This window comes from Amycolatopsis arida, from assembly GCF_900115565.1.
GTDB lineage: Bacteria > Actinomycetota > Actinomycetes > Mycobacteriales > Pseudonocardiaceae > Yuhushiella > Yuhushiella arida.
The window spans coordinates 459,384-546,462 of sequence record NZ_FOWW01000004.1; the positions used below are offsets into that span (position 1 = coordinate 459,384).

The following is an 87,079-nucleotide window of genomic DNA, read 5'->3' on the forward strand; positions in this document are numbered from 1 at the left end:
CGGAGGTTCGCCTCGGTGACCCGGAACGAACCGGGAAGGCCGAGCGGGGCGTCGTCCGGGAAGCAGAACAGGTGCAGCCGCGCGCCGGGTCGCGTCGCCCGGTGCAGGGCGACGACGTAGTCGTGCCGGGCCTGCTCGTCGAGGCAGTGGTAGAGCGCGCTGTCGAGAACCGTGTCGAACCGGTCAGTGAAGCCGTCCAGCCGGGTGGCGTCGGCGACCTCGAATGTCACCTCGACACCTCGGTCCCCGGCCCGCCGCCGAGCCTGCTCGACGGCCGTCGGCGCGCCGTCGACACCGGTGACGCGCAGGCCCCGGGAGGCGAGGAAGATCGCGTTGTCACCGGGACCGCAGCCCACGTCGAGCACCTCGCCGCGGAACTCGCCGGCGTCGGCGAGCGCCACCACCGCGGGCTGCGGCTCGCCGGTGTCCCACGGGGGTCGGGGACCCAGCGGGGAGGTTCCCCGGTAGACGGCGTCGAAGTCCAGGTCGTCGAGGTTGAAGCCGGGTTCGGTCATGCAACGCTCCCCAGGTCGCGTCGGCACCGTGCGCGCCGGTGACGGTGCCCGTTTTTCAACATCTGATGAGATCAGTGTTCCGGCACGGGGTGGCGGTGTCAACGCCCCTTCCGGTGGAATGGCAGGGGACACCGCCGAGTTCGGGAGTGGCATGAAGCTGGGAATCTCGACGTTCGTGACCGACCGGAGCGCCGCACCGCACGTGCTGGCGCGGGCGCTGGAGGAGCGGGGGTTCGACGCCCTGTTCCTCGCCGAGCACTCGCACATCCCGGCCAGCCGGGAGTCGCCGTACCCGATGGGCGGCGAGTTGCCGGACATGTACTACCGGGCGGTGGATCCGTTCGTCGCGCTGGGCGCCGCGGCCGCGGTGACCACCGAGTTGACGCTGGGCACCGGTGTCGCGCTGCTGATCCAGCGGGACACCATCCAGACGGCGAAGGAGGTCGCCAGCCTCGATCACCTCTCCGGCGGGCGGGTGCTCTTCGGCGTCGGAGTGGGGTGGAACCGCGAGGAGATGCGCAACCATGGCACCGACCCGCGCACCCGCGGGGCGCTGCTGGACGAGCAGCTCGCGGCGCTGAAGGAGATCTGGACCAGGGAGCAGGCCGAGTTCCACGGTCGGTTCGTCGACTTCGACCCGATCTTCGCCTGGCCCAAGCCGGTGCGACGGCCGCACCCGCCGATCTACGTCGGGGGCATCAGCCCGGCGGCGGTGAGGCGGGCGGTGAAGCACGGGAACGGCTGGCTTCCGTTCGCGGCCCCGGATCCCGCCGGCGTCCGGGCCCAGCTCGACCTGCTCGCCGCGCACGGAGGCGCCGACCTCCCGGTGACCGCGACCAGTGCCAGCGGCCGCGACCGCGCCGTCCTCGACGCCTACGCCGAGGGCGGGGTGGAGCGGGTGACGCTGGGTCTGGCGCCCCAGGGCGAGGTCGACACGCTGCGCCGGCTGGACGAGCTGGCCGGCTTGGTGCCGGCGTACCGGGGGTAGCGGTGCGGCGCGATCGTGCGCGGTAGGTTGGGCGGCAGGCGTTCCAAGGCGGGTTGTCGGAAAGGGCGGAGCACACGGTGGCGGACGTGCAGATCGGGATCGCGGCGGCGCTGGAGCAGTTCTCCCCCCGGGAGTCGATCCGGCTGGCGGCACTGGCCGAGCGGCACGGCTTCTCCGGCCAGATGGCGGCCGACCACTTCCAGCCGTGGGTGCCGGCGCAGGGTGAGGCGTCGTTCGTGTGGAGCGTGCTGGCGTCGCTGGCCGAGAACACCACCGGCGACCTCGGGCCCGGCGTGACCTGCCCGTCGTTCCGGCAGCATCCGGCACTGGTCGCCCAGGCGGCGGCGACGCTGGAGGCGACCTACCCGGGGCGGACCTGGCTGGGCATCGGCTCCGGCGAGGCGCTCAACGAGCACGTCGTCGGCGGGTACTGGCCGGAGGCACCGGAGCGGGTGCGCCGGATGTTCGAGGCGCTCGAGGTCATCCGGAAGCTGTTCACCGGTCAGGACGTCAAGTACAGCGGGGAGTTCTTCAAGCTGCACACCACCCGGCTGTGGACGATGCCGGACGCCCCGCCGCCGATCTACATCGCGTCCGCGGCGCCGTACACCTCGCGCAAGACGGGGGAGCTGGCCGACGGGCTGATCACCCCGGGGGCGTCGTTGGAGAAGCTGGCCGGGATCCTGGACAACTTCGCGCAGGGCGCGCGCAAGGCCGGCAAGGACCCGGACGCGATGCCGAAGCTGCTGCAGGTGCACCTGTCGTGGGCGGCCACCGACGAGGAGGCGTGGCGCAACGCCATGGAGCAGTGGCCCAACGGCGGGATGAAGTTCCCGAAGGCGGACATCCGCTCGCCGTTCGACTTCGCGCAGATGGCGAAGCTGGTGCGCCGGGAGGACTTCGCCGGCCGGATGGTGGTCTCGTCCGACCCCGACGAGCACCGGGCCGCGCTGCAGAGGTTCGTCGACGCCGGCTTCACCCGGATCTACGTGCACAACGTGGGCCGCAACCAGGACGAGTGGCTCGAGGTGTTCGGCCGCGAGGTCCTCCCCAAGCTCACCGCCTGACCGCCGTGTCCGCGCTCTGTGCACGCTTGTTCGCGCCGCACGACGCGAACACCTGATCACAGCACGCGGACACGGCGGGGTGTCGGCGTCACTTGTCGAGCAGGAGGTGGACCGACAGCTCCAGGCGGTTGGCGACGTCGGCGGCCGAGGCGCGCCGGGTGACCCAGGCGACCAGGTTGGCCATCCACACGTCGGCGATCACGTGGAAGATGGCGCGGTCCCGCTCGGTCGGCTCGGCGATGCCCATCGCCTTGGCGAACATGTCCTCCAGCTGCCGGCCGACCATCTCGACCTCCGCGGCGGCCGTCGTGTCGGCGAACATGAACGCGCGCACCATCGCCTCGGTCAGGTGCGGGTCGCGCTGCATCATCCGGGTGTTGCGGCCCAGCACGAACAGCAACCGCTCGGTGGGCGTGTCCCCGGGGATGGTGATTCGGTCCAGCTTGTCCCGCGCGCGCTCGAACTCGCGCGCGAGCCCGGACACCAGCAGATGCACCTTCGAGGGGAAGTAGCGGTACAGCGTCCCCAGTGCCACGTCGGCGCGCTCGGCGACGGTGCGCATCTGCACGGCGTCGTACCCGCCCTTGGCGGCCAGTGCGAGGGTCGCGTCGAGGATCCGCCGGCGCCGGTCGCGCTGGGCGGCCGAGCCGAGCTCCTCGCCGCCCAGTGCGCCGAGCCCGTTGCGTGCCTTCGCCGGCGCGGCGGCCTTCGCGTTGCCTGCCATCGACTGTTCCCCCTGGTCCGGAACTTGTTCCACTCGGTTGTCCCGGAGCCTACCAAGGTCAGGTCCGCCGGGCCGGACGGGCGGTGGCGCACCATCCCTTCCCGAAACCCTCCCAAAAATTGAAACACGTTCTACAATCGGGCGGTCGTCTTCGCCTGGAGGAACACGTGCCGATCGCGATCACGCCGGAACAGCGGGACCTCGCCGACTCGATCCGGGCCTGGGCCGCCCGCCGGGAGCCCCGGAAGGCCGTCCGCGCCCGGCCCAGCGAGCCCGGCGGCGATCTGCTGCCCGAGCTCGCCGGCCTGGGCCTGTTCGCGATCGCCCTGCCCGAGGAGCTGGGTGGCGCCGGAGCCGGCGTCGCCGATCTCGCCGCCGGCCTCGAGGAGGTGACCGCCGCGCTGGTGCCCGGCCCGGTGCTCGGCGGTTCGCTCGCCGGCCTGCTGCTGGCCAGGGCGCCCGACTCGGCCGCCGCCAAGGAGCTCGCCCCGGCGCTGGCCGACGGCACCGCCCGCGCCGCGGTCGCCCTCGACGCGGGCTCGGCCACCGCGACCGCGGCCCCGGACGGCGGCCTGGTGGTCGCGGGGCGGGTCGGCCCCGTGCTCGACGCCGAGCCCGACACACACCTCCTGCTCGCCGCCCGGTCGGCCGGTCGGGCGGTGTGGTTCCTGCTCCCGCCCGGCACGCCGGGGGTGGAGGTCAGGCCCCGGCGCGGGCTGGACTTCTCCCGGGCGGTGGCGGAGCTGGAGCTGACCGCGGTGACCGTCGCCCCCGACGCAGTGCTGCCGGACGTGGACGAGGACACCGTCGCCGCGCTGGCCGCCACCCTGGCCGCGGTGGAGGGCGCCGGCGTCGCCGGCTGGTGCGTCCGCACGGCCGGCGAGTACGCCCGCGTGCGCGAGCAGTTCGGCCGGCCGATCGGCGCCTTCCAGGCGGTCAAGCACCTGTGCGCGGAGATGCTGGTGCGGGCCGAGCTGGCCGCCGCGCTGGCCTGGGACGCCGCGCGCGCCGCTGACGACGGCCGGGACCAGCACGCGCCGGCGGCGGCCGTGGCCGCGGCGTACGCGCTGGACGCCGCGGTGGACAACGCCAAGGACTGCGTGCAGGTGCTCGGCGGCATCGGGTTCACCTGGGAGCACGACGCCCACCTGTACCTGCGCCGCGCGGTGGCCACCCGGCAGCTGCTCGGCGGGGGCGGCCGGTGGCGTCGCCGGGCGGCCCGGCTGGCGCTGGCCGGTGCCCGCCGGCGGCTGGCCGTCGACCCCACCCGCCTCGCCGAGGCGGATCGGGGCGGGCTCGTCGGCGAGGTGCGCGCGGCGGTCGCGGAGGTCGCGGCATCGCCGCCGGAGCGGTGGCGGGACCGGCTGGTCGAGACCGGCCTGCTGGTGCCGCACTGGCCACCGCCGTTTGGTCGCGCGGCCACCCCCGCCCAGCAGCTGGTGATCGACGCCGAGCTGGCCGCGGCGGGCGTTCACCGGCCCGACCTGGTGATCGGGGCCTGGGCCGCGCCGACCATCCTGCGACACGGCACGGACGAGCAGCGGGAGCGCTTCCTCGGCCCGACGCTGCGCGGCGAGATCACCTGGTGCCAGCTGTTCAGCGAGCCGGGCGCCGGCTCCGACCTCGCCGGGCTGCGCACCCGCGCCGAGCGGGTGGCCGGCGGCTGGCGGCTCACCGGGCAGAAGGTGTGGACTTCGCGGGCTCGGGACGCCGACTGGGCGATCTGCCTGGCCAGGACCAACCCCGACGCGCCCAAGCACCGGGGCATCACCTACTTCCTGGTCGACATGCGCCGGCCCGGGATCGAGACCCGCCCGCTGCGCGACATCACCGGTCGGGCCGGATTCTTCGAGGTGTTCCTCGACGGCGTCGTCGTGCCCGACTCCGACGTGGTCGGCGAGGTCGACGACGGGTGGCGGCTGGCCCGCACCACGCTGGCGAACGAGCGGGTGGCGCTCGGCGGCGGCTCGGCGGTGGGGGAGGGGGTCGAGGCGCTGCTGGCCGCGGTCGGGGCGGACCCGGATCCGGTGGTGTCGGACCGGCTGGGCGCGCTGGTCGCCCAGGGCACCGCGGTGTCGGTGCTCGAACTGCGGTCCACGCTGCGCCGGCTGGACGGGCAGGAGGCGGACGCGGAGTCGAGCGTGCGCAAGCTGGTGGGCGTGCGGCACCGCCAGGAGGTGGCCGAGCTCGCCCTCGAGCTGTGCGGGGCGGAGGGCGCCGTCGCCGTGGATTCCACGGTGGACGCGCAGCACGAGTTCCTGCTCAGCCGGTGCCTGAGCATCGCCGGCGGCACCACCCAGGTGCTGCGGTCACTCGTCGCGGAGCGGCTGCTCGGCCTGCCCCGCGAGTGAGGTCGAACTCGCCGTTCGGAGCGTGGATCTCGCCGTGTCGAGCGTGGCTGTGGTGGTCAGGGCTTTGTGATGTTGGTGGGCCCAGTCGAGGAAGCGGGCCACGGCGCGGACCACGTGGGTGCCGCGGATGGACGGGAGCAGGTCGAACGCGTGCTGGGCGCCGGCGAGCTCGGCGTAGGCCACCGGGTGTGGCGAGATCGCCCGCAGCCGCCGAATGAACTCGCGGGCCTCGGCGACCGGCACCATCGTGTCGCGGTCGCCGTGCAGGACGAAGAACGGCGGGGCCTGGTCGGTGATCCGGTCCAGCGGTGAGGCGGCGACGTAGTCGTCGAGGAACTCGACCGGGTCCCTGCCCACCACGTACCGGGCCAGCAGCGCCCGCAGCCGGCGCGCGCTGGCCGGCGCCCCGCTGGTCCCGGCGAAGTCGTACACGCCGTAGTGCGGCACGCACGCCTGCACGCTGGTGTCCGCCTGTCGGCGACGGTCAGCGCCAGCAGGTGCGGGGCGAGCTCCGCGGTGAGCCAGCCGGCGAAGAAGGCTGGGATCCCCGCCCGCGGGTCCCGGGGCGGGCGCAGCGCGGTGGCGGTGAGGGCGAGCTGCCCGGCCTGCCGGAGCACGAAGTTCGGCCACACGGCCGATCACTCTAACCGCTCGCCGAGGACGGAACGTGTTGCGGCGGTGCGTCCGCGCCGCGGCGCCGGCACGGTCGCCGTCGGAGCCCTTGCGATGATCGCCCGGCGTGCGCAAGACTAGAACAGGTTTCAATTCCTGTGGCAGGCGAGGAGCCGGTGTGGACTTCACCCTCGACGACGACCAGCGGGCGGTCGCCGACCTGGCCGCCGAGGTGCTCGACAGGGAGGTCACGGCCGACCGGCCCGGCGGTGCCGAGCACCGGGACGAGCCAGCGTGGGACGAGCCGGTGTGGCGCGCGCTGGCCAAGGCCGGCCTGCTGGCACTGACCCTGCCACCCGAGTTGGACGGCGACGGCCTCGGCATGCTCGAGACCGCCCTCGTGCTCACCGAGGTCGGCCGGGCCGCGGCCCCGGTGCCGGCACTGTCGGCGCTGGCGCTGGGCGTGCTGCCGGTCGGCCGGCTCGGCACCCCGGAGCAGCGGGCCACGCTGCTGCCGCCGGTCGCGGCGGGGGAGGCGTTGCTCACCGCCGCGCTGCACGAGCCGTCCGCACCGCTGCCCACCCGGCCGGTCACCACGGCCACGCCCGGCACGGCCGGCTGGACGCTGACCGGAACCGTCACCACCGTCCCGTTCGCCGCCGCGGCCGAGCGGATCCTCGTCCCGGCCACCGGGCCCGACGGCGCGGCGGTGTTCCTCGTCGACCCGCGCGCCGCCGGCGTCACCGTCGTCCCGGCACCCGGCGCGGCCGGCGCCGCCGTCCGGCTCGACCGGGCCGACGCGGAGCCGCTCGGCCGGCCCGACCGGGCCGACGCGGTCGCCGTGCTGCACCGCCACGCGCTGGCCGGCGCGGCAGCGCTCGGCGCCGGCGCGCTGGCCGGTGCGCTCGACCTGACCACCCGGCACGTGGCCGAGCGCCACCAGTTCGGCCGGCCGCTGGCCGCGTTCCAGGCGGTGGCCCAGCAGGTCGCCGACGTCTACGTCGCCGCCCGTACCCTGCGGCTGGCCGCGCTGTCCGCCGCGTGGCGGCTCTCCACCGGCGCCGACCCGGACAGCGACCTCGAGGTAGCCGCCTACTGGCTGGCCGAGGAGGCGCCCCGGGCGCTGGCCACGTGCCACCACCTGCACGGCGGCCTCGGCGTCGACGTGACCTACCCGCTGCACCGCCACTACACGACGGTGAAGGACCTCACCCGGTGCGTGGGCGGCGCCGCGCACCGGCTGGACCGGCTCGGCGAGAGGGTGGCCGGCTGATGCACCTCGACCTCACCCCGGCGCAGCGGGACCTACGCGACGAGTTGCGCCACTACTTCGCCGGGCTGCTCTCCCCGGCCGAGCGGCGAGCCCTGCTGCGCGAGCGGCACGGGCGGACCTACCGCGAGGTGGTGCGCCGGCTGGGCCGGGACGGCTGGCTCGGCGTCGGCTGGCCGGTCGAGTACGGCGGGCACGGATTCGGCGACATCGAGCAGCACCTCTTCGTCGACGAGGCGGCCAGGGCGGAGATCCCGCTGCCGTCGGTGACCCTGCAGACGGTCGGCCCGACCCTTCAGGCGCACGGCACGCCGGAGCAGAAGGCGTTCTTCCTGCCGAAGATCCTCGACGGCGAGGTGCACTTCGCGATCGGTTACAGCGAGCCCGACGCCGGCACCGACCTCGCGGCGCTGCGCACCTCCGCCGTGCGGCGGGACGGCGACTACGTGGTGAACGGGCAGAAGATCTTCACCACCGGCGGGCACGACGCCGACTACGTGTGGCTGGCCGTGCGCACCGACCCGGACGCGCCACCGCACCGCGGCATCTCCATCCTCATCGTCGACACCCGCGACCCCGGCTACTCCTGGACGCCGATCATCACCTGCGACGGCGCGCACCACGTCAACGCCACCTTCTACACCGACGTGCGGGTGCCGGAGTCGATGCTGGTCGGCCGGGAGAACGAGGGGTGGTCGCTGATCACCACCCAGCTCAATCACGAGCGGGTGATGCTCGGCCCGGCCGGGCGGATCGGCGGCGTGTACGACCGGGTGCGGACCTGGGCCGCCGCCCGCACCACCCCCGGCGGCACACCGCTGCTCGAGCTCGCCGACGTCCGCGCCGCGCTGGCCGAGGCGTTCGCGGTGAGCAGGATCAACGAGCTGCTCAACTGGCAGGTGGCCGCCGCGTCCTCGGCCGACAAGCGCACGCGGGTCGCCGACGCCTCGGCCACCAAGATCTTCGGCTCGGAGCGGTACCAGCGGGTCGGCCGGCTGCTGGAGGAGATCGTCGCCCGGCACGGCGACCCGACCGACCCGGAGACCGCGGAGCTGGCGGAGTCGCTCGACGTGCTCGCCCGTCGCTACCTCGTGCTCACCTTCGGCGGCGGGGTGAACGAGATCCAGCGCGAGCTGATCGCCTCCGTCGGGCTCGGCCTGCCGAGGGTGCCGCGATGAGCGGGGCGGACACCACCAAGTCGGCGGTCCGGGTCGCCGCCGAGCGGATCGCCGCGGCCGGGGAGTCGCGGCCGCGGCCGGCCCGTGACCCGGTGAACCTCGCCATGGTGCACAACTGGGTCGAGGCGATCGGCGACACCAACCCGGTCTACACCGACGCCGAGGTCGCCACGCGGTCGGTGCACGGGGGGCTGGTCGCCCCGCCGGCGATGGCGCAGGTGTGGACGATGTACGGACTGCGTGGCGGGCGCGCCGACGACGACCCGCTGGGTGCCATGATGGCCGCGCTGGACGCCGAGGGCTTCACCTCGGTGGTCGCCACGAACTCCGAGCAGACCTACCACCGGTACCTGCGGCACGGCGAGCACGTGTCGGCCACCACCCGGTTGGAGAGCGTGGTCGGTCCGAAGCGGACCGCGCTCGGTGCGGGCTGGTTCGTCACCACCAGGACGAACTGGTACGTCGGCGACGAGTTGGTGGCCGACATGTTGTTCCGGGTGCTGAAGTTCCGCCCACCCGGCGCCGGGCCGCCCGGGCCCGACCAGCCCGACCAGCCCGACCAGTCCGAACCAGGCCGGCCCGAGTCCGCCGAGCGGGCCGGCGCCTCGGCGGGCCCGGAGATCCGCGCCGCCGGCGCGCTCGCCGCCGGCGTGCTCCGCCCGGTGGTGAGCCGGGACACGGAGTTCTTCTGGGCCGGCACCCGGGTCGGCGAGTTGCGCATCCAGCGCTGGGGCGACACGTTGCGCCACCCGCCGGGTCCGATGCCGCCCGGCGGTGACCTCACCGCGCGGCCGGACCACGTCGTGGCCGAGGGGACCGGGACGGTCTACAGCTACGTGGTGCACCACCATCCCCCGGTGCCCGGCAAGCGGCTGCCGTTCGTCGTGGCGCTGGTGGAGCTGACGGAAGGAGTGCGCGTGCTCGGCGAGCTGGTCGACACCGATCCGGAGAACGTCCACATCGGAATGCCAGTGGAGGTGGTCTTCCTCAGGGTGGACGACGAGCTGACCCTCCCGGCGTGGCGGCCCCGATGAGCGCGCCGGCGCACCGCACGCTGACCGCCGACCAGGCGCCGGTGGGCACCGAGCTGCCGCCGCTGCGCCTGGACGTGACCCCCACCTTCGTGATCAGCACGGCGCTGGCCACCCGCGACTTCCAGGACGTCCACCACGACCGCGATGCCGCGGTGGCCCGCGGTTCGAAGGACATCTTCCTCAACATCCTCACCGACACCGGGCTGGCGCAGCGGTTCGTCACCGACTGGGCCGGTCCCGAGGCGCTGGTGCGCGCGGTGCGGATCCGACTGGGCGTGCCCTGCTACGCCGGTGACACGCTCACCCTCACCGGGCGGGTGGCCCGCCGGGACGGCCGGGAGCTGGTCGTCGAGGTGGTCGGCCGGTGCGGGCTCGGCGACCACCTCACCGGGACCGTCCACGTCGAGCTGCCCGGCGCCGACCCGGCGGGAGGTGCGGGGTGACACTGTCCGGGACGGCGGCGGTCGTCGGGATCGGCGCCACCGAGTTCAGCAAGGACTCCGGCCGCAGCGAGCTGCGGCTGGCCGCGGAGGCGGTGCTCGCCGCGGTCGCCGACGCCGGCCTGCGACCTTCCGATGTGGACGGACTGGTGTCGTTCACCATGGACGCCAACAGCGAGATCGCGGTGGCCAGGGAGACCGGGATCGGGGAGCTGACCTTCTTCAGCAGGGTGCACTACGGCGGTGGTGCGGCGGCGGCCACCGTGCAGCAGGCGGCCATGGCGGTGGCCACCGGGGTGGCCGACGTCGTGGTGGCCTACCGGGCGTTCAACGAGCGGTCCGGGCACCGGTTCGGCCGGGTGTCCGCCGCGGCCGCGCAGCAGGTGAACTCGTCCGGTGTGGACAACAGCTTCCACTACCCGATGGGACTGGCCACCCCGGCGGCCACCGTCGCCATGGTCGCCCGGCGCTACCTGCACGCCTCCGGCGCGACCAGCGAGGACTTCGGCCGGGTCGCCGTGGTGGACCGCAAGCACGCGGCGACCAACCCGAATGCCTGGTTCCACGACCGGCCCATCACCCTCGCCGATCACCAGGCGTCCCGGTGGATCGCCGAGCCGCTGCGGCTGCTGGACTGCTGCCAGGAGACCGACGGTGGGGTGGCGCTGGTGGTGACCAGCGTCGAGCGGGCCCGCGACCTGCCGCACCCGCCGGCGGTGATCGCCGCGGCCGCGCAGGGCAGCGGCCCGGACCAGTACCTGATGACCAGCTACTACCGCGACCCGATGGACACGCTGCCGGAGATGGCCGTGGTGGGCCGGCAGCTGTGGCGGCAGGCCGGACTGACCCCCGCCGACGTCGACGTGGCGGTGCTCTACGACCACTTCACCCCGTACGTGCTGATCCAGCTGGAGGAGCTGGGCTTCTGCGGCCGGGGCGAGGCGAAGGACCTCGTCCGCGGCGGCGCGCTGGAGCTGGACGGCGCGTTGCCGCTCAACCCGCACGGCGGCCAGCTCGGCGAGGCCTACCTGCACGGGATGAACGGGATCGCCGAGGCGGTCCGCCAGGTGCGCGGCACGGCGGTGAACCAGGTGGCCGGGGCCGGGACCGTGCTGGTCACCGCGGGCACGGGGGTGCCCACCAGCGGCCTGGTCCTCACCGCCGACGGTCGTTGACCCGCCCCGACCGTCGGGCCGGCTCGTCCGCTGGCCGCGGTCAGCCGTCGGCGGGCTCCTCTGGCAGGCGGGTGTCCCAGTCGAGGAGGCGGGCCAGCTCCTCGTCGTCGGGGGGCCGGCGGGCGGGCGCCGCGCTCTCGGTGGGGAAGGGGGTCGGGTTGGCGGGGTCGTCCGCGGTGAGGTGGGCGCTGACGGCCATGTTGTGCTCGACGCGCGGCCTGCGGTGCCAGTCGTAGCGTCGCAGTGCTGCTGGGAGGGAGGCCGCCTGGAGGGAGCCCGCGTCGCGCAGCGCCTTCGCCAGGACGACGGCGTCCTCGAGCGCCATCGAGGCGCCCTGGCCGGTCGCGGGTGAGGCCGCGTGGGCGGCGTCGCCGACGACGACGCAGCGGTGGCCGTGCCAGCGGATGGCGGGGGTCAGGTGCAGGGCGTTGGTCACCATGAGCTGGTCGCCGGTCGCCGCGACGATGTCCGCCGCCGGGGTGGCGTCGGGCGTCAGCAGGGGGAGGAGCCGGTCCCGCCACCCGGCCGGGGCCGTGCCGGCGACCTCCTCGGCCGTCACCGCGGGACCGGGCACCCTGGCGAACCAGAAGGTCTCTCCCGCCGGTGAGGTCAGGTAGCCGAAGGCGGCGCCGCTGCCGCGGATCATGGTGATCCGCTCCGGCTCGGGGTGGAGCCGTGCCGCCGTGGTGTACCCGTAGAACACGCTCTGCCCCGCATACCCCGGTCGGACGGCCGGATCCAGGTGTGACCGCACGGCGGAGTGCAGCCCGTCGGCCCCGACGAGCAGGTCGGCGCTCGCCGAGGTTCCGTCGGCGAACGTGGCGGTGACGCCCGCCGTGTCCTCGGTGACGGTGGTGAGCCGGGCCCCGTGCCGGATCGGGATGCCCCGCTGCCGGGTCTCCCGGACGAGTGCCGCGGCGAGCTCGGCGCGGCGGAGGCAGCGGTAGCGGGTCAGCGCGTGGTCGTGGTCGCCCAGCGGCGCGGTCATCAGCTCGGTGCCCGTGGCGTCGAGGACGCGCAGCGTGGTGATGGCAAAGCCGGCGGCGGCGACCGGCTCCGCCGCGTCGAGCTGGGCGAGCGCGCGCATCCCGTTGCTGGCCAGGGTGAGGAACGCCCCGATGTCCGCCCCGGTGTCCGGGTGCGCCTCGTACACGGTGACCTCGAACCCGGCCCGGCGCAGGGCCAACGCCGTGGCCGCACCGGCGATCCCGGCGCCGATCACCATGATCCTCACGTCCCGTCTCCTCCCGCTGGCCCGGTGGCCACCGGACGTTCCGGTCCCACCGGCCAGGCCCCGCACGGCCATCAGGCTAGGCCAGGTGGCTGTCGCGGCCACCGACACCGTGCGGCCGGCGGTGAGCCGCCCGTCACCCCGCGGCGTCGGGACGCCCGGGTGGCTCCCGCGACGTCCGGGTCGCCCGTTTGCCGGCTGGTGCCCGCGCCGCGCGCGCTGCCACCGTCGACACGGACGGGTCGGCGGTGGTGAACGGAGCGTGGCATTGGCCGGGTGTGGGGGTGGCGCGTCATGACCGTGCCGGTGGTCGTGTCGTGGCTGCTCACCGGAGTGTTGTTGCTGCTGGCCCTGCCGTGCCTGCGGCGGCTGACCCGGCCGGGCCACGGCCCGCTGCGCCACGAGGACCTGGCCGAGCTGCTGCTCGTGCTGGCGATGGCCGCCATGTTCTCGCCCGTCGGCGGGCCGATCCCGGCCGCCGGCTGGCAGGCCGCGTTCCTGCTGCTGGCCGGCCGGTTCGGCTGGGTGTGGGCGCACCGGCGGCTCACCACGGATCCCCGCCCGGCCGGCGAGTGCGGGCATCTCGCGCTGTCCGCGGTCGCGATGCTCTACATGGTCACCGCGATGCCGCACGGAACCGACAGCACGCACGGACCGTGGCTGACCATGGCCGAGCCGGTCGGGCCGGTGGCCTGGCCCGCGGTCGCCGTGGCGGTCGTCGGCTACTTCACCCTCGACGCGGTGTGGTCGGGCACGCGGGCCGTGCGCCACCACCGCTCCCGCCCGCCGGACGGTGGCCGGGACGGCACGGCGCGGGACGCGCTCGCGCGGGATGCCACCGCGCGCGCCGTCAGTCGTGGCGTGATGGGACTGGCGATGGGCTATATGCTGGTCACCGCGTTGTGATCGGACGGTGACCGAGTCGGAGGGGTGGGTATGGCGAAGCGGAGCTGGGGTGAGCTGTCCCGGGCCCGGCGGACCGCGTTCGTGGTGGCCGGCGCCGTCCAGCTGGGGCTGGCCGCGGCCGCCTGGTGGGACCTGGCCCGCCGGCCGGCCGAGCGCGTCCGCGGCGCCAAGCGGGTCTGGGCCGCGGTGATCGGGATCAACTACGTCGGGCCGCTGGCCTACTTCCGCTGGGGCCGCCAGCCCCGCTGAGCCCGCTCAGTCCACCGTGGTCAGCACACCGTCGGCGAGCACCGGCGCGTCGTCGCGCTCGGGCACGCTGGTGGTGACCACCAGCCGTGCGCCGTCTCGCCAGAGGCGCACCCGCAGGGTCTCCCCGGGCAGCACGATCCCGGCGAACGTGGCCGACCACGACCGCACCCTGGCGACGTCGGCGTCCAGCACCGTGTCCACCACCGCCTTGGCCACCATCCCGTAGGTGCACAGGCCGTGCAGGATCGGCACGTCGAAGCCGGCGGCGCGGGCGAACTCGGGGTCGACGTGCAGCGGGTTGCGGTCACCGCAGAGCCGGTACAGCAACGCCTGCTGCGGCAGGGTGGGAACGTCCACGGTGGCGTCCGGCGCCCGGTCCGGCGGCGGGACCCGCTCCGACGTGCCGCGGTGCCCGCCGAACCCGCCCTCGCCGCGGGCGAAGATGCTCGACCGCGTCGTCCACAACGGTCCACCGTCCTGATCGGCCACCGCGGTCTCCTGGACGATCACCGCGGCAGAGCCCTTGTCCAGCACGTCGACGATCCGCGGCCGGGCCACCGCCTTGCCCTCAACCGGGATCGGCCGGTGCACGGTCACCGCCTGCCGGCCGTGCACCACCTTCGCGAGGTCCACCTCCACCCCGGGGAACGACACCGACGGTGGCTCGAACGTGCGCAGGTTCGGCGCGACGGTGGCGAACGTCGGCAGCACCCGAAGGTCGGCCTCGTAGGCGTAGCGCAGCTCGCGCGGGTCGGTGGGGCGGGCACCGGCGCCGAGCGCCAGGTGGTACAGCAGCACGTCCGACGCCGTCCACGCGAACGGCAGCTCGTCCAACTCGGCGCCGATGGCGACCGTGGGGTCGATGGGCATGCGGGCTCCTACTCGCCTACTCGTAGCTCACCGAGATCTCGTCGGTGACCGGCACCGACTGGCAGGCCAGCACGATGCCCTCGTCGATGTCCTCCGGCTCCAGCACCTCGTTGTGCAGCATCTTCACCTCGCCCGACACCAGCCGGCAGGCGCACGCGCTGCACTGCCCCTCCCGGCAGGAGAACGGGACGTCGAGGCCCCGCTCCAGCAGCAGGTCGAGCAGCCTGCGGTCCCGCGGCCAGGCGAACTCGTGCCGGGCCCCGTCCAGCTCGACCTCCACGGTCGCCGGCTGCTCGGTCGGCTCCGTCGGCGCCGCCGCGGGCTCGGCGGGGGTGGTCGTCTCGAACGGGTTGCCGCCCAGCGACACGAACTTCTCGGTGTGGATCCGGGCCCTCGGCAGCCCCAGCGCCTTGAGCGCCGTGGTGGTCGCGGTCATGAACGGGCGCGGCCCACAGACGAACGCCTCGCGCTCGGCGAACGGCGCGGCCAGCGCGCGCAGTCGCTCGGTGTCCGGCAGCCCCTGCACGCTCTCCAGCCAGTGCACCACGGTGAGCCGGTCGGGGTGGGCGGCGGCCAGCTCCCGCAGCCGGCTGGCGAAGATCACCGATCGCTCGTCGCGGTTGGCGTAGACCAGCACGAGCCGCCCCGAGCCGCCGACCAGCACCGACGTGACGATCGACAGCACCGGGGTGATGCCGCTGCCGGCGGCGAACAGCAGCAGGTCGGTGTCCAGTGAGGCGGGGGTGAACACCCCGCTGGGCGGCAGCACCTCCAGCTCACCGCCGGCGGTGACGTTGTCGCAGATCCAGTGCGACGCGTAGCCGCCCTCGGTGCGCTTGACGGTCACCCGCGGTGGCTCGCCGGTGAGCGGGGAGCTGGACAGCGAGTAGCACCGGGCCACCGAGCCGCACCGGTCGCTCGGCACCCGTACCGTCAGGAACTGGCCGGGCCGGTAGGTGAGCTGGTCGGCCTGCTCCGGGGTGGGCGCGAAGACGATCGACCGGGCCTCGGCGGTCTCCTCGACCACCTCAACCACCCGCAGCACGTGCGAGCGCTCACCCATCCGTCGACACCGCCAGCCGCCCGTCGCGCACCGCGCCGGCGATGCTCTCGGCCAGCCGCTCGCAGGTGTCCAGCAGCGCCGGATGCGTCCCGGCCGCCACCCGCTCGGCGAACACCGGGCAGCTGCTCGCCGCGTCGGTGGTCCACTGGATGCTGGTGTGCTTCGGGCTGTTCTTCCTCACCAGCACGCACGTCCCGCAGGAGGCGCACGGATGCGGCCGCAGCCCGGTGGCGAGGAACTCCCGCCGGTCGGCCAGGGTGTCCGGCCGCGCGGTCGGCGCGCCGAACGTGGTCCGCCCCCCGGGAACGTCCGGCCGCGTGCTCACCCCGCCCGTCATGCTCTTAGCCCCTCCTCCCTGGCGCTCGTCGGCGGTGGCGGCGAGATGCTGTGGTGAATGGTTCGCTCGCAAGCTCGCTCACACTCCAGCCTCGGCGCCCTGCTCGCGCTGCTGCCGGGTGAGGTTCTCCTCCACCTCGCGGGCCCACACCTCGTTCGCCCGCGTGGTGTCCACCTCGAACTCGAACCGCCTGGTCATGTCCTCGGTGACCTCGGCGACGTCCACGTAGAACTGCTCGTACCAGCGGCGGAGCTGGTAGACAGGGCCGTCCTCCTCGCACAGCAGCGGGTTGTCGATCCGGGTCTTGTTCCGCCAGATCTCCACGTCCTGCATGAACCCGACGCCGATGCTCTCGGCGAACTTCGCGGCGATCTTGTCCGCCTGCTCGTCGGAGACGCCGGGCAGCTTCTTCACGATCACGCCCCACTGCAGCACGAACGAGTTCGCGGTCACCGGGTAGTGGCAGTTGATCAGGACGTTCTCCACCTCGAAGCCCTTGTACGTGTTCAACAGCTTGTTGATCATGTATGAGGGGCCGAAGTAGGACGCCTCGGAGCGCAGCAGGTTCTCCTCGCCGCCGTAGTTGGACGCCATCCCGACGTCCGGCCGCCCCTTGGTGTTGAGGTACTGCGTGGCAATGTGGCCTTCAAAGACGTTCTTGAAGTACGTCGGGAACGCGAAGTGGATGTAGAAGAAGTGCGCCATGTCGACGATGTTGTCGACGATCTCCCGGCAGTTGGCGCCCTCGATGAGCACCGAGTCCCAGGTCCAGTTGCTCCACTCGCCGTTGAACACGCCCTCGATCCGCGGGATCACCACGTCCTCGGGAGGCGGGTTGCCCTCGGGGTCGTGCCAGACGAACAGCTGCTTGTTCTCCTCCAGGGTGAGCCACGAGCGGGTGCGGGCGCGCAGCGGGACGCGCTTGGCGTACGGGATGGACACGCACCTGCCGTTGCCGGCCCACCGCCAGTCGTGGAACGGGCAGGCGATCTCGTTGCCCTTGACGGTGCCCTGGGTGAGGTCGCCGCCCATGTGCCGGCAGTAGCCGTCCAGCACGTTGAGCTTGCCGTCGCCGCTCTGGAACACCACGAGCTTGGTGCCGAACGCGTTGATCGCGTGCGGTCTGCCGTCCTTGAAGGTGTCCGCGAGCCCGAGGCAGTGCCAGCCGCGGGCGAACCTGGTCGGCGGGGCGCCCGCGTCGATCATGCGGACGGCGTTGCCTGACGTCATCGGTGACCTCCACCTGCCTGCTCGGCGGCCGTTGGGCCGGTCCGATTCTTGATCGCCAGGTGCTCGGCGGCAAGGTAGCCGAACACCATGGCCGGTCCGATCGTCGCGCCCGGTCCGGCGTAGGTCCGCCCCATCACCGCGGCGCTGGTGTTGCCCGCCGCGTACAGCCCCTCGATCACCGAGCCGTCCTCGCGCAGCACCCTGGCGTGCGGGTCGATCCGCAGACCGCCCTTGGTGCCGAGGTCGCCGGGCACGATGCGGACCGCGTGGAACGGCGCGACCTCGAGCGGGCCGAGGCTGGGGTTGGGCCGGTTGCGCGGGTCGCCGTAGTAGTGGTCGTAGACGCTGCGACCGCGGCCGAAGTCCTCGTCGACCCCGGCCCTGGCGAAGCCGTTGAACCGCTCGACGGTCGCGACCAGCGCCTCGGCCGGCACCCCGATCCGCTTGGCCAGCTCGGCCAGCGTGCCGGCCCGTGCCGCGATCCCGGCGTCGAACCACCGGCTCGGCAGCGGTTGCCGGGGGCCGAGCCCGGTGAACATGTACCGGTTGCGGTAGCGCTGGTCGAACACCAGCCACGCGGGGAGGTTCTCGGCCGGTCCTTCGCCCGGCCCGTACATCGCGTGCACCGCCTCCACGTACGGCGCGGACTCGTTGACGAACCGCCGCCCGCGGGCGTTGACGATGAGGCAGCCGGGTCGGGATCGCTCGGCCAGCGCGAACCACGGCCCGCGGGGCAGCGGGATCGACGGCCCCCACCAGGCGTCGTCCATCAGGTCCACCGCGGCGCCCAGGTCCATGCCGGCGAGGATCGCGTCGCCGGTGTTGGCCTTCGCGCCGACCGTCCACTCGGTGCCGATCGGCGGGCGCTGGTAGGTCCCGCGCATCCGCGCGTTCCACTCGAACCCGCCGGCGGCGAGCACCACGCCGCGCCGGGCGCGCAGCAGCGTGCGGCGGCCGTCCCGCTCGACGACCACCCCGGTGACCCTGCCGTTCTCGTGCTCGCCGTCCCGGTGCAGCTCCACGAGGGGGGTGTTCAGCTCGACCGGCACCCCGGCGCGCAGCAGCCCGGCGCGCAGCCCCGCGGCCAGCGCCTGGCCGAGCGACAGCAGCCGCCGACCGGTGACCCGGCCGGCCGCCGCGCGCAGGCCGAGACCGGCCATCCGGGTCAGGCCGCGCGGGTGCCGGGCGAGCAGGCTCAGCCAGCGGAAGTCGGCCTGGGTCATCGGCACGCCCGGGGGGAGCGCGCCGTACGGCGGCTCGAGGTTGGCCAGCTCGGCGCCGAGCACCCGGCCGTCCAGCGGACGCGGCTCCACCGACCGGCCACCGGGCCGGCCGCCCGGTGCCTCCGGGTGGTAGTCGGCGTAGCCGGGTACCCAGCGCAGCCGCAGCGGGGTGTGCCGGTGCACCAGGCGCACCACCTCCGGCCCGCGGTCGATGTAGGTGTCCCGCAGCTCGGCGGGCACGACGTCGCCGACGATGCTGGCCAGGTAGGTCTTGGCCGCCTCGGGGGTGTCCTCCACCCCGGCCGCCCGCAGCACCTCGTTGCCGGGGATCCAGACACCGCCGCCGGATCGGGCCGTGGAGCCGCCGAAGCGGGCCGCCTTCTCGATCACCACGACGTCCAGCCCACGCAGGGCGGCGGTGAGCGCGGCGGTCATCCCCGCGGCACCGCTGCCGACCACCACCACGTCGACCTCGTCCCGCTGGTCGGCCATCGCACCTCCGCTGCTCCCGCGGTCCGTTCCCGCACGGCCGCGCCACCATGATCTGAAACCTGTTACAGGTCTTTCCGTGGCCCGGTCGCCACCTCGTCGTCACCATAGACGAGAACGTGTTTCAGTTCTAGGGTAACGGTCGTGGCTGATCGGGCTGAGGACATGGCGGACGTGATCGTCGTCGGGTTCGGCGCGGCGGGCGCCTGTGCGGCGCTGGAGGCCGCCGAGGCGGGGGCCGACGTGCTGGTGCTGGACCGGTTCGACGGCGGAGGGGCCAGCGCGGTCAGCGGTGGTGTCGTCTACGCCGGGGGCGGCACCGACCAGCAGCGCGCGGCCGGTGTCGCCGACACGGTCGAGGACATGTACGCCTACCTGGAGCTGGAGGTCGGCGACGTGGTGTCCGCGGAGACCCTGCGCGCGTTCTGCGCCGGCAGCGCGGACATGATCCGCTGGCTGGAGCGCCACGGTGTGCCGTTCGAGGGCAGCCTGTGCCCGGTCAAGACGTCCTACCCCAACGACGACCACTACCTGTACTACTCCGGCAGCGAGTGCTCCGGGCTGTTCCGGGGGGTCGCCCGCCCGGCGCCGCGTGGCCACCGGGCGAAGGGGCGGGGTACGTCCGGCACAGTGCTGTTCGGTCGGCTGGCCGCCGCCGCCCGGCGGCGCGGGGTGCGGGTGCTGCCGCGGACGAGGGCGCTGCGGCTGGTCACCGCCGACGGTGACGCGGTCACCGGGGTGGTGGTCGCGACGCTGCGGGACGCGCCCCGCCGGGTCCGGACCGCGCACCGGCTGCTCGCCCGCTACGCCACCAAGCCCGGCCTCTACGTGCCGGTGCTGCGCAAGGCGCTGCACCGGCGGGTGGTGGCGCTGGAGCGGCGGTACGCGCGCGAGGTGACGCTGTCCGCGCGGCGCGGCGTGGTGCTCGCCGCGGGCGGGTTCGTCGCCGACCGGGAGATGCTGCGCCGGCACGCCCCCGCCTACCGAGGCGGGCTGCCGCTGGGCACGCCGGCCGACGACGGCTCCGGCATCCGGCTGGGCACCGAGGTCGGCGCGGCCACCGCCGAGCTGGACCGGGTCTCCGCGTGGCGCTTCCTCACCCCGCCGAGCGCGTTTCTCGGCGGGGTCCTGGTGGACGCCGCGGGGCGGCGGGTGATCGACGAGTCGCGGTACGGCGCGGCGGTCGGGGAGGCGCTGATCACCCGGCACGGCGGCAGGGGCTGGCTGCTCGTCGACGCCCCGATCGTCCGCGCGGCGCGGCGCACGGCCCGCGGGGAGAGCCAGTGGTTCCAGTGGTTGCAGGCGCTGTACCTGCTGCGCCGGGGCCGGGTCAGCGACCGCACCCTCGCCGGCGTGGCCCGGCGGGCGGGCGTCGACCCGGACGGACTGGTGGCGACGGTGACCGCCCACAACGAGGCCGCGGCCACCGGCGCGGTGGACCCCGCGGGCAAGCCCGCCGAGTTCGTCCGCCCGCTGACCACCCCGCCGTTCTCGCTGATCGACGTGTCGATCCGGCCGAACGTCGGCTACCCGTGCCCGATGCTCACCCTCGGCGGGCTGGTGGTGGACGAGGGGACCGGGCAGGTCCGGGACACCGAGGACTCCACGATCCCCGGACTCTACGCGGCCGGCCGCTCGGCGGTGGGGATCTGTTCTCGCGCCTATGTGAGCGGTCTCTCGCTGGCCGACTGCGTGTTCTCCGGGCGAAGGGCCGGGGCGCACAGTGCCCGGTACAGCCGGCCGGAACTGGTCGAGAAAAGTCCACAGTAGACGGATCGACGCGGCGCGTTCCGCCTGCGCCGACTCGACAGAAACGAGAACATGTTCTAGTGTTTCGGTGGCGGCGATCGCGCCGCCGTGGCGGGGGTGCTCCCTCCGGGCACCGCCGAGTTGACGACGACGAGCAGGAGATGGGGCAGGTCATGACCGAGCAGGGCACCGCCGCGGTGATCGCGGGCATCCAGGAGCTGCTGCCCACGCTGCGCGACCGGGCGCAGGAGGCCGAGGACGCCCGGCGGGTTCCCGACGAGTCGATCAAGGCCCTGCAGGAGACCGGCTTCTTCAAGCTGCTGCAGCCGAAGACCTACGGCGGTTACGAGGCCGACCCGGTCACCTTCTACACGGCGGTGAAGCTGATCGCCAGCGCGTGCGGTTCCACCGGCTGGGTCGCCTCGATCCTCGGCGTGCACCCGTGGCACCTGGCGCTGTTCGAGCCGCAGGCGCAGGAGGACGTCTGGGCCGAGGACGTCGACACCCGCATCTCGTCGTCCTACGCGCCGATGGGCAAGGCGCGGCTGGTCGACGGGGGCTACCGGCTGTCCGGCCGGTGGAGCTTCTCCTCCGGCTGCGATCACGCCACCTGGGTGCTGCTCGGCGCGCCGGCGTTCGACGGCGACAAGCCGGTGGACTTCTGCACCTACCTGCTGCCGATCGCCGACTACGCCATCGAGGACGTCTGGGACACCGTCGGCCTGCGCGGCACCGGCAGCAACGACGTCATCGTGGACGACGTGTTCGTGCCCGCTCACCGGGCGCTGAGCTTCATGGCGACGTCGAAGTGCGTCACGCCGGGGCAGAAGGTCAACCCGGGCCCGCTGTACCAGCTGCCGTACGGCTCGGTGCACCCGAGCACGATCACCGCCCCGATCATCGGGATGGCGCAGGGCGCCTACGACGCGCACGTGGCCTACCAGCGCACCCGGGTGCGCGCGGCCTACGCCGGCGAGCAGTCCAAGGACGACCCGTTCGCCAAGGTGCGGATCGCCGAGGCGGCCAGCGAGATCGACGCGGCGTGGCTGCAGCTGACCCACAACATCGACGAGCTGTACCAGGCGGCGTGCCGGGGCGAGAAGCTGCCCTTCGAGACCCGGCTGCGGGTTCGCCGCGACCAGGTGCGCGGCACCGAGCGGGCGATCGCCGCGATCGACCGGCTCTTCGAGAACTCCGGCGGGCGGGCACTGCGGGTGGGTACCCCGATCCAGCGGTTCTGGCGGGACGCGCACGCCGGCCGGGTGCACGCGGCCAACGACCCCGAGCGGGCGTACACGATGTTCGGCACCGGCGCCTTCGGGCTGCCCGTCGAGAACGCGATGGTGTGACGATGGTGGAGGGCACGTTCGTCGAAACGTGGTCGGGGCTGCGGCTGCACTACCACGAGGTGGGCACGGAGCACCCCGAGACCGTGATCATGCTGCACGGCGGGGGGCCCGGTGCCTCGGCGTGGAGCAACTTCGGCCGCAACCTGCCGGTGTTCGGCAAGGAGTTCCGTACCCTCGCCGTCGACCAGCCCGGCTTCGGGCGGTCGGACAAGCCGACCGACCACCCGCAGTACTTCACGCACAGCGCGAGCGCCGTGGTGGGGCTGATGGACGCGCTCGGCATCGAGAAGGCCCACCTGGTCGGCAACTCGCTCGGCGGGGGCGCCGCGGTGCGGTTGGCGCTCGACCATCCCGACCGCGCCGGCCGGCTCGTGCTGATGGGGCCGGGCGGCCTGAGCGTCAACGTGTTCTCCCCGGACCCGACGGAGGGGGTGAAGAACCTCGCGCGGTTCGCCGCGCCGCCGGGGCCGAGCAGGGAGAAGCTCGAAGAGTTCCTCCGGGTGATGGTGTACGACCAGTCGCTGATCACCGAGGAGCTGGTCGAGGAGCGGTTCGCCGCGGCGAGCACGCCGGAGTCGTTGGCCGCGATGGCCGCGATGGGCGCGTCGTTCACCCGGCCGGAGACCTACGAGCAGGGCCTGCTCTGGCGCGAGGCGCACCGGCTGCGGCAGCGGGTGCTGCTGGTCTGGGGCCGGGAGGACCGGGTCAACCCGCTGGACGGGGCACTGCTGGCGCTGAAGACGATTCCCCGCGCGCGGCTGCACGTGTTCGGCCGGTGCGGGCACTGGGCGCAGCTGGAACGGTTCGCCGAGTTCAACCGGCTGGCCATCGACTTCCTGAAGGATGAGTGAGCATGGGTATTCGTTCCCTTGGTTACCTGCGCATCGAGGCCACCGACATGGCGGCGTGGCGCGAGTACGGGCTCAAGGTGCTCGGCATGGTCGAGGGCAAGGGCGCGGACTCGGACGCGTTGTACCTGCGGATGGACGACTTCCCGTACCGGCTGGTGATCGTGCCGGGGGAGACCGACCGGCTCGCCCAGGCCGGCTGGGAGGCGGCCACCGGCGAGGAGTTGGCCGAGGTCCGCCGGAGGCTGGAGGAGCACGGCGTGCCGGTGAAGGACGGCACCGCCGAGCTGCGCGCCGAGCGCCGGGTCGACGAGCTGATCACCTTCGAGGACCCCTCCGGCAACACGCTGGAGGTGTTCTCCGGCATCGCGTTGGAGCATCGCAGGGTGGTGAGCCCGTACGGACACGCGTTCGTCACCGGCGAGCAGGGGTTGGGCCACGTGGTGCTGTCCACCCACGACGACGAGGCGTCACTGCGGTTCTACCGCGACGTGCTCGGGTTCCGGCTGCGCGACTCGATGCGGCTGCCGCCGCAGCTGGTCGGGCGGCCCGCCGACGGGCCGCCCGCGTGGCTGCGCTTCCTCGGCTGCAACCCGCGCCACCACAGCCTGGCGTTCCTGCCGATGCCCACGCCGAGCGGCATCGTCCACCTGATGATCGAGGTGGGCAACACCGACGACGTCGGGCTGTGCCTGGACCGGGCGAAGCGGCGCGGCGTGCCCATGTCGGCCACGCTGGGCCGGCACGTCAACGACCTGATGCTGTCGTTCTACATGAAGACGCCCGGCGGGTTCGACGTCGAGTTCGGCTGCGAGGGGCGGCAGGTTGACGACGAGAAGTGGATCGCGCGGGAGAGCACCGCGGTGAGCCTGTGGGGCCACGACTTCAGCGTGGGCGCGCAGCAGTCGTGAGGTGGCGCTCGTGAGGTGGCGGGTATGACGGTGGCCGGCACGATCGACGCGGCGCGGTTCCGCGCCGTGCTCGGGCACTTCTGCACCGGGGTCACCGTAATCACCGCGCACGACGGCACCCGGCCGGTGGGGTTCGCCTGCCAGTCGTTCGCCGCGCTGTCGCTGGACCCACCGCTGGTGCTGTTCTGCCCGGCGCGGACCTCCCGGACCTGGCCGATCATCGAGGGGGTCGGGCGGTTCGCGGTGAACGTGCTGGCCGCCGACCAGCGGGCGGTGAGCGGTGTGTTCGGCGCGCGCGGCGAGGACAAGTTCGCCGCCGTGGCCTGGCGGGCCGCGGCCTCCGGCGCTCCGCTGCTGGACGGCGCGCTGACCTGGCTGGACTGCGCGGTGGAGGCGGTGCACGAGGCCGGTGACCACTTCGTGGTGGTCGGCAGGGTGCTGGAGCTGGGCGAGATCCGGGACGGGCGGCCGCTGCTGTTCTACCGCGGGCGCTACACCGCGACCGAGTCCGTACCGGCCGACGGCGACGGGCAGGTGCGCGAGGACCTCGCCGAGCTGCTCACCTGGCCCCGCCCGGACGACTGGTTCTGACGGGTGCCGACCGCGGCGGCGGCTACGATCATCCCGTGATGCCGGAGCGGGTGGCGGTGGTGACGGGAGCCGGGTCGGGGATCGGCCGGGCGGTGGCGACGACGTTGCTCACCCGGCGGTACCGGGTCGTGCTGGCCGGGCGGCGGGAGGGCGCGCTGCGGGAGACGGCCGCCGGCGCGTCCGAGGAGCACTCACTGATCCTGCCGACCGACGTCACCGACGCCGCCGCCGTGGCGGCGCTGTTCGAACGGGTCCGGCAGCGGTGGGGCCGGGTCGACCTGCTGGTGAACAACGCCGGGACATTCGGTCCGCGGGGGGCGGTCGACGAGATCGACCCCGACCAGTGGCGGGCCGTCGTGGAGGTGAACCTCACCGGGATGTTCCTGTGCGCCCACCACGCCGTCCGGCTGATGAAGACCCAGGACCCGTCCGGCGGTCGCATCATCAACAACGGCTCGATCTCGGCGCACGCCCCGCGCCCGCGCAGCGTCGCGTACACGGCGACCAAGCACGCGATCACCGGGCTGACCAAGTCCATCGCGCTGGACGGGCGGGCGTTCGGCATCGCCTGCGGGCAGATCGACATCGGCAACGCCGCGACCGAGCTGACCGCCGGCATCGCCGGTGGCGCCGTCCAGGCCGACGGCAGCGTCCGGCCGGAGCCGACCTTCGACGTCGAGCACGCCGCCCGCGCGGTGCTCTACATGGCGGACCTGCCGCCCGAGGCCAACGTCCCGTTCCTCACCCTCACCGCCACCGGCATGCCCTACCTCGGCCGCGGCTGAGCGCACTGGCGGAGCCGAGCGAGGTGCTCGTGCGGCTGGCCGAGCAGCTGCGCGCTGCCGTGGGCCCGCTTGAGGTACCGGTGCGCGGGGTGCTCCCAGGTGATCCCGATGCCGCCGTGCAGCTGGATCATCTCCGCGGCGACCGTCGACAGCGCCTCCGAGCAGTGCGCCTTCGCCACCGCCGCCAGCCGGGCCGGGACCGGCTCGGCGTCTCCGGTGCCGCCGCGGGTCAGCGCGTCGGCGGCGGCGAGGGCGGCCGAGCGGGCGGTCTCGGTGAGCACGTACAGGTCCGCCATCCGGTGCTTGAGCGCCTGGAAGCCGCCGATCGGCCGGCCGAACTGCTCCCGCTCCTTCGTGTACGCCACGGTGATCTCCAGGGCACCGGCGGCCGCGCCGGCCTGCTCGGCGGCCAGCACCGCGCAGGCCAAATCGCGCACCCGGGCCAGCGCCGGGCGGACGTCCCCACCCCCCAGCCGCCGGGCCGGCGCGCCGGTGAACGTCACCGTGGCCAGTGGGCGGGTCTCGTCCATGGTGGCCGTCCGCTCCCGCCGCACCGCCGGCCCCGCCGGGTCGACCTCGTACAGCCCCACCCCGGCGGCATCCCGGGCGACGACCAGCAGGACGTCCGCCCGGTCGCCGTCCGGCACGTAGTGCGCCGTGCCGGTCACCCCGCCTTCGGACGCCGAGCAGGCCACGGTGGACGGATCCCAGCGGCCCCCTTCCGGCACCCAGGCCAGCGCCGCGACGGCACGGCCCTCGGCGAGCCCGGGCAGCAGCCGGGCGGCCGCCGCGGTGTCGCCGGCGGCCAGCACCGCGGCCGTGGCCAGCACCGCCGAGCCGAGGAACGGCCCGCCGACCAGCTCCCGCCCCAACTCCTCGGCCACCACGGCCAGCTCCCGCGGCCCGGCACCGGCGCCGCCGTACTCCTCCGGGACGGCCAGCCCGGCCACCCCGACCTGCGCGCACAGCGTCTCCCACACGCGCGAACCCTCGGTGCGCCGCAGCACCGCGCGCACCGCCTCGGCCAGCGCGCGCTGCTCGTCCGTGACCAGGAGCTCCATCAGCCGGCCCGCCCCGCGCCGGCGGCGTCGAGCACCCGGCGGCGGTGCACGGCGGCCGTGCCCCAGGCCCCGACCAGCGCCCGCACCTTGGTCAGCCACAGCCCGAGCGGGTGCTCCAGGGTGTACCCGATCGCGCCGTGCACCTGCAGCCCGGTGCGCGCGGCCAGGTACGCCGCGTCGCCGGCGGCGACCTTCGCGGCGGCCACGTCCCTGGCCGCGTCCGGGGTCGGGCCCGCCAGTGCCACCGCCGCGCCGTACACCAGCGGCCGGGCCAGCTCCAGCCGGGTCACCACGTCGGCGAGCAGGTGCTTGACCGCCTGGAACTGGCCGATCTCCCGGCCGTACTGCCGGCGCTGCCGCGCGTAGGCCACGCTGGTGTCGAGCAGCCACTGGCCGGCGCCGAGCAGCTGGGCCGCCGTCGCCAGCGCGCCGAGCGCGAAGGCCCGCTCGGCGTCGGCCACCTCGCCCAGTACGGCACCGGGCTCGGCCACCCGCAGCCGTCGCGCGGGGTCCACGGAGGACAGTGCGGCGCCGGGGGAGAACGCGCGCAGCCGGGTCCCGTCCACCAGGACCCGCACCTTGGCCACGTCGGCGTCCAGCGCGTGGGGCACGTGCGGCGGCAGCACGACCGAGGCCCGCGTGTCGCCGATGGCCACGCCGGGCAGCCACCGCTCGGCGAGCTCACCGGCCACCAGCGCGGGCAGCACCGCCGTGCTGTCCACCCACGGCCCGGGCACGGCGTGATGGCCCAGCCGCTCGAACGCCACCACCAGGTCGACCGGCGAGGCGCCGAGCCCGCCCCACCGTTCCGGCACCGCCAGCGCCGGCACCCCGACCTCGGCCAGCGCCCGCCACACCCGCAAACCGGGCGCGGTGTCGCCGGTCGCCCAGGCCCGCACCGCGGCCGGAGTGTCCAGAGTAGAAAGGAGGTCGGTGAGGCTCGCGGCGAACTGCCGCTGCTCGGTCGACAGCGTGAACCTCATCGCGGCCCCCTGGGCAGCCCGAGCAACCGCTCGGCCACGGTGGTGCGCTGGATCTGGTCGGTACCGCCGTAGATCGGGCCGGCCAGCGCGAACAGCCACCCGTCCACCCAGCCGTCCGCGCCGCGCAGCTCCCCGGTCGGGCCGAGCAGGTCGAGCGCGGTCTCGTGCAGGTCGACGTCCAACCTGGACCAGAAGAGCTTGGCCACGCTCGACTCGGGGCCCAGCGTGCCGCCCTCGGCCAGCCTGGTCACCGTGCCGACCGTGTGCAGCTGGTAGGCCCGCGCGGCGATCCACGCGTCGGCCACCCGCTCGGCCAGCGCCGTGTCCGCGGGGTCGCCCACCCGGCGCCACTCCCGCACCAGCCGGTCGGCGGCGGCGAGGAACCGGCCCGGGCTGCGCAGCGACACCCCGCGCTCGTTGTTCGCGGTGGTCATCGCGATCCGCCAGCCCTCGCCCGGCGTGCCGATGACGTCGGCGTCGGGCACGAACACCTCGTCCAGGAAGATCTCGGCGAAGCCCGGCTCACCGTCGAGTTGCGCGATCGGCCGCACCCGCACGCCGTCCGCGCGCAGGTCAACCATCACGTAGATCAGTCCTCGATGCCGTTCGCTGCCGGGATCGCAGCGGAACAGGCCGAAGGCCCGGTCGGCGAACGCGGCCCGCGAGCTCCACGTCTTCTGCCCGGACAGCAGCCAGCCGCCGTCGACCCTGGTCGCCGTGCTGCGCAGCGCGGCGAGGTCGCTGCCGGCCTCGGGCTCCGACCACGCCTGCGCCCAGATCTGCTCGCCGCGCGCCATCGGCGGCAGCACCCTGCTCCGCTGCTCGGGTGTGCCGTGCGCGAACAGCGTCGGCGCCAGCATGGCGATGCCGTTCTGGCTCACCCGTCCCGGCGCGCCCGCCGCGTAGTACTCCTCCTCGAACAGCACCCACTCCAGCAGGCCGGCGTCCCGGCCGCCGTACTCGCGCGGCCAGGACACCGCCGACAGCCGTGCCTCGCCCAGCGTCCGCTCCCACTCCCGGTGCTGGGCGAAGCCCTCGGCGGTGTCGAACGACGCCAGCGGCCGACGTGGCACGTGCTCGGCCAGCCAGGCCCGCACCTCGTCGCGGAACGCCCGCGCCGACTCGTCGAGCTCGAGGTCCATGCTGGTCAACCCTTCCCGTCGCGCTCCTCGGCCGAGGAGTCCCGCATCGAGCCACCGTCCCGCATCGAGCGAGCGTCCTGCCCGGCCAGCGCGTCGCCGCCCACCTCGGCGTTGTGCGCGTGCGCGAGGTGGTGCAGGCCGAACGCCGCGTCCATCCCGCTGCGCAGGCCCATCAGGTCCTCGGCCTGGTTCACCGCCTTCTTCGCCAGCGCGAGGCCGAACCGGGGCATCGCCGCGATCCTCTCGGCCAGCGCGAGCGTCTCCGCGCGCAGCTCGGCGCGGGGCACCACCCTGGTGACCATGCCCCACTCCCGGGCCTGCCGGGCGGAGAACCGCTCGCCGGTGAACAGCACCTCCTTCGCCGCGCGGGGCCCGAGCACCCACGGGTGGGCGAAGTACTCGACCCCGGGGATGCCCATCCGCAGCACCGGGTCGGCGAAGAAGGCGTCCTCGCTGGCCACGATCAGGTCGCACACCCACGCCAGCATCAGCGCCCCGGCGATGCACGCGCCCTGCACGCTGGCGATGGTCGGCTTCGGGATCTCCCGCCAGCGCCGGCACATGCCCAGGTACACCTCGGACTCGCGGGCGAACCGCGCGTCGCCGCCGGCGGCGTCCACGTGGTCCCACCACAGCACGGCCTTGCGCTCGAACGAGACGTCGACGTCCCGCCCGGGGCTGCCGATGTCGTGCCCGGCCGAGAAGTGCTCCCCGGCGCCGGCCAGCACGATCACCTTCACCTCGGCGTCGTCCACCGCGCGCGCGAACGCCGCGTCCAGCGCGTAGGTCATCGCCGAGTTCTGCGCGTTGCGGTACTCCGGCCGGTTCAGGGTCACCAACGCGACCGGCCCGCTCCGCTCGTACCGCACCACCTCGTTGCCCGCGTTGCTCGCCATCACCGCTCCCGTTCCCGCAGTACGCGTTTGAGCACCTTGCCGGCGGCGTTGCGGGGCAGCTCCGTGCGGAACTCCACGTGCCGCGGCACCTTGAAGTTGGCCAGCTCTCGCCGGCAGTGCGCCAGGACGTCCTCGTCTGCCAGCCTGCTGCCCGGGCGGCGCACCACGAACGCCTTGCCGACCTCGCCGAGGCGGGCGTCGGCGACCCCGACCACCGCCGACTCGGCCACCCCGTCGAGCCGGGCCAGCGCCTGCTCCACCTCGGCCGGGTAGACGTTGAACCCGCCGCAGATGTACATGTCCTTGATCCGGTCGGTGATCGTGAGGTAGCCGCGCTCGTCGAGCACGCCGACGTCGCCGGTGTGCAGCCAGCCGTCGGCGTCGATCGCCGTCGCGGTGGCCTCGGGGTCGTCGAGGTAGCCGAGCATCGTGTTCGGTCCGCGCAGCAGGACCTCCCCGGTTCCCTCGGCGATCCGCACGGTGAAGCCGGCCGCCGCCCTGCCCGCGGTCCGCGCCACGGTCTCCGGGTCGTCGTCGGGATGGCACATCGTCGCCACCACCGCCTCGGTCAGGCCGTACGCGGTGAGCACCGTGTCGAAGCCGAGGTCGGTGCGCATCCGCTCGACGAGCACCACCGGCACGGTCGCCGCCCCGGTGACCGCGAGCCGCAGGCTGGACAGGTCGTGCCGGCCGCGCTCCGGCGCGTCGAGCAGCGTCGAGTAGATCGTCGGCGCGCCGGGCAGCACGGTCACCCGCTCGGTCTCGATGGCGCGCAGCGTGGCGGCGACGTCGAAGGTGCGGTGCGGCAGCAGGGTCGCCCCGCGCAGCAGCGCGGCCAGGATCCCGGCCTTGTAGCCGAAGCTGTGGAAGAACGGGTTGATCACCAGGTACCGGTCGTCGGCGCGCAGGCCCCCGCGCTCGGCCCACGCCGCGGCCACTCCGAGCGAGCGCCGGTGGCTGGTCATCGCGCCCTTGCTGCGCCCGGTGGTGCCCGAGGTGAACAGGATGTCGCTCACGTCGTCGGGGCCGACGGCGGCGGCCCGCCCGTCGGCGCCGGTCGGGTCGGCCCGGTCCACCTCCGCCCAGTCGAGCACCCCGTCCTCGGGGCCGACCGGCCCCTCCACGGGGACGCGGAGCACGGCGCGCTGTGGCGACAGGCCCGCGGCGCGCAGCTCGGCGAGCCGGTCCACGCCGAGGAAGGGGCCGGCGACCACCAGCGCGCGGGCCTCGCTTCGCGCGACGACGTCGCGCATCTCCGGGCCGGTGAACCGGGTGTTGACCGGCACCAGGGTGGCGCCGGCGTAGAGCGCGCCGAGCGCCGCGACGACCCAGTGGTGGGTGTTGGGTGAGCACAGCGCGACCCGGTCGCCGGGGGCGATCCCGTGCCCGGCGAGCAGTGCCGCGCACCGGCGGACCCGGTCGTGCAGCTCGGCGTAGCTCATCCGCACCGGGCCGTCGACGGGTGTCTCGTCCACCACCGCCTCGTGGTCGGGGAACCGCCGCGCGGCGCGGACCAGCGCGGCCGGGATGGTCTCCGCGGTGCTGTCGATCTCCGCGGTGCTGTCGACGCGCATGGCGGTCCCTTCACGACCCGGCTCGAGCGGACTCCTACCTAGCAAATGCTTGGTAGGGTAGCCTACGGCAGGAACGGTCCCGTTGACCAGACGCGGGCGGCGGGCCCGGTGCCGGATTCCAGTGGTGGGAGGGAGGTCGGGATGGCCGACGACGCGTTCCGCGCCGAGGTGCGGGCCTGGCTCGCCGAGAACCTCACCGGCGAGTTCGCGGCGCTGCGCGGGCTCGGCGGGCCCGGCCGCGAGCACGAGGCGTTCGAGGAGCGGCTGGCCTGGGAACGGCACCTGGCCGTCGCCGGCTGGACCTGCATCGGCTGGCCGGTGGAGCACGGCGGTCGCGGTGCGACGCTGGAGCAGCAGGTGATCTTCCACGAGGAGTACGCGCTGGCCGACGCGCCGGCCAAGGTGAGTCACCTGGGCCAGGAGCTGCTCGGCCCGACGCTGATCGCGTTCGGCACGCGAGCGCAGCAACGGCGGTTCCTGCCGAGGATCGTCGCCGTGGAGGAGCTGTGGTGCCAGGGCTACTCCGAGCCCGGCGCCGGCTCCGACCTAGCCGCGGTGTCCACCACGGCCACCCTCGACGGTGACCAGTGGGTGCTGCGCGGGCAGAAGGTGTGGACGTCGCTGGCGCACGTGGCCGACTGGTGCTTCGTGCTGGCCCGCACCGAGCCGGGCTCGACCCGCCACCGGGGGCTGTCCTACCTGCTGGTGCCGATGCGCCAGGACGGGGTGGAGGTGCGGCCCATCCGGCAGCTCACCGGCACCGCCGAGTTCAACGAGGTCTTCTTCGACGGAGCCCGGACCGCGCGGGACAACGTGGTCGGCGCGCCGGGCGAGGGCTGGAAGGTCGCGATGGGCACGCTCGGCGTCGAGCGGGGCGTGGCGACGCTGGGCCAGCAGGTGGGGTTCCGGCGCGAACTGCGCGCGCTCACCCAGCTGGCCGAGCGCACCGGCGCCGCCGACGACCCGGTGGTCGCCGAACGGCTGGCCCGCGCGGAGCTGGGGCTGGAGGTGCTGCGCGCGCACGCGCTGCGCACCCTCGGCAGCGCCGCTCCCGGCGTGGCCGAGGTGAGCAAGCTGCTCTGGGCGAACTGGCACCGTGACCTCGGCGAGCTGGCCATGCTGGTGCGCGGCGCGGCCGGGATGGTCGCCGACCCGGACCTGGACCGGTGGCAGCGGCTGTACCTGTTCAGCCGCGCCGACACCATCTACGGCGGCTCCAACGAGATCCAGCGCAACATCATCGCCGAGCGGGTGCTCGGCCTTCCCCGGGAGGTGCGCCCGTGATCCCCCTGCCGACCTACCCGCCCGGCCGGGACCTGTTGCGCGACAAGGTGGTGGTGGTGACCGCCGCCGCCGGCACCGGGATCGGCTCGGCGGTGGCCCGGCGCGCGCTCGAGGAGGGCGCGCGGGTGGTGCTCAGCGACTGGCACGAGCGCCGGCTGGGGGAGAAGGCCGCGGAGCTGGCCGCCGTGGGCGAGGTGCACGCGATCCCGTGCGACGTGACCGACGAGGCGCAGGTGCGGGGGCTCGTCGACGGCGCGGCGACCCGGTTCGGCCGGATCGACGTGCTGATCAACAACGCCGGCCTCGGGGGCAGCCGGTCCATCGTGGACATGACCGACGAGGAGTGGTCGCGCGTGCTGGACGTGACGCTGAACGGCACGTTCCGGGTCACCCGCGCGGTGCTGCGCCGGTTCCTCGCCCAGGGCGGCGGGGGAGCGGTGGTCAACAACGCCTCGGTGATCGGCTGGCGGGCGCAGGCCGAGCAGGCGCACTACGCCGCCGCGAAGGCCGGGGTGATGGCGCTGACCCGGTGCGCCGCGGTGGACGTCGCACCGCACGGCATCCGGGTGAACGCGGTGGCACCCAGCCTGGCGATGCACCCGTTCCTGGCGAAGGTCACCAGCGAGGAGCTGCTGACCGAGCTGACCGCGCGGGAGGCCTCCGGCAGGGCCGCCGAGCCCTGGGAGGTGGCGAATGTGATGGTATTCCTCGCCAGCGAGTACGCCTCGTACCTCACCGGCGAGGTCGTCTCGGTCAGTAGCCAGCACGCGTAGGGGGTCGGTGGCCGATGGGCACGAGGACGGCGAGGAAGCGGCAGGCCGGCGGCACCGCCTCTGGGCGGAGGGCGGAGCTGCTGGCGCTGGCGGCGCGGCTGTTCGCCGAGCGCGGATACGTGTCCACGACCGTGCGGGACATCGCCGACGCCGCCGGGATCCTGTCCGGCAGCCTGTACCACCACTTCGACTCCAAGGAGTCGATGGCCGACGAGATCCTCCGCGGCTTCCTCGACGAGCTGTTCGGCACCTACGCCGAGATCGTCGCCGCCGGCCTCGGCCCGCGGCGCACGCTGGAGGCCGTGGTGACCGCGTCGTTCCGGTCCATCCACGACCATCCCGCCGAGGTGGCGATCTACCAGAACGAGGCCAAGCACCTGGCCCAGTTCGACCGGTTCGACTACCTCGAGCGGCGCAACGCCGAGTTCCGCCGGCTGTGGAACACCATCCTCACCGACGGGGTGCGGGACGGCGTGTTCCGCGCCGACCTCGACGTCGAGCTGGTCTACCGGTTCATCCGGGACACCGTGTGGGTCGCGGTGCGCTGGTACAACCCCGGCGGCACGCTGTCCGCCGACGACGTGGCGAAGCAGTACCTGGCGATCCTGCTCGACGGCATCGCCACCGGTTCCCGGTCGACCTAGGAGGTATCCCGATGGCCGAGGCCTACCTGCTCGACGCCGTGCGCACGCCGGTCGGCCGGCGCGGCGGCGCGCTCGGCGAGGTGCACCCCGCCGACCTGGCCGGGCACGTCATCACCGCCGTGCTCGAGCGGACCGGGGTGGACCCGGACCTGGTGGACGACGTGATCCTCGGCTGCGTCGACACGCTCGGGCCGCAGGCGGGCAACATCGCCCGCACCGCGTGGCTGGCCGCGGGGTTGCCCGACCACGTGCCCGGGGTGACCGTGGACCGGCAGTGCGGGTCGAGCCAGCAGGCGGTGCACTTCGCCGCGCAGGCGGTGCTGTCCGGCACGGCGGACGCGGTGCTGGCCGGCGGGGTGCAGAACATGACCGCCATCCCGATCAGCGCGGCGATGCTGGCCGGCCGGGAGTACGGCTTTCCCGACCCGTTCACCGGATCGGTCGGGTGGCGCGAGCGTTACGGCACCGAGGAGATCTCCCAGTTCCGCGGCGCGGAGATGATCGCCGAGCACTGGGACCTCTCCCGGGAGGCGATGGAGGCCTACGCCTACCGCAGCCACCGGCGGGCACTGGCGGCGATCGACGAGGGCCGGTTCGCCGCCGAGATCGTGCCGGTCGGCGAGCTGGCTCGGGACGAGGGGCCGCGGCGGGACACCAGTCCGGAGAAGATGGCGGCGCTGCCGCCGCTGAGCCCCGGGTCGCGGCTGACGGCTGCGGTGGCCAGCCAGATCTCCGACGGGGCCAGCGCGGCACTGCTGGCGTCGGAGCGGTTCGTGGCCGAGCACGGGCTGACCCCACGGGCGCGCATCCACCACCTGTCGGTGCGGGCGGCCGACCCGGTGTGGATGCTCACCGGGCCGATCCCGGCGACCGCGCACGCGCTGCGCCGCACCGGGCTGGGTGTGGCCGACATCGACCTGTTCGAGGTGAACGAGGCGTTCGCCAGCGTGGTGCTCGCGTGGTTGGAGGAGACCGACGCCGACCCGGAGCGGGTCAACGTCAACGGCGGCGGCATCGCGCTGGGCCACCCGATCGGCGCCACCGGCACCAAGCTGCTGGCGACGTTGCTGCACGAGCTGGAGCGTCGTGGTGGTCGGTACGGGCTGCAGACGATGTGCGAGGGCGGCGGCACGGCCAACGTGACCATCATCGAGCGCCTCGGGTAGGTAGCCCACCCGGCCGCTTTCGGCCCGCGTGCCGGATCCGCTACCGTTCGTGTCCGGTTGGGGGCGGCGACGGCGGGAAGGGTGACGTGCGCGGCGGTGGCCGGGAGCGCGGTGAGCACCGGGTGCTGTCCACCACGACGATCACGGTGTGGGCGGTCGGCCTGCTGGTGGTGGCGGTGCTCGCGGTGGTGCTGCTGTGGTCCGCCGTGGGCGCGCCCGGGGACTCGGTGCGGCTGGATGTGATTCGCACGGCGGCCAGCATCGTGGTGGGCACCGGCGGAGCGGCCGCGTTGCTGCTGGCCGCGCGCCGGCAGCGGGCCACCGAGCTCGACCTGCGGCAGCGTGACCACGACGCCGCCGAGCGCAGGATCACCGAGCTGTACGGCAAGGCGGCCGACCAGCTGGGCAGCGACAAGGCCCCGGTACGGCTGGCCGGGTTGTACGCGCTGGAGCGGCTGGCGCAGGACGCGCCGCCACACCGGCAGACGATCGTCAACCTCGTGTGCGCCTATCTGCGGATGCCGGTGGGTGCCGACACGGAGGAGGCCGAGGTCCGGCAGGCCGCGCACGACCTGCTGGCCCGGCACCTGCGGCCGGGGAGCGGGCGGGAGTTCTGGGGCGGCGTCGCGGTGAACCTGGCCGGCGCGACGCTGGCGAAGGTGGTGCTCACCCACTGCTCGGTGACGGAGTTGTCGCTCGCCGGCGCGACCGTCACCGGGCCGGCGGTGTTCCGCGGAACCACCGTGTCCGGGGTGGCGGACTTCCGCAACGCCCGCTTCCTCGGGATCGCCGACTTCCGGCGGGTGGGGTTCGGCCGGGACGAGAAGTTCTTCCGAGGCGCGCGGTTCGAGGGTGAGGTCGAGTTCGGCACGCGGACCGAGGTGACGCTCACCGGGGCGGGCGTGCGGGTCGCCGACGGGGTGCGCCGCCGGTGGCCGCGGGGCTGGGTCGAGCGGGAGTCGCCGGACGAGCCGGGGTGGGCCGTACTGATTGCGGCTCCCGCGGAACCTCGGAGTGCTATGCTGCGTCACAGTGACGGGTGACACACCCGGCCGAGCGGTCGAGAGGAGGTGACCAGGATGAACGAGCGGTACATGGACCAGCTGGCGCCCGAGTCGTTGGTGCTCGAGTCGTTGGTGCCCACGTCGGGCCACCGCGAGTGCCGGAGCGCCGTCGACGAGCTCGTGGCGGGTGCCCTGGTCACCGGCGGACGACCGCGCGGCTTGGAGGTCGTGGTGGCGCCGCCGGCCGAGGCGCACTGACCTACCCTGGGTCGGAATGCGTCGGACCATTGTGGACACGCCGACCGAGGTAGTCGAGGGTGCGACGGCAGTGCGGTGAAGGGTTTCGCGGTGAGGGGTGTCACAGCCGCGCGGCGAGCTCGGTGCCCTGGCGGATGGCGCGCTTGGCGTCGAGCTCCGCGGCACGCTCGGCGCCGCCGATGACGTGCACCGGCAGACCGGCCCCGGCGAGCTCGTCGGCCACGTCGCGCACCGGCTCCTGGCCGGCGCACACCACCACGGTGTCCACCGCCAGCGTCCGCCGCTCGGCCTGCCGTGGCCCCAGCGCGACGTGCAGCCCCTCGTCGTCGATGCGCTCGTAGCGCACGCCGGTCAGCTGGTGCACGTTCTTCGCCTTCAGGGTCGCCCGGTGCACCCACCCGGTCGTCCTCCCCAGGCCGGCCCCGATCCGGGATGCCTTGCGCTGCAACAGGTACACCGTGCGTGCCGCCGGCTCCGGCTTCGGTTCCCCGAGACCGCCCCGCGCCCGATCCGGATCGGTGACGCCCCACTCCGCCCGCCACGCCGCCACGTCCAGCGACGGCGACGACCCATGGGTGAGGAACTCGCTGACGTCCACCCCGATGCCGCCCGCGCCGATCACCGCCACCCGGTCCCCCACCGGCCGGCCGTGCCGCAGTACGTCTACATAGGACATCACCGAGGGGTGGTCGATCCCGGGGATGGCCGGCACCCGTGGCGCCACCCCGGTGGCCACGACCACCTCGTCGTACCCGCGCAGCTCCACCCTCCCGACTCGGGCACCCAGGTGCAGTCGCACCCCGGTCAGCTCGAGCTGCCGCCGGTAGTAGCGGATGGTCTCGGCGAACTCCTCCTTGCCCGGAACCCGCCGCGCCATGTCGAACTGGCCGCCCACCTCCGCCTCCGCCTCGAACAGGTCCACGGCGTGCCCGCGGCCGGCGAGCCCGGTCGCCGCCGCCAGCCCGGCCGGCCCGGCGCCCACCACCGCGATCCGCCTCACCCGCCGCGCGGGCCGCAGCGTCAGCACGGTCTCGTGCGCGGCCCGTGGGTTCACCAGGCACGACGCCTTCCGCAGCGAGAACGTGTGGTCCAGGCACGCCTGGTTGCACGCGATACAGGTGTTGATCTCGTCCGGGCGCCCGGCGGCGGCCTTGCGCACCCAGTCGGGGTCCGCGAGGAACGGCCGGGCCATCGACACCATGTCCGCCTCGCCCCGGGCGAGCACCTCCTCGGCCACCCTCGGCATGTTGATCCGGTTGGACGCGACCACCGGGACGCGCAGGTGCCGGCGCAGCCGCGCGGTGAGGTCGGTGAACGCCGCCCTCGGCACGGACGTGGCGATCGTCGGCACCCTCGACTCGTGCCAGCCCACTCCGGTGTTGACGATGGTGGCGCCGGCCGCCTCGACCTCGGTGGCGAGCGCGACCACCTCGTCCCACGCCTGCCCGTCCGGAACAAGGTCGAGAATGGACAGTCGGTACAGGATGATGAAGTCGTCGCCCACCGCCGCGCGGCACCGCCGGACGACCTCCACGGCGAACCGGCGCCGGCCGACCGGCGTGCCGCCCCACCGGTCGGCCCGCCGGTTGGTGCGCGGCGCCAGGAACTGGTTGATCAGGTAGCCCTCCGACCCCATGATCTCCACACCGTCGTACCCGGCCTCGCTGGCCAGCGCGGCCGCCGCGGCGAAGTCGGCGATCTGCGCGCGCACCCCCCGGTCGGACAGCGCCCGTGGCGCGAACGGCGTGATCGGCGACTTCACCGCCGACGCCGACACCGACAGCGGGTGGTAGGCGTACCGGCCGGCGTGCAGCAGCTGGACCGCGATCGCCCCGCCCTCGGCGTGCACGGCGTCGGTGATCGTGCGGTGCCGCCGGGCCTCGGCCCTCGTGGACAGCTTGCCGGCGAACGGGTACAGCCAGCCCGTCCGGTTCGGCGCGTACCCGCCGGTGACCATCAGCCCGACGCCCCCGCGTGCCCGCTCGGCGAAGTACGCGGCCAGCTTGCGGGTGTCACCGGCGCGGTCCTCCAGGCCGGTGTGCATCGAGCCCATCAGCACCCGGTTGGGCAGCGTGGTGAACCCGAGGTCGAGCGGGCGCAGCAGGTGCGGGTACTGCTCGGTCATGGACGTGCTCCTCACGCCGGCGAACGGGCAATTCCTACTCTCGAGTAGGAATACTCTACGGTAGGGTTCCGTGTCCAGGAACGCCGCGCAGGGAGGCGATGTGACGCCCGCCGCCACGTCGGGGAGGAAGCGCAGGGCCTACGCCCCGCGCGTGCCGGCCGCGCAGCGCCGCACCCAGTTGCTGGACGCCGCGCTGCACCTGGTGGTCACCCGCGGGCACAACGCCGTGACCATGGACGCGGTGGCCGAGCAGGCCGGGGTGACCAAGCCGGTGGTCTACAGCGTGTTCGTCAACCGGGCCGACCTGCTCGCCGCACTGCTGCACCGGGAGCAGCGGCAGGGGATGGCGCAGTTGCTCTCCGTCCTGCCCGCCGACCTCGATCGGCTGCCGGTCGATCCCGCCGAGCTGGTGGAGCAGGCGCTCACCCGGTTCCTCCGGGTCGTGCGCGCGGCGCCGGACCGGTGGCACTGCATCGTGCTGCCGATGGCCGACATGCCGGCGCCGTTCCACCTGGCCCGGGAGGAGGCGCGTGCCGACGTGCTCGGCCGCACCACCGAGGTCGCGCGGTCACTGCTCCGCTCGCTGGACGCCCCGCCGGAGCTCGACCCGGAGATCGTCGCCCACGCGGTGGTGGCGCTGTTCGAGATGGCCGCCCGATTGGTGCTCACCGACCCCGAGCGCTTTCCCGTCGACCGCTTCCGCGCGGCCGTCCGCGCCGCGGTCGACCTCGCCCACCCGCGCTGACCGCGCCGGGCCGATACGGTGGCCGGGTGGGTGAGCACAGGGAGCGCATGCTGCGCGGTGAGCCGTACCGGGACAGCGATCCGGAGCTCGTCGCCGAGCGTCGCCGGGCCCAGGCCCTGCTCGACGAGTTCAACGCGACCACCGCGGACCAGATCGACCAGCGGGACGGGGTGCTGCGCGCGCTCCTCGGCCGGCTCGGCGAGGGGTCCTGGATCGTGCCGCGGTTCCAGTGCGACTACGGCTACCTCATCGAGATCGGCGCCAACAGCTTCCTCAACTACGACGCGATCCTGATGGACTGCGCGCCCATCGTCATCGGCGACGACGTGTCGATCGGCCCGCGCGCGCAACTGCTGACCGCGTTGCACCCGATGGCCGACCACGAGGCCCGGCGGCAGCGCTGGGAGACCGGCGCGCCGATCACCATCGGCGACAACGTGTGGTTCGGCGGCGGGGTCATCGTGTGCCCGGGGGTGACGGTCGGGGCGAACACGGTCGTCGGGGCGGGCAGCGTGGTGACCCGCGACCTGCCGGAGCGGGTGTTCGCCGCCGGCAACCCGTGCCGAGTCGTCCGCGGCCTCTGACCAGTGCCCGTCCTGCTCGCTGTGTCCGCGCACTGTGATCGGGTGTCGGCGTCGCACGGCGCGGACACGTGTGCACAGGGCGCGGACACACGGGCATGGGGATCAGGGGGTGGGGAGGGCGGCGAGGCGGGTGAGGATGGCGGCGGCCTGGTCGACGGTGCTCTCGACCACCTCGGCGACCGAGGGCAGATCGTCGAGCAGGCCCACCACCTGGCCCGAGGCGAGCACGCCGGCTCGGGTGTCGCCGTCGACGAGGCCGGCGCGCAGCAGCATCGGGGTGTTCGCCGCCATCACCACCTGCGCCCACGACCGCTCCCCGCGCATGGCCAGACCCTCCCGCACCATCGACCGCCACGACAGCCCGGTCAGCCGGCGGAACCGCGCCGCGTTGCGCACCGCCCGCAGCAGCCCACCGACCCGGCCCGACCGCTCCAACCCGTCGACCAGTTCGGTCCGCAGCACCCGATGCGGTAGCCCGTCCACCTTGCGGGTCACCACCGTGTCGCCGAGGCCGCGCTCCAGGTACGCCCGCTTCACCGCGTCCGGCACCGTGCTCTCCCTGGTCAACAGGAACCGGGTGCCCATCGCGACACCCGCGGCGCCGTAGGCCAACGCCGCCGCGAGCCCGCGCCCGTCGAAGAACCCGCCGGCCGCCACCACCGGGATGTCGACGGCGTCCACAACGGACGGCAGCAGCACCGTCGTCGCCACCCCGCCGGTGTGCCCGCCGCCCTCGCCGCCCTGCACGATCACCGCGTCGGCGCCCCACGCGGCCACCTTCTCCGCGTGGCGGGCCGCGCCCACCGACGGCACGACCACCACCCCGGCCGCCTTCAGCTCCGCGATCAGCTCCCGCCGCGGCGCCAGCGCGAACGAGGCCACCCGCACCCCCTCCCGGATCAGCAGCTCCACCCGCCGCGCGGCGTCCTCCGCGTCCGCCCGCAGGTTCACCCCGAACGGCCGATCGGTGCGGCGCTTGGTCTCCGCGATCGCCGCGGCCAGCTCGTCGTGGCTCATCGTCGCCGACGCGAGGATGCCCAGCCCGCCCGCCTCCGCCGTGGCCGACACCAGCCGCGGCCCGGCCACCCAGCCCATCCCGGTCTGCACCACCGGGTGGCGCACCCCGATCAGCTCGGTCAGCGGGGTCGGCAGCGTGGTCACGACGACACCTCCCGGTCCCGCCGCGCCTCCGGGTCCAGCACCGCGCGCAGCAACCGCAGCTCCTCGGCGGTGGGCCGTCGAGTCTCGCCGGCGTCGGTGGTGTCCAGCGGGAACCCGGTCGCGCGCACCACCTCCGCGACCGTCACCCCGGGGTGCACCGAGCGCAGCCGCATCGTCCGGTCCGGCCCCCCGAAGTCGAGCACCGCCAGGTTGGTCACCACCCGGTACACGTCGTGGAACCGGGTGACCCCGGCCGCGCGTGCCCGGTCGTGGCCCACCCCGGACACCACGTCCACCCGCTCGGTGAACACCCGCGGCGAGTGCCGCGGCACCCAGTAGCTGGTCCGGTGGTTGACCGTGTTGCCCGGCGCACCGCGCACCCCGAGCAGCTGCCGCGCCGGGCGCGCGTGGTCGCCGATCGCGGAGATGTTCTGGTTGCCGTACCGGTCGAGCTGGTTGGCCCCCATCACCACGTGCCGCCGGCCGTGCGGCACCACCGTGTCCAGCACCTTCCGGAACGGCTGCCAGCCCTCCACCACCGGCTCACCCACGCCCGGCGTGCTCGCCAGCAGGTACGCCTCGCCGTCGCTGAGCAGCAGGTCGGGCTCGAAGGTCAGCCGGGCCAGCCGGGCGCCCAGCGCCGGCAGCAGGCCCATCGGGCTGGCCAGGATCTCGCCGTCGCCGCGGAACAGCTCGGCGCACGCCACGGCGGCCACCTCGGCCCTGGTCACGTCGCTCACGATCCCTCCTCGGCGGCGAAAGCCGCCACCTGGGCCTGGTAGTGGTCCTCGTCGCCGGACAGGAACCGGTCGACGAACGCCGGCCACGCCTCGGGGTCCTTGGCCGACTCGACGTAGTGCCGCTGGAACCGCTCGTCCCGCCCGTAGTCCGGCGCCGCGCTGGTGAAGTGCGCGCCCCCCGGCGCCGCCACCACACCGTCCACGACGGACCGATTCAGCAGCAGGCTCTGCACCGGCCCGCCCGCGGTCAGCTCCGCGGTGTCCACCACCCGCTCCACGGAGACGTAGCACCGCCGCGCGGCCAGCGCGAACAGCTCGTCGAAGTACGGGTCGGGACCGAGGTACTGCGTGTTGCCGCGCGCGTCGGCCCGGTTGAGGTGCACCAGTGCCGCGTCCAGCCGCAGCGCCGGCACGGCCAGCAGCTCCTCGCCGTCGGCGTAGGGCGAGCGCACCGTCCGCAGCTCCGGGTTGAGCCGCGGCACGTCCGAGCCGAGCCCGGCCCGGACCGGCAGGAACGGCAGCCGCTGCGCCGCCGCCGACAGCCCCGCGCCGAGCATGCCCTCGTCGTACTCGGTAACGGCGATCTCGCCGGCCTGCCGCACCCGGCCGAACCACGGGTCGAACGGGATCGAGTCCAGGGTGACGAACCCGAACACCAGCCGCCGGATCCGCCGTGCCGACGCCAGCAACCCCACGTCCGGCCCGCCGTAGGACACCACCGTGAGGTCGGTCAGCGAGGAGCGCAGGATCGCCCGCACCAGGGCCATCGGCTTGCGCCGCGACCCCCACCCGCCGATGCCGATGGTCATCCCGTCGGACAGCTCGGCGACCACCTCGTCGGCCGTCATCCGCTTGTCGGCCATCACGCGCCCCCGTCCAGGAACCGTTGCCGCGCGCCGTCGGCGACACCGGCGAGGTTGAGCTCGAAGGTGAAGCCCTGTTCGAAGCGGTAGCTGCGGTGGACCGGCTGGGTGTCGATGCCGTTGATCGCCTGCTTGGCGGCGCGGATCACCCTGGTGTCCTTGGCCGCGATCCGCCTGGCGACGTCCAGCGCGGCGTCGTCGAGCTCGGCCCTCGGCACCACCGCGTACACCGACCCGTGCTGGTGCAGCTGCCGGGCGTCCACCGTGTCCGCGGTGTAGTACAGCGCGCGCATCAGGTGTTGCGGCACGAGCCGGGCCAGGTGGGTGGCCGCGCCCAGCGCGCCGCGGTCGACCTCGGGCAGCCCGAACGTCGCGTCCTCGGCGGCCACGACGACATCGGCGTTACCGACCAGCCCGACGCCACCGCCGAGGCAGAACCCGTGCACCGCGGCGATCACCGGCACGGCGCAGTCGTACACCGCGGCGAACGCGGCCGCGCAGCCCCGGTTGGCCCCGATCAGCACGTCGAAGCCGTTGTCGCGCTGGATCTCCTTGATGTCCACCCCCGCGTTGAAGCCGCGGCCCTCGGCGCGCAGCACCACCACGTGGCAGCTCGGGTCGCGCCCGGCGGCGGTGATCGCGTCGGCGAGGGCGAACCAGCCGCGCACCGGCAGCGCGTTCACCGGTGGCTCGTTCACCGTGACCACGGCGACCGCCGGGTCGGGGCGGTAAGTGGTGATGGCGTCGGTCATCCTGTTCCTAACCTAGCGTTTGCTTGGTACGTTAGCAGGGCTGGCAGATCCCCGGAAGTCGGTACAGGCCCGAGAAGGAGGTGGGTGGTGACGCTGGAACTGCGGCTCGACGACGCCGTCGTGCTGGTCACCGGCGGGGTCCGCGGGGTCGGCGCGGGGATCAGTCGCGCGTTCGCCGCCGCCGGCGCGCGGGTGGTGACCTGCGCGCGCACCACTCCCGAGCGGCCGGTCGCTGAGTTCGTGCCGTGCGACGTACGGGAGCCGGCGCAGGTGGACCGGCTGATCGGCACCGTCGTCGACCGGCACGGCCGGCTCGACGTCGTGGTGAACAACGCCGGTGGCGCGCCGTTCGCGGCCGCCGCCACCGCGTCGCCGAACTTCTCCGCGAAGGTCGTGGCGCTGAACCTGCTGGCCCCGCTCACCGTCGCGCAGCGGGCGAACGCCGTGATGCAGCGCCAGGAGACCGGCGGGGTCATCGTGAACGTGGGCAGCGTCAGCGGCGCCCGCGCCTCGCCGGGCACCGCCGCCTACGGCGCAGCCAAGGCCGGTGTGGACAGTCTCACCGCAACACTCGCGGTGGAGTGGGCGCCGAGGGTGCGGGTGGTCGGCCTGCGGGTGGGCATGGTGCGGACCGAGCGCGCCGAACTGCACTACGGCGACGCCGAGGGCGTGGCCGCGGTCGGCCGCACGGTCCCGTTGGGACGGTTGGCGGAGCCGGAGGAGATCGGCCGGTGCGCGGTGTTCCTGGCCTCCCCGCTGGCCTCCTACGTCAGCGGCGCCACACTGGCCGTGCACGGTGGGGGAGAGGTGCCCGCGTTCCTCGCGGCCAGCAACGCCGATGCCGTCAACGAGCAGGACAGGGAGGGGACGTGAGCGGAGCTTGCGTAGCGAACCATCCAACGCAGCAGCCTCGGCGAACGCCGCCGACGAGCGTCAGCGAGGAGGGGGCGTGAGCGGAGTCGTCGACGGCCGGGTCGTGATCGTGACCGGCGCTGGGAGGGGCATCGGGAGGGCGCACGCGCTGGCGTTCGCCAGGGAGGGCGCCGCCGTGGTGGTCAACGACATCGGCGCCGGGGTGGACGGCACCGGCGGCTCGGGCGGCCCCGCCCAGCAGGTGGTGACCGAGATCGTCGCGGCCGGCGGCCGGGCGGTGGCCAGCACCGACGACGTGGCCGACTGGGCCGGGGCCCGTCGGCTGGTGGACACCGCGCTCGAGGCGTTCGGTCGGCTCGACGTGCTGGTGAACAACGCCGGCTTCCTGCGCGACCGGATGCTGGTGAACCTGGCCGAGGACGAGTGGGACGCGGTGATCCGGGTGCACCTCAAGGGGCACTTCGCGCCGCTGCGGCACGCCGCGGCGCACTGGCGGGCCGAGGCCAAGGCCGGCCGCCAGCCGGACGCGCGGATCGTCAACACCAGTTCCGGGGCCGGCCTGCTGGGCAGTGTCGGGCAGGGCAACTACTCGGCGGCCAAGGCCGGCATCGCGGCGCTCACCCTGGTGGCCGCGGCGGAGCTCGGCCGGTACGGGGTCACGGTGAACGCCATCGCCCCGGCCGCGCGCACCCGGATGACCGAGCGGACCTTCGCCGACACCATGGCCGCGCCGACCGGCGGCTTCGACGCGATGGCCCCGGAGAACGTCTCGCCCCTGGTGGTGTGGCTGGGCAGCCGGGAGTCCGCGGACGTCACCGGCCGGGTGTTCGAAGTGGACGGTGGAAGGGTGTCGCTGGCGACGGGCTGGCGGCACGGCCCCGAGGAGGACAAGGGCGACCGGTGGGAGCCGGCCGAGCTGGGCCCGGTGGTGCGCCGCCTCATCGACCGCGCCCCCGACCCCGAACCCGTCTACGGCACCTGACGACCGGGGGCGGAACCGGGCCGGCATACCGCTAGCGGCGGCTGTCGCCGGATGCCGCCTCACGACGCACCCGACCTCCGCCCGAAACTGTCGGTCGGCGGTGCGACAGTACGCGCATGGCGACCTGGAAGCAGTTCGAGACGGAGGCCCCCGACCTGGCGGCGGCGGTGCGGGCGCGGTTCACCGCGCGGCCGAGTCGCACGTGCTCGCCACCCTGCGCCGCGACGGCGCGCCGCGGGTGAGCGGCAGCGAGGTGGACTTCCGCGGCCCCGACCTCTGCATCGGATCGATGCTCGACGCGCGGAAGGCCCGCGACCTCCGGCGGGACGGCCGGTGCGCGCTGCACGCCAACCCGGGCGGCGGGATGGGGGAGGAGGGGGACGCCAAGCTCGCCGCGGTGGCGGTCGAGGTCACCGACCCCGACGAGGTCCGCCGAGCCCTCGGCGACCAGCCGGCCCATCTCTTTCGGCTCGATCTGACCGAGGCGGTGGTGACCTCCGTCGAGGGCAACACCCTGGTGGTCCGCGCCTGGCACCCCGGCGGGCCGGAGGTTCGCTACGAGCGCCCGGACAACGGTCCGGTGGTGCGGGTGGACGCCTGAGCCACCCCGGGCGGGGCGCGGTCAGAGCCGTTCGAGGATGGTGCCGGTGGCCATGGCGCCGCCGGCACACATGGTGACCAGGGCGGTCGCGGCGTCGCGGCGTTCGAGTTCGTGCAGCGCCGTGGTGACCAGCCGCGCGCCGGTGCCGCCCACCGGGTGGCCGAGGGCGATCGCGCCGCCGTTGACGTTCACCCGCTCCGGGTCGGGCCGGTGCACCCGCTGCCACGACAGCACCACCGACGCGAACGCCTCGTTGACCTCGAACAGGTCCACGTCGCCGACCGCCAGCCCGGCCCGGCGCAGCACCCGCTCGGTGGCCCGCACCGGCCCGTCGAGGTGGTAGTACGGCTCGGCGCCCACCAGCGCCTGGCTCACGATCCGGGCCCTCGGCCGCAGCCCGAGCGCGCGGGCGCGGTCGGCGTCCATCAGCAGCACCGCGGCCGCCCCGTCGGAGATCTGTGACGACGTCCCCGCCGTGTGCACCCCGCCGTCGACCACCGGCTTCAGCGCGGCCAGCCCCTCCGGTGTGGTCTCCCGCAACCCCTGGTCGCGGGTCACCAGCCGGGTCTGCCCGGTGGGTCGCCCTTCGGCGTCGAGCTCCGGCGCCTTCACCGGCACCACCTCGCGGTCGAACCGGCCCTCGGCCCACGCCGCGGCGGCCTTCGCCTGCGAGGCGACCCCGAAGGCGTCGATCTCCTTTCGGGTCAGCCCGCGGCGCGCCGCGATCCGTTCGGCGGCGCCGTACTGGTCGGGCATGTCGATCGACCACGTGTCGGGCTTCGGCCGGCCGACGTCGACGCCCCGGTTGGCGCCCAGCGGCACCCGGCTCATCGACTCGACCCCGCACGCCACGCCGGCGTCGATCGCGCCGGCGGCGATCAGCCCGGCGATCAGGTGCACGGCCTGCTGCGCCGATCCGCACTGGGCGTCGATGGTCGTCGCACCGCACCCTTCGGGCAACCCGGCGTGCAACCACGCCGTTCGGGTGACGTTGCCCGCCTGCTCACCCGCCTGGGTGACGCTGCCGCCGATGACCTGTTCCACTTCCGCGGGGTCGAGACCGGCCCGCTCGAGCACCGCCCGCTGGGCCACGCCGAGCAACTCGGCGGCGTGCACGCCGGAGAACCAGCCCCTGCGCCTGCCGATCGGGGTCCGCACGGCCTCGACGATCACGGGATTGCCCACACTGCGCTCCTTCTTCCGGTGCCTGCCCTGCAAAACTAGAACAAGTTCTCATTGTGAGCAACGGACGCCGCTGTCAACCGCCGTCCGGTGACTCTCCGCTGGCAGATCCACTACCAGGATTTTCGAGATCGTCGCGCTGGGAGTTAACGGGTTTCACTGAAACTCTTCCGTTAGTTAACACCGTATGCTTCAATCGCCCTTTAGAACGTGTTCCACGACTTCCGGAGGTGGCCGTGTCCACGCCGTTGCTCCCCACGGGCTTCGACTTCACCGATCCCGACCTGTACGCGACGCGCCTGCCGCTGGAGGAGTTCGCCCTGCTGCGCCGGACGGCTCCGGTCTGGTGGAACCCGCAGCCGCACAACAAGGCCGGGTTCCGCGACGACGGCTTCTGGGTGGTCACCCGGCTGGAGGACGTGAAGACGATCTCCAAGGACTGCGAGCTGTTCTCCTCGCGGGAGAAGACGGCGATCATCCGGTTCGACGAGTCGATGACCGAGGACGTGCTGGACGTCAACCGACTGATGATGGTCAACATGGACCCGCCGCAGCACACCAAGCTCCGCCGAATCGTCTCGAAGGGGTTCACCCCGCGGGCGATCGGCCGGCTGGAGAACGCGCTGCGCGAGCGGGCCGAGCGCATCGCGCACGAGGCGCGACGGAAGGGCTCCGGCGACTTCGTCAACGACGTCGCGTGCGAGCTGCCGTTGCAGGCGATCGCCGAGCTGCTCGGCATCCCGCAGCAGGACCGGCGCAAGATCTTCGACTGGTCCAACCAGATGATCGGCTACGACGACCCGGAGTACGACGTCGAGCCGGTGGCCGCGTCGACGGAGTTGATCGGCTACGCGTGGAACATGGCCGAGGATCGCCGCAAGTGTCCGATGGACGACATCGTCACCAAGCTCGTTCACGCCGATGTGGACGGTGAGTCGCTGTCGTCCGACGAGTTCGGCTTCTTCGTCATCCTGCTCGCCGTCGCCGGCAACGAGACCACCCGCAACGCGATCACCCACGGGATGAAGGCGTTGCTCGACCATCCCGAGCAGTGGGAGCTGTACAAGGAGCAACGGCCGAAGACCGCGCCGGACGAGATCGTCCGCTGGGCGACGCCGGTGGTCGCCTTCCAGCGCACCGCCACCGCCGACACCGAGCTCGGTGGGCAGCACATCCGCAAGGGCGACAGGGTGGGCATGTTCTACAGCTCGGCGAACTTCGACCCGGAGGTGTTCGACGAGCCGAAGCGGTTCGACGTCCTGCGCGACCCGAACCCGCACGTCGGATTCGGCGGCACCGGCGCGCACTACTGCCTCGGCGCCAACCTCGCCCGGCTGGAGATCGACCTGATGTTCAACGCGATCGCCGACGCCATGCCGAACATCCGGGAGGTCGCGCCGCCGGTCCGGCTGCGCTCCGGCTGGCTCAACGGCATCAAGCACTACGAGGTCAGCTACAGCGGGTAGCCCGGTCGGCGGAGGCGGAGCGGCCGTTCGGCGGCCCCGCCTCCGCGGGCCACCCCCGGTCGGGGATGATGGCCGCCATGACCGCGCGCACCCGCCTCGTCGCCGACCTGTCCCTGCGCGTCACCACCCCGGGCAAGCTGGCCGCCTCGATCGCGGTCGCGAGCACCGCCGGCGTCGACGCGGAACGCTTCACCCTCACCGCCGAGGCGGAGCCGGCGTCGGTGGTGGAGGTCGTCGACTTCCCGCACGGCACCCGGGTGCACCTGCTCGACCTGCCGCGCGGCGACGTGCGGATCTCCTACGAGGCCGAGCACGCCTGCCGGGTGACCGAGGCCGAGCCGGTCACCGCCGCCGATCACATCCGCTACACCCGACCCAGCCGGTACTGCCCCTCCGACCGCCTGCTCGGCTTCGCCGGGCACGCGTTCGGCCGGTGTACGACCACAGTGGACACCGTGCGCGCGATCGTCGACCACGTGGCCGACCGGATCGGCTACGTGCCCGGCTCCAGCCGGTCCACCGACGGGGCGCTGGACACCCTGCTCGGCGGCGAGGGGGTGTGCCGGGACTTCGCGCACCTGTGCGTGGCGTTCTGCCGGGCCAGGGACATCCCGGCCCGGTTCGCCGCGGTCTACGCGCCCGGACTGTCCCCGATGGACTTCCACGCGGTGTTCGAGGCCGCGGTGGACGGGCGGTGGTACGTCTTCGACGCCACCCGGATGGCGCCCCGGCAGTCCCTCACCCGGATCGCCACCGGGCGGGACGCCGCGGACACGGCGTTCCTGACCACGCTCGGCAGCGACATCGAGCTCCGCACCACCAGCGTCACCGCGACGGTGGATCCGGAGCTGCCCACCGACGACGGCGAAGCCCTCGTCGCGCTCGCCTGAGAGAGTGTTTCGTAGCCGAAGCGCAACTCGGGGTGCGGGTCTCGACGTGGCGGACGTGGCCAGCGTGCGGGCTGGAGAGAGCTCTGCTCAGTGACCCTCAGTGATCCGACCCGCTCTCGGTCGGGATCTTCGCCCTTGTGGCGGGTCGGTACCGTACGTTGACGACCGACACCGGGTCGCCTTCGCCGACCCGCTGGAGGCGAATCGGCTCACCGCCGGGGTTGTCGTACAGCCGGATGCCCTCGCCGAGCAGGACCGGCGCGATGTGCAGGTCGATCTCGTCGATCAGTCCCAGTTCGAGAAGCTGACGGCCGATGGTCGGCGAGAGCACCTCGAGGTTCCTGCCGCCGGCCGCCGCCAGCCCGACCCGCACCGCCTCGGCCGGGTCGCAGTCGAGGAACGTGACTCCGTCCGCGGGTGTCGCGTCCTCGGGGTGATGGGTGAGCACGAAGATCGGTCCGTCCCAGGCGCCGCCGTACGGGCGGCTGTCCCCCGCGACGTCCCAGCCGTCTCGGCCCCCGAGCACGGCGCCCGTGGTCTCGACGTACTCGTCGACCAGGCCCGGACGGGCGGACATCCCGGTCATCCAGTCCATCTCGTGGTTCGGCCCCGCCACGAACCCGTCCAGTGACATGGTGAAGTGCCAGAGCACTTTCCCGGCCGCGGTCTGCGGCTCAGTGTCGTTCATTCGTCGCCTCCGGCAATCTGCTTGCGGTTTGCAACCGCTAAGCTAGACCCCACCGGTGGTAGATTGCAACCAGACCAGAGGTGGGGTGCGGTTTGGTGGAGACGGCGCGTTCGGGTTGTCCGATCAATGCCGCGGTCGAGGCGTTCGGCGACAGCTGGAGTCTGCTCGTGCTGCGAGACGTGATGTTCGGGAATCGGCGCTACTTCAGGGAGTTGCTGGCCGGCTCGGAGGAGGGGATCGCCTCCAACATCCTGGCCGACCGGCTGAAGCGTCTGGTCAACGCCGGCCTGTTGACCCGGGAGGACGCGGGGCCGGGACGGCGGGCCGCCTACAGCCTGACCGAGGCGTCGATTCAGCTGGTGCCCGTCTTCGCCCAACTCGGCGAGTGGGGTCTGCACCACCGCCCGACCACGAAGCGGCTACGGGTGCGGGCAGAACTGCTCGCGGCCGGTGGGCCTGAGCTGTGGTGTGAGTTCATGGCCGAGCTGCGGACCATCCATCTCGGCGAACCGGCGCCGGAACGGGACGGTCCGAGTGTCGTGGAACGCCTGGGCAAGGCCTACGCCGCCGAGCTCTGATGTCCTGCCCACTGCGCGACATCCGCCCGGCAACGGCCTGCCGCCCACCGCTGTCGCCCCGTTGCTCGACATTCTCCACCCAGCTCTGGGTGGGTCGACCGGGTACCCGGGCCCGCGGTCAGGTGGTGGGCTTGTCGGCGCCGACGACCCACATGGCGAAGAACTGTGAGCCGCCGCCGTAGGCGTGGCCGAGTGCCCGGCGTGCCCCGTCGACCTGGTAGTCCCCGGCCCGGCCCATCACCTGCTTGGCCGCCTCGGCGAAGCGCAGCATCCCGGACGCGCCGATCGGGTTGGTGGCCATCACCCCGCCGGAGGGGTTCACCGGCAGCCGGCCGTCCAGCGCGGTCTCCCCGGCCTCGGTGAGCCGCCAGCCCTGACCCTCCCCGGCGAACCCGAGGTTCTCCAACCACATCGGCTCGAACCAGGAGAACGGCACGTAGATCTCCGCCGCGTCGATGTCGGACAGCGGGTCGGTGATGCCGGCCTCCCGCCACAGCGCCGCCGCGGCGTCCCGGCCGGCCTGGGGATTGACCTGGTCGCGCCCGGCGAACGTGGTCGGCTCGGTGCGCATCGCGGTGGCGTGGATCCACGCCGCGCCACCGGGAACGGCGTCACCGGCGGCCTCGTCGCCGAGCACCATCGCGCACGCCCCGTCCGACGACGGGCACGTCTCGTCGTAGCGGATCGGGTCCCACAGCATCGTCGACGACCGCACCGACTCCAGGGTGATGTCCGCCTGGCGAAGGTGCGCGTACGGGTTGCGGGCGCCGTTGCGCCGGTCCTTCACCGCGACCATCGCGCCCACGTGCTCCGGCGCACCGGAGCGGCGGATGTAGGAACGCACGTGCGGCGCGAAGTACCCGCCCGCGCCGGCGCCCACCGGCATCTGGAACGGCGGCAGGATCGACAGCGCCCACATGGCGTTGGACTCCGACTGTTTCTCGAACGCCACGGTGAGCACCCTGTGGTGCACGCCGGCCTGCACCAGGCTCGCCGCGACCAGCGCGGTCGACCCGCCGACCGACCCGGCCGTGTGCACCCGCAGCAGCGGCTTGCCGGAGGCGCCGATGGCGTCGGCGAGGAACAGCTCGGGCATCATCACGCCCTCGAACAGGTCGGGCGCCTTGCCGATCACCACCGCGTCGATGTCGGGCCAGTCCACCCGCGCGTCGAGCAGAGCCCGGTCGATCGCCTCGCGCAGCAGCCCGGGCATGGACACGTCGGTCCGCTTGGCCCGGTGGTGCGTCTGCCCGGTGCCGAGCACCGCGGTGAGTCGCTTGCCCATCTAGCCGGCTCCTTCCAGCACCGCCACCAGGTTCTGTTGCAACGCCGGCCCGCTGGTCGCGTGCGCGAGCACCCGGCCGGCCCGCCCCTCGAGGACCTGCCGGGCGGCCTCGCCGATCCGGGTCAGCCCGGCGGCGAACATGGGGTTGCCGGCGAGCGCGCCGCCGGACGGGTTGACCCGGACCCGCTCGTCGAGGCCGAGCGCGCGGCGCAGGATCAGCTCCTGGTGGCTGAACGGGGCGTGCAGTTCCGCGATCTCCACGCCGGCGGTGCCGACCGCCGCGGCGGCGGCCTCGGCGGAGGGGGAGCGGGTCAGGTCGCGGGCGCCGAGCACGGGGGAGTCGACGTGGTGCGCGATCCCGCGGATCACCGCGGGCCGCTCGGCGATCTCCCGCGCCCGGGGCAGGGCGGCGAGCACCACGGCCGCCGCGCCGTCGGTGACCGGGGCGATGTCGTGGGCCCGCAGCGGGTCGGCCACCATCGGCGCGTCGAGCAACTCGGCCACCTCCACCGCACCCGACCGCTGGGCGGCCGGGTTGGTGGCCGCGCCGGTGAGGCTGCGCGCGGCGACCTCGGCCATGTCCTTCTCGCTCCACAGCCCGGCGTCCAAACCCAGCCGGGCCTGCAGCCCGGCGACGCCGACCGAGTCCGGCCACAGTGGGGCCACCACGTACGGGTCGAGCTGCAGCGCCAGCACCCGGCGCAGGGCGCCGGCACTGGACTTGCCGAACCCGTACACCAGCGCGGTCTCCACCTCGCCGGTGCGGATCTTCAGCCACGCCTCGTAGAGCGCCCATGCCGCGTCCATCTCCACGTGCGACTCGTGGATGGGTGGGAACGCGCCGATCGCGTCCACCGCGGCGACGAACGAGAACGCCCTTCCGGCGAGGTAGTCCGACGAGCCCGAGCACCAGAAGTCGATGTCCGACTTGGATAGTCCGGTTCGGGCGTAGAGGTCGGCGAACACCGGCACCAACATCTCCACCCCGTTGGTGGTGCCGTGCGTTCGCCGCACGTTGGGTGCCTGGCTGAAGCCGACTACCGCCACGTCGTGCACCGCGATTCCCCCTTCACAGGTGGTGGGCGAAGGACTCGAACGGCGCGTCCGGCTCGCCCGTCGGTTCGAAGTGGTCGATGTTCTCCAGCGTGGTCGACCACTGCTCGCGCGGCTTCCACGCGGCGCGCACCCGCAGGCCCATCCGGACCTCCTCGGCGGGGCAGCCGAGCACGAGGTGCAGGAACGCGATGTCGGCGCCGTCGAGCAGGATGTAGGCCGCGACGTAGGGGGGCTTGATCCGCTGACCGAGGAACGGCACGTTGACGACGCAGAACGTGGTGACGATGCCGGTGTCCGGCAGCTCCACCTCGCCGGCCGTGGGAACCCCGTCGGTGGGGCAGGCGCCGCGCGGCGGGATGTAGACCTTGTGGCACGCCGGGCAGCGCTGGCCGATCAGCCGGCCCTCGGCGAGGCCGCGCAGGTAGCGGCTCTCCTCCGGCGACGCGGAGTGCTCGTAGTGCAGCCGCACCGGGGTGACGATCGTGCCGATCGGGTCACCCTCGGCGCGCTCGGCCACCGGCGGTGGTGGGGGCATCGGCGCCGGCTCGGCGTCCGGCGGCGCGTCGGCCGGGACGAAGTAGGCGAGGTCGCGGATGTGGCCGACCGGCTCGTCGGCCCAGCGGGCCCGCACTCGCATGCCGGTACGCATCGCCTCGGGGCCGGGGACGTCGACGGCGTGCAGCAGCGCGGTGTCGGCGCCGTCGAGCCGGATCAGCGCCCAGGCGAACGGGCGTTGCAGCGGCTGACCCTCCAGCGGGGAGGCCGCCCACGACCACGACGTCACCACGCCGGTGTCGGCGACCTCGACGAACTCGGTGAGGGGCTCGGCCGTGACCGGGTCGTACTCCACCGGCGGCACGTGCACCCGGCCGTCGCCGCCCCGCACGCCCTCGATCCGGCGCTCGCGCAGCGCGGTGAAGAACCGGCCGAGCACCGGGCCGACCGAGCGGGTGTAGTCGAAGGCGATGGTCAGCGGGGCGGACAGCGGGTCCTGCGTCGTCGACGGTGCGCTCACGGCAGAAGTGAAACACGTTCTCGAAATCTCGGCAAGTGCCTGCCGGGGGAGCGGGTGACATCTTGCCCAATGGTGGAACAGGTTCTAGATTTGCGGGTATGCCCACGACATCCCTCCCGTCCGCCGGCGCGGTCGGCCTGTGGAACATCGCCGCCGAGCAGCCCGACGTCACCGCGGTCGTTGACCCCGACGGCAGCGAGGTCGGCTACGGCGCGCTCGCCGCCAAGGCCAACACCTACGCCCGCGGTCTGCAGGCGCTGGGGCTGGAGCCCGGCGACGCGGTCGTCGTGCTCCAGCCCAACGGGGTGGAGCTGCTCGCCGCGTACTTCGCGGCCATCCAGTCCGGGCTCTACGTGGTGATGGTGAACTGGCACCTGGTCGGTCCCGAGGTGGCCTACATCCTCGCCGACAGCGGCGCCAAGGCGTTCCTGGCGCACGAGCGGTTCGCCGACACCGCGGTGGCCGCGGCCGAGGAGGCCGGGGTGCCGGCCAAGGCCCGGTTCGCGGTCGGCCCCGTGCCCGGGTTCCGGCGGATCGACGAGTTGGGCGCCGGCGAGGGCGACGGGCGGCCGGCGCGGCGCACCGCCGGCTCGCCGATGCTCTACACGTCGGGCACCACCGGCCGGCCCAAGGGCGTGCGCCGGCCGCTGACCGGGGCCGATCCCGACCAGGTGCCGCCGGCGTCGGCGTGGTTCTTCGGCGTCTTCGGGCTGCGGCCGTTCGACGGGCACGTGCACCTGTGCGGCTCGCCGCTCTACCACACGGCGGTGCTCAACTTCGTGGCGATCTCGCTGCAGCTCGGCCATCCCGCCGTGCTGATGGATCGCTGGGACCCGGAGAAGATGCTGCGGCTGATCGAGCGGCACCGGGTGACGCACAGCCACATGGTGCCCACGCAGTTCCGCCGGCTGCTGGCGCTGCCCGACGACGTCCGCTCGCGCTACGACCTGTCGTCGCTGCGGGTGATGATCCACGGCGCCGCGCCGTGCCCGCTCGAGGTGAAGCGGCGGATGCTGGAGTGGTGGGGGCCGGTGGTCACCGAGTACTACGCGGCCACCGAGGGCGGCGGCACGGTGATCAGCGGGGAGGAGTGGTTGCGCAAGCCGGGGTCGGTCGGCCGCCCGTGGCCGGGCTCGACGATCAAGGTGCTCGACGACGATGGCCGGGAGCTGCCACCCGGTGAGACCGGCACCGTGTACATGAAGATGGGCGACTCGACGTTCGAGTACCACAAGGACCGGGAGAAGACCGAGAAGGCGCGGGTCGGCGACCTGTTCACCCTGGGCGACGTCGGGCACCTCGACGAGGACGGCTACCTCTACCTGCACGACCGGAAGAACGACATGATCATCTCGGGTGGGGTGAACATCTACCCGGCCGAGATCGAGGGTGAGCTGGTGATGCACCCGAAGGTGGCCGACGTCGCCGTGTTCGGCGTGCCGCACGACGACTGGGGCGAGGAGATCAAGGCCGTCGTGCAGCCGGCACCCGGGGTGGAGCCGTCGGCGGAGCTGACGGAGGAGCTGCTGGAGTTCGCCCGCGGGCGGCTGGCCAAGTTCAAGCTGCCGCGCAGCGTCGACTACCGCGCCGAGCTGCCCCGCGACCCCAACGGCAAGCTGTACAAGCGCAAGCTCCGCGACCCCTACTGGCAAGGCCGCGAGCGCGCCATCTGACTCCCGCCCGAGGGGCTCCGCTCGAGGTGGGCAAGCTCACGGGCGCGTGTGCGGCGGGGTGTCTGCGAGGTCTGCAGGCGCCGAGGGTCTGCCTTCTATCGGATCTTCTGGACGTGGGTGGTGTCGGCGTCGAGGACAGTGCCGTCGGCGCTGGTCGGCGCGATGTCCGGCACCGGGGTGCCGTGCTGGTCGACAAGGGTGGAGTGGGTCTCGCCGGGGGCGAAGGCGTGGCGTTCTCCCCACTGTCGCAGGGTGAGGATGACTGGGAAGAGGTCGCGGCCCGCGTCGGTGAGCACGTATTCCTGGCGGCGGCCCGATGGTGCGGCGCGCTGGGCGAGGAGCCCGTGAGCGATGAGCTTGCGGAGGCGGTCGGTGAGGATGTTGCGGGCGATGCCGGTGCGTCGCTGGAACTCGGTGAACGATCGTGCCCCGTCCATCGCGTCGCGGATGACGAGAAGGCTCCACCTGTCGCCGACGAGGTCGAGCGTGCGGGCGACGGGGCAGTCGGGGTCGGTCCAGTCGGGGTTCGGGGCACCCATGGCGGTGCGCGACATGGCACCTCCCGATGAGTTGCGGATTGAAACCATTATGCCGTACGGTCGAATTGGTTGCAATCTGCTACTGATTGGGCTTGGTGTGCGATGGACGTGTGGCGGCGGTTCCTGCTCGCGGTGGTGTGTGGTGTCGCTGTGGCGAGCATCTATGCCGCGCAGCCCGTCCTGGAGCCGATGGGACGCGATCTTGGTGTGTCGGCGGAACTCACCGGGTGGATCGTCGCGACCGGCCAGGTCGGCTATCTGGCGGGGCTGGTGCTGCTGGTGCCGCTTGGCGATGTGGTCGACAGGCGTCGTCTCATCGCCGTGCACCTGGCGCTCACCGCGGTGGGCATGGTCCTGACGGCCTCGGCGTCAGGACCATGGATGGCGTTCGTGGGGCTCGCGACGGCGGGGGTGTTCGCGGTCGTGGTGCAGACCACGGTGGCCTACGCCGCGTCGGTCTCGCTGCCTGCCGAACGCGGACGGAACATCGGTGTCGTGACCTCGGGCGTTGTGGTCGGCATCCTGGGCGCGCGGGTCGTCGCCGGCACGCTCGCCGAGGTGTGGGGCTGGCGGAGCGTCTATGCCGTGCTCGCGATGCTGTCACTCGGGCTCGCGGCCCTCGTCCTCGTCGTACTGCCGGCAGAGGAGCGCCCCAACCGACCTGCGGGGTACCGGCGGGCCGTCGTCTCACTCGGCGGACTGTTCGGGCAGCGCATCTTCCTCACGCGCGGGCTCATCGCGTTCTTCTTGTTCGCGTCGTTCGGAACCCTGTGGAGCGGACTGTCCCTGCCGCTGGCGGACACGCCGTGGCAGCTGAGCGAGAGCCAGGTCGGACTGTTCGGCATCGCCGGACTCGCCGGCGCACTCGGCGCGGCACGCGCGGGACGGTGGGCGGATGCGGGACGGGATGGCTCGGTCACCGGTCTCGCGCTCATCCTGCTCATCCTCTCGTGGGCAGCGATCGCGCAGCTGCCGTGGTCGCTGTGGCTCCTCGTCGTCGGAATCGTGGTTCTCGACTTCGCGGTGCAGGCCGTGCATGTGAGCAACCAGCATCTGCTCACCGCCGCGCATCCGGATCGCACCAGCAGCGTCATCGGCGGCTACATGGTCTTCTACTCGCTCGGTTCCGCCCTCGGCGCAGCCGCAACCACCGCCATCTTCACCGCCCACGGCTGGGCGGGCTCCAGTCTCCTCGGGGCCGGATTCGCGGCCTGCGCGCTGGTCGTCTGGGCGGGGTCCGGAGTGACCCGCCGGCGGCGGTTGGAGGAGCGGCTCCGCGTCCGGGGCGTGGCAGCGCCTGCACACGCTGCTGTTGGCCGAGCGGCTGGTTCGACCACCGGTGGTGATGCCGCCGTCACGCCCCTTCCTTGATTGCCTTCGATGCCATCGAGGGGCCTCGATGACATCGAAGGCAGGCTCGGGCGCCGTGTGGGTCAGCGGCCCTGGAAGTTCGGGGGGCGCTTCTCGGCGAAGGCGCGGGGGCCCTCGCGGGCGTCCTCGCTGGCGAAGACGCGTATGCCGTACTGGGCGTCCAGTTTGAACGCCTCCTCCTCGGGCATGCCCTCGGTGTCCCGCATCGTGCGCAGGATGGCCCGCACGGCGAGCGGCCCGTTGGCCGCGATCAGGTCGGCGATCTCGAGCGCCTTGTCCAGTGCGGTGCCGTCCGGCACCACGTGCCCGATCAGGCCGATCGCCTTGGCCTCGGCCGCGTCGAGGTGCCGGCCGGTCAGCAGGATCTCCGCGGCGAGCGTGTACGGGATCTGCCGCGGCAACCGCACCGCCGACCCGCCCAGCGGGAACAGCCCCCACCGCGCCTCGGACACCCCGAACCGGGCGCTCTCCCCGGCGATGCGGATGTCGGTGGCCTGCAGGATCTCCGTGCCCCCGGCGATCGCGGGCCCCTCGACCGCGGCGATGAGTGGCTTGGTGAGCCGGCGGCCCTTGAGCAGCCCCTCGATCCGGCTCGGGTCGAAGCCGCCGCGGTCGTAGGAGTCGGCGGGGGAGTTCCGGCTCATCGACTTCAGGTCCGCACCGGCGCAGAACGCCCCGCCGGCCCCGGTCAGCACGCAGCTGCGGATCTCGGGATCGCCGTCCACCCGATCCCACGCCTCGACCATTATCTCGAGCATCTCGCCGGTGAGGGCGTTGCGGGCCCGCGGCCGGTTCATCGTCACCACGAGCGTCGAGCCGCGTTGTTCGATCAGGGCGTGTGGTTCCTCGGGCATCCTGCCGCCTCTCGCTCACCGACGGGCCGCGCGAACGGGCCTCTCGAACGGACCATTGCCCAGAACGATAACATGTTCTAGTTTACTCGGGTGGCCTACAACATCGCGGATCTCTTCGAGCACGCCGTCGACGCCGTGCCGGACCGCACGGCGATCATCTGTGGTACGCGCCGGATCACCTTCGCCGAGCTGGACCGGCGCGCCAACCGGCTGGCGCACCACCTGGCGGCGCACGGCGTGGGCGAGGGCTCCCACGTCGGCGTCTACTCCCGGAACTCCATCGAGGCGGTGGAGACGATGATCGCCGCGTACAAGCTGCGCGCGATCGCCATCAACATCAACTACCGGTACGTCGAGGGCGAGCTGGACTACCTGTTCGGCAACGCCGACCTCGTCGCGCTGGTGCACGAGCGGCGCTACACCGACAAGGTCGCGGCCGTGCTGCCGAACCATCCAAAACTGGAACACGTTGTCGTAGTCGACAGTGACACGGACAGCGACAGTGACACGGACAGTGACACCGACGACGAGACGGAGGCCGACTACTCCGGCTACGGCGGCGTCGACTACGAGACCGCGCTGGCGGGGTCCTCGCCCGAGCGCGACTTCGGCCCGCGCAGCTCCGACGATCGCTACATCCTCTACACCGGCGGCACCACCGGCTACCCCAAGGGCGTGTTGTGGCGGCACGAGGACGTCTGGCGAGTTCTCGGCGGCGGCATCAACTTCGTCACCGGCGAGTACGTCGCCGACGAGTGGCAACTGGCCAACGAGGGCAAGGCCAGCGGCGGCCTGGTCCGCCTGCCCACCGCGCCGCTCATCCACGGCGCCGCCCAGTGGGCGACCTTCGGCGCGCTGTTCGGCGCCAGCACGGTGGTCTTCGTGCCGAAGTTCGACCCGCACGACGTGTGGAGGGCCGTGCAGGAGCACCGGGTGCAGGTGCTCACCATCGTCGGCGACGCGATGGGCCGCCCGCTGATCGAGGCCTACCGCACCGGCGGCTACGACGCGTCCTCGCTGGTCGCGGTGTCCAGCCACGCCGCGCTGTTCTCGCACAGCGTCAAGCAGGAGTTCCTGGAGTGCCTGCCCAACATCGTGCTCACCGACGCCATCGGCTCGTCGGAGAGCGGGTTCACCGGCATCGGCATGGTCAGCAAGGACTCCGACCACACCGCGGGGCCGCGGGTGAACATCGGTGTCCAGGCTGTGCTGCTGGACGAGCACAACCGCGTCATCGAGCGCGAGCCCGGCGCGGTCGGCCGGATCGCCCGCGGCGGGCACGTGCCGATCGGCTACTACAACGACCCGGACAAGACCAAGCAGATCTTCGTCGAGGTCGACGGGACCCGCTACGTGGTGCCCGGCGACTACGCCCGCTACGAGGAGGACGGCACGGTCACGCTTCTCGGCCGCGGCTCGCAGTGCGTCAACACCGGCGGGGAGAAGGTCTTCCCCGAGGAGGTGGAGGGGGCGCTGAAGTCCCACCCGGACGTCTTCGACGCGCTGGTCGTCGGCGTGCCCGACGAGCGGCTCGGCGAACGGGTGGCGGCGGTGGTGCAGCTGCGGTCCGGCGCCACGCCCGACTTCGCCGCGATCGAGGCGCACGTGCGGACGGCGATCGCCGGCTACAAGGTGCCGCGGTCGATCTGGCTGACCGACGAGATCGGCCGCACCCCCAGCGGCAAGCCCGACTACCGCTGGGCGCAGCGCTACGCCCGCGAGCACGACCCCGCGGTCGAGGCGTCCGCGACCCCGCGTTCCTGACCGGCCACCCGAGGAGGAGGCGCATGCGCACGGCACTGTGCGACACGCTCGGCATCCAGTACCCGATCGTCGGGTTCACCCCGTCCGAGCACGTGGCCGCGGCGATCAGCCGCGCCGGTGGGCTCGGCGTGCTCGGCTGCGTCCGGTTCAACGACGCCGTGGAGCTGGACTCCGTGCTGGACTGGATGGACGCCAACACCGGCGGCCGGCCCTACGGGGTCGACGTGGTGATGCCGGCGACGGTGCCGAAGGAAGGCACCTCGATGGACCTCACCAAGCTGATCCCCGACGAGCACCGCGCGTTCGTCGACCGCACGCTGCGCGAGCTGGGCGTGCCCGAGCTGCCCGACGACGCCGGCGAGCAGGCCGGCGTGCTCGGCTGGCTGCACTCGGTGGCCCGGTCGCACGTCGAGGTGGCGCTGCGACACCGGATCGCGCTGATCGCCAACGCGCTCGGCTCGCCGCCGGTCGACGTCATCGAGCAGGCCCACCAGCACGGGGTGCCGGTCGCGGCGCTGGCCGGTAAGGCCGAGCACGCGGTGCGGCACGTCGACAACGGCGTGGACCTCGTGGTGGCGCAGGGTTACGAGGCCGGCGGGCACACCGGCGAGATCGCCTCGATGGTGTTGCTGCCGGAGATCGTGGACGCGGTGGGTGCCCGGGTGCCGGTGCTGGCCGCCGGTGGCATCGGCTCCGGCCGGCAGGTGGCCGCCGCGTTCGCGCTGGGCGCGGTGGGCGCGTGGATGGGCTCGTACTGGCTGACCACCACCGAGTACCTAGAGACGATGAGCGAGTCGGCCGCCGTGCAGCAGGCGCTGCTGGCGGCCAGCTCGTCGGACACCGTGCGCACCCGGATCTACACCGGCAAGCCGGCCCGGCTGCTCAAGACGAAGTGGACGCAAGCCTGGTCCACGCCGGACGCTCCGGAGCCGCTGCCGATGCCGTTGCAGAACCTGTTGGTCGCGCCGGCGCACCAGCGGATCCACGCGGCGAAGGACCCCGCGGTGGTGTCGATGCCGGTCGGGCAGATCGTCGGGCGGATGAACGAGGTGCGCCCGGTGGCGGACGTGATGGTTGACCTGCTGCGCGACTACGAGGAGACGCTGACCAGACTGGACAAGACCCGCTGATCGGCATCGTTCAGCGCCGTCGACGCCGTCGCGTGGGGACCCACCGGCGGACGCCGAGTACGGCGAGCCCGGCGGCGAGCACCACCGCGCCGCTGAGCACCGACGGCAGGGGCAGGCTCAGCGCCAGCGTCGCGCAGCCGAGGAGTCCGACGATCGCCACGATCCGCGGCGCGCGGTGCTCGTCGGCGCGCAGGGTGAGCGCGCTGGCGTTGGTGACCGCGTAGTAGGTCAGCACGGCGAAGGAGGAGAAGCCGATCGCGCCGCGCAGGCCGGCCACGCTCACCAGCGCGGCGACGGCGATCCCCACGGCGAGCTCCGCCCGGTGCGGCACGCCGAAGCGGGGGTGCACCGCGGCCAGGGCGCGCGGCAGGTGGCCGTCGCGGGCCATCGCCAGTGTCGTGCGGGACACCCCGAGCACCAGCGCCAGCAGCGCGCCGGTGGCGGCGAGCGCCGCACCGGCCCGCACCACCGGTGCCAGGCCCGGCCACGCGGTCTGGCCGACCGCGGCGGCCACCGGGTCGGTCGCCGCGGCCAGCGTGCCCGGGCCGAGCTGCAGCAGCACGGCCAGCGCCACCGCCGCGTACACCACGAGCGTGAGGCCCAGGGCCAGCGGCACCGCGCGCGGGATGGTCCGCGCCGGGTCGCGGACCTCCTCGCCGAGCGTGGCGATCCGCGCGTAGCCGGCGAAGGCGAAGAACAGCAACCCGGCGGCCCGCAGCACGCCGTCGGCGCCGGCGCCGGGGAACGGCGCGAGGTGCGCGGGGTCCGGCCGGCCGGCGACGGCGACCGCGAGCACCGCGACGGCCAGCACCAGCAGGGTGACCGTCACGATGACCTTGGTGGCCTGCGCCGAGCGGTGCACGCCGCGGTAGTTCAGCGCGGTCAGCGTGGCGACCACGGCCACCGCGGCCAGCGACCGCCACGGCCGGTCCAGGCCCGGGGCGGCGTAGGCGACCACGGCCAGTGCCATGACGGCGCAGCTCGCGGTCTTGCCGACCACGAACGCCCAGCCGGCCAGGTAGCCCCAGACCTCGCCGAGCCGCTCCCGCCCGTAGACGTAGGTGCCGCCGGAGTCGGGGTGGCGGGCGGCCAGCCGGGCCGAGGAGGTGGCGTTGCAGTAGGCGACCACCGCGGCCAGCGCCAGCCCGAGCAGCAGGCCCGGCCCGGCGGCGGAGGCGGCCGGCGCGAACGCGACGAACACGCCGGCGCCGATCATCGACCCGAGGCCGATCAGGACCGCGTCGGACGTGCCGAGCCGACGGGTGAGCCGGTCGTTCACCAGGTCCCTCCCGATGGTCGTCGAGCCCGCGCCGTATGGCGGGGTCATCCTGGCATCCGGGTGACGGGTGGTCGGCATGCAACCTGGGTCCGTGTCGGCTCCGTCTGGGTGGGTATGAGGTCGAACATGAGGTTCAAGAAGATGATGACCGCCGTGGGCACGATCGGTGCGATCGCGCTGGTCGGGACCGCGTGCGGCGACCAGCGGACCGCGGGGCCGGACGAGCAGCAGCCGCCCGCCGCCGAGCAACCGGCGCCGAACGACCAGGCGTCGGCGCCACCGGAGAACCCGTCGCCACCACAGCCGAACGCGCCGGGGCAACCGGTCGCGCCGCCGGTCGAGGGCGCGGAGGGCGTGCCCTCGCCGCAGGTGAACGGGATGGCGCTGCCCGGCGGGTACCCGCAGCAGGTGTGGGTGAACGACGCCGGCCGGACGCTGGTGATCACCGCGCAGGAGGGCGGCTGCGGTCAGGCCAGCGCGGAGCTGACCGACCAGACCGACCAGCAGGTGGCGGTGCGGCTGGTGGAGACGATCCCGGCGGACGCGCAGGCGTGCACCATGGACATCCGGTACCCGACGATGACGGTCGAGCTGGCCGAGCCGCTGGGTGAGCGGATCGTGGTGCTCACCTACGAGGAACGCGACAGGAGCAAGGACTGACCGGTCGTGGAGTAGTCCTCCGGGGCCTCCACCTTCGGGGTCTCCAGGAGCCCTCCGCGAGTCCGGAGCGGAAGATCACAGCGGCGGCCCGGCTCGGCCCGGCTAGGGTGACTCCCATGGGAGCACGCCAGGTGTCGGGGAGCCGGGTCGTCGCGGCGCCGCCGGAACGGATCTTCGCGCTGCTCACCGACCCGTCGAAGCACCCGCTGCTCGACGGGTCGGGCACGGTGCTGGCCGCCCGCTCCGCCGCGCCGCACCGGTTGGAGTTGGGCTCCACGTTTGGGATGGACATGCGCATGGGCGCGCCGTACAAGATCCAGAACACCGTGGTGGAGTACGAGCCGAACCGGCTGATCGCCTGGCGGCACTTCAACGGGCACCGCTGGCGCTGGCGGCTGCGCCCGGTGGGCGAGGACCGCACCGAGGTGACGGAGACGTTCGACTGGTCGACCGCACGCGTTCCACTGCTGATCTCGCTGAGCCCCTTCCCGAGGAAGAACAAGGCCGCCATCGAGAAGAGCCTGCGACGCCTGTCGGACATGTTCCCCGCCTGACCACCTGGCGTGTTCGCCGTTCCCGTCGCCGTGTGGGTTGTTCGCGTCGGTGCGTTGGCCGGTGGCGTCGGGGTACAGCGGCTCCCGGACTTGTCCCGGGGTCAAGAACTCGGGCCGCCGCATCCTTTGCGGTGATTGGGCCGCGTCGTGCCGTCACGGCACGGCCTCGCCGCTCTAGCGTCGGATCCATGCGCAGAGACGAATCCACCGCGCGGTCGCGCGAGCTGGGCATGGAGTTGGTGAAGGTCCGGGTGGCGGCGAACTTCACCGCGGAGCACCTGGCGCGGTTGTTGGGCTGGTCGCCGAGCAAGATCTGCCGGATGGAGAGCGGCAAGCGGGGCACCACGGAGATCGACGTGGCCATGTACGCCGCCCGCTGCAAGGCACCTCGCAAGGTGATCGACCGCCTGCGGAGGCTGGCCCGCCAGTCGGAGGCCGAGTACCGTCTCCAGGACCACGGCGAGTTGCTCCCGGACGAGCTGATCTCGCTGGTCACCCTCGAGACCACCGCGACCTCCATGGTGAGCTACGAGTGTCTGTGGGTCCCCGGCCTGATGCAGACGGAAGGGTATATCCGCGAACTGTTCAAGCTGGGCCGTCGTGACCCGGGCAAGCGCACGTTCGAGGATCGGGTGCACGCCCGGCTCACGAGGCAGCAACTGCTCACCCGGCGAAACGCACCACGAACCACCTTCTTCGTCCACGAGCACGCCCTCCGGGCGGAGGTCGGCAATCCGAAGGTGATGAGCGAGCAACTCACCCACCTCGCGGTGGTCGCGGGCCTGCCGAAGCGGGAGATCAGGGTGGTGCCGGCGGCCAACGCTCCGTTCGGCATGTTCGGTGGGGGCTTCCATCTGAAACAGGCCGCGAAGACTCCTCCAGTCGCGTATGTCGAGCTGGACGTGGCGAGCTTGTTTCTCGACGACGCGCGCTACATCCAGCGGTACCAGCAGTTGCAGGGTGACCTCGACGCGCACGCGCTGGACCGGCACGAGTCGCAGGAATGGCTCGCGGGCCTGGCGGACGAGTACGACCGGCGCGCCGCGGAGGAGTGACGGCGAGAGTGGGCCGGCGGAGCGAGCACTCTCCGCCGGCCCACTCGCCGATCAGCCCTGAGGGCGGAGTGAGCGGACCAGGGGGGCGAAGTACAGGTCCGCCAGGCGGCGGCGCTCCTCGGGGGAGTCGAGCGGCAGCACGGTCTCCGGGGTGAGCACCAGCGACAGCACGTTGCGCGCGATGAGCTCGGCGGCGCCGTCGATGTCCTCGTCCGGAAGGGTGATTCGGCCGGCCTTCACCTCGGCGCGGATGTGCCCGGCCACCCAGCTCCGCGCGGCGGCGAGCAGCCCACCGGCCTTCACCGTCAGGTGCGGCAGGATCAGCTCCGGCTCGGTGCGCAGCAGCCGGTTGAGCAGCCGGTGCCCGCGCAGGTAGTCGACGCAGAAGTTCAGGCCCTCGATCAGCTTCGCCTCGGGGTTGGGCTGCGCGGCCAGCACCGCGTCGGCCTTGGTGAGGAACCGGCGCAGCTCCCGCATGATCAGCGCGTTGAGCAGCTGGTCCTTCTTCGGGAAGTACCGGTAGATGGTGACCCGGGACAGCCCCACCCTGCGGGCGACGTCGTCGACGGTGAACCGGCGCAGCCCGAAGTCCTCGGCCTGCTCCAGGGCGGCGCCGAGGATGCGGTCGGTGTTCGCGTCGTCGGGTGGGTCGCCGCTCAGCGCTCGCTGCAGCAGGTCGACCCGCGGGTCACGGGTGCGCACCCGGCAAGCTTAACGCCTTTACAGCTTGACTTCACTTGTTACATGCGTTTTCCTGTCAGCAGGCCGGGCGGTGACGCCGCGGAACCCGAGGTGGAGGACCGATGGTGAAGGTCGGAGATCGCGAGGCCACGGCGCGGCGGCTGCTGCAGTCGAGCGTGAAGCACTCCTACGATCCCGAGGTCGACGTCGACTGGGACGCGCCGCTGGTGGACGGCAAGCTGTTCATCCCGGAGCGCACCGTCTCGATCTACGGCACCCCACTGTGGGACCGGCTCTCGCCGGAGCAGCGGATGGAGCTGTCCCGGCAGGAGATGGTCAACACGGTCAGCGTGGGCATCTGGTTCGAGGTCATCCTCATGCAGATGCTGCTGCGCATGGCGTACTGGCGGAACCCGACCAGCCAGCACGTGCGCTACGCGCTGACCGAGATCGCCGACGAGTGCCGGCACTCCACGATGTTCGCGATGCTGATCGAGCGGGTGGGGGAGCGGCCGTACCGCATCCCGCTGCCGTTGCAGGGGCCGGCGCACGCGCTGCCGCTGATCCTGCGTGGCGCGCCGATGTGGGTGGCGACGTTGATCGGGGAGGAGATCTTCGACGCCATCCAGCGCGAGCACCTGCAGGACGACGACGTGCAACCGCTGGTGCGGGCGGTGATGCGGATCCACGTCACCGAGGAGGCGCGGCACGTCCGCTACGCGCGGGAGGACCTGGTCCGGCAGCTCGCCGGCGCGCGCTGGCCGACCCGGGAGTTCACCCGGCACGTGGTGGCGCACGGGGCGTTGCTGCTGTCGCGGCTGCTGTCCCGGCCGGCGCAGTACGCCCGCGCCGGACTGCCCGACCCACGCGGCGTGACGGAGCTCGCCCGGAGCAGCCCGCACCGGCGCGAGGTGCTGACCGAGGCCGGCGGGAAGCTGGTGCGCTTCCTGCGCGAGGCCGACCTCATCGGCGGGCCCAGCGTCGCGCTGTGGCACCGCGCCGGGTTCCAGGTCTAGGGAAAGGTTCCCTCGCACGGGAGGTTGACGACGATGCCTCGACGGTTGTCCCACCAGCGGGTCGCGCGAGTGGTGGAGGCGGTGGTGCCGCAGGCCAGGGACCGGCTGGCCCGGCACACCGGCCGGCTCGCCGGCCGCATCGACTCCACGGCCGAGCAGGTCACCGACCTGGCCCACAAGGCGGCCTGGCACACCGCGCGGCTGTCGGACCTCGCCGCGCAGCGGATCGCCGATCGGGCCACCGTGCTGGCCGGCAACCTCGGCGACCACCTCGTCCGCGTCGGCGACCGCCTCGACCCGCCGCCGTCCCGCCCGGAGCCCCGCACCCTGCGGGTGGTCGCCAAGCCGCGCGACCCCGATCGGCGTGGCTGATCGAGCGCTGGTCAGAACAGCTTCTGCACCTCGGTGACGGCATACCCGAGCGCCGTGGCGGGTACCAGTGACGCCAGTGTTCCGCCGAGCCGGCCGGCGGTGCGTGCGTTCAACGCGATGATGACCACCGCGGCCACGAGGTCGAACACCACCGCCACGTCGGTTCCGGAGAACATGTTGTAGTTGAGCTGCCGCCAGATGGCTTCTCCAAGCAGAATGCCGCAGATGGTGGCTATGGACGCTGGCCCTTTCCACCCTCCGCGTCCCATGGTCGAGCTCGCCAGACCGAGGATGGGGCCGATCATCAAGGCGACGACGCTCCAGAAGGCGAGCGTCTCGGCGCTCATCGAGTACGTGGTGCCCGGATAGCGCGCGACGTAGATCACCGTCTTGCCTACTTCGAAAGCCACCACCGCGGCGAGGAGGGACACGACAGCGGCCGTGCTGGCGGTCCTCGTGGGAAGCCGAGCGCTGACCGCCACGCCGACCACCACCCACAGGCCGACGGTGTGGGCGAGCGGTGAGAGGGCGTCGCTGTAGTAGGCGCCGGCGCCGAAGGCACCCGATGCAACTCCGATGAGCACGGCGATGACCAGCGCCCGCGGGCCCGAGGGACGCCCGCGTCCGAAGCGGGCCACCCTCGGCTCCCGGTCCCCGTTCTCGTTCACGGCCAGCACCCCTCGCTGTTCGCCAGCGTCGAAACCGCCTCACCCGAGCACGAGTGTGACTGGTCGACTACGACACGCACGGGAATCCGCGGGTTCGTTGCCAGGGATCCACGTCGCGGTGCGTCGTGGGGTGCCAGGATCCGCCGCCGAGTGGCCCTGCGCGGGTGGCGGTGACGGCGTGGTGGGCGGTGTTGCGGAGGGGTCTTCGGTGGGGGTCGAGTCGTGGTGGTGGGCGGAACTCGGGTTGTTGGGTGTTCGGGTTGATGCGAACGTCCCATTCGGTGTGGTGGATGGCGCGGTGGTGGCTGGCGCAGAGGAGGACGAGGTTGGTGAGGTTGGTGGGGCCGCCGTCGGCCCAGGGGCGGATGTGGTGGGGGATCGTCCATTTCGGCGTGCGGGTGCAGCCTGGCCAGGCGCAGCCGTGGTCGCGGAGGGCGAGCATGCGGCGTTGGGCGGTGGTGGCGTGCCGGGTGGTACGGCCGAGGTAGAGCGGCTGGCCCCGCTGGCCGAAGATCGCGGGCACCACGGCGGCCTCACACGCCAACCGGCGTAGCTGGTCCAGGGTGGTGACCCCGGGCAGGCCGGTGAGGGTGAGCGGTTCGGCTCGGCCCGCCGGCCGTGAGGCAAGGGGGTCGTCTGCGGTACCGAATGGACCGGCCGTGCCAGCGCCCCTGGCCGGAGGCGGTGGGGGCTCGCGGTGGTTGCCCGCGGGCTCCGCCGCGTCGGGTGACTCCGTCGTGTCGAGTGACTCCGTCGTGTCGGGTGACTCCGCCGCTTCTGGTGTCTTCGCCGCCTCGGGTGTCTTCGCCGCCTCGGGTGTCTTCGCCGCCTCGGGTGTCTTCGCCGGTGTTGCCGGTTCCGCTCGTCCGCCCCACCCCGGCGCTCCAGACGCTCCCGGTGGTCTCGGCGGGTTGGTCGGGCCGCCGGGTTCGGCCGGGGGGTGCGTACCGGTCGTGCGGTGGGTGCCGGTGGCCGGTGCTGGTGTGGGGTTGGGAGGAACCGTGAGCAGGGCCTGGCGGGCGCGGGTTTCCAGTTCGGCCAGGGTGGTGGTGACGGTGAGCACGGCGCGTTCGCCGCCCTGGACGGTGAGGTCGTCGGCGCGGGCGGCGCAGTCGATGATCTCGGCCAGCGCGTCGCCCTGGCGGGCTTCGCGGCTGCGCGGATCCCGGTTGCCGTCCGGGGCGGGTTGGGGCTTGGCCAGCGGTCCGAGCAACCCCTCCAACGTCGCCGCCGTCTCGGGGTCGAGGTAGCCGTGGAAGCGCAGGTCGCCGTGCCGGTCGTAGTGGTAGGCGAACTCTCGCCGTGGCCCCACCACCACCTCCTCGTCGGTGTCGTGGGGTGGGTGGCCGTCGGCCTCCCAGTAGGCAACCAGCCGGCGGCCGGCGATGCGCACCTTCTCCGGGGTCGCCTGCGTGGCCAGGTCCAGCAGCGTCCGCTCGGCCTCGGACCGGGATTGGTCGGGGACGGCGGTCGGGCAGCGGGCCATGATCTCGGCGATCACCCGCGCATGCTCCACGCTGATCTCCCCGGCCGCCAACGCCGGCGCGGTCGCCGTCAGCCTCGGCGGGCGCGGCTCCCCGGACAACGTCGGCTCCGGCTGAGTGGCCTCGACCAGACCGAGGCGGGCGCGGATCTCCCGCGCCGACAGACGCAGCTCCTCCCGCAACCACCCCGTCGTGCCCGCATACCCCAACCGGCGTCCGAGATCCCGCCGCTCGGCCTCGCCGAGCGGTTCCACCATCCGCGCGTCCATCCGACGCCGCGCGGCCTCGATGGCGAGCACCTCCGCCGCCACCTCCGCATCACCCCACCGCCACACCGGCGACGGTGAGGGTGTCGTGGCTGCGCTCTCAGACATGCCACCAGAATACCGCCAAACCTCGAACAACTGTTCGACACAACCGAGTGAAATCATCCCACCCTTGTCCAAAAAGGACAGATAGGAGACGTTGGGCGGCAAGGTGTTTGGGGACCCCCCGATTCCCATTCTATCGGCGATCCGGCCGGCGCAAGGCGGTCGTGGAAATCTGTGGATAACTAATGGGTGATGTGGACAACCGGGTCGCTAGTGGCGAGCTCGCGCGCTGGGTCGGGCTGGGAGGCAGGCCGACTGGCGCACCGCGAGGCGAAGGGCGGGAGCCGGTGTTTGCCGTGGCCGGCGTGATCTGACGTGGGGTCACCTCTTCCTCCCTTCGCCGTGAACTTCTTGGCAGGCCGAGCAAGTCGGCACGTCGCAACGGCCGTCGCTCGCCCCTTGCCCGGACTCCACTACCTTGTGTTACTTTGTAGTGGTACTCGGTGTCACTGAGTACCAGTGCGGTCAGGAGGACCGGGATGGACGACCTGACGGAGATGTTGAAGGGCACGCTCGAGGGCTGCGTGCTTCAGATCATCGGCAGCGAGGAGACCTACGGGTACGCCATCACACGTCGGCTGAACGAGCTCGGCTTCACCGATGTCGTCGAGGGGACGGTGTACACCATCCTGCTGCGACTGGAGAAGAACGGGCTCGTCCAGGTGGCGAAACGACCGTCCGGGCTGGGCCCGCCACGCAAGTTCTACGCGCTCAACGACGCGGGGCGCGAAGAACTCGCGACGTTCTGGGCGAAATGGGAGTACATCACGTCACGGATCGACAAGCTCAGGGAGGGCGGGAGATGAACTTCTGGGAGACCATCACCGGCAGCGATCTCACCCGGCAGTACAAGGCGTTCGAAGCCAGGGCCGAGGCGTTGCCGGCCGACTACCGGGCGGCGTGGGAACAGATCAAGGGCCATCTTTCTCCCTACGCGGACTTCACGGGTCGAAACCTGATGCCGATTCTCGACGGTGCTCTGGGGTTGCTCGAAGAGACCGCGGCCGACGGGCAGAGCGTTCACGAGGTGCTGGGTGACGACATCGCGGGCTTCTGCGCGGCGCTGGCCGGCGGCGAAGGAGCCCGGAGCTATCGCGACCGGTGGCGCGAGCAGTTGAACAGGAACGTCGCCAAGAAACTGGGCAGGCTGGGAGGCTGACGTGGGCATCCAAGACATCATCCAGGGCAAGAAGCAGTGGCGGGCGCACGTGGCGCGGGTCAAAGCGCTCCCACCGGACTACCAGATCGTCTACAAGGAGATTCAGCGGTACCTCTTCAAGGTCGGGCCGATCGACCTGTCCGAAGGGCACCTGCTCTCGGAGATCGTCGACTTCTTCGAGGAGGGCGCCGCGGCCGGCAAGGGAGTCCTCGAACTCATCGGCGACGACGTCGCTGCCTTCTGCGACGACCTGGTCAAGGACTCGCGCACCTACGCGGACATCCATCAGGAGTCCCTCGGCGGAGGACCCGGCGCGGTCGAGAAGTGACACCCGCGACCGGCCGGTGCTCTGGTTCGCTGAGAACCAACCGGTGACGGCGAAGGTGGCGAGGAGCTAGCCGGAGAGCACTCCCGTCATGCCGGTGGCCTGCCAGTCGTCGCCCTGGAGGGTGGCGGTGACGCGGTGTTGCCCCGAGGCGCTCGCGGCCGGGGTGACCTCGAAGGCGAACGTTCGCGACGTGCCGTTCCGGAGCGGCGAGAACCGGTGGGTGGCCGGTGTCGCGGTCCAGCCCTCGGGCAGGGACAGGCTCAGCTCAGCCGCCGGGACGGTGCGGCCGGTCGCGGCGACGGTCACCTCCACGGGGAACGCGTCACCCACCCGCTCCGGCGCGGACGGCTCCACCCGCACCAGCGACCACGCGACGTAGGTCCGCCCGCGCCGCGCGGGGATGGTGATCCGCGGGCCGTCCCGGCGCACGTCGACCCGGCGGCCAGCCGCGTCGCGCACCTCGAACAGACCGCCGAACATCCCGCTCGCCACCGTCACCGGGCCGTCCTGCCCGGTCCGCAGCACCACCCGCGTCGGCGTCCCCGCCGCCCAGTCGAGGTCCACGGTCACGTCGCCGCGCGCCCGCAGCCCGCGCACCGATCCCGACGCCCAGAACACCGGCAGCGCGGGCAGCAGGTCGACCACGCCCCGGTGGCTCTGCAGCAGCATCTCGGCTACCCCGGCGGTCGCGCCGATGTGGAGCCGGACGCGGTCGAAGAGCGCCCGGTGGTCGGCGACGTGCGCGGCCCGTAACGCGCCGAACCCTGTGGTGGCGGCGCGCTCGACACGGTCGGCCGCCGCGGCCAGCGGGTCGACGCCGGTGCGGTAGGCGGGGTACTCGGCGGCGTAGTCCGTGCCCGCCGACAGGATGATCGTCACCGTGTCGGCGCCGCTGACGGTCACCGAGCCGTCCGCGCCGTCGGTGCGCGTGCCGCCCCGGTGCAGCACTCGCAGCCGGGCGGCGTGCCGGAGATCGCGGCGGGTCGATCGGCCGTCAGCCGGACGACGACGACGCCGTCCGGGGGCGGACGCGACGTGCTCGCGGGTGTACCGCACGCCGCCCGCCGTGTACTCCACGGCCGCGAAGTGACAGCCGCCGGCGGAACCGGGACCGCCGGTGCACAGTGTCTTCTCGGCGAACTGCACCCGCTCCCGATCGAGGCCGCCGAAGACGCTGGCGCCGAGCGCACCGTTGTCGATGGGCAACGACCGCGTCTCCCAGTCGGTCGCCGGCTCGTCGTACCACAGGGTGAGTCCGTCGCCGCCCTACACCGGTTGCTCGAGGCGGGACACCGACCCCGCCCGGACCGACTTCGGGAATCGCAGGGGGCCGGCACACCGCCACCGAGCGCGCCGAGAAAAGGTCCGATGTATCCTCCCGATCATTACGCAGGAAGGACCAGCCATGCCGGAGAGATCGCGCTGTACACCGAGCCGCAGCCCGGCCGGGAGCTCGCCCACGACGCCGGGCGCCGCACCGTCCCCTCCGATGTCGTGAGGGGCTGACGCGATGTCGGTGACCGACGCCGCCATCGAGGCGATCAAGCAGATGATCGTGGATGGCGAGCTCAAGCCCGGCGACCGGCTCCCGCGCGAGCCGGACCTCGCCGAGCGGCTCGGGCTGTCCCGCAACTCGCTGCGCGAGGCGGTCCGCGCGCTGTCCCTGATCCACGTGCTCGACGTGCGCCAGGGCGATGGCACGTACGTCACCAGCCTCGAGCCGTCGCTGCTGATGGACGCGATGGGGTTCGTCGTCGACTTCCACCGCGACGACACGGTGCTGCAGTTCCTCGAGGCACGGCGGGTCATCGAGCCGGCCGCGACGGCGCTGGCGGCCGCGCGAATGTCCGACGACGACATCGCGGACCTCGTGACCCTGCTCGACTCGCTCGGCGACACCCCGACCGTCGACGAGCTCGTGGCGAACGACCTCGAGTTCCACCGCCGGATCGCGGTGGGCTCGGCGAACCCGGTGCTGTCGTCGCTGGTGGAGAGCGTGTCGGGACGCACGCAGCGGGCGCGGACCTGGCGCGGCATCACGCAGGAGGGCGTCGTCGAGCGCACCCTCGCCGAGCACCGCGCGATCCAGCAGGCGCTCGCCGCGCGGCAGCCCGACGTCGCGCGGGCCTGGGCCACCGTCCACATCGCCGGCGTCGAGCAGTGGATCCGGCAGACCCTGGTCGAGGGATAGCGGTCACCGGGGCCGCAGCCGCAGGTCCTGCATGCCGCCGTCGACGGCCAGGCCGACGCCGGAGGTCGACGTGGCCAGCGGGCTGGCGAGGTAGACCACGGCGTGCGCGACCTCCTCCGGCGACACGAGCCGCCCGTGCGGCTGGCGCGCCTGCAGTGCCGCACGCTCCGCGACGGGATCGTCGGCCTTCTCCAGCAACCGCCTGATCCACGGCGTGTCGGCCGTGCCCGGGTGGACGCAGTTGACCCGGATGCCCTCGCGCAGGTGGTCGGCCGCCATCGCGCGGGTCAGCGCCGCCACCGCGCCCTTCGACGCGCTGTAGAGCGCCCGCTGCGGCAGGCCCGCCGTCGCCGCGATCGACCCGACGTTCACGATCGCCGCCGCCCGCGACCGCCGCAGGTGCGGCAGCGCCGCCCGGCTGGTCCGAACCATGCCGAGCAGGTTCACCTCCAGCACCCGCGACCACTCGGCGTCGTCGTTGTCCTCGACCGTGCCCTGCGCGCCGATCCCCGCGTTGTTGACCAGGACGTCCAGCCCGCCGAGCCGGTCCACGACGGTCGCGACGGCCGCCCGCACCGACGCGTCGTCGGTGACGTCCGTGCCGATCCCGACGATTCCGTCCGCGCCGGGGACCTCCGTCAGGTCCAGCACCGCCACCCTGGCCCCGCGCTCGGCCAGCGCCCGCACCACCGCGGCGCCGATGCCGGACGCGCCCCCGGTCACCGCGGCCACCACCCCGTCGAACTCGGCCATCACCGCTCTCCCGCCTTGACGAACTCCTGCCGTTGCCGGCCGAGGCCGGCGATCTCCAGCTCCACGACGTCACCCGGCGCCAGGTACGGGAACCGTCCGGACAGCGCCACGCCCTGCGGCGTGCCGGTCATGATCACGTCGCCGGGTTCCAGCGCGAGGTACTGACTCAGGTGCCACACCAGGTGCTCGACGCCGAAGATCATGTCCGCGGTCGTCGAGTCCTGCCGGGGCTCGCCATTGACCCAGCTGCGCAGCCGCAGGTCCGCGTGGTCCACCTCGTCGGGCGTCACCAGCCACGGTCCGAGCGGGTTGAACCCCGGCGCGCACTTGCCCTTGCTCCACTGCCCGCCGGAGTCGACCAGCTGGTGCCGCCGCTCGGACACGTCGTTGCCCACGACGAAGCCGGCGATGTGCGCGAGCGCGTCCGCGGGCGAGCCCAACCGCAGGGTGCGGGCGCCGATCACCACACCGAGCTCGACCTCCCAGTCGGTCCGCTCGCTGCCTGGGGGGATCTCCACGGCGTCGTTCGGGCCGGCGACGGTGTTCGGCGTCTTCAGGAAGACGATCGGCGCTCGAGGCGGCGCCGAGCCGGACTCCGCGGCGTGCGCGGCGTAGTTCATCCCGACGCAGATCACCGCGCTCGGCCGGGCGATCGGTGCGCCGATCCGCAGCGAGCGCGCCCCGGGCAGCTCCGGCAGCTCGCCGACCGCCAGCGCCCGCCGGGCCGCCGCGATGCCGCCGGAGGCCAGGAACGCACCGTCCACATCGGCCGTCAGTCCACTCAGGTCATAGGTCGTGCCGCCGTCGACGACGGCGGGCCGCTCGCCGCCGTCGGGGCCCAGCCGGGCGAGCTTCACTGTCCACTCCTCACGCCAGTGATCGGGTGTCTGTCCGACGACCCCTCGAGATGCTAGGCCACCGTCCCGGTTGTGGCGACCCTTGACGGCCGATACATCCGATGTATAAGGTTCGCCGTGACACAGACCACACAAGGGGGTGCGTGCGTGGCCCGGTTCGCCGCCCTGCAGACGCACGACGTGCGGTTCCCCACCTCGCTGGCGCTGGACGGGTCCGACGCCATGCACCCCGACCCCGACTACTCGGCCGCCTATCTCCGCCTGCTCACCGACGCGGGCGACGCCGGCCACGGGTTCGTCTTCACCATCGGCCGGGGCAACGACGTGCAGGTCGCCGCGCTGCGCGCGCTCGAGGGCCACCTCGTCGGGCGCGACGTCGACGCCACACTCGCCGATCTCGGCGGCGTGTGGCGCGAGCTCGTGCACGACTCGCAGCTGCGCTGGCTCGGGCCCGAGAAGGGCGTCATGCACATGGCGATCGGCGCGGTCGTCACGGCGCTGTGGGACCTGCGGGCCAAGCGCGAGGGCAAGCCGCTGTGGCAGCTGCTCGCCTCGCTCACCCCCGAGGAGATCGTCGACCTCGTCGACTTCCGCTACCTCACCGACGCGCTCACCCGTGCCGAGGCTCTCGACATCCTCCGCGCCGCCGAGGCCGGCCGCGCCGAGCGCGAGGCGAGGCTGCTCGCCGAGGGCTACCCCGCCTACACCACCACCCCGGGCTGGCTCGGCTACGACGACGACAAGCTCGCCCGCCTCTGCCGGCAGGCGGTCGACGAGGGCTTCCCGCAGATCAAGCTCAAGGTGGGCGCGGACGTGGCCGACGACGTCCGCCGGCTGCGCATCGCCCGCGCGGTCTGCGGGCCGAACGTCCGCATCGCCGTCGACGCCAACCAGCGCTGGGACGTCGGCGAGGCCATCCGCTGGATCAAGGCGCTGCGCCCGTTCGACCTCGCCTGGATCGAGGAGCCGACCAGCCCCGACGACGTCCTGGGGCACGCCGCCATCGCCAGTGCCGTCGCGCCGATCCCGGTCGCCACCGGAGAGCACGTGGCCAACCGCGTGATGGTCAAGCAGTTCCTGCAGGCCGGGGCGCTGTCGGTGCTGCAACTGGACGCCACCCGGGTGGCCGGCGTCAACGAGAACGTCGCGATCCTGCTGCTGGCGGCCAAGTTCGGGGTGCCCGTCTGCCCGCACGCGGGCGGCGTCGGCCTGTGCGAGGCCGTGCAGCACCTGGCGATGTTCGACTACGTCGCCGTGTCGGGCAGCACCGAGGGCAGGGCCATCGAGTTCGTCGACCACCTGCACGAGCACTTCATCACTCCGGTCGACGTCCACGGCGGGCGGTACCACCCGCCCAAGGCGCCCGGCGCGGGCACCGAGCTGCACCGCTCGTCCATTGTGGAGTACGAGTATGGCTGAGTCGCCCCTGCCGCCACGCACCCGCTTCGCCCTCGGGACGGCCAGTCTCGGCAACCTCTACGCGCCGATGAGTGACCAGCGGGCCCGCGCGGTGCTGGAGACGGCGTGGGAGTGCGGCGCCCGCTACTTCGACACCGCGCCGCACTACGGCCTCGGCCTCGCCGAGCGCCGCCTCGGCGCCTTCCTCGCCACGAAGCCGCGCGCCGAGTTCGTGGTCTCCACCAAGGTCGGCCGCCTCCTGGTGCCCGACCCTGGCGGCGCGCACCGGCTCGACGTCGAGCACGGGTTCCACGTGCCCGCCGACCACCGGCGGGTCTGGGACTTCTCGACCGCCGGCGTCCGGCGCGGCCTGGACGAGTCCCTCTCCCGGCTCGGGCTCGACTCCGTCGACATCGTCTACCTGCACGACCCCGACGAGCACGACCTCGGGCCCGCGCTCGCCGAGGGACTGCCGGCCGTGGCGGCGCTGCGTGCGGAGGGCCTCGCCGCGGCGGTCGGGCTCGGCTCGAAGTCCACCGCGGCCCTCGCCGCCGGAGCCCGGTCCGGGACGCTCGACCTGCTCATGGTCGCCGGCCGGTTCACCCTGCTCGAACAGCCCGCGCTCGACGACGTGCTGCCCGCCTGCCACGCCCACGACGTCGGTGTCGTCGCCGCCGGCGTGTTCAACTCGGGGCTGCTCGCCGAGCCGGAGCCGTCCGAGCGCGCGCACTACGAGTACGGCGCCCCGCCACCCGAGGTGCTGACCAGGGCCAGGGAGATCGCCGCCGTGTGCGCCGAGTTCGGTGTCGACCTCCCCACGGCGGCGCTGCACTACCCGCTGCGGGAACCGCTGGTGCGCACGGTCGTCGTCGGTGCCGCCACTCCCGGCGAGGTCCGGCAGGACCACCGGCGGCTGTGCGCCACGGTGCCCGGCGAGCTGTGGACGACCCTGCGCGGCAAGGGGTTGGTCCGGTGGTGAGATCGGTGACATCCAGGACTTCGGAGATCGTCGTCGACACGCACCTGCACCTGTGGGACCTCGCGGTGAGCGAGTACGCGTGGCTGCCCGAGGGCAGCCCGCTGCACGCGACGTTCACCGCCGAGCGGGCACGGTCCGAACTGGACGCCGCCGGCGTCGCCACGGCGATCCTGGTGCAGGCCGAGGATTCCGAGACCGACACCGAGTTCCTGCTCGCCCAGGCCGCCGAGCACGAATGGGTCGCGGGTGTCGTCGGCTGGGTCCGGCTCGACGACCCGGCCACCGCCGAGCGGCAGCTCGATCGCTGGTGGGAGCACCCGGCGTTCCGCGGGGTGCGCCACCTCGTGCACGACGACCCGCGCGACGACTTCCTCGAGCTGCCGGCCGTGCGCCGCTCCCTCGGCCTGCTCGCCGAGCGCGGCGTTCCGTTCGACGTGCCCGACGCGTGGCCCCGCCACCTCGCCCGCGTCGCCGACCTCGCCGCGGCACTGCCGGAGCTGACGATCGTGGTCGACCATCTCGGCAAGCCGCCCCGCGCGCGGGAGGAGTTCGCGGCCTGGCGCGCGACGCTGCGCGAGGTGGCGGCGCGGCCCAACACGGTCGCGAAGGTGTCCGGGCTCCAGCGGCCCGGCGAGCCGCTCACCGTCGAGGCGGCGCGGCCGGCGGTGGTGGCGGCGGTCGAGCTGTTCGGGCCCGCGCGGCTGATGTACGGCGGCGACTGGCCGATGACCGTCCCCTGTGGAGGGTACGGCTCCGCGTGGGAGGTGCTGTCGACGCTCATCGGCGAGCTGCCCGAGGGCGAGCGAGCCCGGGTGCTGGCCGGGACGGCCGCCGAGATCTACGGGGTGGCGACGCCATGACCGGCCTCGTCACGACGATCCAGCCGCTGCTCGAGGTCGAGGGCGTGGCCAAGAGCTTCCCCGGGGTGCGGGCGCTGCGCGACATGCGGCTGGAGCTGCGCTCCGGCGAGGTGCTCGCGCTGGTCGGCGAGAACGGCGCCGGCAAGTCGACGCTGATGAAGCTGCTGTCCGGGATCTCCACCGCCGACGCCGGCACGTTCACCCTCGACGGGGCGCCGTACCGGCCGGCCGGCCCGCGGCACGCGCTCGAGCTCGGCATCAGCATCATCCACCAGGAGTTCAACCTGGTGCCGCACCTGACGGTCGCGCAGAACATCCTCATCGGCAGGGAACCGCGGCGCGGCCGGCTGCTGCTGGACGAGCGCGCGCTCAACGCCGCCGCGGCCGAGCTGCTGGACCGGCTGCGCCTTCCGCTCGACCCGCGCGCCGTCGTCGGCGACCTCACCGTCGCCAACCAGCAGATGGTGGAGATCGCCAAGGCGCTGTCCCACGACCCGCGGGTGCTCATCATGGACGAGCCCACGGCCGCGCTCAACGACGCCGAGGTGGCGACGCTGCACGAGCTGATTCGCCGGTTCGTCCGGCCGGGCACCGGGGTCATCTACATCTCCCACCGGATGGAGGAGATCACTCGGATCGCCGACCGCGTCACGGTGATCCGCGACGGCGAGTACGTCGACACGCTCGACGTGGCGTCGGCGGCGACCTCCGACATCATCGCGCTGATGGTCGGCCGCGCGATCGACACCGCGGCGCGGCCGGAGAACGTCCGCCCCGACCGTGACGTCGTGCTCACGGTCGAGGGCCTCCGGACCCGGGACCTGCTCACCGACGTGTCGTTCGACCTGCGGCACGGCGAGATCCTCGGCTTCGCCGGCCTGATGGGCGCCGGCCGCACGGAGGTCGCGCGGGCGCTGGTCGGGGCGGACCCGATCACCGCCGGCACGATCACCGTGCACGGAAGGCCGGCGCGCATCGCGAACCCCGCCGAGGCGGCGCGGTTGGGCATCGGCTACCTGTCCGAGGACCGCAAGCGGTTCGGGCTGCTGCTCGACCAGGACGTCGCGAGCAACATCGCGCTGTCCGCGCTGCGCGACCGGTTCACCCAAGCCGGTTTCGTCCGCGACCGCGCGCTGCGGGCGGCGGCGCGGGCCACCGCCGACACGCTCCGCGTCAAGACACCCTCGCTGAGCCAGGTCACTCGGCACCTCTCCGGTGGCAACCAGCAGAAGGTCGTCATCGCGAGGTGGTTGGTGAAGGACTGCGACGTCCTCGTGTTCGACGAGCCCACCCGCGGCATCGACGTCGGCGCGAAGGAGGAGATCTACCAGCTGCTCAACGAACTGGCCGCGCAGGGCAAGTCGATCATCATGATCTCCTCGGAGCTGCCGGAGATCCTGCGCATGTCGCACCGCGTCGTGGTGATGAGCGAGGGCAGGGTGACGGGCGTGTTCGACGCCGCCGAGGCCACCCAGGAGACGATCATGCACTACGCGACGCTGCGGCCGGACGGGACAGCGGCCGACGCCGGGGAGCTCGGCCGGGAGTACGGGAAGGCGGGGCGGGAATGACGACGGTCAAGGCTCCCGAGGGGCATCGCCAGCACACCGGCGGCGTGGTGGCCGCGGTCCGCGGCAGCCTCCAGCAGCTGCTCGCGTTCGGCAGCCTCATCGTGATCTGCGCGTTCTTCTCCATCGCCAGCCCGTTCTTCTTCTCCTACGGCAACTTCATGGCGATCCTGTTCTCCACCGTGGTGATCGGGACGCTCGCCATCGGCACGACGTTCGTCATCATCTCCGGCGGGATCGATCTGTCGATCGGCACGGGGATGGCCCTGTCCGCGGTGATGTCCGGTGTGTTCCTGGTGCGCCTGGGCCTGCCGCTGGCGCTCGGCGTGCCACTGGCGATCCTGTTCGGCGGGCTCATGGGGCTGGTGAACGGCGTCAACGTGGCCGTGCTGCGCATCCCGCCGTTCATCGCGACGCTGGCGATGATGCTCGTCGCCGGAGGGCTCGCGCTCGTGCTGTCGGACAGCACGGCGATCTACTTCACCGACGTGCCCGGCTACACCGACCTCTCGACCGGCACCCTCGTCCCCGGGCTGACCATCCCCAACGGTGTGCTGATCCTGCTGGCGATCGCGGTCGTCGCCGCGGTGCTGCTGCGCCGCAGCGTGCTCGGCCGCTACACGTACTCGATCGGCAGCAACGAGGAGGCCACCGCGCTGTCCGGGATCGACGTCCGCCGGTGGAAGATCGCGATCTATACCTTCGCCGGGCTGTTCACCGGCCTCGCCGGCGTGCTGATCTCGGCACGGCTCGGGTCGGCGCAACCGGCCACGGGGATGGGCTACGAGCTGCAGGCGATCGCGGCCGTCGTCATCGGCGGGACGTCGCTGTCCGGCGGCAAGGGCTCCATCGTCGGCACCCTGATCGGCGCGCTGATCATCTCGGTGCTGAACAACGGGCTGCAGATCATGTCGATCCCCCAGGAATGGCAGAACGTCATCCTCGGGGGCGTGATCCTCGTGGCCGTCTACGCCGACCGCATCAGGAAACCAGAGACCTAGTCTTCCCGCACGGCAAAGGAGATCCCGGTGACCAGAACGAGGAGGATCGGTGCGGCGCTCGCGGCTGCCGTCATGGCGGTGACGGCAGCCGCGTGTGGCCAGGGCGGTGGCGGCGGGGAGGGCCCGCTCATCGCGATCGTGTCGAAGGGATTCCAGCACCAGTTCTGGCAGGCCGTGAAGCAGGGCGCCGAGCAGGAGGCCGCCGCGAAGGGCGCGCGGATCACGTTCGTCGGCCCGGCGACCGAGGCGGACGTGGAGGAGCAGGTCGACCTGCTCACCAACGAGCTCGCCAAGTCGCCGCAGGCGCTGGGGTTCGCCGCGCTCGACTCGCGCGCCGCGGAGCCACTGCTGCGCCAGTCAGAGGCGCAGGGCATCCCGGTGATCGCGTTCGACTCCGGTGTGGACAGTGACGTCCCGGAGACCACGGTGGCCACGGACAACAGGGCGGCCGCGGCCGAGGCGGCGAAGCACCTGGCCGAGCTGGTCGGCGGCGAGGGCACGGTGGCCCTGGTGGTGCACGACCAGACCAGCCTGTCCGGCAAGGATCGCCGCGACGGCTTCCTGGAGTGGATGCGGGACAACGCGCCGGGCATCACCGTGCTGCCGGCCCAGTACGGCGGCGGTGACCAGTTGAAGTCGGCCAACATCACCAAGTCGATCATCCAGGCCAACCCGGACATCGACGGCATCTACGCGGCGAACGAGGGTTCCGCGATCGGCGTCATCAAGGGTGTGCAGGAGAGCGGCGCCGAGGACGTCACGATCGTCGGCTTCGACTCGGGCAAGGCACAGATCGACGCGATCACCAACGGCGTGATGGCCGGCGCGGTCACCCAGGACCCGGTGGACATGGGCCGGCAGCTCGTCGCCGCCGCGCTGAAGGCGATCAACGGCGAGAGCCTGCCGCCGCGCATCGACACGGCGTTCTACTGGTACGACAAGGACAACATCGACGACCCGAGGATCCAGGCCGCGCTCTACCAGTAGCGTGGGCGCCGCGCGGGCGCGGTCAGCGGTTGAAGGAGATCTGCAGGACCGGCTCGGCCGTCTCGGCGAAGAAGTCGTTGCCCTTGTCGTCGATGACGACGAACGCGGGGAAGTCCTCCACCTCGATCCGCCAGACGGCCTCCATGCCCAGCTCGGGGTACTCCAGCACCTCGACCTTGCGGATGCAGTCCTTCGCCAGCCGCGCCGCCGGGCCGCCGATCGACCCCAGGTAGAACCCGCCGTGCCGGCGGCACGACTCGGTGACCTTGCGCGACCGGTTGCCCTTCGCCAGCATCACCAGCGACCCGCCGGCCGCCTGGAACTGCTCGACGTAGGAGTCCATCCGCCCGGCCGTGGTCGGGCCGAACGACCCCGACGCGTAGCCCTCCGGCGTCTTCGCCGGCCCGGCGTAGTACACCGGGTGGTCCCTGAGGTACGCCGGCATCTCCTCGCCCGCGTCCAACCGCTCGGCGATCTTGGCGTGCGCGATGTCCCGCGCCACCACGAGCGGCCCGGTCAGCGCCAGCCGCGTCCTCACCGGCAGCGCCGACAGCTGCGCCCGGATCTCGGCCATCGGCCGGTTCAGGTCCACCCGGACGACCTCCTCGGACAGCTCGTCCTCGGTGACCTCCGGCAGGAACCGCGCCGGGTCGCGCTCGAGCTGCTCCAGGAACACGCCCTCGGCGGTGATCCGCGCCTTCGCCTGCCGGTCGGCCGAGCAGGACACCGCGATCCCCACCGGGCAGGACGCGCCGTGCCGGGGCAGCCGGATCACCCGCACGTCGTGGCAGAAGTACTTGCCGCCGAACTGCGCGCCGATGCCGAACTCCCTGGTCATCGCCAGCACCTGCTGCTCGAGGTCGACGTCGCGGAAACCGTGTCCCAGTGGCGACCCGGTGCGCGGCAACTCGTCCAGGTATCGCGCCGACGCCAGCTTGGCGACCTTGAGGTTGTACTCGGCCGACATGCCGCCCACCACGATCGCCAGGTGGTACGGCGGGCACGCCGCCGTGCCCAGGGACCGCAGCTTCTCGTCCAGGAACCGGGCCAGCCGCCTGGGGTGCAGCACGGCCTTCGTCTCCTGGTACAGGAACGTCTTGTTCGCGCTGCCGCCACCCTTGGCCAGGAACAGGAAGTCGTAGCGCGGCTCGCCCGCGCCGGAGTGGTACAGCTCGATCTGCGCCGGCAGGTTGGTCCCGGTGTTGCGCTCCTCCCAGAACGTCAGCGGCGCCAGCTGCGAGTAGCGCAGGTTGAGGTCCCGGTACGCCTCGTGGATCCCGCGGGACAGCGACTCCTCGTCGGCACCGCCGGTGAGCACGCCCTCCGACCGCTTGCCGATCACGATCGCGGTCCCGGTGTCCTGGCACATCGGCAGCACCCCGCCGGCGGAGATGGCGGCGTTGCGCAACAGGTCCATCGCGACGAAGCGGTCGTTGCCGCTGGCCTCCGGGTCGTCCACGATCGCGCGCAGCTGCGCCAGGTGCGAGGGGCGCAGCAGGTGCTGGATGTCGGTGATCGCGGTGCGGGCCAGCAGGGTCAGCGCGGCCGGCTCCACCTCGAGGAACCGGCGACCCGCGGCCTCGACCATTCGGACACCGTCCGGGGACACGAGCCGGTACTCGGTGTCGTCCTTGCCCAGCGGCAGGACGTCGATGTGCTGGAACGGGGTGGTGGGTGCGGTCACAGCGCGGGCTCCCTTGCACACGGTCCGAGAACGGCGCAGACGCTACCGTGCCGCCCCCGGCCCCGCGCCGGGGTCGCCCCCCGACGTGACCTGCTCCACACGACCTGACCACGAACCCGTCCAGGTCATGCCATGAAGGTGGCCTTCTTGGCAGTCAACGATCAGCGGGGTTCGAGGGAAATGTGGGCCCCATAGTCGGAAGGCCGGGCCCACCCCGACGGACCCGACCTTCCGGGGAAGGCGGCGGGACGAGCCCACCGCGAAGATCCGTGCCGTGAGGGAGCACCTCACCGGCGCGTCGTTCCAACGTCTCCCGGCCGGCCACGGAAGTCAACGCAGCCGTTCGGGTGTATCTCGGTTACCCGAGGTGGGTCAGCTCGCGTAGGCCCGCAGGCGGTCGGCCCGCTCGCCCTGCCGCAGCTTCGCCATGACCTCGCGCTCGATCTGCCGCACCCGCTCCCGGGACAGCCCGAAGTGCTTGCCGATCTGGTCCAGCGTGCGCGGCTGGCCGTCGTCGAGGCCGTAGCGCAACCGGATCACGTGCTGCTCCCGCTCGTCGAGGGTGGCCAGCACGCGGCGCAGGTCCTCCTGCAGCAGGTTGGAGATGACCGCGTTCTCGGCGTCGGTGGCCTCGGAGTCCTCGATGAAGTCGCCCAGCGGGGCGTCCTCCTCGTTGCCGACCGGCATGTCCAGGCTCACCGGGTCGCGGGCGTGGTCGAGCAGGTTGGCGACCTTGTTCTCGGCGATGCCGGACTCGGCGGCCAGCTCCTCGTGGGTGGCCTCCCGGCCGAGCTGCTGGTGCAGGTCGCGCTTGATCCTGGCCAGCTTGTTCACCTGCTCCACCAGGTGCACCGGAAGCCGGATGGTCCGCCCCTGGTCGGCCATTCCCCGGGTGATGGCCTGGCGAATCCACCAGGTGGCGTAGGTGGAGAACTTGAAGCCCTTGGTGTAGTCGAACTTCTCCACCGCGCGGATCAGGCCCAGGTTGCCCTCCTGGATCAGGTCCAGCAGCGGCATCCCCCGACCGGTGTAGCGCTTGGCCAGCGACACCACCAGCCGCAGGTTGGCCTCCAGCAGGTGGTTCTTGGCCGCCTGCCCGTCCCTGACCAGCGCGGCCAACTCGCGGCGCCGGGTGGGGGAGAGGCTCTCGTCGGTGTCCAGCACGTGCTGGGCGAACACCCCGGCCTCGATCCGCTTGGCGAGCTCGACCTCGTCCTCGGCGGTCAGCAGTGCCGTTTTGCCGATACCATTGAGGTAGACACGGACCAGGTCGGCAGCGGGGCCCTGAGCGTCGAGATCCGGCTCGGCGGGCTCCGTGGGCAGGCTCCCCACCGGGAGGTCGGCCTCGAAGGACGCCGAGGGAAGCTCACGCTCGCGGATCCCACGAGCCTCGCGCTCGAGCGTTTGGACGGACATTCTGCCTCCCCTGTCACGGGCTGACGTGTTCACCTGCGCCACGCCAGCGCTGTGTGTCGCGTCACCAGCCTGTGGAAACTGCGCGCGATCCCAGCTGCTTGCCTGGACATCCGGGTCAACGCCCCGCGGGGCGAATTCGTTCCCGGGTTCCCACCCCAGAAGACGACCCGCGACCGGGACACGTTGCTCCAGCAATCCTGAGGTTTTCCTGAGAACTGGGCGCCAGGCGCGAATCCGCCGTTCGAGTGTGGTCTAGACCGCATCGGCGCGAGATCGGTGCGAGCGGGTCGCCGCCGCTCGACCACCCGCCGGCTACACCTCGACGAGCACGGTGAACGGTCCGTCGTTGACGCTGCGCACCGCCATCATCGCGCCGAACCGCCCGGTCGCCACCCTGGCGCCGCGCTCGCGCAGCGCCGCCACCACCGCCTCGACCAGCCGTTCGGCGTGCTCCGGGCGGGCCGCCGCGGTCCAGGATGGACGGCGGCCCTTGCGCGTGTCGCCGTAGAGCGTGAACTGGCTCACCACCAGCAGCGGCGACCCGGTGGTGGCGCACGACTGCTCGTCCCGCAGCACCCGAAGCTCGTGCAGCTTGCGGGCCATGCCGTCGGCCTTGTCGGCGGTGTCGTCCTTCGCGATGCCCAGCAGCACCAGCAGTCCCGGCTCGTCGAGCGCGCCGACGACCTCCCCGTCGACGGTGACCGACGCCTCGGTGACTCGCGCCACCACGGCCCTCATCGCGTCCACTCCGCCGGTAGCAGCATGCCGTGCCGGACCAGCTCGCGGACCACTGGCAGCGCCGCCTCGACCAGCGCGTCCCGCGGGGTGCCGTGCGCGGCGGCGAGCAGGTCCAGCAGGTCAGCCAGCGGCAGCGCGCCGCGGCAGCCGGCGAGCAGCGCGGTGGCTGGCTCGTCCAGCTCGTGCCGCCAGCCGGGGCCGTCGGTGCGGTGCAGCCGGCGGACCGTGGTGGCCCAGCCCTCGTCGCCCGGCTCGGCGATCCGCTCCAGCACCACCGTGTCCGGCACCACGAACCGCGTGGCCAGCAGGTCGGTGCCGGGCGCGCGCAGCCAGTCCACCCGGTCCAGCCAGCGCGCCGCCTCCACGCCGAGCGGGTCGTCGTAGGCGTGCCGGAGGTCCTCGCAGACCACCGTCGGCGGCTCGGTGGTGCGGCGCAGCGTGACGAAGCCGAAGCCCACGCCCTCGACGTCGTGCTCGGCGAACCAGTCCAGCCAGGCCGCCGACTTCGCTCGCCCCTCCGGGGAGCGCGGGTCGATGCCGGCGTCGCGCAGCCAGGTGCCCACGTACAGTGCCGGGTCGGCCACGTCCCGTTGCACGAACCACGCGTCGGTGCCCGCCGGAAGCCAGCGGGTCACCCGGTCGGCCCAGTCCTCGCCGACTCGGTGCAGCCAGGACGCCAGCAGGTGCCCGACACCGCCGTCGGTGAGGAACGCCGGCAGCTGGCGCACGACGAGCGCGCTCGCGTCGTCGCCCGCCAGCCCGGAGTCGCGGTAGACGTAGTCCACCCGTGGCGGCCCGACGACGAACGGCGGGTTGCACACGATCTGGTCGAACCGTCGCCGGGCCACCGGGTCGAACCACTCGCCGCGCAGCAGCTCGACGTCCAACTCGTTGAGCCGGAACGTGCCCGCGGCCAGTGCCAGCGCGCGGGGGGAGACGTCCGTGGCGGTGATCCGCCGGGCGTGCCGGCTGGCGTGCAGGGCCTGCACGCCGTTGCCGGTGCCGAGGTCGAGCAGGGTGCCCGCCGGGCGCCGGCTGGTGGCCCGGACGAGGCTCAGCGAGGCGTGCCCGACGCCGAGCACGTGGTCGGACGGCACCGCCCCGCCCCGCTGGTCGGCGTCGAGGTCGGCGAGCACCCACCACGAGCCGGCGTCGTCACCGTGCGGCCGCAGGTCCAGCGCGGCGCGCACGTCGTCGCCGGACACGTCGAGCAGGCCGGCGGCGACCGCGCCGGCCAGGTCCAGCGGGGCCAACGCCGCGGCCACGGCGGCCGCCGGCTCGGTGCCGCCGAGCAGGAACAGCCGGATGAGCGTGCCCAGCTCGCCGGCGTCCCGGGTGGCCCGCTCCGCCGGCTCCGGCTCGCCGCGGCCCAGCGCCGCGTGCGCGGCCCCGCCGAGCACGCCGACGACGCCGTCGGCGTCGTAGCCGGTCCGCAGCAGGGCCGCCCGCAGCCGGGCGCACACCTCGGCCGGCAGGTCCGGAAGACCGTCACTCGCTGTGTTCATCCCGCTCATCCTGGCATGGCTCAGGGTCGGCGCCATGGGTGGAGGACAGGTTCCGTTGACGAGAGTGTTGTCGAGAGCGCTACTCCGGCGGGATCCAGGACACCTGCACGAGCTGCGTGCCCGCTCTCCGGCTGACGTGCGTGCCGCGGCCCGGTCGCATCGGCCGGGGCCGGACGTCGCCCAGCAGTACGCCCTCATCCCGGGGACCGCTCAGCACGATGCCGGGTGCGCCCAGCTCCCGCAGCGTGCCGAGGATCGGGTCGTACAGCGCGCGGGACGCGCCGCCGGTGCGCCGGGCGACGATCATGTGCAGCCCGACGTCCTTGGCCTGGGCCAGGAACTCCGACAGCGGCTTGAGCGGGTTGCTGGTCTGGGTGACCACCAGGTCGTAGTCGTCGACGATGAGGAACAGCTCGGGGCCGGTCCACCAGGACCGGTTCTTCAGCTGCTGTGGGGTGACGTCCGGGCCGGGCAGCCGCTTGGTCATCGACCCGGCGACGTCCTTCATCATCTCGGTGAGCTGCGGCGCGGAGACCGCGTAGCCGAGCAGCTGGTCGCCCTCGACGTAGCCGAGCATCGTCCGCCGGAAGTCGACGAGGATGATCACGGCCTCCTGCTTGCTGTAGCG

The 87,079-nt window shown here is 73.0% G+C and carries 86 protein-coding genes and 2 pseudogenes (1 of these 88 running past the window's edge); 50 read left to right on the forward strand and 38 right to left on the reverse strand.

Features of this window, described 5'->3' with window-relative positions; genetic code table 11:
- On the reverse strand, nt 1-515 hold the 5' portion of the coding sequence (locus tag BM051_RS15215; RefSeq protein ID WP_092530778.1) for a class I SAM-dependent methyltransferase. It extends 247 nt beyond the left edge of the window; the window shows 515 of its 762 coding nt (coding positions 1-515); it begins with the start codon at nt 513-515; the stop codon falls past the left edge of the window.
- A gap of 151 nt (nt 516-666) precedes the next feature.
- On the opposite strand from BM051_RS15215, the gene BM051_RS15220 reads away from it, so the two are divergent.
- Both BM051_RS15220 and BM051_RS15225 read left to right on the forward strand, forming a co-directional pair.
- The gene (locus tag BM051_RS15220) at nt 667-1,503 is read left to right on the forward strand and encodes an LLM class F420-dependent oxidoreductase (RefSeq protein WP_092530779.1); all 837 of its coding nucleotides are present in this window, start codon (nt 667-669) and stop codon (nt 1,501-1,503) included.
- Between the two features lie 77 nt (nt 1,504-1,580).
- Nucleotides 1,581-2,570: a TIGR03557 family F420-dependent LLM class oxidoreductase gene (locus BM051_RS15225; protein ID WP_092530780.1), complete on the forward strand. Its 990-nt coding sequence runs from the start codon at nt 1,581-1,583 to the stop codon at nt 2,568-2,570.
- An 88-nt stretch (nt 2,571-2,658) separates the two neighbouring features.
- Here BM051_RS15225 and kstR read toward each other — a convergent pair whose 3' ends face one another.
- Nucleotides 2,659-3,294: a cholesterol catabolism transcriptional regulator KstR gene (gene kstR / locus BM051_RS15230; protein WP_092530781.1), complete on the reverse strand. Its 636-nt coding sequence runs from the start codon at nt 3,292-3,294 to the stop codon at nt 2,659-2,661.
- Between the two features lie 167 nt (nt 3,295-3,461).
- Here kstR and BM051_RS15235 point away from each other — a divergent pair, with 167 nt between their 5' ends.
- Nucleotides 3,462-5,645 carry an acyl-CoA dehydrogenase family protein gene (locus tag BM051_RS15235; protein ID WP_092530782.1) on the forward strand — a complete coding sequence of 728 codons (2,184 nt, stop codon included), beginning with the start codon at nt 3,462-3,464 and terminating at the stop codon, nt 5,643-5,645.
- A gap of 60 nt (nt 5,646-5,705) precedes the next feature.
- On the opposite strand, the pseudogene BM051_RS29915 reads toward BM051_RS15235, so the two are convergent.
- Nucleotides 5,706-6,116, reverse strand: a pseudogene (locus tag BM051_RS29915) (alpha/beta hydrolase family protein); the annotation flags it as partial.
- A 319-nt stretch (nt 6,117-6,435) separates the two neighbouring features.
- Here BM051_RS29915 and BM051_RS15245 point away from each other — a divergent pair.
- From BM051_RS15245 to BM051_RS15265, 5 genes are read left to right on the forward strand one after another with little or no spacing between them, the layout of a single operon-like run.
- Nucleotides 6,436-7,530, forward strand: coding sequence for an acyl-CoA dehydrogenase family protein (locus BM051_RS15245; RefSeq protein ID WP_092530784.1), 1,095 nt, complete (start codon nt 6,436-6,438; stop codon nt 7,528-7,530).
- Nucleotides 7,530-8,705, forward strand: coding sequence for an acyl-CoA dehydrogenase family protein (locus BM051_RS15250; protein ID WP_092530785.1), 1,176 nt, complete (start codon nt 7,530-7,532; stop codon nt 8,703-8,705). Before BM051_RS15245 ends, BM051_RS15250 begins: the two co-directional genes overlap by 1 nt.
- Entirely contained in the window at nt 8,702-9,739 is a 1,038-nt protein-coding gene (locus BM051_RS15255; protein WP_092530786.1) for a bifunctional MaoC family dehydratase N-terminal/OB-fold nucleic acid binding domain-containing protein, read from the forward strand. The genes BM051_RS15250 and BM051_RS15255 overlap by 4 nt, the downstream gene beginning before the upstream one ends.
- On the forward strand, nt 9,736-10,182 hold the full coding sequence (locus tag BM051_RS15260; protein WP_092530910.1) for a MaoC family dehydratase: 447 nt from the start codon (nt 9,736-9,738) through the stop codon (nt 10,180-10,182). Before BM051_RS15255 ends, BM051_RS15260 begins: the two co-directional genes overlap by 4 nt.
- A complete protein-coding gene (locus BM051_RS15265; RefSeq protein WP_092530787.1) occupies nt 10,179-11,354 on the forward strand; it encodes a lipid-transfer protein in 1,176 nt (391 codons plus the stop codon). The genes BM051_RS15260 and BM051_RS15265 overlap by 4 nt, the downstream gene beginning before the upstream one ends.
- 40 nt (nt 11,355-11,394) lie before the next feature.
- Here BM051_RS15265 and BM051_RS15270 read toward each other — a convergent pair whose 3' ends face one another.
- Nucleotides 11,395-12,579 carry an FAD-dependent oxidoreductase gene (locus BM051_RS15270; protein WP_243859850.1) on the reverse strand — a complete coding sequence of 395 codons (1,185 nt, stop codon included), beginning with the start codon at nt 12,577-12,579 and terminating at the stop codon, nt 11,395-11,397.
- Between the two features lie 300 nt (nt 12,580-12,879).
- On the opposite strand from BM051_RS15270, the gene BM051_RS15275 reads away from it, so the two are divergent.
- Both BM051_RS15275 and BM051_RS15280 read left to right on the forward strand, forming a co-directional pair.
- The gene (locus tag BM051_RS15275) at nt 12,880-13,491 is read left to right on the forward strand and encodes a DUF5134 domain-containing protein (protein ID WP_092530789.1); all 612 of its coding nucleotides are present in this window, start codon (nt 12,880-12,882) and stop codon (nt 13,489-13,491) included.
- A gap of 30 nt (nt 13,492-13,521) precedes the next feature.
- Nucleotides 13,522-13,740: a PLDc N-terminal domain-containing protein gene (locus BM051_RS15280; protein ID WP_092530790.1), complete on the forward strand. Its 219-nt coding sequence runs from the start codon at nt 13,522-13,524 to the stop codon at nt 13,738-13,740.
- 6 nt (nt 13,741-13,746) lie between these two features.
- On the opposite strand, the gene BM051_RS15285 is transcribed toward BM051_RS15280, so the two are convergent.
- From BM051_RS15285 to kstD, 5 genes are all read right to left on the reverse strand, one after another.
- Nucleotides 13,747-14,610 (reverse strand): MaoC/PaaZ C-terminal domain-containing protein, encoded by an 864-nt coding sequence (locus BM051_RS15285; RefSeq protein WP_092530791.1) that lies wholly within the window; start codon nt 14,608-14,610, stop codon nt 13,747-13,749.
- A 16-nt stretch (nt 14,611-14,626) separates the two neighbouring features.
- Nucleotides 14,627-15,673 (reverse strand): ferredoxin--NADP reductase, encoded by a 1,047-nt coding sequence (locus tag BM051_RS15290; protein WP_092530792.1) that lies wholly within the window; start codon nt 15,671-15,673, stop codon nt 14,627-14,629.
- Entirely contained in the window at nt 15,666-15,929 is a 264-nt protein-coding gene (locus BM051_RS15295; protein ID WP_092530911.1) for a hypothetical protein, read from the reverse strand. Before BM051_RS15295 ends, BM051_RS15290 begins: the two co-directional genes overlap by 8 nt.
- Before the next feature lie 159 nt (nt 15,930-16,088).
- The gene (locus BM051_RS15300; RefSeq protein ID WP_092530793.1) at nt 16,089-17,240 is read right to left on the reverse strand and encodes a 3-ketosteroid-9-alpha-monooxygenase, oxygenase component; all 1,152 of its coding nucleotides are present in this window, start codon (nt 17,238-17,240) and stop codon (nt 16,089-16,091) included.
- A complete protein-coding gene (gene kstD, locus BM051_RS15305; RefSeq protein WP_092530794.1) occupies nt 17,237-18,955 on the reverse strand; it encodes a 3-oxosteroid 1-dehydrogenase in 1,719 nt (572 codons plus the stop codon). The genes BM051_RS15300 and kstD overlap by 4 nt, the downstream gene beginning before the upstream one ends.
- A gap of 141 nt (nt 18,956-19,096) precedes the next feature.
- Here kstD and BM051_RS15310 point away from each other — a divergent pair, with 141 nt between their 5' ends.
- From BM051_RS15310 to BM051_RS15335, 6 genes are all read left to right on the forward strand, one after another.
- On the forward strand, nt 19,097-20,722 hold the full coding sequence (locus BM051_RS15310) for an FAD-binding protein (RefSeq protein ID WP_279587073.1): 1,626 nt from the start codon (nt 19,097-19,099) through the stop codon (nt 20,720-20,722).
- 152 nt (nt 20,723-20,874) lie between these two features.
- On the forward strand, nt 20,875-22,050 hold the full coding sequence (hsaA, locus tag BM051_RS15315; RefSeq protein ID WP_092530912.1) for a 3-hydroxy-9,10-secoandrosta-1,3,5(10)-triene-9,17-dione monooxygenase oxygenase subunit: 1,176 nt from the start codon (nt 20,875-20,877) through the stop codon (nt 22,048-22,050).
- Nucleotides 22,051-22,052: 2 nt separating this feature from the next.
- Nucleotides 22,053-22,901: a 4,5:9,10-diseco-3-hydroxy-5,9,17-trioxoandrosta-1(10),2-diene-4-oate hydrolase gene (gene hsaD / locus BM051_RS15320; RefSeq protein ID WP_177216935.1), complete on the forward strand. Its 849-nt coding sequence runs from the start codon at nt 22,053-22,055 to the stop codon at nt 22,899-22,901.
- Between the two features lie 2 nt (nt 22,902-22,903).
- Nucleotides 22,904-23,809, forward strand: coding sequence for an iron-dependent extradiol dioxygenase HsaC (gene hsaC, locus BM051_RS15325; RefSeq protein WP_092530797.1), 906 nt, complete (start codon nt 22,904-22,906; stop codon nt 23,807-23,809).
- A 24-nt stretch (nt 23,810-23,833) separates the two neighbouring features.
- Nucleotides 23,834-24,400 carry a 3-hydroxy-9,10-secoandrosta-1,3,5(10)-triene-9,17-dione monooxygenase reductase subunit gene (gene hsaB, locus BM051_RS15330; protein ID WP_092530798.1) on the forward strand — a complete coding sequence of 189 codons (567 nt, stop codon included), beginning with the start codon at nt 23,834-23,836 and terminating at the stop codon, nt 24,398-24,400.
- Between the two features lie 38 nt (nt 24,401-24,438).
- Nucleotides 24,439-25,185, forward strand: a complete 747-nt coding sequence (locus BM051_RS15335; protein ID WP_177216936.1) for an SDR family oxidoreductase — start codon at nt 24,439-24,441, stop codon at nt 25,183-25,185.
- On the opposite strand, the gene BM051_RS15340 is transcribed toward BM051_RS15335, so the two are convergent.
- The 5 genes from BM051_RS15340 to BM051_RS15360 are packed head-to-tail and all read right to left on the reverse strand — an operon-like array spanning nt 25,167 to nt 30,841.
- Nucleotides 25,167-26,246, reverse strand: coding sequence for an acyl-CoA dehydrogenase family protein (locus tag BM051_RS15340; RefSeq protein WP_092530800.1), 1,080 nt, complete (start codon nt 26,244-26,246; stop codon nt 25,167-25,169). The genes BM051_RS15335 and BM051_RS15340 overlap by 19 nt on opposite strands.
- Nucleotides 26,246-27,229, reverse strand: coding sequence for an acyl-CoA dehydrogenase family protein (locus BM051_RS15345; protein WP_092530801.1), 984 nt, complete (start codon nt 27,227-27,229; stop codon nt 26,246-26,248). Before BM051_RS15345 ends, BM051_RS15340 begins: the two co-directional genes overlap by 1 nt.
- Complete coding sequence (locus BM051_RS15350) at nt 27,226-28,371, reverse strand: acyl-CoA dehydrogenase family protein (protein WP_092530802.1); 1,146 nt, start codon at nt 28,369-28,371, stop codon at nt 27,226-27,228. The genes BM051_RS15345 and BM051_RS15350 overlap by 4 nt, the downstream gene beginning before the upstream one ends.
- A 5-nt stretch (nt 28,372-28,376) precedes the next feature.
- Entirely contained in the window at nt 28,377-29,267 is an 891-nt protein-coding gene (locus tag BM051_RS15355; RefSeq protein ID WP_092530803.1) for an enoyl-CoA hydratase, read from the reverse strand.
- Nucleotides 29,267-30,841 (reverse strand): FadD3 family acyl-CoA ligase, encoded by a 1,575-nt coding sequence (locus BM051_RS15360; protein WP_092530804.1) that lies wholly within the window; start codon nt 30,839-30,841, stop codon nt 29,267-29,269. Before BM051_RS15360 ends, BM051_RS15355 begins: the two co-directional genes overlap by 1 nt.
- A 141-nt stretch (nt 30,842-30,982) precedes the next feature.
- Here BM051_RS15360 and BM051_RS15365 point away from each other — a divergent pair, with 141 nt between their 5' ends.
- The 6 genes from BM051_RS15365 (at nt 30,983) to BM051_RS15390 (ending at nt 35,970) form a co-directional block, all read left to right on the forward strand.
- A complete protein-coding gene (locus BM051_RS15365; protein WP_092530805.1) occupies nt 30,983-32,125 on the forward strand; it encodes an acyl-CoA dehydrogenase family protein in 1,143 nt (380 codons plus the stop codon).
- Nucleotides 32,122-32,898 (forward strand): SDR family oxidoreductase, encoded by a 777-nt coding sequence (locus BM051_RS15370; protein ID WP_092530806.1) that lies wholly within the window; start codon nt 32,122-32,124, stop codon nt 32,896-32,898. The genes BM051_RS15365 and BM051_RS15370 overlap by 4 nt, the downstream gene beginning before the upstream one ends.
- A gap of 14 nt (nt 32,899-32,912) precedes the next feature.
- Nucleotides 32,913-33,542, forward strand: coding sequence for a TetR/AcrR family transcriptional regulator (locus tag BM051_RS15375; protein WP_092530807.1), 630 nt, complete (start codon nt 32,913-32,915; stop codon nt 33,540-33,542).
- 11 nt (nt 33,543-33,553) lie between these two features.
- The gene (locus BM051_RS15380) at nt 33,554-34,708 is read left to right on the forward strand and encodes an acetyl-CoA C-acetyltransferase (protein WP_092530808.1); all 1,155 of its coding nucleotides are present in this window, start codon (nt 33,554-33,556) and stop codon (nt 34,706-34,708) included.
- Between the two features lie 86 nt (nt 34,709-34,794).
- Nucleotides 34,795-35,751 carry a pentapeptide repeat-containing protein gene (locus BM051_RS15385; RefSeq protein ID WP_341770874.1) on the forward strand — a complete coding sequence of 319 codons (957 nt, stop codon included), beginning with the start codon at nt 34,795-34,797 and terminating at the stop codon, nt 35,749-35,751.
- Between the two features lie 36 nt (nt 35,752-35,787).
- Nucleotides 35,788-35,970: a hypothetical protein gene (locus BM051_RS15390; RefSeq protein ID WP_092530809.1), complete on the forward strand. Its 183-nt coding sequence runs from the start codon at nt 35,788-35,790 to the stop codon at nt 35,968-35,970.
- Nucleotides 35,971-36,070: 100 nt separating this feature from the next.
- Here BM051_RS15390 and BM051_RS15395 read toward each other — a convergent pair whose 3' ends face one another.
- Nucleotides 36,071-38,095 carry an NADPH-dependent 2,4-dienoyl-CoA reductase gene (locus BM051_RS15395; RefSeq protein WP_092530810.1) on the reverse strand — a complete coding sequence of 675 codons (2,025 nt, stop codon included), beginning with the start codon at nt 38,093-38,095 and terminating at the stop codon, nt 36,071-36,073.
- 70 nt (nt 38,096-38,165) lie between these two features.
- On the opposite strand from BM051_RS15395, the gene BM051_RS15400 reads away from it, so the two are divergent.
- The gene (locus BM051_RS15400; RefSeq protein WP_243859842.1) at nt 38,166-38,840 is read left to right on the forward strand and encodes a TetR/AcrR family transcriptional regulator; all 675 of its coding nucleotides are present in this window, start codon (nt 38,166-38,168) and stop codon (nt 38,838-38,840) included.
- Nucleotides 38,841-38,866: 26 nt separating this feature from the next.
- Nucleotides 38,867-39,424, forward strand: a complete 558-nt coding sequence (locus BM051_RS15405) for a sugar O-acetyltransferase (protein WP_092530812.1) — start codon at nt 38,867-38,869, stop codon at nt 39,422-39,424.
- A 102-nt stretch (nt 39,425-39,526) separates the two neighbouring features.
- Here the strand turns inward: BM051_RS15405 and BM051_RS15410 are convergent, their stop codons facing one another.
- From BM051_RS15410 to BM051_RS15425, 4 genes are read right to left on the reverse strand one after another with little or no spacing between them, the layout of a single operon-like run.
- Nucleotides 39,527-40,576: an NAD(P)H-dependent flavin oxidoreductase gene (locus tag BM051_RS15410; protein ID WP_092530914.1), complete on the reverse strand. Its 1,050-nt coding sequence runs from the start codon at nt 40,574-40,576 to the stop codon at nt 39,527-39,529.
- A 5-nt stretch (nt 40,577-40,581) separates the two neighbouring features.
- Nucleotides 40,582-41,325 (reverse strand): CoA-transferase subunit beta, encoded by a 744-nt coding sequence (locus tag BM051_RS15415; RefSeq protein ID WP_092530813.1) that lies wholly within the window; start codon nt 41,323-41,325, stop codon nt 40,582-40,584.
- Nucleotides 41,322-42,188: a CoA transferase subunit A gene (locus BM051_RS15420; protein ID WP_092530814.1), complete on the reverse strand. Its 867-nt coding sequence runs from the start codon at nt 42,186-42,188 to the stop codon at nt 41,322-41,324. The genes BM051_RS15415 and BM051_RS15420 overlap by 4 nt, the downstream gene beginning before the upstream one ends.
- Nucleotides 42,188-42,940 carry an enoyl-CoA hydratase family protein gene (locus BM051_RS15425; protein ID WP_092530815.1) on the reverse strand — a complete coding sequence of 251 codons (753 nt, stop codon included), beginning with the start codon at nt 42,938-42,940 and terminating at the stop codon, nt 42,188-42,190. Before BM051_RS15425 ends, BM051_RS15420 begins: the two co-directional genes overlap by 1 nt.
- 87 nt (nt 42,941-43,027) lie before the next feature.
- On the opposite strand from BM051_RS15425, the gene BM051_RS15430 reads away from it, so the two are divergent.
- The 4 genes from BM051_RS15430 (at nt 43,028) to BM051_RS15440 (ending at nt 45,396) form a co-directional block, all read left to right on the forward strand.
- Entirely contained in the window at nt 43,028-43,813 is a 786-nt protein-coding gene (locus tag BM051_RS15430) for an SDR family oxidoreductase (protein ID WP_092530816.1), read from the forward strand.
- A gap of 76 nt (nt 43,814-43,889) precedes the next feature.
- A complete protein-coding gene (locus BM051_RS15435; RefSeq protein ID WP_092530817.1) occupies nt 43,890-44,795 on the forward strand; it encodes an SDR family oxidoreductase in 906 nt (301 codons plus the stop codon).
- A gap of 116 nt (nt 44,796-44,911) precedes the next feature.
- A complete protein-coding gene (locus BM051_RS30510) occupies nt 44,912-45,037 on the forward strand; it encodes a hypothetical protein (RefSeq protein ID WP_341770876.1) in 126 nt (41 codons plus the stop codon).
- Entirely contained in the window at nt 44,998-45,396 is a 399-nt protein-coding gene (locus tag BM051_RS15440; protein ID WP_341770877.1) for a pyridoxamine 5'-phosphate oxidase family protein, read from the forward strand. Before BM051_RS30510 ends, BM051_RS15440 begins: the two co-directional genes overlap by 40 nt.
- Nucleotides 45,397-45,417: 21 nt before the next feature.
- On the opposite strand, the gene BM051_RS15445 is transcribed toward BM051_RS15440, so the two are convergent.
- Nucleotides 45,418-46,581 (reverse strand): steroid 3-ketoacyl-CoA thiolase, encoded by a 1,164-nt coding sequence (locus BM051_RS15445; RefSeq protein WP_092530818.1) that lies wholly within the window; start codon nt 46,579-46,581, stop codon nt 45,418-45,420.
- A 233-nt stretch (nt 46,582-46,814) separates the two neighbouring features.
- Here BM051_RS15445 and BM051_RS15450 point away from each other — a divergent pair, with 233 nt between their 5' ends.
- Both BM051_RS15450 and BM051_RS15455 read left to right on the forward strand, forming a co-directional pair.
- The gene (locus tag BM051_RS15450; protein WP_092530915.1) at nt 46,815-48,044 is read left to right on the forward strand and encodes a cytochrome P450; all 1,230 of its coding nucleotides are present in this window, start codon (nt 46,815-46,817) and stop codon (nt 48,042-48,044) included.
- A gap of 77 nt (nt 48,045-48,121) precedes the next feature.
- The gene (locus BM051_RS15455) at nt 48,122-48,934 is read left to right on the forward strand and encodes a transglutaminase-like domain-containing protein (RefSeq protein WP_092530916.1); all 813 of its coding nucleotides are present in this window, start codon (nt 48,122-48,124) and stop codon (nt 48,932-48,934) included.
- 97 nt (nt 48,935-49,031) lie between these two features.
- Here the strand turns inward: BM051_RS15455 and BM051_RS15460 are convergent, their stop codons facing one another.
- Nucleotides 49,032-49,622 (reverse strand): dihydrofolate reductase family protein, encoded by a 591-nt coding sequence (locus BM051_RS15460; RefSeq protein ID WP_092530819.1) that lies wholly within the window; start codon nt 49,620-49,622, stop codon nt 49,032-49,034.
- A 92-nt stretch (nt 49,623-49,714) separates the two neighbouring features.
- Between BM051_RS15460 and BM051_RS15465 the strand changes: the two genes are divergently transcribed.
- Entirely contained in the window at nt 49,715-50,200 is a 486-nt protein-coding gene (locus tag BM051_RS15465) for a winged helix-turn-helix transcriptional regulator (protein ID WP_092530820.1), read from the forward strand.
- Between the two features lie 118 nt (nt 50,201-50,318).
- On the opposite strand, the gene BM051_RS15470 is transcribed toward BM051_RS15465, so the two are convergent.
- From BM051_RS15470 to BM051_RS15480, 3 genes are read right to left on the reverse strand one after another with little or no spacing between them, the layout of a single operon-like run.
- Nucleotides 50,319-51,485: a thiolase domain-containing protein gene (locus BM051_RS15470; protein ID WP_092530821.1), complete on the reverse strand. Its 1,167-nt coding sequence runs from the start codon at nt 51,483-51,485 to the stop codon at nt 50,319-50,321.
- The gene (locus BM051_RS15475; protein WP_092530822.1) at nt 51,486-52,541 is read right to left on the reverse strand and encodes a thiolase domain-containing protein; all 1,056 of its coding nucleotides are present in this window, start codon (nt 52,539-52,541) and stop codon (nt 51,486-51,488) included.
- Nucleotides 52,542-52,554: 13 nt separating this feature from the next.
- Nucleotides 52,555-53,556 carry a Zn-ribbon domain-containing OB-fold protein gene (locus BM051_RS15480; protein WP_092530823.1) on the reverse strand — a complete coding sequence of 334 codons (1,002 nt, stop codon included), beginning with the start codon at nt 53,554-53,556 and terminating at the stop codon, nt 52,555-52,557.
- A 98-nt stretch (nt 53,557-53,654) separates the two neighbouring features.
- Between BM051_RS15480 and BM051_RS15485 the strand changes: the two genes are divergently transcribed.
- Entirely contained in the window at nt 53,655-55,229 is a 1,575-nt protein-coding gene (locus BM051_RS15485) for an acyl-CoA synthetase (protein ID WP_092530824.1), read from the forward strand.
- A gap of 95 nt (nt 55,230-55,324) precedes the next feature.
- Here BM051_RS15485 and BM051_RS15490 read toward each other — a convergent pair whose 3' ends face one another.
- The gene (locus BM051_RS15490) at nt 55,325-55,783 is read right to left on the reverse strand and encodes a winged helix-turn-helix transcriptional regulator (RefSeq protein WP_092530825.1); all 459 of its coding nucleotides are present in this window, start codon (nt 55,781-55,783) and stop codon (nt 55,325-55,327) included.
- An 87-nt stretch (nt 55,784-55,870) separates the two neighbouring features.
- On the opposite strand from BM051_RS15490, the gene BM051_RS15495 reads away from it, so the two are divergent.
- Nucleotides 55,871-57,139 carry an MFS transporter gene (locus tag BM051_RS15495; RefSeq protein WP_092530826.1) on the forward strand — a complete coding sequence of 423 codons (1,269 nt, stop codon included), beginning with the start codon at nt 55,871-55,873 and terminating at the stop codon, nt 57,137-57,139.
- A gap of 62 nt (nt 57,140-57,201) precedes the next feature.
- Here BM051_RS15495 and BM051_RS15500 read toward each other — a convergent pair whose 3' ends face one another.
- Entirely contained in the window at nt 57,202-57,993 is a 792-nt protein-coding gene (locus tag BM051_RS15500) for a crotonase/enoyl-CoA hydratase family protein (RefSeq protein WP_092530827.1), read from the reverse strand.
- Between the two features lie 90 nt (nt 57,994-58,083).
- Here BM051_RS15500 and BM051_RS15505 point away from each other — a divergent pair, with 90 nt between their 5' ends.
- Together BM051_RS15505 and BM051_RS15510 are read left to right on the forward strand one after the other, a co-directional pair.
- On the forward strand, nt 58,084-59,757 hold the full coding sequence (locus BM051_RS15505) for an acyl-CoA synthetase (protein ID WP_092530828.1): 1,674 nt from the start codon (nt 58,084-58,086) through the stop codon (nt 59,755-59,757).
- 23 nt (nt 59,758-59,780) lie between these two features.
- Nucleotides 59,781-60,887 (forward strand): NAD(P)H-dependent flavin oxidoreductase, encoded by a 1,107-nt coding sequence (locus BM051_RS15510; protein WP_092530829.1) that lies wholly within the window; start codon nt 59,781-59,783, stop codon nt 60,885-60,887.
- Nucleotides 60,888-60,897: 10 nt separating this feature from the next.
- Here BM051_RS15510 and BM051_RS15515 read toward each other — a convergent pair whose 3' ends face one another.
- Nucleotides 60,898-62,214 carry an APC family permease gene (locus BM051_RS15515; protein WP_092530830.1) on the reverse strand — a complete coding sequence of 439 codons (1,317 nt, stop codon included), beginning with the start codon at nt 62,212-62,214 and terminating at the stop codon, nt 60,898-60,900.
- Between the two features lie 78 nt (nt 62,215-62,292).
- Here BM051_RS15515 and BM051_RS15520 point away from each other — a divergent pair, with 78 nt between their 5' ends.
- The 3 genes from BM051_RS15520 (at nt 62,293) to BM051_RS15530 (ending at nt 64,435) form a co-directional block, all read left to right on the forward strand.
- Nucleotides 62,293-62,826, forward strand: coding sequence for a hypothetical protein (locus BM051_RS15520; protein ID WP_243859843.1), 534 nt, complete (start codon nt 62,293-62,295; stop codon nt 62,824-62,826).
- A gap of 116 nt (nt 62,827-62,942) precedes the next feature.
- Nucleotides 62,943-63,380 carry an SRPBCC family protein gene (locus BM051_RS15525; protein WP_092530831.1) on the forward strand — a complete coding sequence of 146 codons (438 nt, stop codon included), beginning with the start codon at nt 62,943-62,945 and terminating at the stop codon, nt 63,378-63,380.
- 188 nt (nt 63,381-63,568) lie between these two features.
- The gene (locus tag BM051_RS15530; protein WP_092530832.1) at nt 63,569-64,435 is read left to right on the forward strand and encodes a helix-turn-helix domain-containing protein; all 867 of its coding nucleotides are present in this window, start codon (nt 63,569-63,571) and stop codon (nt 64,433-64,435) included.
- Nucleotides 64,436-64,486: 51 nt separating this feature from the next.
- On the opposite strand, the gene BM051_RS15535 is transcribed toward BM051_RS15530, so the two are convergent.
- Nucleotides 64,487-65,137 (reverse strand): TetR/AcrR family transcriptional regulator, encoded by a 651-nt coding sequence (locus BM051_RS15535; RefSeq protein ID WP_092530833.1) that lies wholly within the window; start codon nt 65,135-65,137, stop codon nt 64,487-64,489.
- A 101-nt stretch (nt 65,138-65,238) separates the two neighbouring features.
- Here BM051_RS15535 and BM051_RS15540 point away from each other — a divergent pair, with 101 nt between their 5' ends.
- Both BM051_RS15540 and BM051_RS15545 read left to right on the forward strand, forming a co-directional pair.
- Nucleotides 65,239-66,132 carry an AurF N-oxygenase family protein gene (locus BM051_RS15540; RefSeq protein ID WP_092530834.1) on the forward strand — a complete coding sequence of 298 codons (894 nt, stop codon included), beginning with the start codon at nt 65,239-65,241 and terminating at the stop codon, nt 66,130-66,132.
- A 33-nt stretch (nt 66,133-66,165) separates the two neighbouring features.
- Nucleotides 66,166-66,504, forward strand: coding sequence for a hypothetical protein (locus tag BM051_RS15545; RefSeq protein ID WP_134046378.1), 339 nt, complete (start codon nt 66,166-66,168; stop codon nt 66,502-66,504).
- 11 nt (nt 66,505-66,515) lie between these two features.
- On the opposite strand, the gene BM051_RS15550 is transcribed toward BM051_RS15545, so the two are convergent.
- On the reverse strand, nt 66,516-67,142 hold the full coding sequence (locus BM051_RS15550) for a DUF6518 family protein (RefSeq protein WP_134046380.1): 627 nt from the start codon (nt 67,140-67,142) through the stop codon (nt 66,516-66,518).
- Nucleotides 67,143-67,239: 97 nt separating this feature from the next.
- A complete protein-coding gene (locus tag BM051_RS15555) occupies nt 67,240-69,030 on the reverse strand; it encodes an HNH endonuclease signature motif containing protein (RefSeq protein ID WP_166677857.1) in 1,791 nt (596 codons plus the stop codon).
- A gap of 476 nt (nt 69,031-69,506) precedes the next feature.
- Here BM051_RS15555 and BM051_RS15560 point away from each other — a divergent pair, with 476 nt between their 5' ends.
- From BM051_RS15560 to BM051_RS15570, 3 genes are read left to right on the forward strand one after another with little or no spacing between them, the layout of a single operon-like run.
- Nucleotides 69,507-69,833 (forward strand): PadR family transcriptional regulator, encoded by a 327-nt coding sequence (locus tag BM051_RS15560; protein ID WP_092530838.1) that lies wholly within the window; start codon nt 69,507-69,509, stop codon nt 69,831-69,833.
- Entirely contained in the window at nt 69,830-70,186 is a 357-nt protein-coding gene (locus BM051_RS15565) for a DUF1048 domain-containing protein (RefSeq protein WP_092530839.1), read from the forward strand. The genes BM051_RS15560 and BM051_RS15565 overlap by 4 nt, the downstream gene beginning before the upstream one ends.
- Before the next feature lies 1 nt (nt 70,187).
- Nucleotides 70,188-70,514, forward strand: coding sequence for a DUF1048 domain-containing protein (locus BM051_RS15570; RefSeq protein ID WP_092530840.1), 327 nt, complete (start codon nt 70,188-70,190; stop codon nt 70,512-70,514).
- A gap of 66 nt (nt 70,515-70,580) precedes the next feature.
- Here BM051_RS15570 and BM051_RS15575 read toward each other — a convergent pair whose 3' ends face one another.
- Nucleotides 70,581-71,762: a glycoside hydrolase N-terminal domain-containing protein gene (locus tag BM051_RS15575; protein ID WP_092530841.1), complete on the reverse strand. Its 1,182-nt coding sequence runs from the start codon at nt 71,760-71,762 to the stop codon at nt 70,581-70,583.
- A 262-nt stretch (nt 71,763-72,024) separates the two neighbouring features.
- Between BM051_RS15575 and BM051_RS15580 the strand changes: the two genes are divergently transcribed.
- A complete protein-coding gene (locus BM051_RS15580) occupies nt 72,025-72,705 on the forward strand; it encodes a FadR/GntR family transcriptional regulator (RefSeq protein WP_092530842.1) in 681 nt (226 codons plus the stop codon).
- 3 nt (nt 72,706-72,708) lie between these two features.
- On the opposite strand, the gene BM051_RS15585 is transcribed toward BM051_RS15580, so the two are convergent.
- Nucleotides 72,709-73,458 (reverse strand): SDR family NAD(P)-dependent oxidoreductase, encoded by a 750-nt coding sequence (locus BM051_RS15585; RefSeq protein WP_092530843.1) that lies wholly within the window; start codon nt 73,456-73,458, stop codon nt 72,709-72,711.
- Nucleotides 73,458-74,315 carry a fumarylacetoacetate hydrolase family protein gene (locus BM051_RS15590; protein WP_092530844.1) on the reverse strand — a complete coding sequence of 286 codons (858 nt, stop codon included), beginning with the start codon at nt 74,313-74,315 and terminating at the stop codon, nt 73,458-73,460. The genes BM051_RS15585 and BM051_RS15590 overlap by 1 nt, the downstream gene beginning before the upstream one ends.
- 147 nt (nt 74,316-74,462) lie before the next feature.
- Between BM051_RS15590 and BM051_RS15595 the strand changes: the two genes are divergently transcribed.
- Genes BM051_RS15595 through BM051_RS15620 form a run of 6 tightly spaced genes read left to right on the forward strand, consistent with a single transcriptional unit; the run spans nt 74,463 to nt 81,108 of the window.
- The gene (locus tag BM051_RS15595) at nt 74,463-75,734 is read left to right on the forward strand and encodes an enolase C-terminal domain-like protein (protein ID WP_092530845.1); all 1,272 of its coding nucleotides are present in this window, start codon (nt 74,463-74,465) and stop codon (nt 75,732-75,734) included.
- On the forward strand, nt 75,727-76,692 hold the full coding sequence (locus BM051_RS15600; RefSeq protein ID WP_092530846.1) for an aldo/keto reductase: 966 nt from the start codon (nt 75,727-75,729) through the stop codon (nt 76,690-76,692). Before BM051_RS15595 ends, BM051_RS15600 begins: the two co-directional genes overlap by 8 nt.
- Nucleotides 76,693-76,697: 5 nt before the next feature.
- Nucleotides 76,698-77,552 (forward strand): amidohydrolase family protein, encoded by an 855-nt coding sequence (locus BM051_RS15605; protein WP_092530847.1) that lies wholly within the window; start codon nt 76,698-76,700, stop codon nt 77,550-77,552.
- On the forward strand, nt 77,549-79,123 hold the full coding sequence (locus BM051_RS15610; protein ID WP_092530848.1) for a sugar ABC transporter ATP-binding protein: 1,575 nt from the start codon (nt 77,549-77,551) through the stop codon (nt 79,121-79,123). The genes BM051_RS15605 and BM051_RS15610 overlap by 4 nt, the downstream gene beginning before the upstream one ends.
- Complete coding sequence (locus BM051_RS15615) at nt 79,120-80,121, forward strand: ABC transporter permease (RefSeq protein WP_092530849.1); 1,002 nt, start codon at nt 79,120-79,122, stop codon at nt 80,119-80,121. Before BM051_RS15610 ends, BM051_RS15615 begins: the two co-directional genes overlap by 4 nt.
- A gap of 27 nt (nt 80,122-80,148) precedes the next feature.
- Nucleotides 80,149-81,108 carry an ABC transporter substrate-binding protein gene (locus BM051_RS15620; RefSeq protein ID WP_243859847.1) on the forward strand — a complete coding sequence of 320 codons (960 nt, stop codon included), beginning with the start codon at nt 80,149-80,151 and terminating at the stop codon, nt 81,106-81,108.
- Nucleotides 81,109-81,130: 22 nt separating this feature from the next.
- Here BM051_RS15620 and BM051_RS15625 read toward each other — a convergent pair whose 3' ends face one another.
- The 5 genes and pseudogenes from BM051_RS15625 to BM051_RS15645 all read right to left on the reverse strand — a co-directional run.
- Nucleotides 81,131-82,792, reverse strand: coding sequence for a fumarate hydratase (locus tag BM051_RS15625; protein WP_092530851.1), 1,662 nt, complete (start codon nt 82,790-82,792; stop codon nt 81,131-81,133).
- Between the two features lie 372 nt (nt 82,793-83,164).
- A complete protein-coding gene (locus tag BM051_RS15630) occupies nt 83,165-84,208 on the reverse strand; it encodes a sigma-70 family RNA polymerase sigma factor (RefSeq protein WP_092530852.1) in 1,044 nt (347 codons plus the stop codon).
- Between the two features lie 312 nt (nt 84,209-84,520).
- Nucleotides 84,521-84,946 carry a D-aminoacyl-tRNA deacylase gene (dtd, locus tag BM051_RS15635; protein WP_092530853.1) on the reverse strand — a complete coding sequence of 142 codons (426 nt, stop codon included), beginning with the start codon at nt 84,944-84,946 and terminating at the stop codon, nt 84,521-84,523.
- On the reverse strand, nt 84,943-86,451 hold the full coding sequence (locus BM051_RS15640; RefSeq protein WP_092530854.1) for a DUF7782 domain-containing protein: 1,509 nt from the start codon (nt 86,449-86,451) through the stop codon (nt 84,943-84,945). The genes dtd and BM051_RS15640 overlap by 4 nt, the downstream gene beginning before the upstream one ends.
- Nucleotides 86,452-86,530: 79 nt before the next feature.
- Nucleotides 86,531-87,079: pseudogene (locus BM051_RS15645) on the reverse strand (type VII secretion protein EccC); the annotation flags it as partial.

Excerpts from the sequence above, each read along its gene's own strand:
- hsaC (WP_092530797.1), top strand. The coding sequence starts at position 22,904 with ATGGGTATTCGTTCCCTTGGTTACCTGCGCATCGAGGCCACCGACATG.
- BM051_RS15420 (WP_092530814.1), bottom strand. The coding sequence starts at position 42,188 with ATGGCCGACAAGCGGATGACGGCCGACGAGGTGGTCGCCGAGCTGTCC.
- BM051_RS15395 (WP_092530810.1), bottom strand. The coding sequence starts at position 38,095 with ATGACCGAGCAGTACCCGCACCTGCTGCGCCCGCTCGACCTCGGGTTC.
- BM051_RS15335 (WP_177216936.1), top strand. The coding sequence starts at position 24,439 with ATGCCGGAGCGGGTGGCGGTGGTGACGGGAGCCGGGTCGGGGATCGGC.
- BM051_RS15355 (WP_092530803.1), bottom strand. The coding sequence starts at position 29,267 with ATGGCGAGCAACGCGGGCAACGAGGTGGTGCGGTACGAGCGGAGCGGG.
- hsaB (WP_092530798.1), top strand. The coding sequence starts at position 23,834 with ATGACGGTGGCCGGCACGATCGACGCGGCGCGGTTCCGCGCCGTGCTC.
- BM051_RS15360 (WP_092530804.1), bottom strand. The coding sequence starts at position 30,841 with ATGCGCGTCGACAGCACCGCGGAGATCGACAGCACCGCGGAGACCATC.
- hsaD (WP_177216935.1), top strand. The coding sequence starts at position 22,053 with ATGGTGGAGGGCACGTTCGTCGAAACGTGGTCGGGGCTGCGGCTGCAC.
- BM051_RS15290 (WP_092530792.1), bottom strand. The coding sequence starts at position 15,673 with ATGGGTGAGCGCTCGCACGTGCTGCGGGTGGTTGAGGTGGTCGAGGAG.
- BM051_RS15520 (WP_243859843.1), top strand. The coding sequence starts at position 62,293 with ATGAGGTTCAAGAAGATGATGACCGCCGTGGGCACGATCGGTGCGATC.
- BM051_RS15300 (WP_092530793.1), bottom strand. The coding sequence starts at position 17,240 with ATGACGTCAGGCAACGCCGTCCGCATGATCGACGCGGGCGCCCCGCCG.
- BM051_RS15345 (WP_092530801.1), bottom strand. The coding sequence starts at position 27,229 with ATGAGGTTCACGCTGTCGACCGAGCAGCGGCAGTTCGCCGCGAGCCTC.
- BM051_RS15640 (WP_092530854.1), bottom strand. The coding sequence starts at position 86,451 with ATGAACACAGCGAGTGACGGTCTTCCGGACCTGCCGGCCGAGGTGTGC.
- BM051_RS15350 (WP_092530802.1), bottom strand. The coding sequence starts at position 28,371 with ATGGACCTCGAGCTCGACGAGTCGGCGCGGGCGTTCCGCGACGAGGTG.
- BM051_RS15510 (WP_092530829.1), top strand. The coding sequence starts at position 59,781 with ATGCGCACGGCACTGTGCGACACGCTCGGCATCCAGTACCCGATCGTC.
- BM051_RS15515 (WP_092530830.1), bottom strand. The coding sequence starts at position 62,214 with ATGACCCCGCCATACGGCGCGGGCTCGACGACCATCGGGAGGGACCTG.
- BM051_RS15530 (WP_092530832.1), top strand. The coding sequence starts at position 63,569 with ATGCGCAGAGACGAATCCACCGCGCGGTCGCGCGAGCTGGGCATGGAG.
- BM051_RS30510 (WP_341770876.1), top strand. The coding sequence starts at position 44,912 with ATGGCGACCTGGAAGCAGTTCGAGACGGAGGCCCCCGACCTGGCGGCG.
- BM051_RS15275 (WP_092530789.1), top strand. The coding sequence starts at position 12,880 with ATGACCGTGCCGGTGGTCGTGTCGTGGCTGCTCACCGGAGTGTTGTTG.
- BM051_RS15220 (WP_092530779.1), top strand. The coding sequence starts at position 667 with ATGAAGCTGGGAATCTCGACGTTCGTGACCGACCGGAGCGCCGCACCG.
- BM051_RS15485 (WP_092530824.1), top strand. The coding sequence starts at position 53,655 with ATGCCCACGACATCCCTCCCGTCCGCCGGCGCGGTCGGCCTGTGGAAC.
- BM051_RS15460 (WP_092530819.1), bottom strand. The coding sequence starts at position 49,622 with ATGAACGACACTGAGCCGCAGACCGCGGCCGGGAAAGTGCTCTGGCAC.
- hsaA (WP_092530912.1), top strand. The coding sequence starts at position 20,875 with ATGACCGAGCAGGGCACCGCCGCGGTGATCGCGGGCATCCAGGAGCTG.
- BM051_RS15545 (WP_134046378.1), top strand. The coding sequence starts at position 66,166 with ATGCCTCGACGGTTGTCCCACCAGCGGGTCGCGCGAGTGGTGGAGGCG.
- BM051_RS15490 (WP_092530825.1), bottom strand. The coding sequence starts at position 55,783 with ATGTCGCGCACCGCCATGGGTGCCCCGAACCCCGACTGGACCGACCCC.
- BM051_RS15260 (WP_092530910.1), top strand. The coding sequence starts at position 9,736 with ATGAGCGCGCCGGCGCACCGCACGCTGACCGCCGACCAGGCGCCGGTG.
- dtd (WP_092530853.1), bottom strand. The coding sequence starts at position 84,946 with ATGAGGGCCGTGGTGGCGCGAGTCACCGAGGCGTCGGTCACCGTCGAC.
- BM051_RS15255 (WP_092530786.1), top strand. The coding sequence starts at position 8,702 with ATGAGCGGGGCGGACACCACCAAGTCGGCGGTCCGGGTCGCCGCCGAG.
- BM051_RS15500 (WP_092530827.1), bottom strand. The coding sequence starts at position 57,993 with ATGCCCGAGGAACCACACGCCCTGATCGAACAACGCGGCTCGACGCTC.
- BM051_RS15470 (WP_092530821.1), bottom strand. The coding sequence starts at position 51,485 with ATGGGCAAGCGACTCACCGCGGTGCTCGGCACCGGGCAGACGCACCAC.
- BM051_RS15495 (WP_092530826.1), top strand. The coding sequence starts at position 55,871 with ATGGACGTGTGGCGGCGGTTCCTGCTCGCGGTGGTGTGTGGTGTCGCT.
- BM051_RS15525 (WP_092530831.1), top strand. The coding sequence starts at position 62,943 with ATGGGAGCACGCCAGGTGTCGGGGAGCCGGGTCGTCGCGGCGCCGCCG.
- BM051_RS15270 (WP_243859850.1), bottom strand. The coding sequence starts at position 12,579 with ATGGTGATCGGCGCCGGGATCGCCGGTGCGGCCACGGCGTTGGCCCTG.
- kstD (WP_092530794.1), bottom strand. The coding sequence starts at position 18,955 with ATGGCCGACCAGCGGGACGAGGTCGACGTGGTGGTGGTCGGCAGCGGT.
- BM051_RS15555 (WP_166677857.1), bottom strand. The coding sequence starts at position 69,030 with ATGTCTGAGAGCGCAGCCACGACACCCTCACCGTCGCCGGTGTGGCGG.
- BM051_RS15560 (WP_092530838.1), top strand. The coding sequence starts at position 69,507 with ATGGACGACCTGACGGAGATGTTGAAGGGCACGCTCGAGGGCTGCGTG.
- BM051_RS15365 (WP_092530805.1), top strand. The coding sequence starts at position 30,983 with ATGGCCGACGACGCGTTCCGCGCCGAGGTGCGGGCCTGGCTCGCCGAG.
- BM051_RS15455 (WP_092530916.1), top strand. The coding sequence starts at position 48,122 with ATGACCGCGCGCACCCGCCTCGTCGCCGACCTGTCCCTGCGCGTCACC.
- BM051_RS15340 (WP_092530800.1), bottom strand. The coding sequence starts at position 26,246 with ATGGAGCTCCTGGTCACGGACGAGCAGCGCGCGCTGGCCGAGGCGGTG.
- BM051_RS15585 (WP_092530843.1), bottom strand. The coding sequence starts at position 73,458 with ATGGCCGAGTTCGACGGGGTGGTGGCCGCGGTGACCGGGGGCGCGTCC.
- BM051_RS15630 (WP_092530852.1), bottom strand. The coding sequence starts at position 84,208 with ATGTCCGTCCAAACGCTCGAGCGCGAGGCTCGTGGGATCCGCGAGCGT.
- BM051_RS15580 (WP_092530842.1), top strand. The coding sequence starts at position 72,025 with ATGTCGGTGACCGACGCCGCCATCGAGGCGATCAAGCAGATGATCGTG.
- BM051_RS15390 (WP_092530809.1), top strand. The coding sequence starts at position 35,788 with ATGAACGAGCGGTACATGGACCAGCTGGCGCCCGAGTCGTTGGTGCTC.
- BM051_RS15375 (WP_092530807.1), top strand. The coding sequence starts at position 32,913 with ATGGGCACGAGGACGGCGAGGAAGCGGCAGGCCGGCGGCACCGCCTCT.
- BM051_RS15285 (WP_092530791.1), bottom strand. The coding sequence starts at position 14,610 with ATGCCCATCGACCCCACGGTCGCCATCGGCGCCGAGTTGGACGAGCTG.
- BM051_RS15250 (WP_092530785.1), top strand. The coding sequence starts at position 7,530 with ATGCACCTCGACCTCACCCCGGCGCAGCGGGACCTACGCGACGAGTTG.
- BM051_RS15610 (WP_092530848.1), top strand. The coding sequence starts at position 77,549 with ATGACCGGCCTCGTCACGACGATCCAGCCGCTGCTCGAGGTCGAGGGC.
- BM051_RS15425 (WP_092530815.1), bottom strand. The coding sequence starts at position 42,940 with ATGACCGACGCCATCACCACTTACCGCCCCGACCCGGCGGTCGCCGTG.
- BM051_RS15380 (WP_092530808.1), top strand. The coding sequence starts at position 33,554 with ATGGCCGAGGCCTACCTGCTCGACGCCGTGCGCACGCCGGTCGGCCGG.
- BM051_RS15540 (WP_092530834.1), top strand. The coding sequence starts at position 65,239 with ATGGTGAAGGTCGGAGATCGCGAGGCCACGGCGCGGCGGCTGCTGCAG.
- BM051_RS15280 (WP_092530790.1), top strand. The coding sequence starts at position 13,522 with ATGGCGAAGCGGAGCTGGGGTGAGCTGTCCCGGGCCCGGCGGACCGCG.
- BM051_RS15565 (WP_092530839.1), top strand. The coding sequence starts at position 69,830 with ATGAACTTCTGGGAGACCATCACCGGCAGCGATCTCACCCGGCAGTAC.
- kstR (WP_092530781.1), bottom strand. The coding sequence starts at position 3,294 with ATGGCAGGCAACGCGAAGGCCGCCGCGCCGGCGAAGGCACGCAACGGG.
- BM051_RS15600 (WP_092530846.1), top strand. The coding sequence starts at position 75,727 with ATGGCTGAGTCGCCCCTGCCGCCACGCACCCGCTTCGCCCTCGGGACG.
- BM051_RS15615 (WP_092530849.1), top strand. The coding sequence starts at position 79,120 with ATGACGACGGTCAAGGCTCCCGAGGGGCATCGCCAGCACACCGGCGGC.